This window comes from Pseudomonas sp. St29, from assembly GCF_001547915.1.
Lineage (GTDB): Bacteria > Pseudomonadota > Gammaproteobacteria > Pseudomonadales > Pseudomonadaceae > Aquipseudomonas.
This window is the reverse complement of the sequence record NZ_AP014628.1, coordinates 6,683,813-6,797,098: the sequence shown is the minus strand read 5'-3', so window position 1 is coordinate 6,797,098 and position 113,286 is coordinate 6,683,813. Positions and strand designations below refer to the sequence as shown.

General features: G+C 65.2%; 104 protein-coding genes and 1 pseudogene (1 of these 105 running past the window's edge). 40 read left to right on the top strand and 65 right to left on the bottom strand.

The window, feature by feature from the left end; genetic code table 11:
• The 6 genes in view from PST29_RS30455 to PST29_RS30430 are tightly spaced (at most 10 nt apart) and all read right to left on the bottom strand, a layout consistent with a single transcriptional unit that may run on beyond the window.
• Positions 1–761: the 5' portion of a phosphatidate cytidylyltransferase gene (locus tag PST29_RS30455; RefSeq protein WP_047290136.1), read on the bottom strand. 172 nt of this gene lie to the left of the window's left edge; the window shows 761 of its 933 coding nt (coding positions 1–761); it begins with the start codon at positions 759–761; its stop codon lies off the left edge, out of view.
• Position 762: 1 nt separating this feature from the next.
• A complete protein-coding gene (locus PST29_RS30450) occupies positions 763–1,386 on the bottom strand; it encodes a lysophospholipid acyltransferase family protein (RefSeq protein WP_060845043.1) in 624 nt (207 codons plus the stop codon).
• Positions 1,387–1,395: 9 nt separating this feature from the next.
• On the bottom strand, positions 1,396–1,863 hold the full coding sequence (locus PST29_RS30445; protein ID WP_060845042.1) for a hypothetical protein: 468 nt from the start codon (positions 1,861–1,863) through the stop codon (positions 1,396–1,398).
• Positions 1,853–3,199, bottom strand: coding sequence for a phosphatase PAP2/dual specificity phosphatase family protein (locus PST29_RS30440; protein WP_060845194.1), 1,347 nt, complete (start codon positions 3,197–3,199; stop codon positions 1,853–1,855). Before PST29_RS30440 ends, PST29_RS30445 begins: the two co-directional genes overlap by 11 nt.
• On the bottom strand, positions 3,199–4,956 hold the full coding sequence (locus PST29_RS30435; protein WP_060841830.1) for a bifunctional alpha/beta hydrolase/class I SAM-dependent methyltransferase: 1,758 nt from the start codon (positions 4,954–4,956) through the stop codon (positions 3,199–3,201). Before PST29_RS30435 ends, PST29_RS30440 begins: the two co-directional genes overlap by 1 nt.
• Positions 4,957–4,966: 10 nt before the next feature.
• Entirely contained in the window at positions 4,967–5,590 is a 624-nt protein-coding gene (locus tag PST29_RS30430) for a CDP-alcohol phosphatidyltransferase family protein (RefSeq protein ID WP_060845041.1), read from the bottom strand.
• 245 nt (positions 5,591–5,835) lie between these two features.
• Between PST29_RS30430 and hflK (PST29_RS30425) the strand changes: the two genes are divergently transcribed.
• From hflK (PST29_RS30425) to cfaB, 8 genes are all read left to right on the top strand, one after another.
• Entirely contained in the window at positions 5,836–7,779 is a 1,944-nt protein-coding gene (gene hflK / locus PST29_RS30425; RefSeq protein ID WP_060845040.1) for a protease modulator HflK, read from the top strand.
• A complete protein-coding gene (gene hflC / locus PST29_RS30420; RefSeq protein ID WP_060841828.1) occupies positions 7,776–8,816 on the top strand; it encodes a protease modulator HflC in 1,041 nt (346 codons plus the stop codon). Before hflK (PST29_RS30425) ends, hflC begins: the two co-directional genes overlap by 4 nt.
• The gene (gene hflK, locus PST29_RS30415; protein WP_060845039.1) at positions 8,813–9,871 is read left to right on the top strand and encodes a protease modulator HflK; all 1,059 of its coding nucleotides are present in this window, start codon (positions 8,813–8,815) and stop codon (positions 9,869–9,871) included. The genes hflC and hflK (PST29_RS30415) overlap by 4 nt, the downstream gene beginning before the upstream one ends.
• Positions 9,868–11,769, top strand: a complete 1,902-nt coding sequence (locus PST29_RS30410; RefSeq protein WP_060845038.1) for a cation-translocating P-type ATPase — start codon at positions 9,868–9,870, stop codon at positions 11,767–11,769. The genes hflK (PST29_RS30415) and PST29_RS30410 overlap by 4 nt, the downstream gene beginning before the upstream one ends.
• Positions 11,770–11,908: 139 nt before the next feature.
• On the top strand, positions 11,909–12,160 hold the full coding sequence (gene bufA2 / locus PST29_RS30405; protein ID WP_016966257.1) for a BufA2 family periplasmic bufferin-type metallophore: 252 nt from the start codon (positions 11,909–11,911) through the stop codon (positions 12,158–12,160).
• 65 nt (positions 12,161–12,225) lie between these two features.
• The gene (gene bufB, locus PST29_RS30400) at positions 12,226–13,071 is read left to right on the top strand and encodes an MNIO family bufferin maturase (RefSeq protein WP_060845037.1); all 846 of its coding nucleotides are present in this window, start codon (positions 12,226–12,228) and stop codon (positions 13,069–13,071) included.
• Positions 13,062–13,850, top strand: a complete 789-nt coding sequence (locus tag PST29_RS30395; RefSeq protein WP_060845036.1) for an HvfC/BufC N-terminal domain-containing protein — start codon at positions 13,062–13,064, stop codon at positions 13,848–13,850. Before bufB ends, PST29_RS30395 begins: the two co-directional genes overlap by 10 nt.
• Positions 13,851–13,935: 85 nt before the next feature.
• A complete protein-coding gene (cfaB, locus tag PST29_RS30390; protein WP_060841823.1) occupies positions 13,936–15,123 on the top strand; it encodes a C17 cyclopropane fatty acid synthase CfaB in 1,188 nt (395 codons plus the stop codon).
• A 19-nt stretch (positions 15,124–15,142) separates the two neighbouring features.
• Here the strand turns inward: cfaB and cls are convergent, their stop codons facing one another.
• Positions 15,143–16,582, bottom strand: coding sequence for a cardiolipin synthase (gene cls / locus PST29_RS30385; RefSeq protein WP_060841822.1), 1,440 nt, complete (start codon positions 16,580–16,582; stop codon positions 15,143–15,145).
• 132 nt (positions 16,583–16,714) lie between these two features.
• On the opposite strand from cls, the gene PST29_RS30380 reads away from it, so the two are divergent.
• Entirely contained in the window at positions 16,715–17,239 is a 525-nt protein-coding gene (locus PST29_RS30380) for a DUF3617 domain-containing protein (protein ID WP_060845035.1), read from the top strand.
• A gap of 82 nt (positions 17,240–17,321) precedes the next feature.
• On the opposite strand, the gene thrS is transcribed toward PST29_RS30380, so the two are convergent.
• The 8 genes from thrS to folE2 are packed head-to-tail and all read right to left on the bottom strand — an operon-like array spanning position 17,322 to position 24,885.
• Positions 17,322–19,211, bottom strand: coding sequence for a threonine--tRNA ligase (gene thrS, locus PST29_RS30375; RefSeq protein ID WP_060845034.1), 1,890 nt, complete (start codon positions 19,209–19,211; stop codon positions 17,322–17,324).
• 26 nt (positions 19,212–19,237) lie between these two features.
• A complete protein-coding gene (locus PST29_RS30370) occupies positions 19,238–20,572 on the bottom strand; it encodes a dihydroorotase (RefSeq protein ID WP_060845033.1) in 1,335 nt (444 codons plus the stop codon).
• A 2-nt stretch (positions 20,573–20,574) separates the two neighbouring features.
• Positions 20,575–21,135, bottom strand: a complete 561-nt coding sequence (locus PST29_RS30365) for a gamma carbonic anhydrase family protein (RefSeq protein WP_060841819.1) — start codon at positions 21,133–21,135, stop codon at positions 20,575–20,577.
• Positions 21,125–21,568, bottom strand: coding sequence for a phosphoribosyl-AMP cyclohydrolase (gene hisI, locus PST29_RS30360; RefSeq protein WP_060841818.1), 444 nt, complete (start codon positions 21,566–21,568; stop codon positions 21,125–21,127). The genes PST29_RS30365 and hisI overlap by 11 nt, the downstream gene beginning before the upstream one ends.
• Positions 21,565–22,449 (bottom strand): metal ABC transporter substrate-binding protein, encoded by an 885-nt coding sequence (locus tag PST29_RS30355; protein WP_060845032.1) that lies wholly within the window; start codon positions 22,447–22,449, stop codon positions 21,565–21,567. Before PST29_RS30355 ends, hisI begins: the two co-directional genes overlap by 4 nt.
• Before the next feature lie 11 nt (positions 22,450–22,460).
• Positions 22,461–23,327 (bottom strand): metal ABC transporter permease, encoded by an 867-nt coding sequence (locus PST29_RS30350; RefSeq protein WP_060845031.1) that lies wholly within the window; start codon positions 23,325–23,327, stop codon positions 22,461–22,463.
• Positions 23,327–23,992 (bottom strand): metal ABC transporter ATP-binding protein, encoded by a 666-nt coding sequence (locus tag PST29_RS30345; protein ID WP_060845030.1) that lies wholly within the window; start codon positions 23,990–23,992, stop codon positions 23,327–23,329. Before PST29_RS30345 ends, PST29_RS30350 begins: the two co-directional genes overlap by 1 nt.
• Positions 23,992–24,885 carry a GTP cyclohydrolase FolE2 gene (gene folE2, locus PST29_RS30340; RefSeq protein WP_060845029.1) on the bottom strand — a complete coding sequence of 298 codons (894 nt, stop codon included), beginning with the start codon at positions 24,883–24,885 and terminating at the stop codon, positions 23,992–23,994. Before folE2 ends, PST29_RS30345 begins: the two co-directional genes overlap by 1 nt.
• Before the next feature lie 130 nt (positions 24,886–25,015).
• Between folE2 and PST29_RS30335 the strand changes: the two genes are divergently transcribed.
• Positions 25,016–26,239, top strand: a complete 1,224-nt coding sequence (locus tag PST29_RS30335) for an N-acetylmuramoyl-L-alanine amidase (RefSeq protein WP_060845028.1) — start codon at positions 25,016–25,018, stop codon at positions 26,237–26,239.
• An 83-nt stretch (positions 26,240–26,322) separates the two neighbouring features.
• Here the strand turns inward: PST29_RS30335 and PST29_RS30330 are convergent, their stop codons facing one another.
• Positions 26,323–26,703, bottom strand: a complete 381-nt coding sequence (locus tag PST29_RS30330) for a hypothetical protein (RefSeq protein ID WP_060841812.1) — start codon at positions 26,701–26,703, stop codon at positions 26,323–26,325.
• A 120-nt stretch (positions 26,704–26,823) separates the two neighbouring features.
• Here PST29_RS30330 and dksA point away from each other — a divergent pair, with 120 nt between their 5' ends.
• The 4 genes from dksA to PST29_RS30310 all read left to right on the top strand — a co-directional run bounded on the left by dksA (position 26,824) and on the right by PST29_RS30310 (position 30,297).
• Positions 26,824–27,228, top strand: coding sequence for an RNA polymerase-binding protein DksA (gene dksA, locus PST29_RS30325; protein ID WP_060841811.1), 405 nt, complete (start codon positions 26,824–26,826; stop codon positions 27,226–27,228).
• A gap of 29 nt (positions 27,229–27,257) precedes the next feature.
• Positions 27,258–28,466 (top strand): zinc metallochaperone GTPase ZigA, encoded by a 1,209-nt coding sequence (gene zigA / locus PST29_RS30320; protein ID WP_060845027.1) that lies wholly within the window; start codon positions 27,258–27,260, stop codon positions 28,464–28,466.
• Positions 28,466–29,167, top strand: a complete 702-nt coding sequence (locus tag PST29_RS30315) for a DUF1826 domain-containing protein (RefSeq protein ID WP_060845026.1) — start codon at positions 28,466–28,468, stop codon at positions 29,165–29,167. Before zigA ends, PST29_RS30315 begins: the two co-directional genes overlap by 1 nt.
• A gap of 167 nt (positions 29,168–29,334) precedes the next feature.
• Positions 29,335–30,297, top strand: coding sequence for a CobW family GTP-binding protein (locus PST29_RS30310; protein WP_060845025.1), 963 nt, complete (start codon positions 29,335–29,337; stop codon positions 30,295–30,297).
• A gap of 7 nt (positions 30,298–30,304) precedes the next feature.
• Here the strand turns inward: PST29_RS30310 and PST29_RS30305 are convergent, their stop codons facing one another.
• On the bottom strand, positions 30,305–30,697 hold the full coding sequence (locus tag PST29_RS30305; RefSeq protein ID WP_060841807.1) for a DUF3301 domain-containing protein: 393 nt from the start codon (positions 30,695–30,697) through the stop codon (positions 30,305–30,307).
• A gap of 117 nt (positions 30,698–30,814) precedes the next feature.
• Between PST29_RS30305 and pdxY the strand changes: the two genes are divergently transcribed.
• Positions 30,815–31,687 carry a pyridoxal kinase PdxY gene (pdxY, locus tag PST29_RS30300; protein WP_060841806.1) on the top strand — a complete coding sequence of 291 codons (873 nt, stop codon included), beginning with the start codon at positions 30,815–30,817 and terminating at the stop codon, positions 31,685–31,687.
• A gap of 21 nt (positions 31,688–31,708) precedes the next feature.
• Here pdxY and PST29_RS30295 read toward each other — a convergent pair whose 3' ends face one another.
• Positions 31,709–33,103: an APC family permease gene (locus PST29_RS30295; RefSeq protein ID WP_060845024.1), complete on the bottom strand. Its 1,395-nt coding sequence runs from the start codon at positions 33,101–33,103 to the stop codon at positions 31,709–31,711.
• A gap of 262 nt (positions 33,104–33,365) precedes the next feature.
• Positions 33,366–33,851 (bottom strand): acyl-CoA thioesterase, encoded by a 486-nt coding sequence (locus PST29_RS30290; protein ID WP_060841804.1) that lies wholly within the window; start codon positions 33,849–33,851, stop codon positions 33,366–33,368.
• Positions 33,852–34,139: 288 nt separating this feature from the next.
• On the opposite strand from PST29_RS30290, the gene PST29_RS30285 reads away from it, so the two are divergent.
• Positions 34,140–35,903 carry a cation:proton antiporter gene (locus PST29_RS30285; protein ID WP_060841803.1) on the top strand — a complete coding sequence of 588 codons (1,764 nt, stop codon included), beginning with the start codon at positions 34,140–34,142 and terminating at the stop codon, positions 35,901–35,903.
• 53 nt (positions 35,904–35,956) lie between these two features.
• Here the strand turns inward: PST29_RS30285 and PST29_RS30280 are convergent, their stop codons facing one another.
• From PST29_RS30280 to uvrD, 4 genes are all read right to left on the bottom strand, one after another.
• Positions 35,957–36,364: an SMI1/KNR4 family protein gene (locus PST29_RS30280; protein ID WP_007927598.1), complete on the bottom strand. Its 408-nt coding sequence runs from the start codon at positions 36,362–36,364 to the stop codon at positions 35,957–35,959.
• A gap of 136 nt (positions 36,365–36,500) precedes the next feature.
• Entirely contained in the window at positions 36,501–37,376 is an 876-nt protein-coding gene (locus tag PST29_RS30275) for a Tim44 domain-containing protein (protein WP_047306692.1), read from the bottom strand.
• Positions 37,377–37,557: 181 nt separating this feature from the next.
• Complete coding sequence (locus PST29_RS30270) at positions 37,558–37,998, bottom strand: EamA family transporter (protein ID WP_060841802.1); 441 nt, start codon at positions 37,996–37,998, stop codon at positions 37,558–37,560.
• A gap of 106 nt (positions 37,999–38,104) precedes the next feature.
• The gene (gene uvrD / locus PST29_RS30265; RefSeq protein WP_060841801.1) at positions 38,105–40,288 is read right to left on the bottom strand and encodes a DNA helicase II; all 2,184 of its coding nucleotides are present in this window, start codon (positions 40,286–40,288) and stop codon (positions 38,105–38,107) included.
• Between the two features lie 247 nt (positions 40,289–40,535).
• On the opposite strand from uvrD, the gene PST29_RS30260 reads away from it, so the two are divergent.
• The 3 genes from PST29_RS30260 to PST29_RS31425 all read left to right on the top strand — a co-directional run bounded on the left by PST29_RS30260 (position 40,536) and on the right by PST29_RS31425 (position 44,866).
• Complete coding sequence (locus PST29_RS30260) at positions 40,536–43,400, top strand: GGDEF domain-containing phosphodiesterase (RefSeq protein WP_060841800.1); 2,865 nt, start codon at positions 40,536–40,538, stop codon at positions 43,398–43,400.
• 167 nt (positions 43,401–43,567) lie between these two features.
• Positions 43,568–44,434: a transcriptional regulator HexR gene (hexR, locus tag PST29_RS30255; RefSeq protein ID WP_011064325.1), complete on the top strand. Its 867-nt coding sequence runs from the start codon at positions 43,568–43,570 to the stop codon at positions 44,432–44,434.
• Positions 44,435–44,653: 219 nt separating this feature from the next.
• On the top strand, positions 44,654–44,866 hold the full coding sequence (locus tag PST29_RS31425; RefSeq protein WP_016966283.1) for a PA3496 family putative envelope integrity protein: 213 nt from the start codon (positions 44,654–44,656) through the stop codon (positions 44,864–44,866).
• On the opposite strand, the gene PST29_RS30250 is transcribed toward PST29_RS31425, so the two are convergent.
• Positions 44,808–45,770 carry a LysR family transcriptional regulator gene (locus tag PST29_RS30250; RefSeq protein WP_060845023.1) on the bottom strand — a complete coding sequence of 321 codons (963 nt, stop codon included), beginning with the start codon at positions 45,768–45,770 and terminating at the stop codon, positions 44,808–44,810. The two genes, PST29_RS31425 and PST29_RS30250, sit on opposite strands and share 59 nt — an antisense overlap.
• Before the next feature lie 190 nt (positions 45,771–45,960).
• On the opposite strand from PST29_RS30250, the gene PST29_RS30245 reads away from it, so the two are divergent.
• From PST29_RS30245 to PST29_RS30230, 4 genes and pseudogenes are all read left to right on the top strand, one after another.
• Positions 45,961–47,376 carry an acetyl-CoA carboxylase biotin carboxylase subunit gene (locus PST29_RS30245; protein ID WP_047306688.1) on the top strand — a complete coding sequence of 472 codons (1,416 nt, stop codon included), beginning with the start codon at positions 45,961–45,963 and terminating at the stop codon, positions 47,374–47,376.
• Between the two features lie 100 nt (positions 47,377–47,476).
• Entirely contained in the window at positions 47,477–49,285 is a 1,809-nt protein-coding gene (gene oadA / locus PST29_RS30240) for a sodium-extruding oxaloacetate decarboxylase subunit alpha (RefSeq protein ID WP_060841798.1), read from the top strand.
• 269 nt (positions 49,286–49,554) lie between these two features.
• Positions 49,555–50,829 (top strand): type II toxin-antitoxin system HipA family toxin, encoded by a 1,275-nt coding sequence (locus PST29_RS30235; protein ID WP_082729346.1) that lies wholly within the window; start codon positions 49,555–49,557, stop codon positions 50,827–50,829.
• Positions 50,826–51,089, top strand: a pseudogene (locus PST29_RS30230) (helix-turn-helix domain-containing protein); the annotation flags it as partial. The gene PST29_RS30235 and the pseudogene PST29_RS30230, both read left to right, overlap by 4 nt.
• Before the next feature lie 90 nt (positions 51,090–51,179).
• On the opposite strand, the gene PST29_RS30225 reads toward PST29_RS30230, so the two are convergent.
• Both PST29_RS30225 and PST29_RS30220 read right to left on the bottom strand, forming a co-directional pair.
• Positions 51,180–52,016, bottom strand: a complete 837-nt coding sequence (locus PST29_RS30225) for an amino acid ABC transporter permease (protein ID WP_060845021.1) — start codon at positions 52,014–52,016, stop codon at positions 51,180–51,182.
• The gene (locus tag PST29_RS30220) at positions 52,013–52,834 is read right to left on the bottom strand and encodes an ABC transporter substrate-binding protein (RefSeq protein ID WP_047306683.1); all 822 of its coding nucleotides are present in this window, start codon (positions 52,832–52,834) and stop codon (positions 52,013–52,015) included. Before PST29_RS30220 ends, PST29_RS30225 begins: the two co-directional genes overlap by 4 nt.
• Positions 52,835–52,944: 110 nt before the next feature.
• On the opposite strand from PST29_RS30220, the gene PST29_RS30215 reads away from it, so the two are divergent.
• A complete protein-coding gene (locus PST29_RS30215; protein WP_060845020.1) occupies positions 52,945–53,844 on the top strand; it encodes a homocysteine S-methyltransferase family protein in 900 nt (299 codons plus the stop codon).
• Between the two features lie 184 nt (positions 53,845–54,028).
• On the opposite strand, the gene PST29_RS30210 is transcribed toward PST29_RS30215, so the two are convergent.
• From PST29_RS30210 to PST29_RS30200, 3 genes are read right to left on the bottom strand one after another with little or no spacing between them, the layout of a single operon-like run.
• Positions 54,029–54,700 (bottom strand): GNAT family N-acetyltransferase, encoded by a 672-nt coding sequence (locus PST29_RS30210; protein ID WP_060841793.1) that lies wholly within the window; start codon positions 54,698–54,700, stop codon positions 54,029–54,031.
• A gap of 19 nt (positions 54,701–54,719) precedes the next feature.
• On the bottom strand, positions 54,720–55,166 hold the full coding sequence (locus tag PST29_RS30205; RefSeq protein WP_060845019.1) for a GNAT family N-acetyltransferase: 447 nt from the start codon (positions 55,164–55,166) through the stop codon (positions 54,720–54,722).
• A gap of 30 nt (positions 55,167–55,196) precedes the next feature.
• Positions 55,197–55,820: an FMN-binding negative transcriptional regulator gene (locus tag PST29_RS30200; protein WP_060845018.1), complete on the bottom strand. Its 624-nt coding sequence runs from the start codon at positions 55,818–55,820 to the stop codon at positions 55,197–55,199.
• Positions 55,821–55,923: 103 nt separating this feature from the next.
• On the opposite strand from PST29_RS30200, the gene pdxR reads away from it, so the two are divergent.
• Together pdxR and PST29_RS30190 are read left to right on the top strand one after the other, a co-directional pair.
• Positions 55,924–57,474 (top strand): MocR-like pyridoxine biosynthesis transcription factor PdxR, encoded by a 1,551-nt coding sequence (gene pdxR, locus PST29_RS30195; protein WP_060845017.1) that lies wholly within the window; start codon positions 55,924–55,926, stop codon positions 57,472–57,474.
• A gap of 40 nt (positions 57,475–57,514) precedes the next feature.
• Positions 57,515–58,726 carry a YeeE/YedE family protein gene (locus PST29_RS30190; protein WP_060845016.1) on the top strand — a complete coding sequence of 404 codons (1,212 nt, stop codon included), beginning with the start codon at positions 57,515–57,517 and terminating at the stop codon, positions 58,724–58,726.
• Positions 58,727–58,896: 170 nt separating this feature from the next.
• Here the strand turns inward: PST29_RS30190 and PST29_RS30185 are convergent, their stop codons facing one another.
• The 5 genes from PST29_RS30185 to PST29_RS30165 form a co-directional block, all read right to left on the bottom strand.
• A complete protein-coding gene (locus tag PST29_RS30185; protein ID WP_060841788.1) occupies positions 58,897–59,997 on the bottom strand; it encodes a polyamine ABC transporter substrate-binding protein in 1,101 nt (366 codons plus the stop codon).
• Between the two features lie 12 nt (positions 59,998–60,009).
• On the bottom strand, positions 60,010–61,041 hold the full coding sequence (locus PST29_RS30180) for a histone deacetylase family protein (protein WP_060841787.1): 1,032 nt from the start codon (positions 61,039–61,041) through the stop codon (positions 60,010–60,012).
• Positions 61,042–61,204: 163 nt separating this feature from the next.
• Positions 61,205–63,130 carry an ankyrin repeat domain-containing protein gene (locus PST29_RS30175; RefSeq protein ID WP_060845015.1) on the bottom strand — a complete coding sequence of 642 codons (1,926 nt, stop codon included), beginning with the start codon at positions 63,128–63,130 and terminating at the stop codon, positions 61,205–61,207.
• 95 nt (positions 63,131–63,225) lie between these two features.
• Positions 63,226–65,148 carry an ankyrin repeat domain-containing protein gene (locus tag PST29_RS30170; RefSeq protein ID WP_060845014.1) on the bottom strand — a complete coding sequence of 641 codons (1,923 nt, stop codon included), beginning with the start codon at positions 65,146–65,148 and terminating at the stop codon, positions 63,226–63,228.
• Positions 65,149–65,219: 71 nt separating this feature from the next.
• A complete protein-coding gene (locus PST29_RS30165; protein ID WP_060841784.1) occupies positions 65,220–66,212 on the bottom strand; it encodes an AraC family transcriptional regulator in 993 nt (330 codons plus the stop codon).
• A gap of 198 nt (positions 66,213–66,410) precedes the next feature.
• Here PST29_RS30165 and PST29_RS30160 point away from each other — a divergent pair, with 198 nt between their 5' ends.
• Positions 66,411–66,956 (top strand): hypothetical protein, encoded by a 546-nt coding sequence (locus PST29_RS30160; RefSeq protein ID WP_231978992.1) that lies wholly within the window; start codon positions 66,411–66,413, stop codon positions 66,954–66,956.
• A gap of 72 nt (positions 66,957–67,028) precedes the next feature.
• Here the strand turns inward: PST29_RS30160 and PST29_RS30155 are convergent, their stop codons facing one another.
• The 28 genes from PST29_RS30155 to PST29_RS30020 form a co-directional block, all read right to left on the bottom strand.
• A complete protein-coding gene (locus PST29_RS30155) occupies positions 67,029–68,030 on the bottom strand; it encodes an asparaginase (RefSeq protein WP_060845013.1) in 1,002 nt (333 codons plus the stop codon).
• Between the two features lie 104 nt (positions 68,031–68,134).
• Complete coding sequence (locus tag PST29_RS30150) at positions 68,135–69,574, bottom strand: alanine/glycine:cation symporter family protein (RefSeq protein WP_060845012.1); 1,440 nt, start codon at positions 69,572–69,574, stop codon at positions 68,135–68,137.
• 444 nt (positions 69,575–70,018) lie between these two features.
• On the bottom strand, positions 70,019–71,248 hold the full coding sequence (locus PST29_RS30145; RefSeq protein ID WP_060845011.1) for a hypothetical protein: 1,230 nt from the start codon (positions 71,246–71,248) through the stop codon (positions 70,019–70,021).
• Positions 71,249–71,692: 444 nt separating this feature from the next.
• Positions 71,693–72,652, bottom strand: a complete 960-nt coding sequence (locus PST29_RS30140) for a PDR/VanB family oxidoreductase (RefSeq protein ID WP_060845010.1) — start codon at positions 72,650–72,652, stop codon at positions 71,693–71,695.
• 58 nt (positions 72,653–72,710) lie between these two features.
• Complete coding sequence (locus PST29_RS30135; RefSeq protein WP_060845009.1) at positions 72,711–73,745, bottom strand: aromatic ring-hydroxylating oxygenase subunit alpha; 1,035 nt, start codon at positions 73,743–73,745, stop codon at positions 72,711–72,713.
• A 21-nt stretch (positions 73,746–73,766) separates the two neighbouring features.
• A complete protein-coding gene (locus PST29_RS30130; protein ID WP_060845008.1) occupies positions 73,767–73,994 on the bottom strand; it encodes a recombinase-like helix-turn-helix domain-containing protein in 228 nt (75 codons plus the stop codon).
• Between the two features lie 27 nt (positions 73,995–74,021).
• Positions 74,022–74,987 carry a VOC family protein gene (locus PST29_RS30125; RefSeq protein ID WP_060845007.1) on the bottom strand — a complete coding sequence of 322 codons (966 nt, stop codon included), beginning with the start codon at positions 74,985–74,987 and terminating at the stop codon, positions 74,022–74,024.
• Positions 74,984–76,480 (bottom strand): aldehyde dehydrogenase, encoded by a 1,497-nt coding sequence (locus tag PST29_RS30120; RefSeq protein ID WP_060845006.1) that lies wholly within the window; start codon positions 76,478–76,480, stop codon positions 74,984–74,986. The genes PST29_RS30125 and PST29_RS30120 overlap by 4 nt, the downstream gene beginning before the upstream one ends.
• 102 nt (positions 76,481–76,582) lie before the next feature.
• Positions 76,583–77,386, bottom strand: a complete 804-nt coding sequence (locus PST29_RS30115) for an aspartate dehydrogenase (RefSeq protein WP_060845005.1) — start codon at positions 77,384–77,386, stop codon at positions 76,583–76,585.
• 10 nt (positions 77,387–77,396) lie between these two features.
• On the bottom strand, positions 77,397–79,079 hold the full coding sequence (locus PST29_RS30110; protein WP_060845193.1) for a thiamine pyrophosphate-binding protein: 1,683 nt from the start codon (positions 79,077–79,079) through the stop codon (positions 77,397–77,399).
• Complete coding sequence (locus tag PST29_RS30105; protein ID WP_060845004.1) at positions 79,072–79,869, bottom strand: SDR family oxidoreductase; 798 nt, start codon at positions 79,867–79,869, stop codon at positions 79,072–79,074. Before PST29_RS30105 ends, PST29_RS30110 begins: the two co-directional genes overlap by 8 nt.
• A gap of 1 nt (position 79,870) precedes the next feature.
• Positions 79,871–80,704: an IclR family transcriptional regulator gene (locus PST29_RS30100; RefSeq protein ID WP_060845003.1), complete on the bottom strand. Its 834-nt coding sequence runs from the start codon at positions 80,702–80,704 to the stop codon at positions 79,871–79,873.
• Positions 80,701–81,579: an alpha/beta fold hydrolase gene (locus PST29_RS30095; protein ID WP_060845002.1), complete on the bottom strand. Its 879-nt coding sequence runs from the start codon at positions 81,577–81,579 to the stop codon at positions 80,701–80,703. Before PST29_RS30095 ends, PST29_RS30100 begins: the two co-directional genes overlap by 4 nt.
• Positions 81,580–81,583: 4 nt before the next feature.
• Entirely contained in the window at positions 81,584–82,120 is a 537-nt protein-coding gene (locus PST29_RS30090) for a cupin domain-containing protein (RefSeq protein WP_060845001.1), read from the bottom strand.
• 12 nt (positions 82,121–82,132) lie between these two features.
• Positions 82,133–82,897: an SDR family oxidoreductase gene (locus PST29_RS30085; protein WP_060845192.1), complete on the bottom strand. Its 765-nt coding sequence runs from the start codon at positions 82,895–82,897 to the stop codon at positions 82,133–82,135.
• Positions 82,897–83,673, bottom strand: a complete 777-nt coding sequence (locus PST29_RS30080) for an ABC transporter permease (RefSeq protein ID WP_060845000.1) — start codon at positions 83,671–83,673, stop codon at positions 82,897–82,899. Before PST29_RS30080 ends, PST29_RS30085 begins: the two co-directional genes overlap by 1 nt.
• A 29-nt stretch (positions 83,674–83,702) precedes the next feature.
• Positions 83,703–84,704: an ABC transporter substrate-binding protein gene (locus PST29_RS30075; protein ID WP_060844999.1), complete on the bottom strand. Its 1,002-nt coding sequence runs from the start codon at positions 84,702–84,704 to the stop codon at positions 83,703–83,705.
• Between the two features lie 39 nt (positions 84,705–84,743).
• Positions 84,744–85,580 (bottom strand): ABC transporter ATP-binding protein, encoded by an 837-nt coding sequence (locus PST29_RS30070; RefSeq protein ID WP_060845191.1) that lies wholly within the window; start codon positions 85,578–85,580, stop codon positions 84,744–84,746.
• A gap of 386 nt (positions 85,581–85,966) precedes the next feature.
• Positions 85,967–86,983 (bottom strand): aromatic ring-hydroxylating oxygenase subunit alpha, encoded by a 1,017-nt coding sequence (locus PST29_RS30065; protein WP_060844998.1) that lies wholly within the window; start codon positions 86,981–86,983, stop codon positions 85,967–85,969.
• Positions 86,980–88,152 (bottom strand): hypothetical protein, encoded by a 1,173-nt coding sequence (locus PST29_RS30060; RefSeq protein WP_232513188.1) that lies wholly within the window; start codon positions 88,150–88,152, stop codon positions 86,980–86,982. Before PST29_RS30060 ends, PST29_RS30065 begins: the two co-directional genes overlap by 4 nt.
• Positions 88,116–89,270: a hypothetical protein gene (locus PST29_RS30055; RefSeq protein WP_060844996.1), complete on the bottom strand. Its 1,155-nt coding sequence runs from the start codon at positions 89,268–89,270 to the stop codon at positions 88,116–88,118. The genes PST29_RS30060 and PST29_RS30055 overlap by 37 nt, the downstream gene beginning before the upstream one ends.
• The gene (locus PST29_RS30050; RefSeq protein WP_060844995.1) at positions 89,258–90,616 is read right to left on the bottom strand and encodes a F390 synthetase-related protein; all 1,359 of its coding nucleotides are present in this window, start codon (positions 90,614–90,616) and stop codon (positions 89,258–89,260) included. Before PST29_RS30050 ends, PST29_RS30055 begins: the two co-directional genes overlap by 13 nt.
• Positions 90,606–91,460: an MBL fold metallo-hydrolase gene (locus PST29_RS30045; RefSeq protein WP_060841776.1), complete on the bottom strand. Its 855-nt coding sequence runs from the start codon at positions 91,458–91,460 to the stop codon at positions 90,606–90,608. The genes PST29_RS30050 and PST29_RS30045 overlap by 11 nt, the downstream gene beginning before the upstream one ends.
• Positions 91,457–92,464, bottom strand: a complete 1,008-nt coding sequence (locus tag PST29_RS30040) for an NAD-dependent epimerase/dehydratase family protein (protein ID WP_060844994.1) — start codon at positions 92,462–92,464, stop codon at positions 91,457–91,459. Before PST29_RS30040 ends, PST29_RS30045 begins: the two co-directional genes overlap by 4 nt.
• Positions 92,464–93,483 (bottom strand): beta-ketoacyl-ACP synthase 3, encoded by a 1,020-nt coding sequence (locus PST29_RS30035; RefSeq protein WP_060844993.1) that lies wholly within the window; start codon positions 93,481–93,483, stop codon positions 92,464–92,466. Before PST29_RS30035 ends, PST29_RS30040 begins: the two co-directional genes overlap by 1 nt.
• A 36-nt stretch (positions 93,484–93,519) precedes the next feature.
• Positions 93,520–94,164 carry a hypothetical protein gene (locus PST29_RS30030; RefSeq protein ID WP_060844992.1) on the bottom strand — a complete coding sequence of 215 codons (645 nt, stop codon included), beginning with the start codon at positions 94,162–94,164 and terminating at the stop codon, positions 93,520–93,522.
• A 98-nt stretch (positions 94,165–94,262) separates the two neighbouring features.
• Positions 94,263–95,042 (bottom strand): hypothetical protein, encoded by a 780-nt coding sequence (locus PST29_RS30025; RefSeq protein ID WP_232513187.1) that lies wholly within the window; start codon positions 95,040–95,042, stop codon positions 94,263–94,265.
• 412 nt (positions 95,043–95,454) lie between these two features.
• Positions 95,455–95,808: a DUF6124 family protein gene (locus PST29_RS30020; protein WP_060844991.1), complete on the bottom strand. Its 354-nt coding sequence runs from the start codon at positions 95,806–95,808 to the stop codon at positions 95,455–95,457.
• A 603-nt stretch (positions 95,809–96,411) separates the two neighbouring features.
• Between PST29_RS30020 and PST29_RS30015 the strand changes: the two genes are divergently transcribed.
• Complete coding sequence (locus tag PST29_RS30015; RefSeq protein WP_025131512.1) at positions 96,412–96,660, top strand: prevent-host-death protein; 249 nt, start codon at positions 96,412–96,414, stop codon at positions 96,658–96,660.
• A gap of 12 nt (positions 96,661–96,672) precedes the next feature.
• A complete protein-coding gene (locus tag PST29_RS30010; RefSeq protein WP_060844990.1) occupies positions 96,673–97,017 on the top strand; it encodes a type II toxin-antitoxin system RelE/ParE family toxin in 345 nt (114 codons plus the stop codon).
• A 153-nt stretch (positions 97,018–97,170) separates the two neighbouring features.
• On the opposite strand, the gene aspA is transcribed toward PST29_RS30010, so the two are convergent.
• Entirely contained in the window at positions 97,171–98,595 is a 1,425-nt protein-coding gene (aspA, locus tag PST29_RS30005; RefSeq protein ID WP_060842033.1) for an aspartate ammonia-lyase, read from the bottom strand.
• Positions 98,596–98,776: 181 nt separating this feature from the next.
• Between aspA and PST29_RS30000 the strand changes: the two genes are divergently transcribed.
• The 5 genes from PST29_RS30000 (at position 98,777) to PST29_RS29980 (ending at position 102,719) form a co-directional block, all read left to right on the top strand.
• Complete coding sequence (locus PST29_RS30000; RefSeq protein WP_060841771.1) at positions 98,777–99,691, top strand: LysR substrate-binding domain-containing protein; 915 nt, start codon at positions 98,777–98,779, stop codon at positions 99,689–99,691.
• Between the two features lie 415 nt (positions 99,692–100,106).
• Entirely contained in the window at positions 100,107–100,598 is a 492-nt protein-coding gene (gene purE, locus PST29_RS29995) for a 5-(carboxyamino)imidazole ribonucleotide mutase (RefSeq protein ID WP_016967060.1), read from the top strand.
• A gap of 11 nt (positions 100,599–100,609) precedes the next feature.
• The gene (locus tag PST29_RS29990) at positions 100,610–101,692 is read left to right on the top strand and encodes a 5-(carboxyamino)imidazole ribonucleotide synthase (RefSeq protein ID WP_060841770.1); all 1,083 of its coding nucleotides are present in this window, start codon (positions 100,610–100,612) and stop codon (positions 101,690–101,692) included.
• 107 nt (positions 101,693–101,799) lie between these two features.
• Entirely contained in the window at positions 101,800–102,045 is a 246-nt protein-coding gene (locus PST29_RS29985; RefSeq protein WP_060841769.1) for a GlsB/YeaQ/YmgE family stress response membrane protein, read from the top strand.
• Positions 102,046–102,182: 137 nt separating this feature from the next.
• Positions 102,183–102,719 carry a DUF3299 domain-containing protein gene (locus PST29_RS29980; RefSeq protein WP_060841768.1) on the top strand — a complete coding sequence of 179 codons (537 nt, stop codon included), beginning with the start codon at positions 102,183–102,185 and terminating at the stop codon, positions 102,717–102,719.
• Between the two features lie 216 nt (positions 102,720–102,935).
• On the opposite strand, the gene PST29_RS29975 is transcribed toward PST29_RS29980, so the two are convergent.
• Together PST29_RS29975 and PST29_RS29970 are read right to left on the bottom strand one after the other, a co-directional pair.
• On the bottom strand, positions 102,936–103,835 hold the full coding sequence (locus PST29_RS29975; RefSeq protein ID WP_060844989.1) for a D-hexose-6-phosphate mutarotase: 900 nt from the start codon (positions 103,833–103,835) through the stop codon (positions 102,936–102,938).
• Positions 103,836–103,893: 58 nt separating this feature from the next.
• Positions 103,894–104,298 carry an acyl-CoA thioesterase gene (locus tag PST29_RS29970; protein ID WP_003229628.1) on the bottom strand — a complete coding sequence of 135 codons (405 nt, stop codon included), beginning with the start codon at positions 104,296–104,298 and terminating at the stop codon, positions 103,894–103,896.
• 393 nt (positions 104,299–104,691) lie between these two features.
• Here PST29_RS29970 and PST29_RS29965 point away from each other — a divergent pair, with 393 nt between their 5' ends.
• From PST29_RS29965 to phoU, 6 genes are all read left to right on the top strand, one after another.
• Positions 104,692–105,990, top strand: a complete 1,299-nt coding sequence (locus PST29_RS29965) for an MFS transporter (RefSeq protein WP_060841766.1) — start codon at positions 104,692–104,694, stop codon at positions 105,988–105,990.
• Positions 105,991–106,252: 262 nt separating this feature from the next.
• Positions 106,253–107,236 (top strand): phosphate ABC transporter substrate-binding protein PstS, encoded by a 984-nt coding sequence (locus PST29_RS29960; RefSeq protein WP_016964962.1) that lies wholly within the window; start codon positions 106,253–106,255, stop codon positions 107,234–107,236.
• A gap of 488 nt (positions 107,237–107,724) precedes the next feature.
• On the top strand, positions 107,725–109,758 hold the full coding sequence (locus PST29_RS29955) for an ABC transporter permease subunit (protein ID WP_173664449.1): 2,034 nt from the start codon (positions 107,725–107,727) through the stop codon (positions 109,756–109,758).
• A 15-nt stretch (positions 109,759–109,773) separates the two neighbouring features.
• The gene (gene pstA, locus PST29_RS29950; RefSeq protein ID WP_060841764.1) at positions 109,774–111,444 is read left to right on the top strand and encodes a phosphate ABC transporter permease PstA; all 1,671 of its coding nucleotides are present in this window, start codon (positions 109,774–109,776) and stop codon (positions 111,442–111,444) included.
• Between the two features lie 104 nt (positions 111,445–111,548).
• Positions 111,549–112,382 (top strand): phosphate ABC transporter ATP-binding protein PstB, encoded by an 834-nt coding sequence (pstB, locus tag PST29_RS29945; RefSeq protein WP_060841763.1) that lies wholly within the window; start codon positions 111,549–111,551, stop codon positions 112,380–112,382.
• 104 nt (positions 112,383–112,486) lie between these two features.
• A complete protein-coding gene (gene phoU, locus PST29_RS29940; protein ID WP_016964958.1) occupies positions 112,487–113,248 on the top strand; it encodes a phosphate signaling complex protein PhoU in 762 nt (253 codons plus the stop codon).
• Positions 113,249–113,286 lie beyond the last annotated feature (38 nt).

Genomic DNA, 113,286 nt, shown 5'->3' with positions numbered 1-113,286 from the left:
ATCAGCAGGGCGATGAGGAACGACTGCCAGACATTGAACGGGGTGATCCAGAACAGCGCGCCGCCGATCAAGGACGCCAGCAGGATGCCACCGACAAAGCCCTCGACGGTCTTGGACGGCGACAGGTTGGGGGCGATCTTGCGCTTGCCGAAGAGTTTTCCACAGACGTACTGCAGCACATCCGAGAGCTGCACCACGATCACCAGATAGGCGATCAGCAGCAGGTTGCGGCCCTCGTAGCCGGCGATGTCCAGGGTCAGCAGGGCCGGCACGAAGGACACGCAGAACACCGCGATCATCAGGCCCCACTGGACCTTGGAGGCGCGTTCCAGGAAGTGCGTGCTGTCACCGCCCAGGGACGCCAGGATCGGCAGCAGCAGGAACACGTAGACCGGGATGAAGATCGAGAACAATCCGTACCAGTCGGAGTAGATCAGCAGGTATTGCAGGGGCAGGGCCAGATAGAAGGCCGCCACCAGGGCCGGGTAATCGCTGCGCCGGGTCGGGGTCAGGGTGAGGAACTCGCGCAGGGCGTAGAACGACACCGCGTAGAACAGCAGGATCACCGCTGCGGTGCCGAGCCAGAAGGCGATGCCGATCACCAGCACCATCACCCACCAGGCGTTGATCCGCGCGTTGAGGTTGTCGATCACCGGGTTGGGCGTGCCGCGGGTGCGCCACTGGAGGATGAAACCGATCAGCGAGGCCAGCACCAGAATGGCGCCAATGCCGCCGAACAACATCAGGGTCTGCTTATCCATGTCAGCTGTGCTCCGGAGCCAGGGCCAGCAGCGCGGCGCGGCTGCGTTCGAGGAAGTGTTCCTTGGTTTCGTCTTCTTCCAGGCTCAGCGGCGCACCGAAGCTGGTGGTGCACAGCAGGGGCAGGGGCAGGAAGCGGCCCTTGGGCATGACCCGGTTGAGGTTGGCGATCCACACCGGAATCACCTCCACCTGTGGATAACGTTTGGCCAGGTGGTAGATCCCGCTCTTGAACGGCAGCAGGCCGTCTTCCAGGTTGCGCGTGCCCTCCGGAAAGATGATCAGCGAGTCGCCGTTGTCCAGGGCATCGAGCATCGGCTGCATGGGATTGTTATCCACAGCCTCCTTGCGCTCGCGGTCGATCAGCACGCCGTTGAACACCCGGTTGATGATGTAACGGCGCAGGGGGCTTTTCTGCCAGTAGTCGGCACCGGCCACGGGCCGGGTCAGCTTGCGCAGGGCCGGCGGCAGCGAGGCCCAGAGCAGCACGAAGTCACCGTGGCTGCTGTGGTTGGCGAAGTAGATCCGCTGCACCGGCTGCGGCGCGGAGCCGAGCCACAGGCTGCGGGCCCCGGTGATGCTGCGGGCGGCGGAGGTGATGAGGTTGGCAACCAGGGGTTCGAACATGGGCATTCCTTATCCGGCGAAGGTCAGCCAGGGGCTGGCCAGGATCAAGCTCAACAGCACCAGCACTTGTGCCGCCAGCAGCAACGCCTGGCGGCGCAGCAGGCCCAGGGCTCCGCGGCTGCGTTGGTCCCAGGGCCGGCCGCCTTTTTCCACAGGCTGCAGGCCGAGGGCGCCCAGGGCCTGATCCAGGGCCTGATCCAGGGCCTGGGTGCTGTGTTCGAGGGACGCGGGGCTATCGGCCACGCGTTGAAACAGGTCGGCGTCGAAGGCCACGCGCAGCGCCAGGTACTTTTCCACCAGCCCCAGCAGCACCAGGGCCAGGCTGAGGATCAGCCCACCCAGCGTGACGCTGGCCAGCAGGTACTGGCCCAGGCCATACAGCGCACCGAGTAGGGTCAGGCCTGTGGATAACTGATCCAGGGCCCGGCCCCGGCGCAGCAGGCTGGCGACGCTGTAGAGCTGCATCTCACTGGACATGAGCCGGTCTCTTGGTACTGATCAGGGTTTCCAGCGCCTGCCGCTGGGCTGCTTGCAGGACGATCTGCGGGCGTGCCCGCTGGATCTGCACCACGGCCGCGTCCACCGTGGCGGCGCGGCCACTGTGCAGCAGCCAGGCGGCAATCGCCGTGGCGCTGCGCGAATAACCCAGGGCGCAGCACACCAGCAGCGGGCCTTGCTGACGCAGGCGTTCAACAGCTTGCGCCGCAGCCAGGCATTGCTCGGGGCTGAGGGCGCACAGGTCCAGTACCGGCAGGCTCTGGTAGGCCTGCAAGCCGCGACTGTCCAGGGACAGCTCGGCGCACAGGTCGAGCACCGCGACAAAGGGGCTGTCCTTGAGCTCCGCCGGAGTCGGCAGGCGGCCGAGCCAGAGGTTATCCACAACCTGATCCGGTTGTGGATGGTTTTTTGTCCACAGCCGCGAGTTGATCCAGGCCGCTGCCAGGTAGGGCGCCAGCAGCCAGCGGGCGGCCGGACTCAGCCTGCCGTCCTGGCGCTTCTGGAACCCTGCGGCGCCGAGCAGGGCGTAGTTCAGGGCCACCAGCAACAGCGCCACGGCGGGCCAGATCAACCACAGCCCGGTGCCGCCCCAGGTGAAGGCGGCCACCGCCAATAGCGCCGCACCCAGGCCGTAGCGCCAGGCCAGCTGGCGCCGCCGCGGGTCGCGGGCCGGTTGTGCGCTGAACAGCGGGCTGGGGCGATCCAGCGGCCACAGCCAGACGCACAGCCAGCCGGCCAGGGCGCCGGTGGGCACATCGACAAAGTGGTGTTGATAAGTGGTGAGCACCGACACCCCGATCAAGCCGAACCAGCCATGCACCAGCCAGCGCCAGAAGCCCTGGCTATGCCGGGCGTAGCAGACCCACAGCACCACCAGCAGGGCGATGTGCAGCGACGGCGCCTGGTTGAAGGGCTTGTCGAAGCCGGCCAGCACCTCGAACAGCCAGCCGAACACTCCGTCCAGCTCCGGCCGGGGGAAGGTGAAGCGCAGCGGCCAGAGCAGGAAGCAACTGACCGCGATCAGTTGCGCGGTGAGCAGGCGCAGGGCGTGGCGCTTGAGCTCCACCCGGCTGCGCGGCAGCAGCAGGGAGAAGCCGTAGAGCAGGTCGATGGACCAGTAGGGCACGATGGTCCAGGCCCAGAACGGCATGTGCCGCTCCCAGTCGAAGACCAGGCTGCCGACGTCGTCGCGCTGGGCCGTGACCCAGGTGGCGAAGCCGTAGGTGCTGAAGAACAGCGGTGCCAAGAGCAGCAGCCAGAGCACCGCCGGTTTCAGCAGGCCCGGCTCCCGCGCCGGCAAGGCGCCCGTGCTCATCATTGCACCCGTTGCGCCAGGGACACGCTGAAGATCCCCCATTCATCCACGCGCATGGTGATCTTGCGAAAGCCCGCGGCCTCCACCAACTGGTCCATTTCCGCCTGGGTACGGCGGCGCATGACCCAGGCCTGGCCCTCGCGGTGGCTGGTCAGGGCGCGGGCGATCAGTTCCAGCTGCGGGTGCCACGGCTGGCCGGTGTACACCAGGTAGCCGCCGGGTTCCACGGCGCTGGCCAGACCGGCCAGGGAGCCGCCGACCATCTGGTTGTCGGCGAACAGTTCATAGAGCCCGGAGACCACCGCCAGGGTCGGCTTGGGATCGAGGGCCGCCAGGTCCTCGCGATCGAAGGCGTTGCCTTTGACGAAGCGCGCGATCTCGCCCAGGCCCTTTTCCTGGATCAATGCGCTGCCGTCGCGCACGTTGATGTCGCTGTAGTCGCGCAGCAGGATCGATTCCGGCAGCGGGCTGACCCCTTGCAGGGCCTCGAGGATGTAGCGGCCGTGGCCGGCGGCAATGTCGACGATGCGCACTTCGCTGTCCTGCTCACGGAGCTTTTCCATGGCCAGGCGCAGCAGCTCCTCCACGTGCAGCTTGCGCTGGCGAATGCCGCGCCAGCCGATGGAGTTCAGGTAGTTCTGGTCGATCAGCCGGCCCAGGGCGGAATGCCCGGTGGGTTGGTTGCGGTAGACGTAGTCCAGGGTGCTGCCGGAGTCGAAGCCGGTGTCGAAGCCCAGCTTGACCCCCGCCGACAGCTGGCTGCCCAGGCGCATGCTGGCGCGGGTGGCGCGCCAGTACAGGTCGCGCAGGGAGTTGTGCGGCAGCGGCGCGGCTAGGGCCTCGGACTCGGCGCAGGTGACGCCCAGGCGGTCGGCGTCCAGCAGGGCAGGGCGGTTCAGCGGGCGCGCGAAGTTCTGCAGGATGAAGCGGCGGATGCTGGCCATGGCCGGGGCGCGGTTCTTTTCCCCCAGGGTGTCGTGGAAGAAGCCGGGGAGGATGTGCTTTTCCTTGTGCAGGCTGCCCAGGCGTTCGAAGAACTGCTCCTGGGGCTTGCGGTGCACCACGAAGTCCGAGCCGGAGATCAGCACTTGGGTCGGCACCTGGATCGCCTGGGCGTCGGCTACCACCCGGTCGGCCGCTTCATACAGGCCCAGCAGCACGTTGACCGAGATCGCCTTGGTGATCAGCGGGTCGGCATCGTAGCTGCGCACCCGTTCCGGGTCGTGGCTCAGGAAGCGCGCCTTGACGTAGCTGTTGACGAAGAAGTTGCCGCGAAAACGCCGCATCAGCGCCAGGCCGGGACGGGCGAAGGGCACGTAGAGCTTGACCTTGAACGCCGGCGAGGCCAGCACCAGGGAGCGGATGCGCGGCGCGTAGTCGTGTACCCAGGTGGAAGCGATTACCGCGCCGACGCTCTGGGCCACCACGGCGATGTGTTCTTCATCGATGCCGTGGGCGCTGCCCAGGTGGTCACAGAAGGTCTGCACGTCGCGCACGCTGGTGGCGAAGCTCGGGCTGTCGCCGCGGGCACCCGGGGATTGGCCGTGGCCGCGGGCGTCCCAGGCGAAGAAGTCGAACTGCGGCAGGTTCAACTCGTCCACCAAGTGGGCAATGCGCCCGGAGTGTTCGTGCCCGCGATGGAACAGCATCACCGCCTGCCGCGGTTCGCCGGGGGCCACTTCAGTGGCCGGCCAGTGGCGGTAAAACAGTTCGACGCCGTCATGGGTCCGGAACGTCTGGTGTTGAGCGTCGCGCATTGCCATTTCCTTATGCAGAGGGAGCGTTGTGCTGAACTTCTTTGAGGCCCTGGCGGACCCGATTGATCAGGGTGTAGACCAGCAAAGCGGCAACCAGTGCCAGCACTCCGTTGATCCACAGGGCGCCGAGCCAGCCCAGGGCGATGCCGGTGGCCAGCACGCCAAGAATGAAGGCGCGGTCGCTCTTGCCCATGGGGCCGTCGTAGCGCCGTGACGCGCCGACCATCGGCCCGAGCACCCCGGCGTATTCGCTGAACAGCGCCAGCAGGGTCACGGCCAGCACCAGTAGCAGGCTGACACCCGGGAGCAGGGCGAAGGGCAGGATCAGCGCGCTGTCGGCGACCACGTCGCACAGTTCGTTGAGGTAGGCGCCCAGGCGCGACTGCTGGCCGAACTCCCGGGCCAGCATGCCGTCGATGGCGTTGAGCGCCATGCGCAGGATCATCCACAGCGGAATCAGGGCGAAGAGCCAGGCGTGGCTGGTGAACAGGGCGATGACGGTGCCGACCAGGAGTGAGATCACGGCGGCCAGGACAGTGATCTGGTTGGCGGTGGTGCCGTTGTCGTACAGGCGCTGCACCAACGGCCGCAGCAGGTTCTGAAAGCGCGGTTTGAGCTGGTAAATCGAGAGCATGATGGGACGGTTCCTTGTCGCACGCGGTGAGCAGGGCTGGATTATTGCCACAAATGCCAGGGGGCTGACATCAGAAGTTTCTGCACAGGCAAATGGCTGCCAGTTGTGTCTTCGACGCACGCCATAGATGAAAAGGCATGGCGTGCGACAAAAATTTCACCCGATGGGTTATACAGTAACGAATTGTTTCAACTTTTTTCGGCCCGGGACTTATCCACAGGGCCGGGCCAGAGCGGCGGGGTGGTATGCAAGTCGATCTTCAGACACAGGGCGCCGAAGTGGCCGCCTTGCCACGGTTTCAGCGGGCGGCGGTTCACGCCGGGCGCTTGCAGCGTTGGGGCACGGGCCTGCTCGGGCTGGCGGTGCTGGGGTTGGTGTCGGCGGTGTTCGTCGACCTGTTCGCCGCGCAGACGATCTGGCCGGCGCTGCTGGTGAACCTGTCCTGCGCCTTGCTGGTGGCGGTGGCGGGTTTGCAGTCGGCCTGTTGGCTCAGTCGCTGGCGGGAGCAGGCGATCAACCCTGCGCCGGCGGCGCCGCAGATGCCCGAGGAGCCGCCGCGTACCGGCTTCTCGGCGACCCTGGCGCTGCGCTGGCGGCGCCTGTTGCGGCAGATCGGCGCCCCGACCTTGTGGCTCGCCGGCTGGTCGCTGCTGATCCTGTATAGCCTGTCGCAGGTGTTCAACCTGAGCTTGCCCGCCACCGCCCTGGGCCTGAGTGCCAGTGTCGCCGCGGTGCTGGCACTGCTGCTGGCCTTTGCCCTGCTGGTGCTGGAGCGCCAACTGGCCCAGGAACCGGCCCTGGAGTGGCCGGAGGCCGGCGCCCTGGCGCAACTGTTGCGGGTGTCGATCCTGTGCCTGCTGGTCAGTGCCCTGTGCCTGTTGTTCAGCAGCGACACGGCGCTGTGGCCGGTGCGCCTGGCGGTGCTGACCGGGCTGCTGCCGGCGCTGGTGGCGGGGGAGTTGCTGCTGCGGGCGCTGTTGTCGCTGTTCAGTCCGCAACGTGAACAGCTTGAACCGCGCTTGCTGGCCCACAGCGTGATCGCCGACATGCTGCGCTGGCCGCCGCAACCGCTGCTCAGTCTGCAGCATGAGTTGCACAACCGGTTCGGCATCGATCTGCGGCAGATCTGGGCGTTTACCTACATGCGCCGGGCACTGTTGCCGGTGCTGGCGGTGGTGCTGGCAATCGCTTGGCTGTTGACCGGCGTTCATGAGCTTTCGCTGCAAGATCGCGGCATTTATGAGCGTTTTGGCAAGCCGGTGCAAGTCTTCGGCCCAGGCCTGCATGTGGGGCTGCCCTGGCCGCTGGGCCGGGTCATCAGGGTGGAAAACGGCGTGGTCCATGAGTTGGCCACCAGCGTCGGCGACAGCCCGCAGCCGGTCCAGCTGGCCCCGGCTGAAGGCCCGGCGCCAGCAATTGCCAACCGCCTGTGGGACGCCAGCCACGTGAATGACAAATCCCAGGTCATCGCCAGTGGCAGCGGCCAGCAGCAGAGCTTTCAGATCGTCAACATGGACGTGCGCTTTGTCTACCGCATCGGCCTGGACGACAGGGCGGCGCTGGCCGCGACCTATAACAGCAGCGATGTGCCGACCTTGATCCGCAGCACCGCCAGCCGGGTGCTGGTGCACGACTTCGCTTCGCGCACCCTCGACGGCCTGTTGGGCGAGGACCGCACCGGGCTGGCGGACGACATCGGCAAGGCCGTGCAGGCCGACCTGAGCCAGCTGGACAGCGGCGTGGAAATCCTCGCCACCGTGGTGGAGGCCATCCATCCACCCGCCGGTGCCGCCAATGCCTATCACGGCGTGCAAGCGGCGCAGATTGCTGCCCAGGCGCTGATCTCCCGGGAGCGGGGTGCGGCCGCCGAGCAAACCAATCAGGCGCAATTGCAGGCCAGTGTGGCGAATGACCAGGCCCGGGCCGATGCCCGTGAAGTGCAGGCCACGGCCCAGGCCGCCGACCTGCGCTTTGCCGCCGAGCAGCAGGCCTACGCCAGCGCCGGGCAGGCCTTCGTGCTGGAGCAATACCTGAGCCAGCTGAGCCTGGGCCTGAGCCAGGCCAAATTGCTGATTCTCGATCATCGTCTGGGGGGCGCCAGCGCGCCGACCCTCGATCTGCGTACATTCACCCCGCCCGCCGACCCTGTGGCGCGGGGCAAAGCCGCTCAGCCAGGAGCCGTCCATTGAGCCAGTCTGCCCACTCCCACGATCACGCCGCTCATGACCATGGGCACGGCCATCATCACCATCATGGTCATCACCACCATCATCACGGCGCGCCGGCCGAGGCCGGGCCCTTCCCTTGGCGGCGCATGAGCTGGGCGCTGCTGCTGGTGCTGTTCGCCGTCGCCGCCGCGAGCCTGGTGCAGGTGCGCTCCGGCGAGGCCACGGTGATCACCCGTTTCGGCAACCCGGCGCGGGTGCTGCTGGAACCGGGCCTGAGCTGGCGCTGGCCGGCGCCGTTCGAAGCGGCGATTCCGGTGGATCTGCGTCTGCGCACCACCTCCAGCGGTTTGCAGGATGTGGGGACCCGCGACGGTTTGCGCATCATCGTCCAGGCCTATGTGGCGTGGCGGGTAAAGGGCGACCCGGACAACGTGCAGCGCTTCATGCGTGCCGTGCAGAACCAGCCCGATGAAGCGGCGCGGCAGATCCGCACCTTCGTCGGCTCCGCGCTGGAAACCACCGCCAGCAGTTTCGATCTGGCCAATCTGGTGAACACTGATGCCGGCCAGGTGCGGATCGCTGACTTTGAAGCGCAATTACGCAAGCAGATCGATCAGCAACTGCTGGCGACATATGGCGTGCAGGTGGTGCAGGTGGGCATCGAGCGCCTGACCCTGCCGTCGGTGACCCTCACTGCCACGGTGGATCGCATGCGCGCCGAGCGGGAAACCATCGCCACCGAGCGCACCGCCATTGGCAAGCGCGAGGCGGCGCAGATCCGTTCCGCCGCCGAGCGCGATGCACGGATTGTCCAGGCCGATGCGAGGGTGAAAGCCGCGGATATCGAAGCCCAGTCGCGGGTGGAAGCGGCGCAGATCTATGGTCGCGCCTACGCCAGCTCGCCCCAGCTGTACAACCTGCTGCGCTCCCTGGACACCCTGGGCACCGTGGTGACGCCGGGCACCAAGCTGATCCTGCGCACCGATGCCGCGCCGTTCCGGGTACTGGTGGACGGCCCGCCGAGCCTGCCGAACAAAGCCTCCGGATCGCAGCCATGAACAAGGTTCCACGTGGAACAAATGAACTGAGCAGCCCTTGGATCCAGGCCGGTCGTCTGGCGTTTATCGCGTTGTACGTGGTCACGGTGCTGGCGGCGGTGGCCTGGGCGATATCCAATGTGCGGCAGATCGATCCGCAGAACCGGGCCCTGGTGTTGCACTTTGGCGCGCTGCAGCGGGTGCAGAACGCTGGTTTGCTCCTGGCCTGGCCGCAGCCCTTCGAACAGGTGGTGCTGTTGCCCGCCGCCGACCGGGTGCTGGAACGCCGGGTCGAAGGCTTGCTGCGTTCCGACGCTGCCCTGGAAGGGGACCGGGTGGCGAGTCTGGCCACACCCTTGAACGACGCCCTGGCCGGTTCGGGCTATCTGCTTACCGGCGATGCCGGGGTGGTGCAACTGGATGTGCGGGTCTTCTACAAGGTCAGTGACCCTTTCGCCTATGTGCTGCAGGGCGAGCATGTGCTGCCGGCCCTGGATCGCCTGGTGACCCGCAGTGCCCTGGCCCTGGCCGCCGCCCGTGATCTGGACACCATCCTGGTGGCGCGTCCGGAGTTGATGGGCACGGACAATCAGGCCGCCGAACGCCGTGAGCGGCTGCGGGGCGATCTGTTGCAAAGCATCAACCAGCGGCTGGCGCAACTGACCGCCAGCGGCCAGGGCATTGGCCTGGAAGTGACGCGGGTGGACGTGCAGTCGAGCCTGCCACAACCGGCGGTGAGTGCCTTCAATGCGGTGCTGACCGCCAGCCAGCAAGCCGACAAGGCAGTGGCCAATGCCCGTACCGAGGCCGAGAAGCTGACCCAGAGCGCCAACCAGCAAGCCGATCACAGCCTGCAGGTGGCCCATGCCCAGGCCAGCGAACGCCTGGCCCTGGCCCGGGCCCAGACCGCCACGGTGCAGAGCCTGGCCCAGGCACAACGCGATGGCACCGATCCGGAAATGCTCCTGCGCATCTACCGCGAGCGCCTGCCGAAGATTCTCGGGCAGGCCGGCTCGCTGACCACGGTCAACCCCAAAGACGATTCCCGCCTGATCATTCAGGGAGCCGAACAATGACTGCTTCAACCCAGGCGGCCCCCGCCAGCATGCTGACCACCGCCGAGCAACGCAGCGCCGCGCGCCAACTGACCCTGGCCATGCTGGCCCTGGGGCTGTTGGGGCTGGGACTGCTGTGGCGCTGGCAGGCCCCGCAGCAGGAGGGCGTGAGCCAGTTGCTGCTGGGGGGGGCGTCCTTGCTGGTGGCGGTGCCGGTGATGCGCTCGGCCTGGTTCAGCCTGCGTTATCCCAGCCTGCACGGCATCACCGATCAACTGATCGCCCTGGCCATGCTCGGCGCCTGGGCCACCGGCGATCTGCTGACCGCCGCCTTGCTGCCGATCATCATGATCTTCGGCCACGTGCTGGAGGAGCGCAGCGTGATCGGCTCCCAGGAAGCCATCGACGCCCTGGGACGCCTGACCCGCAGCCTGGCGCGCAAGGTCCAGGCCGACGGCAGTGTGCTGGAAGTGGACAACGCCAGCCTCAAGGCCGGTGATCGGGTGGAAGTGCGCGCCGGCGACCGAGTGCCCGCCGACGGCGTGGTGCTGTCCGGCCAGGCCAGCCTGGACACCGCGCCGATCACCGGCGAGTCGGTGCCCCTGGAAGCCACGGTGGGCATGCAGGTATTCGGCGGGGCGATCAACCTGGATGGCTTGTTGCGCCTGCAAGTGACCCGCACGGGTGAAGAGTCGACCCTGGGCAAGGTCATCGGCCTGATGCAGAGCGCTGAACGGGCCAAGCCGCCCATCACCCGTTTGCTGGAACGCTATGCCGGCAGTTACCTGGTGCTGGTGCTGCTGTTGGCGGCGGTGACCTGGTTCATCACCCGCGATGCCCAGGCCATGCTCGCGGTGCTGGTGGCGGCTTGTCCCTGTGCCCTGGTGCTGTCGGCACCGGCCACGGCCATTGCCGGGATCGCCGTGGCCGCGCGCCACGGCATCCTGATCCGCAGCTCGGCGTTTCTTGAAGAACTGGCGGACCTGACCTCCCTGGTGGTGGACAAGACCGGCACCCTGACGTTCGGCACCTTGCGCCTGCAGGCCATCGACAGCCCTCGGGAAGACCAGCGGGACCTGCTCAATCTGGCCGCCAGCCTCGGCTCGGCCAGCAGTCACCCGGTCAGCCGGGCCTTGGCCGGGTTGGTGCCCCAGGAAGACCAATGGCCGCTCGGCGACATCCATGAACGCCAGGGCCTGGGCGTGGTGGCCCGTACCGGGGAGGGCGAAGCGGCCCTTGGACGCCCGGAGCTGTTCAGCCAGTTGGGCATCACTACCAGCCCGGTGCCGAGGCATGACGGACCGATTGCCGGGCTTGCGCTGAATGGCGAGTTCCTCGGTTGGCTGCTGCTGGCCGACAGCGTCAAGCCCGAGGCTCAGCATGCGCTGGAGGAGTTGCGCGAACTGGGGCTGGGGCGGCAGTTGCTGCTTACCGGCGACCGGCAGAGCGTGGCGGACAGTCTGGCCCTGGAGGTGGGGATCAGCGATGTCCAGGCCCAGGCCCTGCCGGAAGACAAACTCAAGCGCGTGCTGGGGGAGATCGACAAGGGCTTCCGGCCGATGGTGGTGGGGGACGGCATCAACGATTCCCTGGCGCTGAAAGCCGGGGTGGTGGGCGTGGCCATGGGGGCCGGTGGCGCCGACATCGCCCTGGCCTCGGCGGACGTGGTGCTGATCGGCAGCGACCTGCGACGCCTGGGCACCTGCGTGCGCCTGAGCCGCGAATGCCGGCGCACCTTGCAGGTCAATGTGATCATCGGCCTGGGCTGGACCCTGGCCATCGTCGCCTTTGCCGCCTTTGGCTGGTTGGGAGCGGCGGGGGCCATGATTGCTGCGCTGCTGCATAACCTCAGCACCTTGCTGGTGTTGGGCAATGCCGGTCGTCTGCTGCGGTTCCAGGAGCCGCTGCTCAAGCTGTAGCCGCCGGCTTGCCGGCGAAACGCGGCTGTGCAGTTTTTTTTCATCCCGGCTGTAACGCCGGGATGCCTCCTCTCTCTAGTGCTATGACGGGATTGCACAAGCTGCCCGTCGACCCCTTGCGACTATTGAGGAATAAAAAATGAACATGAAGAAAACCGCTGCCGGTGCTGCCCTGGCCTTTGCTGCCGCCACCATGTTTGCCGGTGTCGTGACTCAAGTGTCTGCTGCCGATGCCCAGGTGCACTGCTACGGCGTCAACGCCTGCAAAGGCCAGAACGACTGCAAGACCAAGGACCACGCCTGCAAAGGCATGGGCGCCTGCAAGGGCCAGGGGTTCAAGGCCATGACCCAGGCGGCGTGCGAAAAAGCCGGCGGCAAAGTCGGCGAATAAGCGGCGAATCCGTGCTGCCGCAGTGGGGCTGACCACCACTGCGGCCACGTTGCGAGGAGTTCGCTATGTCTGATCTTTCTTCCTGCCTGGGCTACGGCCTGGGTTTGCGCAGCGCCTACTACCAGCAGATTCTCGAAGAAGCACCGGATATCGACTGGTTTGAAGTGGTGTCCGAGAACTTCATGGTCGAGGGCGGCAAGGCTCTGTATTACCTGGACGCCATTGCCGAGCGTTACCCCATCGTGATGCATGGGGTGTCGCTGTCCATTGGCGGCCCCCACGCCCTGGACCTGGACTACCTCAAGCAACTCAAGCAACTGGCCCGACAGGTGGACCCGGCCTGGGTCTCCGATCACCTGTGCTGGAGCCGGGGCAACGCTCATCAACTGCACGATCTGCTGCCCTTGCCCTACACCGAGGAAAGCCTGGAGTACGTGGCGGGTCGGGTGCGTCAGGTACAGGACGTGCTGGAGCGGCCCCTGGTGCTGGAGAACGTCTCCAGTTACGTGCGCGCCGCGGCCGATCAATTCAGCGAATGGGAGTTTCTCGCGGCCTTGAGCCAGCTCAGCGGCTGCGAGCTGCTGCTGGACGTGAACAACGTCTATGTCAGTTCGCGCAATCACGGTTTCGATCCTTGGCAGTTCATCCAGGGGTTGCCGGCGCAGCGGGTGCGGCAACTGCATCTGGCCGGGCACCAGGACCATGGCGATTACGTGATCGACACCCACGACCATCCGGTGTGCGATCCGGTCTGGGCACTGTATCAACGCACCCTTGAACACCTGGGTCCGGTGGCGACCCTGCTGGAGCGCGACGATCATTTTCCACCCTTGCAAGAGCTGCTCACCGAACTGCACAAGGCCCGCGCGCTCGGGCAACAGGCTTTGGCCGGGAGGCAGCGATGCGCCTGAATGACTGGCAACGGGCTTTCGAAAGCTATCTGCTGGGTGAACAGGCCCAGGCTCGCGCGGCTCTGCAAGAGAGCCTGATCGGTGGCCCGACCCTGGATGTCGAGACGGGCCTGGCGATCTATCACAACGCCTACCTGGCCCGGCTGCAGGAGGTCATGGGCAGCGACTTCCCGGCCATCTGGCACTGGCTGGGGGACGCTGAATTCCAGGCACTGACCGGCGCCTATATTCGCCAATGCCCGTCCCGGCATTTCAGCCTGCGCTGGCTGGGGCAGGGTTTTGCCGAGTTTATCCAGGGCCATCTGGTGCCGGAGCAGGGCGCGCCCCTGGCGGAACTGGCACGCCTGGAATGGGCCTTCACCCTGGCCTTCGATGCCGCCGAAGCCCAGGTGCTGACAGTGGCCGCCATGGCCGGGCTGGAGGCCGAACAATGGCCGCTGCTGCAACTGCGCCTGGCGCCCTGTGTGCAGTGGCTCGACTGTCGCTACAACAGCCTGGCCCAGTGGCGCGCGGTCAAGGAGCAGGGGGATTTCCCCGACAGTGCCTTACTCGATCAGCAACAGGTGTGCCTGGTCTGGCGAGCGGAGCGGGTCTGCCGGTATCGCAGCCTGACAGCCGAAGAAGCCGCAGCACTGCGGGGCATGATCGAGCAACAGTGGGATTTCGCGGAACTCTGCGCCGAGCTGGCCGTCACTTGCTCTGAGGGGGCCCCGTTGCAGGCGGTTACCTGGCTGAAACAGTGGGTCGAAGAGGGCCTGGTGGTTCGCCGCGAATCCTGAAAAAAACGCTGGAAATTCGATAGCCAGCTATTTTTTCAAGATGGTCTACCCTCATTTCAGACGTCTGAAACAGGGGGGATTTTTCATGCTCGCGCAACTTCCACCGGCCTTACAGAATCTGCAATTGCCCTTGCGCCTGCGGCTTTGGGATGGCCATGAATTCAATCTTGGGCCGGAGCCCAGCGTCACCATCGTGGTCAAGGACCCGCAGCTGGTCGCGCAATTCACCCATCCCAGCCTCGATGCGCTGGGGGGCGCCTTTGTCGAGGGCAAGCTGGAACTCGAAGGTTCCATCAGCGAAGTCATCCGGGTCTGCGACGAGCTGAGCCAGGCCCTGCTGGATGAGGACGGCGACAATCAGCCGGTGCGCACCCTGCACGACAAGGCCACGGACGCGGCCGCCATTTCCTATCACTACGACCTTTCCAACGCCTTCTATCAGCTCTGGCTCGACAGTGACATGGCCTATTCGTGTGCCTATTTCGAGACTGGCAGCGAGTCCCTGGAGCAGGCCCAGCAAGCCAAGTTCCGCCATCTGTGCCGCAAGCTGCGCCTGCAACCGGGGGACTACCTGCTGGATGTGGGTTGCGGCTGGGGCGGACTGGCCCGCTACGCGGCCCGCGAGTTCGGCGCCAGGGTCTTCGGCATCACCCTGAGCAAGGAGCAACTGGCCCTGGCGCGGGAGCGGGTGAGTGCCGAGGGCCTGGACGATCTGGTGGAACTGCAGCTGCTGGACTATCGCGATCTGCCCCAGGATGGCCGCTTCGACAAGGTGGTCAGCGTCGGCATGTTCGAACACGTGGGCCACGCCAACCTGGCGCAGTATTGCCGGACCCTGTTCAACGCGGTGCGCGAGGGCGGCCTGGTGATGAACCACGGGATCACCGCCAAGCACATCGATGGACGTCCCGTGGGCCGGGGCGCCGGTGACTTCATCGAGCGTTACGTGTTCCCCAATGGCGAGCTGCCGCACCTGGCGATGATCTCTGCGCAGATCAGCGACGCCGGGCTGGAAATCGTCGATGTCGAAAGCCTGCGCCTGCATTACGCCCGCACCCTGGACCACTGGAGCGAACGCCTGGAGGACAACCTGGAGGCCGCCGCCCGGCTGGTTCCCGAGCAGGCGCTACGGATCTGGCGACTGTACCTGGCGGGGTGCGCCTATGCGTTCGCCAAGGGCTGGATCAACCTGCACCAGATCCTCGCGGTCAAGGCTCATGCCGATGGCAGCCATGAGTTGCCCTGGACCCGCGACGACCTCTACCACCCTTAGGCCGACCCTGAGCGGCGACTTACAGAATCGGTGAAATCAGCCGCGCGACCCGCATGCCCAGTTGTTGCAGGCGGTGGGTCTGGCGGCTTTCTTCCTTGGCGACTTCCCGGGCCTTGGCGAAGTCGGCCTTGAGCATGTCTTCCACCTCGGTGGCGAAGTCGTCGTCCACGGTGAGCAACATCACTTCGAAATTCAGGCGGAAGGAGCGGTTGTCCAGGTTGGCGCTGCCAATGGCGCTGATCTCGTTGTCGATCAACACCACTTTTTGATGCAGGAACCCGGGCTGATAACGGAAGACCCGAACCCCGGCGCGCACCGCCTCGAAGGCATAGAGGCTGGAGGCGGCGTAGACGATGCGATGGTCCGGGCGCGCCGGCAGCAGGATGCGCACGTCCACACCGCGCAGCACCGCCAGGCGCAGGGCGGCGAACACCGCCTCGTCGGGAATGAAGTACGGGCTGGTGATCCACACCCGTTCGCTGGCGGCGTGGATCGCCTCGACGAAGAACAGCGAGCAGGTTTCGTAGGCATCCGCCGGGCCGCTGGCCAGCAGTTGGCAGAGTACGCCGCCGTCGGGGTAGGCGTCCGGCAGGATCAACGGTGGCAGTTGCCGCGCGGCCCAGAACCAGTCTTCGGCAAAGGACTCCTGCAGGCAGGCCACCACCGGGCCGCTGACCTGCACGTGGGTATCGCGCCAGGGGGCCAGGGGCGGCTTCTTGCCCAGGTATTCGTCGCCGACGTTGTGCCCGCCGACAAACCCCAGCATGCCGTCCACCACCACGATCTTGCGGTGATTTCGGAAGTTCACCTGAAAGCGATTGAGCCAGCCACTGCGGGTGGCGAAGGCATGCACCTGAACCCCGGCGTCGCGCAGGGTCTGCACGTAGCTGGCGGGCAGGGAATGGCTGCCGATACCGTCGTAGAGCAGGTGGATCGACACGCCTTCGGCGGCCTTTTCCAGCAGCAGGCGTTGCAGGCGCCGGCCCAACTCGTCGTCGTGGATGATGAAGAACTGGATCAGCACCGCCGTGTGGGAACGGCGGATGGCGTTGAAGATCGCTTCGAAGGTGGCATCGCCATTGACCAGCAGGCGCAGCCGATTGTTGGCCAGGCACGGCATGCGGCCCAGCTTGGGCATGGCCCGCAGCGAGGCATAGGCCTGGGAGGCCCGGGCGGTCAGGGCTTCTTCGACCCAGGGGCGCCAGTTCAGCTCATTGATGGCCTTGTGCATTTCCACGTTGGCCTGGCGCCGGGCCTTGATGTAGGCGTCGAAGGTGCTGCGGCCGAACACCAGGTAGGGGATCAGGGTCAGGTAGGGCATGAACATCAGCGACAGGGCCCAGGCAATGGCGCCTTGGGCGGTCCTGACGGTGAACACCGCGTGGATCGCGGCGATCAGCCCGAGAAAATGCAGCAGCGCAATGAGATAGCCGAAGATGTGCGGGCCAAAATAATCCATGGGGGCAGCCTTGCTCCTGAAGATTCAATGCCTAACAGACCATGTTCCACGGCGAATGTCGCTATTTTATTCTGCATGCAACGCCGTGCCTTGCTTGAAGTCTAACGGCCACTACTGTCTAGGAGTCATTCGATGAAACTTCGTTTACTGGGTTGGGCGTTGGCGGCGGGAATGGCGCTGCCACTGGCGGCGCAGGCGCAGATGCTGCAACCGGGATTGTGGGAACTGACCAGCAGCAACATGAAGGTCGATGACCAGAACCTGCCGGATCTGTCGCTGATCCTTGGCCAGTTGCAGCAGCAGATGACCCCTGAGCAACGGGCCATACTGGAGAAACAGGGAGTGACCATGGGCGGCAAGGGCATTCGCGTGTGCCTGACGCCGGATCAGGTCAAGTCCGATACCATTCCGCTGCAGGACCCGCAGTCGGGCTGCCAGCAGCAGGTCACCGAGCGCAACGGCAACCAGTGGAAGTTTCGCTTCAGTTGTCCCAAGGCCCAGGGCAACGGGGTGGCCAGGTTCATCAGTGATCGCGAGTTCACCACCAACGTGATCGGCACCTTCAATGCCACCGGCATACAGCAAAAAGGCAGCATGGACACCCGCGCCGTGTGGCTCGGCCAGGATTGCGGCACGGTCAAGCCCCGGGCTTCCTGATCCCGCCCCGTAGCCGGTTTGCCGGTGCAGGCGCCCGCCAGAAACCGGGCGCCGGGCCCTGCCCGACAAGCCGGCGCCACGCCTAGACCATGCGTTGCACCGCCTGCTCCAGGGTCAGTTGCCCCAGGTCTTCGCCCTTGCGGCTGCGCAGGCTGACATAGCCTCCGGCTTGCTCCTTGTCCCCGATCACCAGCAGATAGGGCACTTTCTGCAGGCTGTGCTCGCGGATCTTGTAGCCGATCTTTTCGTTGCGCAGGTCGGCACTGGCCCGCAGTCCATGCCGGCGCAGGCGTTCGGTGATGGCCTGGGCATAGTCCGCCTGGGCCGCGCTGATGTTCAGCACCGCCACTTGCTGCGGCGCCAGCCACAGGGGCAGGGCACCGCCATGGTGCTCGAGGAGAATGCCGATAAAACGTTCCAGGGAACCGAACAGCGCTCGGTGCAGCATCACCGGCTGGCGCCGTTCGCCGTGGTCGTCGACGTAGCTGATGGCAAAGCGCTCGGGCAGGTTGAGGTCCACCTGCAGGGTGCCGCACTGCCAGTCGCGGCCGATGGCGTCGCGCAGTACGAACTCCAGTTTGGGACCGTAGAAGGCGCCTTCTCCCGGGTTGAGCCGATAGTCGATCCGCATGCTTTGCAGGGCACCGATCAGTGCGCCTTCAAGCTGGTCCCAGACGTCATCGCTGCCGATGCGATGGGCCGGGCGGGTGGAGAGTTTCACCGCCACCTCGTCGAAACCGAACTCCTTATAGATGTCGAACACCAGGGCGATGGTGCGGGCGCATTCGCCCTGCATCTGTTGCGCGGTGCAGAAGATGTGGGCGTCGTCCTGGGTGAAGTGGCGCACCCGCAGCAGGCCGTGCAGCGCCCCCGAAGGTTCGTAGCGATGGACCTTGCCGAATTCGGCGAGGCGCAGCGGCAGGTCGCGGTAGCTCTTGCTGCCGTGGCCGAAGATCGCCACCGCGCCGGGGCAGTTCATCGGCTTGAGGGCGAAGGTGCGCCGGTCCTCGGTGCTGGTGGTGAACATGTGGTCGCGGTAGTTCTGCCAGTGCCCGGAGGTTTCCCAGAGGCTGCGGTCCATCACGTCCGGGGTGTTCACTTCCTGGTAGCCGGCCTGCTCCTGGCGTTGGCGCATGTAGCCGATCAACTGCGTGAACAGGGTCCAGCCCTTGGCGTGCCAGAACACCGAGCCGGGGGCGCAGTCGTCGAAATGGAACAGGTCCAGCTGTTGCCCGAGCTTGCGATGGTCGCGTCTGGCCGCCTGTTCCTGGCGCGCCAGATAGGCGTCCAGGTCCTGACGGGTGGCCCAGCAGGTGCCGTAGATTCGTTGCAGCGGTACGCCGTCGACGTCGCCACGCCAATGGGCGCCGGCCACCTTGGTCAGTTTGAAGGCGCGCAACTGGCCGGTGCTGCGCACGTGGGGGCCGCGACACAAGTCTTCGAAGTCGCCCTGACGGTACAGCGACAGCACGGCGTCCTCGGGCAGGTCGCGGATCAGCTCGACCTTGTATGGCTCGCCCTGGTCCTGGAAGTGTTGCAGCGCCTGCTCCCGGGACAGCTCGCGGCGGTGCACGCGGTGGTTGGTGGCGGCCAGGCTGTGCATGCGCGCCTCGATCAGCGCCAGGTCTTCGGGGGTGAAGGGGCGTTCATGGGCGAAGTCGTAGAAGAAACCGTCCTCGATCACTGGCCCGATGGCCACCCGGGCCGTGGGATACAGCTGCTTGACCGCCATGGCCAGCAGGTGGGCGCAGGAGTGGCGCAGCACCTCCAGACCCTCGGGATCGCTCGCGGTGACGAGGCTCAGCCGCGCGTCGCCGGTCAGCAGGTGGTCGCAGTCCACCAGGCGGCCATCGACCCACCCGGCCACGGCGGCTTTGGCCAGGCCACTGCCGATACTGGCGGCCACCTCGAACACGGACAACGGCTGGTCGTACTCACGGCACGCGCCATCAGGCAGGGTGATGCGGATCATCTTCGGTGGTCCTTGGTATCAGGCGGTTAACGGGTGAAGCGCAGGGGCAGGCCCTGACAGTGGTCGTACAGGCGGCCCTGGTGCCAGGCGAGCTGCCCGGACACCAGGGTGGTGGCGACGCTATGGCGAAAGCGCCGGCCGGCGAACGGCGTCCAGGCGCATTGGGCCAGGATCGGCTGGCTGTCCACGGCCAGCCCTTCGGGTTCGGGACGGATCAGCACCAGATCGGCCCAATAGCCTTCGCGCAGGTAGCCGCGGTCGGGAATGGCGAACAGATCGGCCACCCGATGGCTGGTCTTGGCCACCAGGGTGGTCAGCGGCAGGATCCGGTCGGCCACCAGCTCCAGCAGGGCCGGCAGGGCGTGCTGCACCAGGGGCAGGCCCGCTGGCGCGCGGGTGTAGGGCTGCTGCTTCTGCTCCCAGGTGTGGGGCGCGTGGTCACTGCCGATGACGTCCAGGCGCTCGCTGTTAAGGGCCTGGCGCAGGGCATCGCGATCGGCCTGGGTCTTGATCGCCGGGTTGCATTTGATCAGGTGACCCAGGCGCGGATAGTCGCGGTCATCGAACAGCAGGTGGTGCAGGCAGACTTCGGCGGTGATGCGCTTTTGCGCCAGTGGCCGATCCTCGAACAGCGCCAGTTCCCGGGCGCTGGTCAAGTGCAGCACGTGCAGGCGGGTGCCGTGTTTCCTTGCCAGTTCCACCGCCATGGACGAGGAGCGGTAGCAGGCCTCGGCGTCGCGAATGCGCGGGTGGGCGGCGGCGGGAATCTGTTCGCCGTAGAGTTGTTGCCAGCGTTGTTGCACGACCTGGATGCTCGGGGTGTGTTCGCAGTGGGCCAGGAGCAGGGTTGGCACCTGGCGAAACAGCCGGTCCAGTACCTCGGGGTCGTCCACCAGCATGTTGCCGGTGGAGGCCCCCATGAACACCTTGACCCCGGCGACCTGGGTCGGGTCCAGAGCGGCGACGGTGTCCAGGTTGTCGTTGCTGACGCCGAAGTGAAAGCCGTAGTTGGCCACCGAAGTGGCCGCCGCGCGACGCTTCTTGTCCGCCAGGGCGGCCAGGGTCAGGGTCGCCGGTGAGGTGTTGGGCATGTCCATGAAGCTGGTGATGCCCCCGGCCACCGCTGCCCGCGACTCGCTGTGGATGCTGCCTTTTTCCGGCGCGCCGGGATCACGAAAGTGCACCTGATCGTCGATCATTCCCGGCAGCAGCCAGTGGCCCCGGGCGTCGATTTCCAGGTCGGCGCTGAGGTGGTTGAGGCTGCCGATGGTGTCGATACGCCCATGGCTGACCAGCAGGTCGGCGTCGAATTCGCGCCCTTCGTTCACCAGCCGGGCATTGCGGATAAGGATTCGGCTCATGCTCAGAACTCGTTCTGCAGGGCCTTGTAGCCACGCACCAGATCGACATTGGTGCGGGCCACGTCTTCGGAAAACTCCGAAGCGCTGATGCTCACCGGAGGGAATTGCGCCAGATCGGTCTTGGGTCCGATGCGGGTGGTGGAGGGCACATAGAAGCCCGGAGGCAGGTCGCGACCGTCCACCACCGAGTTGTGCCGGACCACGCTGCCGTCGCCCACCTCGCAGTTGAACAGCACGCTGTTGAAGCCGATGAACACCCGGTCGCCGACCACGCAGGGGCCATGGACGATGGAGCGGTGGGCGATGGAGGTGTGCTGGCCGATGGTCACCGCCGCACCGGATTTGGAGTGGATCACCACGCCGTCCTGGATGTTCGAGTTGGCGCCGATGGTGATGGCGTGCATCTGGCCGCTGGCGTCCACTTCATCGGCGCGGATCACCGCGTAGGGGCCGACGAACACGTTGTCGCCGATCACCACCTTGCCGCAGATGATGGCGGTCTTGTCGACGTAGGCGGATTCAGCGATCACCGGCAGGTCGCCGGAAGGGTTTTTACGAATCATGGCGCGAGTCCTTCAAGGGGGAACTGATGACTTCCACCGCGCCATCGCGAATGGCGTTGTAGAAACAGTTGGGGCGGCCGGTGTGGCAGGCCGGGCCGTGCTGATCCACCTGCAGCAGTACGGCGTCGCCGTCGCAGTCCAGGCGCGCTTCGATCAGGCGCTGGCGGTGGCCCGAGCTTTCGCCTTTGCGCCACAGGCACTGGCGCGAGCGCGACCAGTAGCAGACCTGGCCGCTGGCCAGGGTTTCGGCCAGGGCCCGGCGGTTCATCCAGGCCAGCATCAGCACCTCGCCGCTGTCGTGTTGCTGGGCGATGGCGGCGATCAGGCCGTCGCTGTTCCAGGGCAGGGCATCGAGCACCGCGGTCAGTGGCCAGCGACTGCCCGTGGCAGCGCTTTCCAGGTCCAGCAGCGATAGCGGCGGGCGCTGGATCATGGCCGGCTCAAGGCGTCGTACAGGGTGTTGAGGTTGTATTCGAACAAGCCGATGAAGGTGCTGGCCGGGCCGCTGGCCGCCAGGGCGTCGGAGTACAGGGTGCCGCCGATGCGGGCGCCGCTTTCCTCGGCGATCTGCTGGAGCAGGCGGGCGTCCTTGATGTTTTCCATGAACACCGCCTTGACCTTGGCGTTGCGGATCTGGGTGATCAGCGCCGCGACTTCGGCGGCCGAGGGTTCACGCTCGGTGGACAGGCCCTGGGGCGCCATGAAGTCGATGCCGTAGGCCCGGCCCAGGTAGCCGAAGGCATCGTGGGAGGTGACGATCTTGCGGTTGCCCGCAGGCAGGGCGCCGAGCTTGGCCTTGGCTTCGGCCAGCAGGCGATAGATCTGTTGCAGGTAGGCCTGGCTGTTGCGCTGGTAGTCGGCCTGGTGGGCCGGGTCGGCGGCGATCAGCGCCTGGGTGATGTTGTGCACATAGAGTTCGCTATTGGCCAGGTTGTGCCAGGCGTGCGGATCGGGAATCTGTTCACCGTCCTCGTCCAGGGTGCGTGGAATCACCCCGCGACTGGCGGTGATCACCGGCGTCTTGCTGGCGGAGCTGGCCACCAGGCGATCCAGCCAGGGCTCGAAGCCCAGGCCGTTCTTGATGATCAGCCGGGCCTTGAGCAGGGCCTTGGCATCGTCCGGCGTGGGTTCGTAGGTATGGGCGTCCTCGTCGGCGCCCACCAGGTTGGTGATCTGTACATGCTCGCCGCCGACCTGGCGGGTCAGGTCGGCGAGGATGCTGAAGCTGGTCACCACGGCCAGCTTGTCCGCGGCCTGAGCGCTGGACCAGGACAATGGCAGCAGCAGGCTGAACAGCACGAGTAGAGCGCGCATCGGGAAACACCTCATGGGGATGTGAGCAGGGGTGGGCGGTGCAGCAGGCCGTGCACCGGACCGAACACCACGGACAACAGGTACAGGCCGCCGGCCACCAGGACGATGGCCGGGCCGCTAGGCAGCGAGTAATGGAACGACAGCAGCAGGCCGAGCCAGACCGACAGGCAGCCGAGCAGGGCGGCGATGCCCAGCAGCCTTGGCAGGCGTCGGCTCCAGAAGCGTGCGGCGGCGGCCGGCAGCATCATCAAGCCGACCACCATCAGCGCACCGATGGCCTGGAAACCCATCACCAGATTGAGCACCACCAGGGTCAGGAACAGGCCATGGGCCAGGGGGCCCAGGCGGCTGACGCTGTGCAGGAACAGCGGGTCGAGGGTGTCCAGCAACAGGGCCTTGTAGATCAGGACCAGGGCCAGCAGGCTGAAGGTCGAGACCAGGAGCATGCCGTTGAGGGTCGGCCCGTCCACCGCCAGGGCCGAGCCAAACAGCAGGTGCAACAGGTCCAGGCGTTTGCCCGCCAGCCCGAGAATCAGCACGCCGCTGGCCAGGGAGATGGGGTAGATAGCGGCGATGCTGGCGTCTTCCCGCAGGCCGGTGCGGCGGGTGATCCAGGCGGCCAGCCCGGCCATGCCCAGGCCGGCGCCGAGCCCGCCGAGGGTCAGAGCCGGCAGGCTGAGGCCGGCGAACCAGAAGCCCAGGGCCGCGCCGGGGAGAATGCCGTGGGCCACCGCGTCGCCGATCAGGCTCATGCGCCGCAGGATCAGAAACACCCCCAGAGGCCCGATGCTGCAGGCCAGGACCAGGCCGCCGAGCAGGGCCCGGCGCATGAACAGGAACTCGCTGAAGGGCTGCCAGAAATGCGCGGCGAACTGCATCAAGCCACCTGCGCGCAGGGTGGTTGGGCGATTAGCTCTTGGCTGGGGCCGAAGACGCAGCCGCTGCTTTTTACCAGCAGGGTCCGGGGGATGTGCTGGCGCACGGCGGCCAGGTCATGGCAGACCACCACCAGGGTCCGGCCCTGAGCGTGCCAGTTGTGCAGGTGGCGCCAGAGCAGGGCCTGGCCTGTTTCGTCGAGGGCGGCGTGGGGTTCGTCCAACAGCAGTATCGGTGCTTCGGTCAGGCTCAAGCGGGCGAGCAGGGCGCGTTGCAATTCGCCGCCGGAAAGGGCCATCAACGGGCGTTTTTCCAGGCCGCTCAGGCACCAGTCTTCGAGTACCGTGCGCAGCTTTTCTCCCCGGGCCCTGGCCGGTTCACGTTTGCCCCAGAAGCCACCGGCCACCAGTTCTTCCAGGCTGATGGGGAACTGCCGGTCCAGGTGTTGCTGCTGTGGCAGGAACGACAGACCGCCGCGCGGCGTACCCAGGTGGACCTTGCCCGAGAGTGGCTTCTGCAACCCGGCGAAGACTTTCAGCAAGCTGCTCTTGCCCGACCCGTTGGCGCCGATGATCGCGCTCAGGCTGGCCTTGGGCAGGTGCAGATCCAGCGCCGGGGTCAGCGGTTGCCCCGGGGCGCCCCAGCGCAGGTTTTCGCAGCGGATCATCAGGCCTCCCAGTTCCAGCGGCTTTCCGCCACGGCGTCATGGGCGTGCAGGCTTTCGGCATGCACCACCCGCAGGTGGAAGGCGTTGATTCCGGGTGAGCGACGCAGGGCCAGGTTCAAGCGGCGGGCGGCGTCTTCGCAGAACATCAGGTTCTGTCCGTTGGCCAGGGCAAAGGCTTGCTCATCGGCGCGCTTGACTGCGGTTTGCACAGCGGTGCCCAGGGCGCTTTCTGCATCGTTGATCAAGGCCATCAGCGGCAGTTCGTCAATGAAATCATCCAGGCGCAAATGCAATGCCGCGTTGCTGCGCTGGCTGTGGGGCGTGGCGACGATGCCTTGGGACGAACCCAGCCAAGCCAGGACGTCGGTGTGTTGCAGTGGCCGATCGGCAAAATCATCAATGAATTGCTGCTGGATCAGTTTCCGCGCCAATGCCGCCGAGCAGGGGCAGGTTGAGGAATAAGGCACGTCGATTTTTAGTTCCACGTGGAACATCGCGTTTTTCAGCCGCGCTTCAATGCTTAGCGGGTAGCTTTTCCAGCCGGCCAAAGGGCTGACCAATGCCGGGCGTTTCAGCAGCAGATCCAGCTGAATGCTCAGGTAGGCGTTATGCGCCAGACCTTCATGGCTATCAAGGAAACGCTGCAAAACCCGGCGCAGCAGCGCCGGGGTGAGGCTTTCCTGTTCGAGCATTTCCAGGGCCAGGTACAGGCGCGACATATGAATGCCTCGCGCTTCGCCATCGTCGAGGCTGACACCGGCATCGGCCTTGGCAGCGGTTCGCTGGCCGTCGATCACTACAGGTAAGGCAATGCCGCACATGCCCACCCATTCCAGGGGCAAGGCTTGGCGTGAGGCCTGCGCGGCGATATCCGGCAGAGTCAGCGCGTTCATGGACAGGTCCGTCGTGGGAAATAATTCGACATGTTATATTATAACAATACGTCCGATGGGAAGTTTTTCCTCGACGGTTGTTCATCCTGCCTTGTGAGTACGGACGCTCCTTTTTTTTGCGGTATTTGCCATGCACAGACGTCAATTGCTCAACCTGCTGTTGGCCGGTACGGCCCTGATGTTTCCCTGGAGTGTTCACGCCGCGCAGATTCGCCATGCGCGTTTGTGGAAAGACGCCGAAAAGCTGCGGCTGGTGCTCGATCTGAGTGGCCCGGTGCAGTACAAAACCTTCAGCCTCAGCGCCCCGGAGCGTCTGATCATCGATGTCGGCAGCGCTCGCCTGGAGGGTGATTTCAGCCAGTTGAACCTGGCCAACACCCCGATCCGCGCGATCCGCTCCGGGCCTTTTGGCCGGGGCGACACGCGGATCGTCCTTGACCTGACTCAGCCGCTGCAGCTCAACAGCTTTCTCCTCCCGCCCCAGGATGGGCAGGGGCACCGCCTGGTGCTGGACCTGTCCGCCCCCGGCAAGGCAGCGCTGCCGACCGTCGTGGCCAGCGCGCCTGTGGTCAGACCCGAGGCGGCGCCGGGCAAGCCTCATCCCAAGCGCGACATCATCGTGGTGGTGGACCCCGGCCATGGCGGCAAGGACCCCGGCGCGGTCGGGGCCAAGGGCGAGCGAGAGAAGGATGTGGTGCTGGCCATCGCCCGCTTGCTGGCCAAGCGGCTCAAGCGCGAGAAGGGATTCGACGTGAAGCTGGTGCGCAACGACGACTTCTTCGTGCCGTTGCGCAAGCGCGTGGAGATTGCCCGCCAGCATCAGGCCGACATGTTCATCTCGGTGCATGCCGACGCGGCGCCGCGCCTGACCGCGTCCGGTGCCTCGGTGTACGCCCTGTCCGAAGGCGGTGCGACTTCGGCCACCGCGCGTTTGATGGCCCAGCGGGAAAACGGCGCCGATCTGCTGGGGGCGAGCACGTTGCTCAACCTCAAGGACAAGGACCCGATGCTGGCGGGGGTGATCGTGGACATGTCGATGAACGCCACCATCGCCGCCAGCCTGCAATTGGGCAGCACCGTGCTGGAGAGCCTGTCGGGGATCACCACCTTGCACCAGAAGCGTGTGGAGCAGGCGGGCTTTGCGGTGCTCAAGTCACCGGACGTACCGTCGATCCTGGTGGAAACCGGCTTCATCTCCAACAGCCGCGACCGCCAGCGCCTGGTCACCGCGCGGCACCAGCAGGCGCTTGCCGATGGCCTGTTCAACGGCCTGCAACGTTATTTCGAGAAGAACCCGCCGGCCAACAGCTACCTGGCCTGGCGCCAGGAAACCGGGAGCACCGGCCCCGCGTAGCGAACAGGCCGGTGCGTGTTGGGTCGTTGCCGAGTTTGCCTGCGCTGGCCCGCCGGCTCCGCCAAAGGGGCGGGTCAGGGCCGTTAGCACCCGCTGATACGGCTGCAGGTGAACTGGCCGCGGCTGCCGCCGGAGCTGGAGAAACGGTTGCGAGTGGTCCAGCCCACGCGCTGGCTGTAGCCCACCCAGGCTTCGCCATCGGAAGCCAGGCCGGTGAAGAAGGTCAGTTGGCCGTAGCGGCTGTTGGTCTGCACCCAATAGCGTTTGCCGATCACCTCGAACCCGCGCAAGTAGGTGGTGCTGCCTGCCGTGGCGACGCTGTAGGCATTGCCCAACGGATCGACGCAGGCCAGCAGGGTAGCGCTGCGGGTGCAAGTGGCCAGAGGGTTGGGCACGGCTGCACCGGCCTGGCCGGCAAACGTCAGGATCAGGCTGGAAAGCAGGAGCGGCAGGGCAAGGCGCATGGCGATTCTCGTGGCGGCAGGGGCGCAGCATCGCGCCCTTCGTCGTGGACGGCAAGGGAGGGTTGGCTAATTTGTATTGTTATAATATAACATTAAATAAAGCCTGATCCGTGACCCGCCATGACTGAACAAGAGCTCCTCGCCGAACCCCAAGCGCACTACATGAATGAGGCCCAACAGGGCTTCTTCCGCGAACGGCTGCTGGCCCAGCGCACTGAGCTGCAGGAGCGCATCGCCGCAGAGTTCGACCAACTGCGCGAACAGGAACCCCACAGCGACCCCGCCGACATCGGCAGCGCCGAAGAGCAGCGCCAGTGGCAATTGCGCCTGCTGGAGCGGGAAAAGAAGCTCCTGGACAAGATCGACGAGGCCCTGGAGCGCCTGGCCCGTGGTGAATACGGCTGGTGCGCCGACACCGGCGAGCCCATTGGCCTGCAGCGCTTGCTGCTGCGACCCACCGCCACCCTGTGCATTGAAGCCAAAGAGCGCCAAGAGCTGCGCGAACGCCACCAACGGGCGCCTTGACCCGCCGCGAACCTGATGAGGAATCCCCCATGACCGAGCGTCTTCCCGTTACCGTGCTGTCCGGCTTTCTCGGCGCCGGCAAGAGCACCCTGCTCAATCACGTCCTGCGTAACCGCGACAACCTGCGGGTGGCGGTGATCGTCAACGACATGAGCGAAATCAACATCGACGGCAGCGAAGTGCAACGCGATGTCAGCCTCAACCGCGCCGAAGAAAAACTGGTGGAAATGAGCAACGGCTGCATCTGCTGCACCCTGCGCGAAGACCTCCTGGAGGAGGTGGGCAAGCTGGCCCGCGACGGGCGTTTCGATTACCTGCTGATCGAATCCACCGGGATCTCCGAGCCGTTGCCGGTGGCGGAAACCTTCACCTTTCGCGATGAGTCGGGCCAGAGCCTGGCCGATATTGCCCGTCTCGACACCATGGTCACCGTGGTCGACGGCATGAACTTCCTGCTGGACTACCAGGCCGCGGAAAGCCTCGCCAGCCGCGGTGAAACCCTGGGCGAGGAGGACGAGCGTTCGATCACCGACCTGCTGATCGAGCAGGTGGAGTTCGCCGACGTGATCCTGGTCAGCAAGATCGACCTGATCGGTAGCGCCGAGCGCGAGGAGCTGCTGGCGATCCTGGCGCGGCTCAACGCCCAGGCAGAAATCATCCCCATGGTCATGGGCCAGGTGCCCCTGGCCAAGATCCTCAACACCGGGCGTTTCGACTTCGAGCGGGCGGCCCAGGCGCCGGGCTGGCTGCAGGAACTGCGCGGCGAACATGTGCCGGAAACCCAGGAGTACGGCATCGCCTCCACGGCTTACCGCGCCCGGCGTCCCTTTCATCCGCAGCGCTTCTTCGACTTCATCAACCGGCCCTGGGTCAACGGCAAGCTGCTGCGCTCCAAGGGCTTCTTCTGGCTGGCCAGCAAGTACCAGGAGGCGGGCAGCTGGTCCCAGGCCGGGGGCTTGATGCGCCACGGCTTTGCCGGGCGCTGGTGGCGCTTCGTGCCCAAGCAGCAATGGCCCCAGGACGAGGAAAGCACCGCCGCGATCCTGCACAACTGGACTCCGGCCACGGGCGACTGCCGCCAGGAGTTGGTGTTCATTGGCCAGAACATCGACTTTGCCCGGCTTTGCGCCGAGCTCGATCTGTGCCTGCTGGATGACGACGAAATGGCCCTCGGCACCGAGGCCTGGAGCCTGATGAGCGATCCTTTCGGTCCCTGGCATGCAGAGGAGGCGGCCTGATGCTGACTCTGAATTCACCGGTGACCCCGCTGGCCAAGCCGCTGCCGGCGCTGCTGCTGCCCGGCGTGGTGCCCCTGGTTTCTCGTCGCCAGGCCATCGGCGCAACCCCGGCGGTACTGGCCGAGGTGTTGCAGGACGAGGTCAACCTCGGCCTGTGGCAGCGGCGGTTGCCGGCGCATATCGCCGATTTCGGCGAGTTGCTGCTGTCCCTGAACCAGCCATTGGCGGAGTCGCTGGCGCTGGATCTGCCGGACGAGGAGGCCCTGCCGAACCTGCAGGGCCTGGCATCGGGATTCAGTGATTTGCACGGTTATGACGGCTTTATCGCCGACGTTTCCTGGCTGGTCAGCGCCTTTGCCTGCCTGTTGGGCGCCAAGCGCGTGGGCTTGCGCCTGCGGGTTCTGGACAAGGCCATGTGCCCGCGCTTTCACGTCGACCATGTGCCGGTGCGCCTGATCACCACCTACGCCGGGATTGGCAGCCAGTGGTTGCGCGAAGGGGCGATGGACCGTCGGCAACTGGGACAGGCCAGCGCTGAACCCCGTGACCCGGCGCTGATCCAGCAGATCGGCAGCGGTGAGGTGGCGCTGTTCAAGGGCGAGAAGTGGCACGGCAACCAAGGGTTCGGCCTGATCCACCGCTCGCCGCAACCGGCGCCGGGGGAGCGCCGGCTGATCCTTACCCTTGATTGGCTGGGTTGAGCCAGGCATGTAGCCGCTGCCGAGCCTGCGAGGCTGCGCCAAGGTCCGCAGGACCCTCAGTGCGCTCAAGAACGACGTCTGCTGCGGCGTCGTTCTTGAGCGCGCGGATTTTCGCCCTGCTCGGGAAGGGCGTAGCATCACTTCACAGGCTTTCCGGACCCCTTCCCATGCTGCAGAACATTCCCACCCATGTGATCGCCGGCCCTCTGGGCGCCGGCAAGACCAGCCTGATCCGTCACCTGCTGAGCCAGCGGCCGGCCGAGGAGCGCTGGGCGGTGCTGATCAACGAGTTCGGCCAGATCGGCCTGGATGCGGCCTTGCTGACTCGTGATGAAGACGGCATCGCTCTGGGCGAAGTGGCCGGTGGATGCCTGTGCTGCGTCAACGGCGCGCCGTTTCAGGTGGGTTTGGGGCGTCTGCTACGCAAGGCCAAGCCGGACCGTTTGTTCATCGAGCCTTCCGGCCTTGGTCACCCGGCGCAGTTGCTCAAGCAACTGAGTGTTGCACCCTGGAAAGGCGTGCTGGCGCTGCAGCCCTGTGTGCTGGTGCTGGATGCCCAGGCCCTGGCCGCCGGCAAGCCGCTGCCCCAGGCGCAACAGGACGCCCTGGCCAGCGCCGGTTTACTGGTGTTGAACAAGGACGAACTGCTCAGCGACAGCGATCGGCTGCGGGTACTGGAGCAACTGCCGGACCTGCCGCTGTTCTGGACTCGCCACGCCGCCTTGCCCCTGGCCGAGTTGCCGGGCCTGGAGGTCAGCGCCGGGGCGGCGCTGGAGCAACTGGATGTTCCCCAGGGCCTGGCACAGTTACCGGCGGTGTGGAGCGATCCGACGCAGCCGATCTGCCTCAGTCAGTCTCAGCAGGAGGGTTGGAGCATTGGCTGGCGCTGGCACCCGAGCCAGCGCTTCGATCTGGTTCGGGTCGAGCACTGGTTGCAGAACCTCGACTGGCGTCGGGCCAAGCTGGTGATCCACAGCGACCAGGGCTGGCGCTCGGGCAACGGGCTGGATAATTCGCCGCTGAACTGGCTGCCCAGCGAATGGCGCCGGGATTCGCGCCTGGAGCTGATCTTCAGCACCCCTCAGGACATGGCCGCCCTACAAGCCAGCCTCGCTGCCTGCCGCCTGTAGGCGCATCTCACGGTTTGAACTTGCGATGCTCTTCGCGCCACTGGCTCAGCTCGATCACCTCGGCGCTGGGCAGCGGCTCCTTGGCCTCGAACGGATAAGGCGCCAGCTCGATATGGGCGCTGTGGGCGCCGAACTGGGTGATGGTCCCGGCGTGGCGGGTTTCGCCGGTCACGGTGAACTCGAAGTTGTAGATTCGCGCCAGGCGCCGGCGACCATTGGCGTCCTTGACCAGGCCGATGCGCTTGAGCGCGACGTTGCCGTCCAGCAGCTCGATATCGAGCCGCGCGCAGTGCTGCTTGACCCGCTCCAGCGCGCGCTCGCGCAGGCCGTGGTTGTGCCACAGCCAGGCGGCGCCGGTCGCCAGGAGCATCAGCACGAAGATGTTTCCAAGGGTCAGCATGAAGGTTTGCTCCAACGAAGTGGCATCAGCTTAACTGCGTCTCCGGTCTGTCGTACAGGCTGCGTTTAGTCGCATACTGCGCGGCTTGAATTCCACCGGTTTTATGGAAAATCCTGCATGAAACGTACGCCCCACCTGCTTGCGATCCAGTCCCATGTGGTTTTCGGCCACGCCGGTAACAGTGCTGCGGTGTTCCCCATGCAGCGGGTCGGGGTGAATGTCTGGCCCCTGAATACCGTACAGTTTTCCAACCACACTCAGTATGGCCACTGGGCCGGAGAAGTGCTGGCGCCCCAGCAGATTCCCGAGCTGGTGGAAGGCATCGCCGCCATCGGCGAGCTGGGCAACTGTGACGCGATCCTCTCCGGCTACCTGGGCAGCGCGGCCCAGGGCCGGGCGATTCTCAGCGGCGTGGCGCGGATCAAGGCGATCAATCCCAAGGCCCTGTACCTGTGCGACCCGGTGATGGGCCATCCGGAAAAGGGTTGCAGCGTACCGGCAGAAGTCAGCGACTTCCTGCTGGACGAGGCGGTCGCCATGGCCGACTTGCTGTGCCCCAACCAGCTGGAGCTGGACAGCTTTTGCGGGCGCAAGCCGCAGTCGCTGTTCGATTGCCTGGGCATGGCCCGTTCGCTGCTGGAGAAAGGCCCCAAGGCCGTGCTGGTCAAGCACCTGGACTACCCGGGCAAGCTGGCGGAAGGCTTCGAGATGCTGCTGGTGACCGCCGAGGGCAGCTGGCACCTGCGGCGTCCGCTGCTGGCGTTTCCGCGGCAGCCGGTGGGGGTGGGCGACCTGACGTCGGGTCTGTTCCTGGCTCGGGTGCTGTTGGGTGACAGCCTGGTGGCGGCGTTCGAATTCACCGCCGCGGCGGTGCATGAAGTGCTGCTGGAAACCCAGGCCTGCGCCAGCTACGAGCTGGAGCTGGTGCGGGCCCAGGATCGCATTGCCCATCCGCGGGTGCGGTTCGAGGCCACGCCGATCGGTTTTTGACTTAAACGGCGGGCCGCTGTGTCAGGCCTGCTCGGAGAACTGCACCGTCGGCGCCGGCTGCCGGAAGCCGCGGGTGTGCGCCGCCAGGTACAGCGCGCCCAGGGCGAACCAGGCCAGGCCAATCCCCAGGGTCAGGGCCGAAAGGCTGGTCCACAGCCAGACGATCAGGCCAAAGCCGATCAGCGGCAGCAGGCCGTATTGCAGCAGCCGTGCCCCGGTGCGCGGCTGATCCCGTCCCAGATGGCTCTTGATCACCGCCAGGTTGACCACCGAAAACGCCACCAGTGCGCCGAAGCTGATCATCGACGCCAGGGTGGTGAGGTCGATGACCACGGCCAGCAAGGACACCAGCGACACCAGGACAATGGCGATCACCGGGGTCTTGTAGCGCTCGGACAAGGTGCCGAACACTCGCCGTGGCAGGATGCCGTCGCGGCCCATGCTGAACAGGATGCGCGACACCGACGCCTGGGATGCCAGGGCCGAACCGGCAGCGCCGGCGACATAGGTGGCGGTGAAGAACATCTCCAGGAAGCGTCCGCCGGCGTGCAGCATCACCTCGCTGGCCGCCGAGTCGGCGTCCTTGAAGCTGCTACCGGGGAAGGCCAGCTGGCTGGTCATGGCCAACAGGATGAACAGCAGGCCCGCCCCCAGGGTGGTGATGACGATGGCTCGGGGGATGTCGCGGCGCGGGTCGCGGGTTTCCTCGGCCAGGGTCGATACCGCGTCAAAGCCGAGGAACGACAGGCACAGCACCGCCGCCCCGGCCATCAATGGCAGCAGGCCGCCCTGACTGCCGTCGCCGACCCAGGGCGCGCTCAGGTCCAGGCTATCGGCCCCGGCCAGCTGACGAATCACCAGGGCCACGAACACCACCACGAACACCATCTGCGCACAGACGATCAGGTTGCTCATGCTCGACACCGAGCCGATGCCGCGAATGTTCAGCAGCGTCACCAGGCTGATGGTCGCCACCACGAAGACCCAGGCCGGCACCGCGGGAAAGGCCAGGTTGAGAAACAGGCCGATCACCAGGTAGTTGATCATCGGCAGGAACAGGTAATCCAGCAGCAGCGACCAGCCGGCAAGAAAGCCGATGCCCGGTCCGAAACTGAGGCTGGCGTAGGAATAGGCCGAGCCGGCAATCGGGTATTTTTTCACCATGACGCTGTAGGACAGGGCGGTGAAGAGCATGGCCAGCAGAGTCACTACATAGGCAGCGGCGGTCCTGCCGCCAGTGATCTGGGTGACCACGCCGTAGGTGGTGAAGACGGTCAGCGGGACCATGTACACCAGGCCGAAGAACACCAGGGCCGGTAGCCCGAGGATGCGGCGCAGGGAGGTGCCCTGGGCACTGTGGGTGAAATCGCCGGGGACGAGGGCGGGATTGTCGGAGAGTGTATTGGCGCTGGGCATTGTTATTGTTCTCACGCGTTCGTGGGTTCGAAGGCTCCCCAAACGGGGAGTGCGCTTGTGCCTTGCCCAGCGATTCTGGCAGCGGCGCCTCCGGGGCATAACTCTCTATGTGGTCAAAAAGGGATGGATGTGGCCATTCGGGATGACCGCAGAAGACTGCCTGGAGCGACAGCGGCAGAGCAGGGCGAGCGCAGGAGGCTCAGCAGGGGCGTGGTGATGGGACCGTCCGTGGTCCGGCTGAATCAGCGCGTGTGCCTGAGGGTCACGGGCCGTCGGCCTTGATTTCCTGGTAGCGCTTTTCCAGTTCCTGGCGGATCTGCCGGCGCTGCTGGGCCTGGATATAGCGACGCTTGCCATCGGCCGTTTCCGGCTGCAGCGGCGGCACCGGAGCCGGTTTGCGCTGGTCGTCCACCGCCACCATGGTGAAGAAGCAGCTGTTGGTGTGGCGCACCGAGCGCTCGCGAATGTTCTCGGTCACCACCTTGATGCCCACCTCCATGGAGGTGTTGCCGGTGTAGTTGACCGAGGCCAGGAAGGTCACCAGTTCGCCGACATGCACCGGCTCGCGGAAGATTACCTGGTCCACCGACAAGGTCACCACGTAGCGACCGGCATAACGGCTGGCGCAGGCATAGGCGACCTCATCGAGGTACTTGAGCAGGGTGCCGCCGTGCACATTGCCAGAGAAATTGGCCATGTCAGGGGTCATCAATACCGTCATCGACAGCTGGGCGTTTCCGGGTTCCATAGCACGCTCACGGTTCTGGGCAGGGGTTGCTGGAGCACCTCTGCGGGTGCTGGGTTCAAGGGTTTTCAAACCATCGATAACGGGACGCCGGGCCGGGCCACGCCGTCACGCCCCGGTGGATCTGTTTCCTAATATTGCACCGCCTTTCTGCCGGAAGTCGCGGTGTTAACCTGCAAAACACCCGTTCCAGGGCATTTTCCGACACTCCTTAAGGATTTTTCCTACTGCCGATCAGAGCTTTCTAATGTGGCGATCTGCGCCGCCCAGCTTTCAAGGAGAACCCTGGCCATGCATGCCATCAGCTTCATTCAGGACCTGGCCGTGATCATGTTGGTCGCAGGCGTGGTGACCATTCTCTTTCATCGACTCAAGCAACCGGTGGTGCTGGGCTATATCGTCGCCGGCTTCCTCATCGGCCCGCACACGCCGCCCTTCGGCCTGATCCACGATGAGCAGACCATCAAGACCCTGGCCGAGCTGGGGGTGATCTTCCTGATGTTCTGTCTGGGGCTGGAATTCAGCCTGCGCAAGCTGTTCAAGGTGGGGGCCACGGCCTTTATCGCAGCCTTCCTGGAAATCGTCCTGATGATCTGGATCGGCTATGAAATTGGCCGCTGGTTCGACTGGAGCACCATGGACTCGCTGTTCCTCGGGGCGATCCTGGCCATTTCCTCCACCACCATCATCGTCAAGGCGCTCAATGACCTGAAGATGAAGAACGAGCGCTTCGCCCAGCTGATCTTCGGTGTGCTGATCGTCGAGGACATTCTCGGCATTGGCATCATCGCCTTGCTGTCGAGCATCGCGGTCAGCGGCACGGTGAGTTCCGGCGAGGTGTTCTCCACGGTCGGCAAGCTCTCGCTGTTCATGATCGTGGCCCTGGTGATCGGCATTCTGCTGGTGCCGCGCCTGCTGGCCTACGTGGCCAGATTCGACAGCAACGAGATGCTGCTGATCACCGTGCTGGGGTTGTGTTTCGGCTTCTGCCTGCTGGTGGTCAAGCTGGAGTACAGCATGGTCCTGGGGGCCTTCCTGATTGGCGCGATCATGGCCGAGTCCCGCCAGTTGCTGAAGATCGAGCGCTTGATCGAACCGGTTCGCGATCTGTTCAGCGCGATCTTCTTCGTGGCCATCGGTCTGATGATCGATCCGCAGATTCTCCTGCAATACGCCTGGCCCATCGCGGTGATCACCGTGGCGGTGGTCCTGGGCAAGCTGTTTTCCTGCGGTATGGGGGCCTTTATCGCCGGCAACGACGGCCGAACCTCGTTGCGCGTGGGGATGGGCCTGTCCCAGATTGGCGAGTTTTCCTTCATCATCGCCGCCTTGGGCATGACCTTGCAGGTCACCAGCGACTTTCTCTACCCGGTGGCGGTGGCGGTGTCGGCCATGACCACTTTGCTCACGCCCTATCTGATCCGCGCTGCCGATCCTTTGTCGCTGAAGTTGGCGAGGATTGTGCCCCAGCGCCTGAGCCGGGTGCTGGGGATGTACGGCGAGTGGCTGCGCAGCATCCAGCCCCAGGGCGAGGGCGCGCTGCTGGCGTCGATGATTCGCAAGATCCTCCTGCAAGTGGGAGTGAATCTGGCGCTGGTGGTGGCGATCTTCTTTTCCGGCGGCTATTTCGCCAGGCGCATTGGCGCTTACTTGGAGGGTTGGGTCAGTGATCCGAGCTGGCAGAAGGCGTTGATCTGGGGCGCAGCCCTGCTGCTGTCGCTGCCGTTCCTGATCGCCGCCTATCGCAAGCTCAAGGCGCTGTCGATGCTGCTGGCGGAGATGGGGGTCAAGGCGGAGATGGCCGGGCGCCATACCCAGCGGGTGCGGCGGGTCATCGCCGAGGTGATTCCGATCCTGTCGCTGCTGGTGATCTTTCTGCTGTTGGCGGCGCTGTCGTCGAGCATCCTGCCGACGCTGGAGTTGCTGGTGCTGATTGCGGTGGTGGCGGCGGCGGTGGCCGCGGTGCTGTGGCGCTGGTTCATCCGCGTGCACACGCGAATGCAGGTGGCGCTGATCGAAACCTTCGATCACAGCAAGGACAACGGCGGGCATTGACCTTGCCGCTCGCCAGCAGGGCGCTGGCGAGCCTGTTCATGCCTTTAGCCGGCTCAGCTTTCCAGCCAGACGTCCCGCGCCCAGTGCCACACCGATTCCCAGGATTCCTCGGTGATCAGCTCTTCTTCGCCGGACCACAGCACCACGGTGCCGTCCTCTTCGACGCAGTAGTAGTCGTCGCCGTCCTGGCAGATCGGGATCAGCTCGCGCGGCACGCCCATGTCCCAGGCGGTCGCGGCCACTTCCGGCAGGTAAGTGTGGGATTGCGGGTCGGTGACGGTGACCGGCTCCAGGCTGCCGTAAACCACATCGCTGACGGTCAACAGGAACTCTTTGAAGACGAACGGGATATTGATGAACAGCTGTTCCTCAATTTCCACCAGCAGGTCTTCGTCCGGCAGTTCCAGGGGGACGGGTACCGGTTCGTTGGCTTCTCGGAGTTGTTCGATGACTTCTTCCACGGCCTGGGTCCTCTTAGCTCTATGGCGCGGTTGTTTGACGGCGGTTTATACAGTAGCTCGCTATAAGTGCAATCGTGAAATGCAAAACCCCGACTTGAGTCGGGGTTTTGCCTTACTGCTGTGACAACGGCATGAATCAACCGTTCTGGCGGATACCTGCCACCAGCCATGGCTGGTTGTCGCCCTGGGCGCGTTCCATGTTCCAGCTTTCGCTGAACACTTCGCCCTGGTCGAAGCGCGAGGTCTTCGACACACCGCTGAAGGTCAGGGTGGCGATGGTCTTGTCGGCGCGGTCATCCACGCCTTCCAGCTGCACTTGCAGGTTGTCGATGTAGGTGGACTGGAAGCCGTCGCCCAGATCGGCACGTTCCTGCTTGAGGAACTGCAGCATTTGCGGGGTCACGAACTCGGCGATCTTGTCCATTTCATTGGCGTCCCAGTGTTGCTGCAGGGACTGGAAGTGGTTGCGCGCCGCTTCAATGAAGCGTTCTTCGTTGAACCAGGCCGGAGCGTTGATCACCGGGCGCGCGGCAGGGGCTGCCGAGCCACCGAAGATCGAGCCGCCGGCAGGCTGCTGAGGTTCGAACGCTTCGCGCTGCATGGGCGCGTGACCGGCGGGAGCGAACTGCTCCTGCTGCTTGCGGCGACGCGCGGCGATGAAGCGGAAGATCACGAAGGCGATGACCGCCATGATCAGGATGTCGAAGATCTGCATGCCCTGGAAGCCGCCGCCCATGAACATGGAGGCCAGCAGGCCACCGGCCGCGATGCCGGCCAGAGGGCCGAGCCAGCGCGAAGCGCCACCGGCCTTGGCCGCGGCACCTGCAGCACCGGCTGCGCCAGCGGTGGCGGCAGCGGCAGGCGCGCCCGGAGTGGCGGGCGCCGCCTGGCGAGTCTGGTGGGTCGGGGCAGCGCCGGCGCTTTTGCCGCCGCCGAAGCGCTTGGCGTTGGCGTCGAGGCTCATCGTCAGGCCGATGCACAGCGCCATGGCGATGCTAAGAAAACGTTTCATAAAGGGGGTTCCCATTTGTGGATGGCACGCGCGCCATATTGCACAGGTGAAGTGTCAGTAGCGAGCGGCATAATGTTTCGGGCTTTTGCCTGACAGGCTCGGTTCAGCTCCGTTCGCCGGCATGCTCGCCGATAGGTTTTTTGTCCTCAAGGACGCGGCTTTGGTTCAATTGCGTCGCCGTTCAGCGACGCAGTGCCAGGAGCACGACGCCGGCGGTGATCAGGCCGATTCCGCCCCACTGGCGCAGATCGAGTTTCTCGCCTAGCAGGGCCACGCCGATGACTGCGACCAACACCACGCTGAGCTTGTCCACCGGCGCCACCAGAGAGGCCGGGCCGAGTTTCAGGGCGCGGAAATAGCACAGCCAGGAGGCCCCGGTGGCCAGTCCCGACAGCAGCAGGAACAGATAGCTCCTGGTGGAAATCGATCCCAGGGACTGATATTGGCCCGTTGCGTACAAAATCAAGGCCAGGCTGACCAGGACCACCACGGTGCGCAGCAGGGTGGCGAAGTCTGAATTGACGTTTTCTATCCCGACTTTGGCGAAGATCGCCGTCAAAGCGGCGAAAGTTGCCGAGAGCAGCGCCCAGAATGTCCACGAGGAAAAAAAGCCTGAACCCATGTTCGCGCTGCCTTTTCTGCACTGACCTGGCGGAGCCGGCTTGCTGGCGAAGAGGTGGTTCGCCAGTGAGCTTCACCGGCAAGCCGGCGCCTAGGGTCGGGTCGGGTTAGATGGCTTCCAGCTTGGCGTAGCCGAGCATCAGCCATTTGCTGCCTTCGCTGAAGTTGACCTGGACCCGGGCCTGGGCACCGGCGCCTTCGAAATTGAGGATCACCCCGTCGCCGAACACCGAGTGCCGCACCGCCTGGCCCAGGCTCAAGCCGGTGTCCGGAATCTCGCTGCCGCCGAACAGGCTGCTGGTGCTCTGCGACTGGCCACCGCCGAAAGGCCGGCTGACGCTGTTGGACAGGCGCACTTCCTGAATCAGCCCCTTGGGCACCTCGCGGACGAAGCGCGACACCTTGTTGTAGGTTTCGCTGCCGTACAGGCGACGGGTTTCCGCATAGGTCATCACCAGGTTCTGCATCGCCCGGGTGATGCCGACATAGGCCAGACGGCGTTCTTCCTCAAGGCGACCGGGTTCTTCCAGGCTCATCTTGTGCGGGAACAGGCCTTCTTCCATGCCCACCAGGAACACGTAGGGGAACTCCAGGCCCTTGGCGCTGTGCAGGGTCATCAGTTGCACGCTGTCTTCATGCTCGTCGGCCTGGGTATCGCCGGCTTCCAGGGAGGCGTGGCCGAGGAAGGCCGCCAGCGGCGTCAGGTCCTCGTCTTCCTCGCTGTTCTCGAAGTTGCGCGCGGCGCTCACCAGTTCCTCAAGGTTTTCCACCCGGGCCTGGCCCTTCTCGCCTTTTTCCGCTTCGTGGTAGGCGATCAGCCCGGACTGCTCGATCACCGTCTGGGTCATCAGGTGCAGGGGCATTTCCAGGGTTTTGGCGGCGAGGTTCTCGATCAGTTCGATAAAGGCCCCGAGGGCGCCTGCGGCGCGACCGGTCAGGCCTTTATTGGCCACCAGCTGGCGCATGGCTTCCCACATTGATACGTCGCTGTGGCGCGCGTGTTCGCGGATGGCTTCGACGGTCTTCTCGCCGATGCCCCGGGCTGGAACGTTGATCACCCGCTCCAGGGCCGCGTCGTTGCCACGGCCTTCCAGCAAGCGCAGGTAAGCCATGGCGTTCTTGATTTCGGCCCGTTCGAAGAAGCGCTGGCCGCCATAGATGCGGTACGGAATGCGCTCGCGCAGCAGGGCCTCTTCCAGCACCCGGGACTGGGCGTTGGAGCGGTAGAGAATGGCGATGTCGCTGCGGGCCAGGCCGGTTTTCAGCGCGCTCTCGATGGTTTCCACGACATAGCGGGCTTCATCGTGCTCGTTGAAGGCGGCGTACAGGTTGATGGCTTCGCCGTCGCCGCCGTCGGTCCACAGCTCCTTGCCCAGGCGCCCGGTGTTGTTGGCGATCAGGGCGTTGGCGGCCTTGAGGATGCCGGCGGTGGAGCGGTAGTTCTGCTCCAGGCGGATCACTTCGGTGTCCGGGAAGTCGGCGGAATACTGGTGAATGTTCTCGATTTTCGCCCCGCGCCAGCCGTAGATCGACTGGTCGTCGTCGCCCACCACCATCAGGCTGTCGCCACCTTGGGCCAGCAGTCGCAGCCAGGCGTACTGCACGGCGTTGGTGTCCTGGAACTCGTCCACCAGCACGTGGCGGAAGCGCTTCTGGTAGTGCGCCAGCAGGCCGGGGTGGTCGCGCCACAGGTCCAGGGCGCGCAGCAGCAGCTCGGAGAAATCGATGACCCCGGCGCGCTGGCAGGCGGCCTCGTAGGCCTCATAGATGCTGCGCATGGTGGCCAGGAACAGGTCGCCACTGGCCTGGATATGTTGCGGGCGCAGGCCTTCGTCCTTCTGTCCGTTGATGAACCACTGGGCCTGACGGGCCGGCCAGCGCTGCTCATCCAGGCCCAGCTCGCGGATCACCCGCTTGACCAGGCGTTGCTGGTCGTCGCTGTCGAGGATCTGGAAGGTCTGGCTCAGGCCGGCTTCCTGCCAGTGGGCCCGCAGCAGGCGGTGCGCCAGGCCGTGGAAGGTGCCGACCCACATGCCTGCCGGGTTGATGCCCAGCAATTGCTCGATGCGGTGGCGCATCTCGGCGGCGGCCTTGTTGGTAAAGGTCACCGACAGGATCGAGTGGGGCGAGGCGTTCTCGACCTGGATCAACCAGGCGATACGGTGCACCAGCACACGGGTTTTGCCGGAGCCAGCACCGGCCAGGACCAACTGACGACCCACGGAGGCGGCTACGGCCTGGCGTTGGGCATCGTTGAGGGAGTTCAACAGGAGGGAGAGATCATCGCGCATCGGGGCATTCTAGGGGCCCGCGTCACCCCGGGCAAACCCGGCTTTGCATTAGCCGATAAAACAACCGCGGGTGACGACCGGTCGGTCACAGGTCCCAGCCTTCGGCGCTTCAAGTCCGGGCTGTTGCGCTGTGGATTGATGGGGGATCGGTTTTATCGATTTTATGACTTGGAGCAGTTTGGCTCGCGCCTTTGCTTGTGTATGCTCCGCCGACGTTTCGGGCTCAACCATTATAAGAACACTGCCTATGACCCATAATCCCGACCTGTCCGGCCCCTTGGTGGAACCGCGGGTTATCCTTTTGCGCTACGCCGTCGAGATGGCGGTGGAACGCACGCGTCTGCTGTATCAGGGCTCGCTGCTGCCGACGCTGTTCATGCTGCTCAATGGTCTGGTGTGCACCTGGCTGCTCTGGAGCCCGGCGCGCTATCTGTTGCTCAGCGTGTGGATGGTCTGGCTGCTGGCCCTGGTGGCCTTGCGGGTGATCCAGGTGGCGGCCTTCGACTCGGCCATCCCCAGCCGCCAGGCGCAGCCGGTCTGGCAGCGCATGTTTCTTCTGGGCTCGACGGTCAGCGGCCTGACCCTGGCCTGTGCCGGCATCGCTCTGGTGCCCACCGACAGTTTTCTCCAGCAGGCGTGGGTCTTCGGCCTGATCGGCGCGGCCATTCTTTCGGCCAGCGTGGCCTATGCGGTCAGCCTGCAGGCCTTTCTTTCCTTCACCTTGCCGTGCCTGCTGCCGGCGATTGCCTACCTGTTCTGGGGCGGCGACGAGCAGCAGCGGGGCTGGGGCTGGCTGGGGCTGATTCTCCTGGTGTCCTTGAGCGTGGTGGCGTGGCAGGTCAATCGCCTGATCCAGCGCGGCTTGCTGCGACGCTTTCAGAATCAGGCCCTGATCGAGCACCTGCAGGACGCCCAGAGCCGCAGCAACCAGCTCAACCGCGAGCTGGCCCGGGAAGTGGAGCAACGCCGCCGCGCCGAGGAGCAGTTGCGCGAGGCCCAGGCCGGGCTGGAGCAGCGGGTGGCTCAGCGCAGCCTGGAGCTGGACGCGGCCAACCAGGCCCTGAGCAAGAGCGAGGCGCGCTTGGCCCTGGCCCTGGACGCCAGCGAGCTGGGACTGTGGGACTGGAACCTGCAGACCGATGAGGTCCATCACACCCAGCTCAAGGAGCTGTTCGGCCTGGAGCCGGAAGACGTCACGGCGATGCTCAGCCACCTCAAGCCGCGGCTGCATCCCGAGGATCTGCCCGTGCTCAAGCGTGCCCTGGTGGAGCACCTCAAGGGCCGCAGCGAGGACTATCAGGTGGAATACCGGGTGCGCCATGGCGATGGCCGCTGGGTGTGGATCGAGGACCGTGGTCGAGCGGTGGAACGCAGCCCCGACGGACGGGTGCTGCGCATGGTGGGCACGCGGCGCGATATCAGTGCCGACAAGGAGCTGGAAGTGCAGCGCGACCTGGCCGCCACAGTGTTCGAGGCGGCCAGCGAAGGGATAGTCATCCTTGACCCCGATTACGCCCTGATTGCCGCCAACCAGGCCTTCAGTCTGGTCACCGGCTATCAGGTCGAAGACATGCTCGGGCGCAATGTGGTGGAGCTGTCCTGCAGCCGCGATGCCCGTCGTCACTATCCGATGATTCACCAGGCCCTGGAGCAGCACGGCAGCTGGCAGGGCGAACTGGTGGAAACCCGCAAGAATGGCGAGCTTTATCCGCAGTGGCTGCAACTGAACGTGGTGCGCGACAGGCGGGGAAAAGTCCGGCATATCGTGGGCTTCTTCGCCGATCTGTCGGCTAGGCGTGAATCCGAGGAGCGCATGCGCTACCTCACCCACTATGACGAGCTCACCGGGCTGGCCAACCGCTCGCTGTTCCGCGAGCGCCTGCGCGAGGCCCACCAGCGGGTGCGCCAGGGCAGCCGCAGCCTGGCCTTGCTGCACATCAATCTGGATCGCTTCAAGCTGCTCAATGACAGCCTCGGCCATGAAGTGGCCGACCAGCTGTTGCAGAAAATGGCGCGACGGCTGGTCAATGCGCTGCCGGAAGCCGACACCATCGCGCGCTTGTCCGGTGACGAGTTCGCCGTGCTGTTCGATGCCTACGGCAGCCTGTCGAGCCTGACCCGGGTGGCGACCCGCTTGCTCAGCAAGTTGCGCCTGCCGATCACCGTTGAGGGCCACGAACTGGTGGTCAGCGCCTCCATGGGCATCAGCATGCTGCCGGACAGCGCCCGGGAGATTGCCGCCCTGGTCAGCCAGGCGAACATGGCCATGGCCCACGCCAAGCACCTGGGCGGCAACAACTTCCAGTTCTATACCGAAAGCCTGCAAGCCAGCACCCTGGAGCGGCTGCAACTGGAGAACCAGTTGCGCAAGGCCATCGAAGAAGACCAGCTGATGGTCTTCTACCAGCCCAAACTGTGCCTGGCCACGGGCCGCCTGAATGCCGCCGAGGCCCTGGTGCGCTGGGACCACCCGACCATGGGCCGGGTGCCGCCGGGAGACTTTATCGGGCTGGCGGAAGAAACCGGGCTGATCGGTCCCATCGGCGAATTCGTCCTGCGCCAGGCCTGCCGACAGGCCTGTGAATGGCAGCGCCAGGGCCTAGAGCCGATTCGGGTGTCGGTCAACCTGTCGGTGTATCAGTTGCGCCAGGGCAAGCTGGTGAGTCTGGTGCGCCAGGTGCTGGAGGAGACCGGCCTGGAGCCGCACCTGCTGGAGCTGGAGCTAACCGAAAGCCAGTTGCTGGACAGCGTCGAGCACATCATCGCCACCTTCCGGCAACTGCGCGCCCTGGGGGTGAAGCTGGCCATTGACGACTTCGGCACCGGTTACTCGTCCCTGAGCTACCTCAAGCGGATTCCGGTGGACTACGTGAAGATCGACCAGGCCTTTATCCGTGGGCTGGCCGACGGAGGCGAGGACGCCGCCATCACCCGGGCGATCATTGCCATGGCCCACGGGTTGTCGCTGAAGGTGGTGGCCGAGGGCGTCGAAGAGCCCGGTCAACTGACGTTCCTGCGGGCCGAGCACTGCGATGAAGTGCAGGGCTATCTGATCAGTCGTCCGGTGAACGCCGAGGGCCTGGCGCTGCTGTTGCAGGCCCAGACTCGCTAGCCTTTATCGGCGTGCGCCACAACGGCTACATAAGTCGTACCCGGCTGAAAATGGGGGGTAGGCCGGCAACTTCGTGATGCATTGAGCAGGCAAAAAGACGATTCCTGTAGTATAACTACAAGCTTGCTACATCTCCGGCGTCAGCCAATAACAATGAGTCCAGCCCTTTGAACCTGTTGCAGCACATTGCCCAGTCACGTCATTTGTTACGCAAATCGGAACTCAAGGTCGCCGATCACGTGCTCCTTGATCCTGCGGCGGTGATGCACAGTTCCATGGCGGACCTGGCCCACAGCGTGGGCATCAGCGAACCGACCATCGTGCGCTTCTGCCGGGCCATCGGCTGTTCCGGTTTCCAGGACCTGAAGCTCAAGCTGGCGCAGAGCCTCGCGGCCGGGGCCAGTTTCGGCCAGTTCGCGATCCATGAAGACGATTCCGTCGCCGACTACAGCCTGAAGATCTTCGACACCACCCTGCACACCCTGATGGAGGTTCGCGAGAAGCTCGATCCGGTGGCCCTGCAGCAGGCGGTGACCGCCATGTCCCAGGCCCAGCGCGTGGAGTTCTACGGCTTTGGCGCCTCGGGCGCAGTGGCGGCGGACGCCCAGCACAAGTTCTTCCGCCTGCTGCTGACCGCGGCGGCCTATTCCGACCCGCACATGCAGGCGATGTCGGCGGTGACCCTCAAGCCCACCGACGTGGCCATCTGCATTTCCCAGTCCGGGCGTTCCAAGGACCTGCTGATCACCGCCAACCTGGTGCGTGAAAGCGGCGCCTCGCTGATCACCCTGTGCCCGAGCCAGACGCCGTTGGCCGAGCTGTCCACGGTCAACCTGGCCATCGACGTCCACGAAGACACCGAGATCTACACCCCGCTGACTTCGCGCATCGCCCACCTGGTGGTGATCGACGTGCTGGCCATGGGCGTGGCGATGGCCCGCGGGCCGAGCCTGGTCAACCACCTCAAGAGCGTCAAGCGCAGTCTGCGCAGCCTGCGTCTGTCGCCCAAGTCGGTCAAAGCCCTGGACGATTGAGCCTGCCTGTCAGGAGCGGCTGGGCGGGTTTGCGCTGGCTGGCGACAGGGGCTTGGGTGACCCACGCTTTTGCCGCCAAGCCGGCTCTTGCGCAAGCCAGCCAGCGCCCAGAGCGGTGTTGGGCAGGCGAATGTTCATCGTCCTGTAACCGAGTCGCCGCCAAACCGTAACTGCCGACGTCCATCGTGAAGCTTCCGTACTCGCATTGGGAGACTCGAAATGGCCCGGCCTTACGAAGAGAGCAACAGCGCCGTCAAGACCCGTCGTCAGCAGGAAGACCAGCGCCGCATGGAATTTCGGCGTGCGATCGAACACCGCTTCGAGCTGCGTCAGTTGCAGCAGGAAATCAACGATTACCCCGAGCTTGAGGCCGTCAATTACTGGCAGGCGGCACCCGCGGCTTCCCGTCGAAGCGTTCAACCAGCCCGCTGATCTGCACCCGTTCGCTGCGGATGAATCCCAGGAACGCATGCGCTACCGGTGACAGGCGTTTGGCTTTGGCCTGCACCAGGCACCAGCTGCGAAGCAATGGCAGCTCTTCGACCGGCAACTCGATCAACCCGCCGGTCGCCAACTCAAGGTTCAGGGCGTGGCGCGTCAGCAAGGCCACGCCCAGGCCCGCCCGCACGCACTCGCGCTGAGCCTCGGCCGACGACACTTCGAGGATCTGGGTGAAGTGCACGCGCTTCTCCTTGAAGTACTCCTCGCAGGCCAGGCGCGTGCCCGAGCCCGGTTCGCGCAGCACCAGGGTGTAGGGTTCCAGGTCCTGCAGGCGCAGCGGGCCCATGTGGCTCAGGGGATGATCCGGTGGCGCTACAGCGACGATGGGGTTGTTGAGAAACGGCAGGAATTCCAGCTCCATGTCCTGGGGCACCATGGACATGATCACCAGGTCGTCACGGTTGTCCGAGAGGCGGCGGATCACCTGGGCGCGGTTGACCACGGTCAGCTGCAGGTGGACTTCCGGATGCTGGCGCTTGAAGGCGGCGAACAGGTGCGGGACGAAGTACTTGGCGCTGGATTCCACCGCCAGCTTGAGCTGGCCCTGCAGCGAGCCCTGCATGTCCGAGAGCTGCATGTCGAGGTTTTCCAGGCGTCCGAAGATGTCCCGGCTGGCCCGTTGCAGGGCTTCGGCGGCTTCGGTCATGTAGAGCTTCTTGCCGACGTAATCGAACAGCGGCTGGCCGATCAGTTCCTCCAGCTGACGGATCTGCAGGCTGACCGCCGGCTGGGTGAGATTCATTTCGTCGGCGGCGCGGCTGTAGGAGCGCAGATCGCAGACTTCATTGAAAATCTGCAACTGACGCAATGTCAGTCTCATCAAGGACTTACGCATTTCTGGAGTGCTCGCGCCTGGGGCTTGTGGCACGACTATAAGTCTTTACTTATGCCCAACCCAATAATTATTGATTTTTGTTAATCCCTCTTCAGAGCTAGTGTGACGCGGCGACTGACCTGAAACATTTGGTCACGCGCCGACTCGGTCTAGCGGGTCGTTTGTTCCAACGGCTCAAGGGAACCTCCAAGTGATAAAAAAGATCCTGATCGCCAACCGTGGTGAGATCGCCGTACGAATCGTGCGTGCCTGCGCCGAGATGGGCATCCGTTCGGTAGCGATCTTCTCCGACGCCGATCGCCATGCCCTGCATGTGAAGCGCGCGGATGAGGCCCACAGCATTGGCGCCGAGCCGCTGGCCGGCTACCTGAACCCGCGCAAACTGGTGAACCTGGCGGTGGAAACTGGCTGCGATGCCCTGCATCCCGGCTATGGCTTCCTTTCGGAAAATGCCGAACTGGCAGACATCTGTGCCGAACGTGGAGTCAAGTTCATAGGTCCTTCGGCGGAAGTCATCCGTCGCATGGGCGACAAGACCGAAGCCCGCCGCAGCATGATCAAGGCCGGCGTGCCGGTGACCCCGGGCACCGAAGGCAACGTTGCGGATATCCACGAAGCCCTGGCCGAAGGCGACCGCATCGGCTACCCGGTGATGCTCAAGGCCACCTCCGGTGGTGGCGGCCGCGGCATTCGTCGCTGCAACAGCCGTGAAGAGCTGGAGCAAGCGTTCCCCCGAGTGATTTCCGAAGCCACCAAGGCCTTTGGTTCGGCGGAAGTGTTCCTGGAAAAATGCATCGTCAATCCCAAGCACATCGAAGCGCAGATCCTCGGTGACAGCTTTGGCAACGTGGTGCACCTGTTCGAGCGCGACTGCTCGATCCAGCGCCGCAACCAGAAGCTCATCGAGATCGCCCCGAGCCCGCAGCTGACTCCGGAACAGCGCGCCTACATCGGCGACCTGTCGGTGCGCGCGGCCAAGGCCGTGGGCTACGAGAACGCCGGCACCGTGGAGTTCCTGCTCGCCGAGGGCGAGGTGTACTTCATGGAAATGAACACCCGGGTGCAGGTGGAACACACCATCACCGAGGAAATCACCGGCATCGACATCGTTCGCGAGCAGATCCGCATCGCCTCGGGCCTGCCTCTGTCGGTGAAGCAGGAAGACATCCACCACCGCGGCTTTGCCCTGCAGTTCCGGATCAACGCCGAGGACCCGAAGAACAACTTCCTCCCCAGCTTCGGCAAGATCACCCGTTACTACGCTCCCGGCGGCCCCGGCGTGCGTACCGATACGGCGATCTACACCGGCTACACCATTCCGCCGTTCTACGACTCCATGTGCCTGAAGCTGGTGGTCTGGGCCCTGACCTGGGAAGAAGCGATGGACCGTGGCCTGCGCGCCCTCGACGACATGCGCCTGCAAGGGGTCAAGACCACCGCCGCCTACTACCAGGAAATCCTGCGCAATCCGGAATTCCGTAGCGGTCAGTTCAATACCAGCTTCGTTGAAAGCCATCCGGAACTGACCAACTACTCGATCAAGCGCAAACCCGAAGAGCTGGCCCTGGCCATCGCCGCCGCCATCGCCGCCCACGCAGGCCTATGAATAAGCAGCCGCAAGCTGTCAGCGGCAAGCGCCAAGTAGAAGCGGATCGGCTTTTACTGGCGGCTTGTAGCTTGGAGCTTGCCGCCATGAGGAGATACCAATGACTAAAAAGATCTTCGTTACCGACACCATCCTGCGTGACGCCCACCAGTCGCTGCTGGCCACCCGCATGCGCACCGAAGACATGCTGCCGATCTGCGACAAGCTCGACAAAGTCGGCTACTGGTCCCTGGAAGTCTGGGGCGGCGCCACCTTCGACGCCTGCGTGCGCTTCCTCAAGGAAGACCCGTGGGAGCGCCTGCGCAAACTGCGCGCGGCGCTGCCCAACACTCGCCTGCAGATGCTCCTGCGCGGGCAGAACCTGCTGGGCTACCGCCACTACAGCGACGACGTGGTCAAGGCCTTCGTGGCCAAGGCCGCGGTCAATGGCATCGACGTGTTCCGCATCTTCGACGCCATGAACGACGTGCGTAACCTACGGGTCGCCATCGAAGCGGTGAAGGCCGCCGGCAAGCACGCCCAGGGCACCATCGCCTACACCACCAGCCCGGTGCACACCATCGAGGCCTTCGTGGCCCAGGCCAAGCAGATGGAAGCCATGGGTTGCGACTCCATCGCGATCAAGGACATGGCCGGCCTGCTGACCCCTTACGCCACCGGCGAGCTGGTCAAGGCGCTGAAGGCCGAGCTGTCGCTGCCGGTGTTCATCCACTCCCACGACACCGCCGGCCTGGCTGCCATGTGCCAGCTCAAGGCCATCGAGAACGGCGCCGACCATATCGACACCGCCATCTCCAGCTTCGCCTGGGGCACCAGCCACCCGGGCACCGAGTCCATGGTCGCGGCCCTCAAAGGCAGTGAATTCGACACCGGCCTGGACCTGGAGCTGCTGCAAGAGATCGGCCTGTACTTCTACGCCGTGCGCAAGAAGTACCACCAGTTCGAAAGCGAGTTCACCGCGGTCGATACCCGGGTGCAGGTCAACCAGGTGCCGGGCGGGATGATTTCCAACCTGGCCAACCAGTTGAAAGAGCAGGGCGCGCTGAACCGCATGGGCGAAGTGCTGGCCGAGATCCCGCGGGTGCGTCACGACCTGGGCTACCCGCCGCTGGTGACCCCGACCTCGCAGATCGTCGGCACCCAGGCGTTCTTCAACGTCCTGGCCGGCGAGCGCTACAAGACCATCACCAACGAAGTGAAGCTCTACCTGCAGGGCGGCTACGGCAAGGCCCCGGGTCAGGTGGACGAAAACCTGCGGCGCCAGGCCATCGGCAGCGAGGACGTGATCGACGTGCGTCCGGCCGACCTGCTGAAACCGGAAATGACCAAGCTGCGCGGCGAAATCGGTGCCCTGGCCCATTCCGAGGAAGACGTGCTGACCTACGCCATGTTCCCGGACATCGGGCGCAAATTCCTCGAAGAGCGTGAGGCCGGCACCCTGGTTCCGGAAGTATTGCTGCCGATCCCCGAAGCCGGTGGCGTCAGCAAGCCGGGCGGTGAAGGCGTGCCTACCGAGTTCGTTATCGACGTACACGGCGAAACCTACCGCGTCGACATCACCGGTGTCGGGGTCAAGGCCGAAGGCAAGCGTCACTTCTACCTGTCCATCGACGGCATGCCGGAAGAAGTGGTGTTCGAGCCGCTCAACGAATTCGTCGGCGGCGGTGGCAGCAAGCGCAAGCAGGCCAGTGCGCCGGGCCATGTCAGCACCACCATGCCGGGCAACATCGTCGATGTGCTGGTCAAGGAAGGCGACGTGGTCAAGGAAGGCCAGGCGGTACTGATCACTGAAGCCATGAAGATGGAAACCGAAGTCCAGGCCGCGGTGGCCGGCAAGGTGGTGGCGATTCATGTGGCCAAGGGCGACCGGGTCAACCCGGGCGAAATCCTGATCGAGATCGAGGGCTGAGTTCAGGCCCTCATCTGCAACGGTTTACCTCGGGGGAGCTACGGCTCCCCTTTTTTTGGCTTTTTTGAAGTGTCATTTAATGCATTTTATGTAGCAAATAGTTTATTGAAATGCATTTAGATGCACTTATTGGCTCTGAGGCTTGGAATAACTGCAATATAATGCACGGATGATTGAGGCGGAGTTTCTATACACGTGCAGCAAATACAGGTAACCCAATGCTCCGGCTGACGTTGCAGCTCTACGGCGCAGGGGCGTGGACCGATGCCATGACCCTGAGTTTCGACAACCCCGAAGCGGGCTTTGCCAGCCCTTGCAGCTTTGGTTATGTCCCGCAGTACCTGGTGGACAACCTGGACGCGGTTGCCAGCCCGCTGAGCCGCTCGGTCAGTGCGCAGATACCCTTGGGCTGGGAGCCCTGGCGAGAAGAGCGGGCGCCGGCCTTTCTTTATGACCTGGTCGCCACGCCGGCGGCGCGCCGCTTTTTGCTGCGGCAGATCGGCCATGAGCGGCCCGATGGCATGGGCAGCGAGCTGTTCCTCCTGGCCCGAAGCACCGCGGCGCCCATTGGCCATCTGCGGATCAAGGAGTCCCTGGCAGGGCTGCACAGGCGTCCGGCCCTGGGTTTTACCCGGGAACAGGTGGTGACCCTGGATAACCGTTTTCTGGAATACGCCCATGAGCAGGCGGCGGCCTTTGGTGGCACGGCGAGCATCGGCGACGAAGCGCCCAGGCTGTTGCTGACGGAAAACCGCGAGGGCTTGTTGTACCCCGATGCGCTGCTCGATGACGCCCATGCCGCGCGTCACTGGTGGGTGAAGTTTCCCCGTAACCCGGCTTCGCCGAATGCCTGCGACATCCTCAGAAGCGAGTTCCATTACTACCGGGCACTGCAGCAGCTGGGTATCGAGACGTTCCCGGCGCCTGGGCTGGCGCTGGAAGAGGGGCGTCGGCCAAGCCTGTGGATGCAGCGTTTTGACCGCCAGCTGACGTCCGCCGGGGTCGAGCGTCTGGCGGTGGAGTCGATCTATTCCCTGGCCGCTCTGGTGGGCCATGGCCAAGGCATGCGCCATACCGAGGTCCTGGGGATCCTCGCCGAACTGTGGCGCGCCGCCGGCCAGGAGGCGTTGATCCCCGAGCTGGTGGCGGATTACCTGCGGCGCGACCTGCTCAACAGGATCCTCGGCAACACCGACAATCATGGGCGCACGCTGTCGGTGCTGCGCACTGAGGCTGGGGTGCGCCTGGCGCCAATCCATGACCTGGCGCCCAAGGTCATGGGTGACCAGGGGATTGCCCGCACCACCAAATGGCCCGGGCGCATGGAAGTGGCCGGTGAGGTCGACTGGCGCCTGGTGTGCGCCAGTCTCAAGCCGCTGCTCGACCCCGAGGCCGCCCTCACGCGCCTGCGCGCAGACGCCGAACAACTGCGGGCCCTGCCGGACCTGCTGAGTGCCGGCGGCCTGCCCGAAGCCACCTTGAATCATCCGCGCATTCACCTGCGCCACCTGGACCGACGCCTGCAGGAGTGGGGATTGCGATGAACATGACGCTGGAAGAACGCGGGGCCCTGATCGACGACATCCAGCAGGAAATGGCGGCCGGTCGCCTGCCGATTGGCGAGGCGGTCAAGCGCCTGCGGACTGAAGTCACGGGGCTGCATCAGAGCCAGTTCGCCCGCATGTGCCGGATCTCCCTGCGCACCCTGATCCACATCGAGCACGGTGACGGCAACCCGACCCTCAAGTCATTGACGGCGGTGTTCAAGCCATTCGGCCTGCAGATGGGGGTGGTGAAGGTGCAGAAGACCAGCCGCGCCCGTTCGCTGCTCGATGAGCCGGAGCGGGGGCAAAGGGGCCCGGGTGCTCCCGGGCCTTCGGCGCTCGCCTGAGCCTCAGCCGCGCTTGGCGTAACCCTTGCCGTAATGCCTTTCCATCCGCGCCTGGATCAGTTCCAGGCCGATGGACAGCAGCCAGTAGATCAGCGCCGCGGTGCTCAGCATCTCGATGTAGCGGTAGCTGGAACGGCCATAGGACTGGGCCAGGAACATCACTTCCCAGACCCCCATCACCGAGATCAGCGACGAGTCCTTGAGCATCGAGATGAACTGGTTGGTGGTCGGCGGAATGATGGTGCGCATGGCCTGGGGCAGGGTCACCTGCCAGAAGATCACGCTGTCGCTCATGCCCAGGGCCAGGGCCGCCTGACGCTGGCCGTGGGGCACGCCGAGGAGGCCGGCGCGGAAGATCTCGCTGAGGTAGGCGCCGTAGTTCAGCGACAGGGCGATGATCCCGGCGGTGATGGCGCCCGGCACCACGCCCAGTTGCGGCAGGCCGAGGTAGATCAGCAGGATCTGGATCAGCAGCGGCGTGCCGCGAAAGAACGAGGCGTAGAAGCTGGCGATGCCGAACGCCACGGCGCTGGACGACAGGCGCGCCAGGGCGGTGACAAAGCCCAGCAGCGACGAGGCGACGATGGAGCAGGCGCAGAGGAACAGGGTCAGCGCCGCGCCCTGGAGAAAGCCGCTGGGCGACAGGTGCAGGCCCAGCAGGTTTGGCAGCTTGTCGAGGATGATCGAGAACTTCAGGTCGAAGCTCAGGAAGAAGCTGGCGAACAGCCCCAGCAGCGCCGCCCAGGTCAGGTACAGGCGGCTGCGAAAGCCCAGCAGGCGCTTGAGCAGCGGTTCAGCCACCGCTTGTGGTGGCTGCGGCGGTGGTGTGTAGGCAGTCATTGGCTGATGTCGGCGCCGATCCATTTCTGCGACAGCTTGCTCAGGGTGCCGTCCTGCTTCAACTGGGCGAAGACTTCACGCACCTTGGCGTTCCACTGCGCATCGCCTTTCTCGATGGCCACCGAGTTGGGCTCGGCGTACAGCGGCTCGCCGGCCAGCTTGAAGCGCGCATCCTGGGTCAGCCGCGGTTGCGCGGTGACCAGGTTGGTGAGGATCGCATCCAGGCGCACGCCCGGGCCCAGGCCGAGGTCCTGGAAGGCCACGTTGTCGGTGTCGTAGGGGGCGATCTGCACGTTCTCGAAGGGGTATTGCAGCTGGGTGTCTTCCGCGCCTTCGATCACCAGGTTCTTGTTCAGGTAGCTCTCGTAGCTGGAGGCGGCGGTCAGGCCGACCTTCTTGTCGCTCAGGTCCTTGGCGCCGTGGATTCGCTCGTCCTTGGCGTTGACCACGATCACCGCCGGCGAGGCGTAGTACTGCACCGGGAAGTCGAAGACCTCGGCGCGAGCCTTGCTCGGGGTCATGGAGCAGATGCAGATGTCATAGCGCCCGCTCCAGCGTCCGGCGGCGATCACGTCCCAGGACGGGGTTTCCAGGCGCAGCTTGACCCCGAGCTTGTCGGCCACGGCCTTGGCCACGTCGACGTCGAAACCGTCCAGCTGGTTCTGCTCATTGAGGAAGGAGAAGGGCGGGTAGCTTTCCATCAGCACCCCGACCAGTTCCTTTTTCTGCTCGATACGCTCCAAGGTGGCGCCGGCGAAGGCTTGGGAGGAGGCGGCAAGTACGGTCAGGCCGAGGGCCAGCAGCGGTTTGAAATTCATCGGAATCCTGACTGAAAAAGAGTTGTTATTAACCGAATGGTGCGTATTTAATAGTTATAAGAACGACTCCGGTAGTGAGTTATTTTCATAAGCATATGAGTAAAAAGCATATGGGCGCAGGTAGCACGGTAATTCTGGATGGCGGTATGGGTCGTGAGTTGCAGCGCCGTGGTGCGCCGTTCCGGCAGCCCGAGTGGTCAGCCCTGGCGTTGAGCGAAGACCCCCAGGCGGTGGAGGCGGTGCATGCGGCCTATATCGCCAGCGGTTCCAACGTCATCACCAGCAACAGCTACGCCGTGGTGCCGTTCCACATCGGTGAAGAGCGCTTTGCCGCCGAAGGCCAGGCCCTGGCGGCCCTGGCCGGTGAGCTGGCGCGCCGCGCGGTGGAGGCCTCCGGCAAGCCGGTGCGGGTGGCGGGTTCGTTGCCGCCGCTGTTCGGCTCCTATCGCCCGGACCTATTCGATGCGTCCCGGGTCGAGGAAGTGCTGAGTCCGCTGGTTAAAGGACTGGCGCCGTTCGTGGACCTGTGGCTCGCAGAAACCCAAAGCTCGATCGCCGAAGCGCGGGCCATCCACGCAGGATTGCCCAAGGACGGCAAGCCGTTCTGGCTGTCCTTCACCCTGAAGGATGAAGACGTCGATGAAGTGCCACGCCTGCGTTCCGGCGAGCCGGTGGCTGACGCGGCGGCGGTGGCGGCGCAACTGGGGGTGCAGACCCTGCTGTTCAACTGCAGCCAGCCGGAAGTGATAGGCGCGGCGGTGGATGCGGCCCGTGACACCTTCGAGCGCCTGGGGGTGCAGATCCATATTGGCGTGTACGCCAACGCCTTCCCGCCGCAACCCGAGGATGCCACCGCCAACGACGGCCTGTGCCCGCTGCGCGAAGACCTGGATCCGCCGGGTTACCTGCGATGGGTAGCGGACTGGCACCAGCGCGGTGCCAGCCATGTCGGCGGTTGCTGCGGCATCGGCCCGGAGCACATTGCGGTGCTGGCGCAGAAGCTGGGCTGACCCCTGTAGCCGCTGCCGCAGGCTGCGCCAAGGTCCGCAAGACCTTCCGCGGCCTTCAACGGCGGCGCCCGCTGCGTCGGAGTGCCGCCCAGCCCGGTCGCAGCCTGCGGCAGCGGCTACAGGTCTTCTACCAGGCCGGGTCCACCGCTCTCTTTTCGGCGCCGGCTTGCCGGCGACCCCCCGGTTACCCGCGACACTCCGCCAGAGACTTGAGCTGCCCCGAGCCGCTCTGGTTCTCATCGCTGAGCCATTGCTCGAAGCCCTTGGCGATCGCCGGCCATTCCCCATCCAGGATCGAGAACCACGCGGTATCGCGGTTCTGCCCCTTGGCCACCATGTGCTGGCGAAACACCCCCTCGAAGCTGAAACCCAAACGCTCGGCGGCATAGCGCGAGCGGGCGTTGTCGTTGTTGCACTTCCACTCCAGGCGCCGGTAGCCCAGGGCGAAGGCTTCCCTGGCCAGCAGGTACACCGCCTCGGTGCTCTTGGGCGAGCGCTGCATCGGCGCGCCGAAGGTGACGTGGCCGATCTCGATGCGGCCCTGGGCCGGAACGATGGACATCAGGCTGATCAGGCCCTGGGCCTGGCCACTGGCGCGGTCGATGACGGTGAAGAAATACGGATCGCTGGCCAGGGCGTGATTGCCGAGCCAGGCGTCGAACACCGCGCGCTCGGGGAAGGGGCCGTAAGGCAGGTAGTTCCACAGCACCGGGTCGGCGCCGGGGCCTTGCAGCACCTGGAACAGCTGATCGCCGTGGCGCGCCGGGTCGAGCCTTTCCAAACGGATGAAGCGACCTTCAAGCAGGGTGGCCGAAGGGGCGGGGACGCCTTTCCAATCGGCGAGAGAAATCGACATGCAGTGGCTCCTTGCGGGTTCAGAGGGGTTTGCGGAACTGGATAAAGCCCGGACGCTCGGCAATGCGCTCGTAGAGCTGGATGGCCGTGGCATTGGTTTCGTGGGTCAGCCAATGCACCTTGGCGCAGCCGTCCTGCTTGGCCCGGGTGTAGACGAACTCGATCAACTGGCGGCCGACACCGGTGCCGCGCTGGTCCGGAGTCACCAGCAGGTCCTGCAGGTAGCAGGCATTCTCGATGCTCCAGTTGGAGCGGTGGTAGATGAAATGCACCAGGCCCACGGCGCGCTCGCCGTCCCAGGCCAGGGCGGAGTGGGTCGGTTCGCGGGTATCGAGAAAACGCTGCCAGGTGCTCTGGGTCACGGTGTCCGGCAGTTCGGTTTCGTAGAAGCGCAGGTAGGCCTGCCACAACGGCAGCCAGGCGGCGTGGTCGGCAGCGGTGACGGGGCGGATCTGAATCTGGCTCATGAAAGCTCCTTTATTGTTCTGGACGGGCACTCAGCCCATCAGTTGCGACAGTTGCTGGTCACGCGGGTCGGCGCTGGCCGCCAGGCCTTCACGGACCCCGGCGATGTCTTCGGCCTTGCGGTTCTGGCTGAGCTTGCGCTTGCCCTCCAGGCGCTGGATCGGCAGGGCGAAACCGACAATCGCCTTGAGCATGCCATCGACATAGTCGGCCGGAGCATCGGCCACCTTCCACGGTTGCGGGCGGCCGGCCTCATGGCGTTCGGTCAGGCCCTCGACCACCTGCAGCAACCGCTGCGGGTCGCTGAATATTTCGGGCTGGCCATAGGCGTGCACTGCCACGTAGTTCCAGGTGGGCACCACTTTGCCGTGTTCGGCCTTGCCCGGATAGAACGACGGGCTGATGTAGGCGTCTTCGCCGCTGAAAATCACCAGCGCCTCGGCACCGCTGGCCAGCTCGGCGCATTGCGGGTTGGCCTTGGCCAGGTGCCCATAGAGCGTGCCGCTGGCACCTTGCCCGGGGTCCAGCAGCAACGGCAGGTGGCTGGCTTGCAGGCCCAGGGCGCCCCAGGTCACCAGGGTGGCCAGACGGCTGTGTTGCATCACGCCGTGGAGGCGGGAAAGGTCTTCATCGACGAAAGCGCGAGGCAGGTACATGGAAAAACTCCTTGGCGAGTGGCTGCATCCTAGGCAGGCTAATGGTTCGTTGTAAGAGCCATCTCTGGTCTATTTCATAGGTCCAATTCCCGGGTGCCCCGCGATGAACAGTGCCTTGCCTCCGCTGTCTTTCAACCCTGCCGGGATCCAGCTGGATCGGCGCCAGGGCCTTAGCCGCCAGCTGTACCAGGCCCTGCGCCTGCGGGTGCTGGACGGGCGCCTGGCCAGCGGCACGCGCTTGCCGGCCAGCCGCGACCTGGCGGCGGCGCTGGGGATTTCCCGCAACAGCGTGGTGCGCGCCTATGACCAGCTGTATGCCGAGGGTTTTATCGAAGGGCGGGTCGGCGATGGCACCTACGTGGCCCAATTGCCGGAAACCCGGTTACCCATCAAAAAACTATCCACAAAAGTATCCACAGGGTTGTCAACAGGCTTACCCACAGGGTTATCCACAAAATCGACGGAAATAACTGGTGATGCATCCAGTAAAGTTATCCACAGCAGTGGTGTGCAGCGCCTGCAAGAGCACCATCTGAGTACGCCGCCCAGTGGTCCGCCGCGGGCTTTTCGGGTCGGCGTGCCGGCTTTCGATCTGTTCCCGTTCGAGGTCTGGGCCAAGCTGAATGCGGCTTTCTGGCGCAGGCCGAACCTGCACCAGCTGTGCTACGGCGACTCCGCCGGCGATTCGCGGCTGCGCGGCCTGATCGCCGCTTACCTGCGCAGTGCCCGGGGGCTGCAGTGCACCGCTGAACAAATTGTGATCACCAGTGGTGCGCAACAGGGCATCAGCCTTTGTGCACAGCTGCTGGTGGAGCCCGGTGACGTGGTGGCTGTGGAAAACCCAGGCTATCGGGCGGCGGGTCACGCCTTTGCCGTGGCCGGGGCGCGACTGCAGGGCGTGGCGGTGGACCAGGAAGGCATCGACTGCCGCCAGCTGGAGCAACTGGAGCACTGCCGCCTGGCCTATGTCACCCCGTCCCATCAGTACCCCACCGGGGTGATCATGAGCCTGGCCCGGCGCCTGGAGTTGCTGGCCTGGGCCGAGCGCAGCGGAGGCTGGATCGTCGAGGACGACTACGACGGCGAATACCGCTACAGCGGCGCGCCCCTGGCCCCGCTGGCGGCGCTGGACCGGCAGGGACGGGTGATCTATGTCGGCACCTTCGGCAAGGTCGCGTTCCCGGCACTGCGCCTGGGCTACCTGGTGTTGCCGCCGCATCTGGTGCAGGCCTTTGCCCGGCGCCGGGCGGTGGATGTGCGCCATTCCGAAGTCAGCACCCAGGCGGTGATGGCCGAGTTCATGGCCGCCGGGCACTTCCAGCGGCATATCCGGCGCATGCGCCGGGCCGCCCTGAGCCGGCGCAACACCTTGCTCGCCGGCTGGCCCGAGGCGATCCCAGGCGTCGGACCACTGCCCACGGTGGCCGCCGGGCTGCACCTGACAGTGCGCGTGGACAGCCTGGCCCGGGAGCAGCAACTGCTGGAGCAGGCGGCCAGTGTCGATGTCGAGGTCAACGGTCTGAGCACCTACTGGTTGCCGCAAACGGCCTTGCCCGCGGATCGGCGGGCCGGACTGGTGCTGGGGTTTGCTGCGGTGCCCGAAGCCGATATCCAGGCTGCGCTGGGGCGTTTGCGCCAGGCCTGGAGGGTTTGAGCGGGTATACTCGCGGGTCCTTTCCTGCCCGAGCATTCCCATGAGCCAGACCCTCTCCCTGGCGCCTGAACGCAAGTTCGGCGCCCCGCTGTGCGCCTTGCTGCTGTTGGTGCTTGGCGCCTTGTTCCTGCAGGTCCAGGTCGGGGCTCGGCAGGTGCTGCTGTTGCTGCTGGGGGCGGCCCTGGGGTTGACCCTGTATCACGCGGCCTTTGGTTTCACCTCGGCCTGGCGGGTGTTTATCCGTGATCGGCGTGGCGCCGGCCTGCGGGCGCAGATGGTCATGCTGGCCCTGGCGGTATTGCTGTTTTTCCCGGCGTTGGGGGCGGGCAGCCTGTTCGGCCAGCCGGTGGTGGGGCTGGTGGCGCCGGCCGGGGTGTCGGTGATCGTCGGCGCCTTTATCTTCGGTATCGGCATGCAACTGGGTGGCGGCTGCGCGTCGGGCACCCTGTTCACCGTCGGCGGCGGCAATGCGCGGATGCTGGTGACCCTGGCGTTCTTCATCTGCGGTTCGCTGCTCGCCACCCAGCATGTGGACTGGTGGTTCGCCCTGCCGTCGCTGCCGCCGATTTCCATCGTCCAGAGCTTCGGCGTCGGCCCGGCCCTGGGCTTGAGCCTGTGCCTGTTTGCGCTGATCGCCTTGCTCACCCAGACCCTGGAAAAACGCCGCCATGGCCGCCTCGAAGCCCCGGTCGCCAGCCCGCACCAGGGCTGGCGCCGCCTGCTACGCGGCCCCTGGCCGCAGGTCTGGGGCGCGGTGGCCCTGGCGTTGCTCAACTTCGCCACCCTGGCCCTGGCCGGGCGCCCGTGGGGCATCACCTCGGCGTTCGCCCTGTGGGGGGCGAAAGTCGCCAGTGGCTTGGGCGTGGACGTGGGCAGTTGGGTGTTCTGGCAGAGCGCGGCGAATGCCAAGGCCCTGGCGGCCCCGGTGTGGCAGGACATCACCAGCGTCATGGACATCGGCATCGTCCTGGGGGCCTTGTTGGCAGCGGGACTGGCGGGACGTTTTGCCCCGAGCCTGAAGATCCCCGCCCGTTCCCTGGTGGCGGCGGTGATCGGCGGGCTGCTGCTGGGCTACGGCTCGCGCCTGGCCTATGGCTGCAACATCGGCGCCTACTTCAGCGGCATCGCCTCCGGCAGCCTGCATGGCTGGCTGTGGCTGGTGGCGGCCTTTATCGGCAACGGCGTCGGCGTGCGCCTGCGGCCCTGGTTCTTCGCCGCAGAGCGCAGCCCCCAAGGCCTCAGTGGCTGCTAACCACTTGTCGTGGCGAGGGAGCGTGCTCCCGCTCGGCCGCGCAGCGGTCGTAAAGCCGACGGTTGCGGTGTATCAGGCAGAACCGGGAAACCGCTTTTGGGCTTGCTGCGCCATCCAGCGCGAGCAAGCTCGCTCGCCACAGGGCGTGCGGTTCCCGTCCTGGATGAGGGTCAGGTGCCGGACTTGATCTTGGTCCAGGCCCGGGTCCGCGCCCGCTCCGCATCACGGGGCAGCGGCTGCAGGGTATACAGGGTGTTCATCGCCGCTGCTGTCGGATACAGGTTGGGGTTGTTGCGGATCGAAGGGTCCACCAGCTCCGTGGCGTCCTTGTTCGGGTTCGGGTAACCGACAAAGTCGCTGACCGGGGCGATCACCTGGGGTTGCAGCAGGTAGTTGATGAAGGTGTAGGCGTCTTGCGGATCCTTGGCGCCCTTGGGGATCGCCAGCATGTCGAACCAGATCGGCGCGCCTTCCTTGGGCAGGCGCATGTCCACGGTCACGCCGTTCTTGGCTTCCTTGGCGCGGTTGGCGGCCTGGGAGAAGCTCCCCGAATAACCCACCGCCACGCAGATGTCGCCGTTGGCGATGTCGGCCATGTACTTGGACGAATGGAAGTAGGTGATGTACGGGCGAATCTTCATCAGCAGCGCTTCAGCTTTCTCGTAGTCCGCCGGCTTCTTGCTGTTGGGGTCCAGGCCCAGGTGCTGCAGGGCCAGGGGCAGGATTTCCGACGGCGAATCCAGCAGGGCCACGCCGCACTGCTTGAGCTTGCTGATGTTCTCTTCCTTGAAGATCAGGTCCCAACTGTCCACCGGCGCCTGGTCGCCCAGGGCGGCCTTGACCTTGTCCGGGTTGAAGCCGATCAGGATGGTGCCGTACATGTAGGGCACGGCGAACTGGTTGCCCGGGTCGTTGGCCTCGATCAGCTTCATCAGCTTGGGGTCCAGGTGGTTCCAGTTGGGCAGCTTGCTGCGGTCCAGGGGCTGGAACACCCCGGCCTCGATCTGCTTGGCCAGGAACACGTTGGACGGCACCACCACGTCATACCCGGAGTTGCCGGTCAGCAGCTTGGCCTCCAGGGCTTCGTTGGTGTCGAAGATGTCGTAGACCAGCTTCACCTGGCTGTTCTGCGCCTTGAAATCCTCCAGGGCCTTGGGGGTGATGTAGTCGAACCAGTTGTACACCCGCAGCGTGCGCTCTTCGGCGTGGGCGGCGGTGCCCAGCAGGCTGGCGCACAGGGCGGGAATCACTAAGCGTTTGAGTCTTTGCATGATGCGAATCCCTCACTGGGCGCTTTGAAAACCTTCGAGAACGTTCACGGCGTTGATGCCGATTTCTGCTACCGCGTAACCGCCTTCCATGACGAACAGCGTCGGCTTGCCGAGGGCGGCGATGCGCTTGCCCATGGCCAGGTAATCCGGGCTGTCGAGTTTGAATTGCGAGATCGGGTCGTCCTTGAAGGTGTCCACGCCCAGGGACACCACGATGATGTCGGCGCCAAAGCGCTGGATCTCGTCGCAGGCCTGCTCCAGGGCCGCGCTCCACAGGTCCCAGCCGCTGCCGGCGGCCAGTGGGTAGTTGAAGTTGAAACCTTCCCCGGCGCCTTCGCCGCATTCGTCGGCATAGCCCAGGAAGAACGGGAACTCGGCTTCCGGGTGGCCGTGGATCGAGGTGAAGAGCACGTCGCTGCGCTCATAGAAAATCGACTGGGTGCCGTTGCCGTGGTGGTAGTCGACATCGAGGATCGCGACTTTCCGGTGGCCCTGGTCGAGGAACGCCTGGGCGGCGATGGCAGCGTTGTTCAGGTAGCAGTAACCGCCCATCAGGTCGCTGGCGGCGTGGTGTCCCGGTGGCCGGCACAGGGCGAAGGCGCTGTGGGCGCCGTTCTGGATATGGGCCTGGGCGGTCAGCGCCACCTGTGCTGCGCTGTAGGCCGCCTGCCAGGTGCCGGCGGTGATCGGCGCGCCGCCGTCGAAGCTGTAGTAGCCCAGCTGGCCGTGGAGGCTGGTGGGAATCACGCTGCGCAGGGTGCGCGCCGGCCAGGTGTAGGGCAGCAGGTCGCCGTCGATGCCCTGTGCCGCCCAGCGTTCCCAGGCGCCCTTGAAGAAGTCCAGGTAGGCCCGGCTGTGGATGCGCTCGATAGGCTCCAGGCCGAAGTCCCTGGGTGCCTCGACCGGACCGAGGTTGCGCTGTTGCACCCGGTCCAGCACGTGGTCGGCCCGGGAAGGCATTTCGAAACAGGGCATCAGTTGCCCATCGATGAGTTCACAACGGCCGTGGTGCAGGTGGTGATCGTCCGAGTAGATCGTCAGCATTTTCTTGTTCTCCGCAGGCTGATTCGGTGGCTCACAGTCTTGCGGGGCGCGGGGTTTCGGAGAACGGCAGGAGCGGCCAAAAGGGGATTGATCTGGCCAAAGTGTTTGACCGAAATTCGCCCCTTAAAGAGGCGTGGCGCCCCATTGCGGGGCGCCACGGGTTTCAGCCGGCAGGTGGGGCGGGAACGTAGCGCTGCAGCACCTTGAGCATGTCCTCGCGTTTGTTCCGGGCGATGGCTTCCAGCAACAGGGTGTAGCCCTTTTTCTCGCAGTGCTGGCCGACAGTCGGGTCGGCGCCTTTCTCCAGCAGCAGGGCGAACAGCTCCAGGGTGTCCTGCTGGCTGACGGAGGGCGACTGGGCGTCGGCGGAGGTCTTGTCGGCCACCAGGGTCAGCAGGCTTTCGCCGACGGGCTGGTTGTAGCAGGTGCCGCGGCCGTAGCTCAGGTTGAGGTTGGCACCGGCCTCTATCAGCTGCCTCATGGCCACCTGGTTGTTGCCCGAAAACGCCCGATACAGCGCGGTTTCACCATCGGCGGTGGTGCGCCGGTCGAGGTTTTGCGGGTGTTGCAGCAGCCAAGTGAAGCCTTGCAGGCTGCGCTTGTTCTCGGCCATCTGCATCAGGGGCGTCACGCCCTGGCTGTCGGGTTCGTCGAGGGCGACACCGGCCTCGATGAGGAACTTCAGGCGCCCGCCCTGGCTCAGGTCGGGGCTGTCGCCCAGATCGCGGCGCATGGCCAGGGTCGCCAGGGTGGTCCAGTTGTACAGGCCGCTGGTGTGGGCGCCGTGCTCCAGCAGCAGCCGGGCGATGTCCAGGTGCGGCGCGTCCAGGGCGTGCAACAGGGCACTGCGGCCATCGTCGGCCATGACCTCGCCGCTGATGCCGCTGGCCAGCAGGCGCTGCACTTGGGTCAGGTCGCCGGCATCCACCGCGTCCACCAGCGGCCAGAAGCCCTGGCACGCCTGTGGGTTGGCGGCGCTCAGGCCCAGGCGCTGCAGGACCCGGGGCGGGATGCTCATCTGGCGTCGCAGGCGCAGGCCGCAATACACCCGATAGCCCTCGATGGCCCGGCCCTGATGGGCGTTGTCCAATGGCCGCTGTTCGAACAGCGCCCAGTCCAGGTCCGCCAGGTTGAGGTAGGTCGGCATGCGTCCAGGGTCGCGGCGCAGTACTTCCCGGAGCCAGGGGCGGGCAGTTTGCAGCTGACCGGCCTGGCTGGCCCAGAAGGCGATGTCATTCAGCAGGCCGGGGTATTCGCGGCGCTCGCTGGCGATGCTGCGAAAGTCATGGACGACGAAGAAGTCTTCCACTGCGCGGATGCCCGGCAGTTTGTCCTTGGCCGTGCGCAGTTGTTCGTGCAGCGCGCGGAACTCTTTCCAGAGGCTGTCCGGGGTCGAGGCTGGCGCTGGCACATAGGCGTTGATGGTGATCGGCCCGCTGCCTTGGGTGAAGGGGCGGAACCACCGCGGGAATGTCTCCAGGGCCTGCAACCATTGCTGCCCGGTTTCCTCGCTGATGGGTTGCAGGGGGGTGAATTCCATCTGGCTCAGGTCCCGGCGGTGACTGATGGCCAGCAGCGGGTGCTGCGGATCGCGCTGGTCGACCAGCAGGTAGCGCCCGCTAAGTTGCCACTCGGCTGGCTCCTTACACTGGAAGCTCAGGGGCGTCAGGCTGATGCCGGGGACCAGGGTGTTGCTCGTGGGCCAGATGTCACTGACCGGGATGTCATCGCCCGGGGCTACACAGGCCCGCAGCTCTTTGGGGCTGAACAGGGCGATCGGCGGCGACTTGTAGATCCGTTCCCGGTACTTCAGGTCCTGGTAGGCATTGAAGTAGAACAGCCCGCGGTACTGGCTCAGGACAATCCGCAGCGGCACTCGCTCCAGGCCCGGCAGGGGGAACGGCTTGAGCTCCAGGGTGGCGGTTTCCGGGGAGTCGAGGACGAAGTTGCGGCGCATTCCCGACCATTTGAACCAGGCCAGGTCCAGGTCGAAGGCCTGGGCCACGGGGGCGGCCGTCAGCAGTGCCAGCGCCAGGCCTAGCCCGCGAATGCCGATGCGCCGGGCGATGGCGCCTGAGAGTAGCTTCAACGTTGCAGTCCCTTGCCGGTAGAAAGCCCGGCAATGTAATGCAATCGGCGCCGTTGTGCCGGGCTTTGTTTCAGGGGCGCAGCGGGCGCCACGCGTCAAAGACGAAACGCCGTCGCCGGCGGTGGTGGCGCAAAGCCTTGCAGCACCTTGAGCATGTCGTCGCGCTTGCGCCGGGCCATGATCTCCAGCAGCCAGGTGTAGCCGTTGTTCTTGCAGTAGCGGCCGAGGTTGGGGTCGGCGCCTTTTTCCAGCAGCAGGGTGAACATGTCCAGGCTCTGTTGCTGGCTGACCCAGGGATTGATGACCTCGGGCGAGCCCTGTTCGGCGACGATCATCAGCAGGCTTTCGCGAATCGGCTGCCCTGCGCAAGCATTGCGGCCGTAGCTCAGGTTGAGGTTGGCACCGGCCTTTATCAGTTCTCTGGCGGCGGCGTAGTTGCCGCCCTTGAGCGCCAGGAACAGCGCGGTTTCGCCGTCTGGCCCGCTGCGTTTGTCGAGGTCCTGCGGGTGTTGCAACAGCCAATTGAAGCGCTCGATGTCGTCGCGCTCCTTGGCCATTGCCTGCAGCACGGTGCCGCCCTGGGCATCCTGTTCATCGATGGCGGCACCGGCCTGCAGCAGGAAGTTGAGGCGCTTGGCCTGGCTCAGGTCGGGGTTGTCCTTGAGGTCGCGGCGCATGGCCAGGAACACCTGGGTGCGGCCGTTGTACTGGCCCTGTGGGCGGGCGCCATGGGCCAGCAACAGCCGGGCGATGTCCAGGTCGGGCTTGTCCAGGGCGTGCAACAGCGCCGGGCGTCCGTCGGCGGCGATCACGTCGCCGCGCAGGCCGCTTTGCAGCAGGCGCCGGACTTCGCCCGCGTCACCCTGGTCCACCGCCGTCACCAGCGGCCAGGCGCTCTGGCACGCCTGTTCGCTGGGTGCCTCAAGGCCCAGGCGCTGGGTGACCCTGGCGGGGACCCCAAGCTGGCGTTGCAGGCGCAGCCCGCAGTACAGCCGATAGTTCTCCATGGCCCGGCCCCGGTGCCGGGTGTCTGCGGGCTGCTGCTCGTACAGGCGCCAATCCAGGTCCGCCAGGTTGAGGTAGGTCGGCATGCGCCCCGGGTCGCGACGCAGCACGTAGGCCAGCCAGGGCCGGGCGCTCTGCAACTGGCCGGCCTCGGTGGCCCAATAGGCGATGTCGTTGAGCAGGCCCGGGTAGGTACTGCGCTCGGGGGCGATGGCGCGAAAGTCATGGCGGGTGAAGAAGGCTTCCGCCCGGGCGATGCCCGGGGCCTTGTCCTTGGCGTCGCGCAATTGCGCGTGCAACTGGCGGAACTCCGCCCAGACCTGATCCGCGCCGGGCGGCGGCGCATAGGGCTTGACGCTCAGCTGGCCGCTGCTGGCGTCAAAGGGTTCCAGCAGCTTCGGGTATTTGTGCAGGGCTTGCAGCCATCGCTGCTGCAGTTCGGGGGTGATTGGTTGCTGCGGGATGAAGTCGATCCGTGCCTCCCCCTGGCGCTGACCGATGGCCAGCAACGGCCGCTGGGGATCGCGGCTGTCCACCAGCAGATAGCGATTGCTCAACTCCCAGCCCGGGCTCTGGCAGTCGAAACTCAGCTTGATCAGGCTCAGGGCGGCTTCCAGCTGCTTGCTCGGCGGCCAGTTGTCGGTGGCCTCTACGGGGCGCTGCTCGGGCGTGCAGTCCTGGAGCGCCTGGGCATCGAACAGCGGCAAGGGCGGTGACTTGTAGACCCGCTGCCGGTACTGCCCATCCCCATAGCCGTTGAGGTAGAACAGCCCTTGGTATTGGCTGAGGATCAGCCGGGCCGGCGACTGGGCCAGCCCGGGCAGGGGAAAGGGTTCGAGTTGCAGCGTGGCGGTTTCCGGGTCGTCCAGCAGGATGTCGCTCTGCATCTCCCACCAGCGGATCTTCGACAGGTCGAAGGCCTGGGCAACGGGGCCGCCCGCCAGCAGCGCCAGTGCCAGACACAGCCCGCGAATACCGATGCGCCGGGCGATGGCGCCTGTGATTGGGTTCAAGCTTGCAGTCCCTTGCCGGTTTCAAAGCTCGGCAATGTAATGCAATCGGCGTCTTTATGCCGGGGTTTGTCTCAGGGCCGGAATTGGCTCGGCGCCACGCCGCTCCAGCGGATGAAGGCATGGCGAAAGCTCGCGGTCTCGCTGAAGCCCAGGGCCTCGGCAATCCGGTAGATGGGCATCTGGTCTTCGCAGAGCATTTGCTTGGCCCGCTCGAAGCGCAGCTCGTCCAGCAGCTCCTGATAGCTGCAGCCCAGGTCGCGCAGGTGGCGGCGCAGGGTCCGGGCCGAGCAGTTCATCTGTTCCGCCAGCCCCTCCAGCCCCGGCGCGGCGTCCAGTTGCGCCGCCAGCAACTGGCGGATGCGCCCGAGCCAGGCCTGGCGTCCGGTGAACTCGGTGTTCTGCTTGCGGCAGCGCTCGGCCATGGCCTGGTGAGTGATGGCATCCGCCAGGGGCAGGGGGTGTTCGAGCCATTGCTGGTCGAAGGCGAAGGCGTTGCTGCGGGCGTTGAACTGCAGCGGGCAGTCGAAGGGCTCGCGGTAGCGCTGTTGATAGTCCGGCGCCGGGTAGTCGAAGCGCGCCCCCAGCAGCGGCAGCGGGTGGCCCAGCAAGTCGTCGCAGATGACCTTCAGCGACACCAGGCAGAACTCGGTATTGAACGCCGCCAGGGCCGGGCTTTCGCGGTAGCCGGCTGCAGTGAACCAGATGCGCGGGCCGTCGGCTTCCAGGCTCAGTTCGAAAAGTGTTCCCAACAGCGCCGGATAGCGCATGGCCAGGCGCAAAGCGTCACCTAAGGTGGCACTGGTGAGCAGGGCATAGCCGAGCATGCCGTAGGAGGAAACGTGCATGCGCCGGCCCAGTTCCAGGCCGATGTCCCGTTGCAGGGCCACGGCATTGGCGCACACCAGCATCTCTTGATTGGTGGTGATGCGGGTGTCGGCGCGGCTCAGGTCGGCGGGGTTTATCCCGCTGCCGGCCAACAGGGCTTCACTGTCCTGGCCCTGTTCCTTGAAGGTGTTGAGCACCAGGGAAACGGCGTTGAGGGTGGTGAGGTGCGAGTGCAGCATGCGCAGATTCCAGCCAGGGGAAGACCCTTAACCGGAGCAAGTTGCATGCCGCCCGCGATCAGACCTGCGGTTTGCCGGCCCGCTGCATGGGGCATTGCGAGCGTTGTGTGGCTAGTGACTTGGCGCTTTGATTGGTGCAACCTGCCTGCCATTCATCGCCTGAAGTGGCGGTGCAGCAACCTCGATAAAGGACTATGTATGACCCTCATCCCTGCGCGTTCCCTGCTTCTGGTCTCCGGCTTGCTCCTGAGTTCGCTGTGCCTGGCCGAGGCTGAGCCAGGCAGCGAAAGCACCATCAAGGACTCTGCCAAGTCAGCCGTCTCATCAGCCATTTCGGCAGGCAAGAACCTCTTGGGCGGCGTCAGCGAAGGTGTGCTCGACGGTCGCCAATCGGCGCAAGGCGTCGACGGTGCCTCGATCATTTCCTCTCGCGAGCAAATGAAAGGCCGCGTCGATGTCCAGGTATTGAAAACTGAAGCCGTCGGCGACAGCTTCAACGTTACCCTGGGCTTCAAGAACAGCAGCGACAGCCAGTTGCGACTGATCAACCTCAAGCAGACCGGCGCCCTGCTGGCGATCGACCAGGACGGTTACGCCAACAATCTGACTGTCAGCCTCGACAACCCGGACGAAGTCACCATCCCGGCCAAGGCGGCAGTGCGGCAGAAGTTCGTGTTTGAAGGACCGATCGAGAGCTCGAGTTCGGTGCGGGTCTGGGGCCAGGATTACACGGTCAAAAAGTAACCTGACAGCCACCCTCTGCTCGTCGTCGAGCCGGCAGCTACCGCAGTAGCCACCGGCTCCCGAGCGCGAGCTTCAGCTCAACTCGCCACACAGATCGAGTTCGACCAGGCGCCGCACTTCGGCGCTTTCCAGCCCGGCACCGAGCAGCGCATTGAGCTTGCCGAACGCCGCTTCGCGAGTCATGCCGCCACCGGACAGCACGCCCACGCCGCGCAGGCGGCTGCCGGCTTCGTAGATGTCCAGCTCCACACCGCCTTCATGGCACTGGGTCACCGCCACCACCACGATGCCTTGCTCCTGTGCGCGCTTGAGACTGGCCAGGAACGCCGGGTTGTCGCTAGGACCGGTGCCGCTGCCGAAGCACTCCAGCACCAGGGCCTGGATGCCGCTGTCGAGCACGCCGTCCAGCAGCTCGGCGCCGATGCCGGGGAACAGCGGCAACACGCCGACCTTGGCCAGTTGCTTGGCCTGGCGGTAGTCCAGCGCCGACGGAATCGCTTCGGCCTTGGCGCCGCCGCCATTGCGTTGCAGGGCGGCGAACGGGTGACGGCCGAAACTGCGGATTTTCGCGCAGCGGGTCGGCGCCAGCAGCTCGCCGTGGAAGTACAGGTGCACCCCCGGTGCCAGGCCCTGGCCCAGGGCCAAGAGGGCGCCACTGAGGTTTTCCCAGGCGTCGCTGTCGGGCACGCCGGCCGGCAGCATCGAGCCGGTGAACACCACGGGCGCCGGCAGGCCCAGCAACTGGAAGCTCATGGCGGCGGCGCTGTAGGCCAGGGTGTCGGTGCCGTGCAGGATCAGCACGCTGTCGCAGCCTTGGTCCACGGCCTCGACCACCGCTTCACGCAGGCGCTGCCAGTAGTCGGGGGTCATGTTGGCGCTGTCGATCAGCGGCGCCATCTCGCGAAAGCGCCAGGCCGGCACCACCAGTTCGGGCTGGCTGTCGAGGTAGGCGCGCATGCGCACGTCGAAACCGGACGCCGGGGCCAGGCCGTCGGCGCTGGCCTGCATGCCGATGGTGCCACCGGTGTAGAGCACCATGACATGCTGGGCGACAGGGTAGGTCGAAGGGTTCATGGGATTCTCCGAAACGGTGAGTTCCTGTGGGAGCGGGCAAGCCCGCTCGCACATTTATCGAACTGTAACCGACGGGTGCAGAGGATGCTCCCGTCGTTCACCCGTCAGCGTTGCGCTGCGGGTACGCCTTGCGGCTCGGCCTGGGTGGCGGCCGAGGGTTCGGCAGGCCAGGCCTTCAGGTCCAGGTCCAGATCGGCGAACTTGCGCGAGTCGAACACCGGCTGGTCGACGCCGGAGCGGCGCTGCTCGTCGTAGTCGCGCATCACCCGCAGGCCGACCTTGAACAGCATGGCCAGGGCCACCAGGTTGACGAAGGCCAGGCAGGTCATGGTGATATCGGCGAAGGCGAACACGGTCGAAAGGTCCTGCATCGAACCCCAGACCACCAGCGCCAGCACCAGGCCGCGGAACAGCATCAGCACGGCGCGGTTGCGGCTGAGGAACTGCAGGCTGTTCTCGCCCAGGTAGTAGTTGTAGAGGATGCAGGTGAAGACGAACAGCGACAGCGCGACGCTGACGAACAGGCGGCCCCAGTCACCGACCACGGCGGCCAGCGAGTTCTGGGTCAGGACGATGCCATCGCCTTCGAAGCCAGGAGTGTAGAAGCCCGACAGCAGGATCAGCAGCGCGGTGCAGGTGCAGATCACGAAGGTGTCGAGGAACACGCTGAAGGCCTGGACCACGCCCTGGGCGCCCGGGTGCTTCACGGCGGCCACGGCGGCGACGTTCGGCGCACTGCCCAGGCCCGCTTCGTTGGCGAACACGCCACGCTTCACGCCCATGACGATGGCGCTGCCCAGCAGGCCGCCGAAGGCCGGATCGAGGCCGAAGGCGCTCTTGATGATGGTTTCCAGCATGGCCGGCACGTGTTCGATCTGGGTGCCGATCACGTACAGGGTCACGGCGATGTAGGCCAGGGTCTTGATCGGAACCAGCAGGTCGGACACCGCGGCGATGCGCTTGATGCCGCCGATGAAGGTGATGGCCAGCAGCACGGCCAGGACGATGCCGGTGTGGCGTGGGTCAAAGGCAAAGGCGTCCTGCAGCGAGTGCGTCACGGTGTAGGACTGCAGGCCGATGAAGGCGAAGCCGTAGGTGACCAGCAGCAGGATGGAGAACACCACCGCCATGCCCTTGAGCTTCAGGCCGTGCTGGATGTAGTAGGCCGGGCCGCCGCGGTACAGGCCGTCGCCGTCGGCGCGCTTGTAGACCTGGGCCAGGGTGCACTCGAAGAAGCTGCTGGACATGCCGACCAGTGCGGTCACCCACATCCAGAACACCGCGCCAGGGCCGCCCAGGGTCACGGCGATGCCGACGCCGGCGATGTTGCCCGCGCCCACCCGGCCAGCAAGGCTGAGCATCAGCGCCTGGAACGAGCTGAGCTGGCCGCCGCTGCTTTTCAGGCTGTCGCGGAACACCGCGAACATATGGAGGAAGTGGCGCAATTGAACGAAACGCGAGCGGATCGTGAAGTAGCTGCCGAGCCCGACAATGAGCACGATCAGCACTTTCCCTGAGAGGAAGTCGTTGATGACTTCGAGCATGGATTATTCCTCGCTGTTTTTTGTGTAGGCAAAAGCAGAACGGACGGAAACATTCAGTTACACCGCTGATTGCACGCACGGCAATGCGGTGGGGCGAGCGTTCGTCCCGGTTCTATATTTCGCGGGTTGTTATTAGTTCGGGTTTCCCGTGGGGTTGAGCCTCGTTACCGACGGCTGTCCACGTGAAGAGGGGGCGCACTATACCGGTGCGCGGGCTCGCCGTCTGCATGTTGCGTGTCGAGCCGAGGAACGGCAGTGCCGGCGGTGGGCTGAAACGGTTCTTGTCTTGCCCGGAAAATCCCGCGAACAGAGGCTTCAAGGGGCCCGCATCATCCCCGCGATACCGTTGCCAACCGTAGGAGCTGGCTGGCCAGCGAAGGGGCCCGTTTGAGCGGTGTCCGTCTTGAAGCCCTGTTCGCCGGCAAGCCGGCTCCTGCGACGGGATCAGAAGTAGTAGCCGATGTTGATGTTGGTCCGGTAATACCACTGGTTGCTGCCGCTGGAGGTGGTGCTGGTGAAGCCGCTGCCATTCTCCGCGCCGCCATAGGGGTTGGCGTTCCTGGCCCAGGTCAGGTCCAGCCAGGCCATCACCGGTAGTGCCAGGAACTGCGCGCCAATGGTGTACATCTGCGAGTCGTCCCAACTCCTTTTGTCTTTGCGCATGCGGCTGTAGTCGTTGTACAGCTTGATGCGCTTGAGTTGCCCAAGCCCGGGAGTGTCGATGTCGTACCCCAGGTTCAGCGAGGCCACGCTGGCCCGGGAGGCGATCAGGTAGGCCGGGGTCAGGCCGTTGCCGCCCATCAGCACCGAATCTTTGCTGACGCCACCGGGGTTCTTTGGATCGAATTGGTAGCGAATGGCCTGGCTGGTCAGGGTCCAGGGGCCATGATTGATCACCGCGTGCAGCCCCGCCGCCCAGTAGTCGCCGTTGTCCCGGGTGCTGGCGTTGTACAGCTGGGCCGTGGCCAGGGAGGCGCCCAGCTCGGTTTTCCAGTCGTCGAGGTTGAAGGTCCGAGCGACCCGGGCATTGAGCTGGTTGCGTTTTTCATCGTCCTGGCGCGACTGCACAGCGGCGATTGCGTTGTCGTTCAAGTCGGCGTAGCGGCCGACTTCCGGCGAGTAGCGGATGCCGCTGGGCAGCATCCGCGGGAAGTAGGCCAGTTGCACATCCCAGTCCGTGTCCTTGTGGCTGTACTTCAAGCCACTGCCGGCGCTGGAGCCGTAGCCGAGAAAAAACGGGATGTGATAGCTCCAGCCAAATTGCGGGTAGGGCTCCAGGCCAAAGGGTTTGAAGGGCGCTCCCAGTTGCAGGGTCGATTGACTGTTCAGCCGATAGCCGACGAAGCCCCGGTCGATGGCGCGCTTGCCGTCATCCTGGAACCAGTAGCCCAGGTCGCCGTAGAGGTTCTGGTAGCGGGCCTGGACGTCCAGGCGAAAGGTGTCGAACAGCAGGCGACCGTTGTTTTCCGTGGTTTGCCAATGCTCGTCGCGATAATTCAGGCGCAAGGCGCCGCCGATGTCCAGGCTGCTGTCGCCGTCCGTGCTGCGCCAGGAAACATGCGGGAAAGGCTTGTTGGCGGCGTTGGCGCGCACCGGTTCGGAAGGCACCGGTTCAACGGCGAAACCGGCGCAACTGATCACTAGCAGGCTGGCACCCAGGGCGTGACGCTTCATCTTGATCTCCTCCTTATGAAGTGAGGAGGGCAAGAGCAGAAACCATGCCAGTCGCCACGCTACTTGCTTATGGAAAAATACTTTCAAATCAATGATTTATATGGGAAACAAGGCTCCCTTGTACAACCCTTGGAACAGCAGGTTACAGAGGTTACAGGGGGCCTTGTCCGGTGCGTCTTTATTGCACCTTGGGGGTATTGGGCGGGCGGGGTGTTTTATGGGTGAACCGCGGGACGCAGCCCCATGGCGCGGGCTTGTTGGCGAAAAAACGGGTTGAAAAAGGCTGAGGCCGATCAGTTAGGCACAAGCACTGTACGGGTGGCGAGGGAGCTTGCTCCCGCTGGGGCGCGCAGCGACCCCAAAAATGGGACTGCTACACCCCGGAGCGCCGGCCGGTCCCACGGGAGCAAGCTCCCTCGCCACAGGTTTTTTTAGCCGGGCAGATTACAGATCCAGCACCAGGCGCTGGCTCTTGCAGCCCGAGACACAGACCATCATCGAACGGTTGGCCGCCCGTTCGGCCTTGCTCAGGACGCTGTCGCAGTGGTCGACCTCGCCTTCCAGGACCCGGGTTTCGCAGGAGCCGCACACCCCTTCGCGGCAGCTGTGGTCGATGTCGCAACCGGCCTCCAGCAGCACGTCCAGCAAGCTCTGGGTCGGCTCCACCGCCAGGCTCCGCCCGGACTTTTTCAGTTCCACGCGGTAGTGGCTGCGGGCGTCTGCGCTCGGGGCGATTTCGCCGGCGCTGAAGCGCTCGACATGGCTGTGAACGTAGCCCAGGCGTTCACAGGTGCTTTCAAAGGCATCGAGCATTGGCGTTGGGCCACAGCAATAGAAGTGGGTGTCGCCGGGGTAGCCGGTCAGGTAGTCCCCCAGATCTGGTGGCAGGCCCTGCTCGTCGTTGAAGTGGTAACGCACCGGGGCCCCTAGGCTGTCGAGGCTGGCCACCAGCGCCGCTTCCTGGCGCGAGCGGGCGCAGTAGATCAGCTCGGCGGATTTTCCCAGGGCCAGCAGCTGGCGGAACATGCAGTAGATCGGCGTGATGCCGATGCCGCCGGCCACCAGCACGCTGTGCTCGGCACCCAGATCGAGAGCGAAGTTATTGCGTGGCGCCGAGATCGACAATGCCATGCCGACCCGCAACTGGCTGTGAATGTACTCCGAACCGCCGCGGCTGTTGCGGTCGCGCAGGATGCCCAGGCGGTAATGCCCGGGATCGCCCGGGGCGTTGAGCAGCGAGTAGCTGCGCACCAGGCCGTTGGCCAGGTGCAGGTCGATATGGGCGCCGGCCTCGAAGGCCGGGAACCGGGTGTCGCCCAAGGGCCGCAGCTCGACGCTGATGATGCCCTCGGCTTCATAGTGCAGGCTTTGCACCCGGGCGGTGAGGAGCGGGGATGTGCACATCATTCACCTCTTTCAAGACAGCGCGGCAGGGATCGGGCTCGATCCCCGCCGGTCGGGTTCACGCCAGTTGCCTGGCGTCGATCAGTTCCAGCTGGGCCTTGGCGGCGTTCTTCAGGTAACGCCGCAGGCGCACCACTCCCAGGTCGTGCTGGTAGAGGTTTTCCCGCTGGTTGGCGTCGGCCTCCATGAATTCGAGCAGCACCCGGTCCTGCTCCAGCACCGCCCAGTGGCGCGCCTCCAGGCGGTTCTTGTAGAGGAAGCGCCAGGTGTCGCGCTGCCAGCCGGTGAGCGGGCGGCAGCGCCAGTGGAACACCGCCGCCAGGGCGCGACTGCTGGGGGTGTAGCTGCCGATGATGGTGAAGTTGCCCCCCGGGCCGCCGGTTTTCGGGTAGGGAATTTCCAGGCGCAGCCAGTGGCAGCCGTTGTCGAGGAACTCGGTCCAGTCGAAGTTGACCCCGCGCTGGCCTTCCTTCTCGAAGACGAAGCCCTGCTCGGTGTCGCGGGTGACGAAGCGCGCGGTGGCTTCGCCTTCGCTCATGGAGTGGGACATCTTGTGCAGGTAGGTGCCGTGCATCGGGTCCATGACGTTGTCCAGCACATAGCGGTAGTCGCCCTGCCACTCGGTGTAGCAGAGGAAGTGGCTCCATTCGGGGTTGGTCAGTTGCTCCGGCAGCACCAGCTCCGGCGCCTGGTCCAGGTGCGGGTCGCTGGCGTTGAACAGGAAGATCGCCCCGGCCGCCTCGCGGGCATGGAACATCCGCGTCGGCCGGCTGCCTTCAAGCTTGCACCCGGGGCTGCCGGGCACCTTGAGCACGGTGCCGTCGCAGCGCACTTCGATGCCGTGATAAGGGCATTGCAGGCGATCGCCCAGCACCGGGCCCTGGGACAGCGGCGCGCCACGGTGCGGGCAGTGGTCTTCCAGGGCATGGACGCGGCCATCGTTGTCGCGCCACAGGGCGATCTTGTAGCCCAGGCGGCGGATGGACACGGGCTTGTCCCCCAGATGCTCCGACGGCAGTACCGGGAACCACAGGTCTTTCAGGCCATTGGCCAGGTGTTGCTCAACAGGATCGACGGTCAGTTGCAGGTTCATTTCTTATTGTCCTCCGACGGGTCATTCGCCCAATCGAGCCATGAGGGTTTTGTAGGCATCCGCCGTCCACTGGCCCTCGGTCAGCGGGCAGGGCGGGCCGGCCCGGTCAAGGTGTTCAAGCAGCGCCGGCAGTTCGCTGATGCCATTGCCAAAGGCGCGTTCGATGGCGTCTCCCAGCAGGTCCTCGAAGGGCGTGCTGGGACGTTTGCGAGCCTGATGCGGCTCCAGGTAAGGGGCGCGGGCGGTCATGTCATGGATCTCCTTTTCGGCTTCTGCTCAGGCTTTGGGTTTGTCGGTGAGGAATTTGCCCTGGGGCGCCTCGACGTGTTGCTGGCGGCGGGTGTGGCCGTCGATGCCACCGGCAATCGCCCATTCGGCGAACACCGTGGGGCCGGGCTCGAAGCTGCGGGGCTGCCATTGCCCGGTCAGTTGGTCTTCATCGGCGTAATACTCCACCAGGGCCCCGGCGGGGTTCTTGAAGTACCAGAAGAACGCCGACGACACCGGGTGCCGGCCCGGGCCGATTTCCGTGCTCCAGCCGCAACGGGAAATGTGCATGCCGCCGCCAAACACCTCGTGCACATCGCGCACGGTGAAGGCCACATGGTTGAGCCCGGCCCGAGGCGCCGGCAGTTGCAGCATGAACAGGTCGTGATGGCCGCCTTCCTCGGCGCTGCGCAAAAAGGCCCCACGATCCGGGTAACGGTCCGAGGCCTGGAAGTCGAAACGCTCGCTGTAGAAGGCTTCGCAGGCGTTCACGTCCTTGACGAAAAACACCACGTGGCCGACCTCGATCGGTGTGGCGCGTTCGTAGATCGGTGCTGGCTTGTTGATCCGGCCCTTGGTCTGCCAGGTGTTGTGGCCGCTGCACTCGATGTCCAGGGTGCGCTTGCGGGTCACCTGCAAGCGGATGGCCAGGCCGTTGGGGTCGGTGCAGCCGATGCGCCCGTCGCCTTCGACGAAACCCGGGTCGGCGGCGATGCGCTGGCGGTACAGCGCCAGGTCGGCGGCGTTTTCCACGCCCCAGACCACTTCGCGCACCGTGGAGCCGGCTTCGATCGCCGGCGGCAGGCCGGGCCGGTTCAGGTCCGCCAGCACCACGCGACAGCCGTTGAGGGTTTCGAAGACCACCTCATCCTCCCGGGCGCTGACCTGCTGCAGGCCCCAGTCGCGGAAAAACCGCACGCAGGTGTCGAGGTCCTCGACGCCGTAAGTGACTTCATCAATGCCCAGAACACTCATTGCGCTACCTCGTTGCCCAGACCGGCCCAGGCCAGTGGTTGTGGGTTCATGCCCCAGTAGAGGCTCTTCTGTTCCATGTACTGCAGGATTCCCAGGCGGCCCTTTTCCCGGCCCAGGCCGCTGTCGCGCCAGCCGCCGAAGGGGGTGGAAATCGAAAACTGCTTGTAGGTGTTGATCCACACCGTGCCGGCCTGGAGCTTGCGGCCCAGGGCCCAGGCGCGCTTGTAGTCGCGGCTCCAGATCCCGGCGGCGAGGGCATACAGGCTGTCGTTGGCCTGCTCCAGCAACTGCGCTTCGTCCTCGAAGGGCAGGGCCACCAGCACCGGGCCGAAGATCTCCTCCTGGCACACCTGCTGCCGGTTGTGCAGGCCTTCGAGGATGGTCGGCGGGTAGTAGAAGCCACGCTCGTAGGCCGCTCCCGCCAAGGGTTCGCCGCCCAGGCGCAGGCGGCCGCCGGCGGCCAGGCCCAGGGCCACATAGCGCTCTACCGACTCACGGTGCTCGGCGCTGATCAGCGGTCCCATCTGGGTGCGCTCGTGCGCCGGGTCGCCGACCCGCAGCCGGCTCGCCGCGTCCACCAGTCGGTCCATGAACGGCTGGTACAGGCGCTGGGCGACAAACAGCCGCGACCCGGCGATACAGGCCTCGCCCGAGGAACTGAAGATGCCGTACAACACCCCGGCCACGGCGTGGTCGAGGTCGGCGTCGTCGAGCACGATGGTCGGCGACTTGCCCCCCAGCTCCAGGGACACCGGCATCATCTTGTCGGCGGCGATGTGGGCGATGTGCTTGCCAGTGCGTGTGCCACCGGTGAACGAGACCTTTTTTACCAGGGGATGGCGGGTCAGGGCGTCCCCCAGCAGCGAGCCCTTGCCCGGCAGGACGCTGACCAGCCCCTTGGGCAACCCGGCGTCGTCACAGATGCGCGCCAGTTGCAGGGCCAGCAGCGGGGTGATTTCCGCCGGCTTGATCACCACCGCGTTGCCAGCGGCCAGGGCCGGCGCCAGCTTCTGCGCCTCACTGGCGATGGGCGAGTTCCAAGGGGTGATCGCGGCGATCACGCCCATGGGTTCGTAGACGCTCATGCTGACGAAATCCCCTCGGGACGGGGTGATGGTCTCTTCCAGGGTTTCGCAGGCGGCGGCGAAGAACTGAAAGGTCGCGGCCGCGCTGGCCACCAGGGCCCGGGTTTCATTGATCGGCTTGCCGTTGTCCTGGCGTTGCAACTGCGCCAGATCCTCGCCGCGCTCGCGGATCAGCCCGGCGATGCGATACAGCACCGCCGCCCGTTCATGGGGCTTGCGCTGGGCCCAGCCGCTGTGCAGAAACGCCTGATGGGCGCCTTGCACCGCCTCCTCGACATCCTGCAGATCGGCGGCATTGAGCCACGCCACCGCCTCGTTGGTGGCGGGATAGCGGCTGGCATACCGGGCCCCCCGGCCCAGGCGCCAATCACCGGCAACACAAATCGGTAACGACAGTTCAACACTCATAAAAACCTCAGCTTCAGTGGCAAGCCGCAAGCTGCAAGTGACGGCAAGCGCGCTGTTCACGCCTTGACTTGCCGCTTGCCGCTCACTCCTTGCCGCTGCTCATCAGATGGATAGGCCGTGAGCGTGGTTGCCCAGGGCCCGGATCACGCTGTACACGGTCAGCGCCGACGTTTTCGGATTGGCCGCCAGCGGCTTGCCTCGCAGGCTCAGTTCGAAACCGCCAAAGGCGCCCCGGGCCTGGAACTGATGGACGTTCTCGTCACTGTGCGGGTCGGCGATCAGCGTCACCCGGGTGCGGTCCAGGCCGATCCCGGCCAGGGACAAGGTGGCGGCGACGTTGGCGTTCTTCGGGTACAGCCGCGCCGCTTCCCGGGCGCTGCCCTGGAAAATCACCGTCGCTTCGCTGATGCGCTCCAGGTCGCAGGCCTGTTCGCCAGGGGTGTTTTTCCAGGCCCGGGCCGGTTTGCGGCCGGTGTAGTCCACCGAGTCCAGGCCGCCGACCTTGGCCGCCGACAGCGCGTCGATGCCGCCGATGGCCCCCGGCAGCAGCTCGATGCGGGTACGACCGTGCTCGGCCGCGGCTTCCAGGCGCTCCACCAGGCCCGGCTGCGAGAGCGCGCCCACCGAGACGATCAGGCAGGCGATGCCTCGCTCCAGCGCGGGCAGCACATGTTCCTCAAGGGCCTGGTGGCCGGCGCACTCCAGCAGCAGGTCGGGCCGGGCCTCGGCCGGCAGGGCGGTGAGCACCTGGGGCGGATGCTGCAAGCGGGCCAGGCGCTGGCGGGCGGCGGCTTCGGAGCCGGGCGAAACGATCACTCGGTCCACCCGCAGTTGCCGGTCCTGTTCCAGCAGTTCCAGTACGCCGAGGCCAATGGCCCCGCAGCCGATCATGGTGATGTGCAACATGGCGCATTCCTCAGGCATTGGCTTTCTGGGCTTGGGTTTCGCTGTTGGGCGGCCCGGCGAACGCGGTGGCGAAGTTGCCGACGCTGAGCATGTCCACCTCCAGCAGGAAGGGGCCGGGCTCGCGCTGGGCACGGTCCAGCAGGCCGCCGAAATCCTTGAGGTCGCGGACCCGGCCGTGGCGCAGGCCAATGGATTCGGCGAGCTTGCTGTAGTCCGGTGTGTGCAGGTCGACGTAGCAGTGACGGCTGCCGTAGACCGCGTCCTGGATGTTGCGGATGACCCCGTAGCGCTGGTCGTTCATCAGCAGGATCACCAGGTTGACGCGCTCCTGGACCAGGGTCGCCAGCTCACCCAGGTTGAGGATGAAACCGCCGTCGCCGGCCAGGGCAAAGACCTTGCGCTGTGGCGCATTGACCGCTGCGGCAATGGCGGCGCCGATGCCCATGGCCAGGCCCTGGCCGATACCGCCGCCCAGGGCGTGGATGCCGCAGCGCGGGTGATAGAGGGTCAGCAGGCGGTTGCCCCAGAGGCTGTTGGACAGGGTCACGTCGCGCACCCAGGTGAAGTCGCGGCCAGTGTGGGTCTGCAACTGCTCGACCATGGCCGAGTAGGGCCCCAGGTCCGCCAGCAACTGCTGGCGCGAGGCGGCGCGCACCGCCTTGAGTTCGGCGAGGAACTCCGGGTTGCCGTGCAAACGGCCTTCGAGGCGGTCGGCCAGGCCTTCGAGGGCCAGGGCGGCATCGCCACAGACAAACCGCTCGCTGGGGTAGCTGCGCCCTTCGATGGCCGGGTTGGCGTCGATGCGTAGGGTGTTGTGGGGCAGCTTCAGGCTGTACTTGAAGGTTTCGTTGCTGCGCAGGCGCGAGCCGGCGATCAACAGCGCGTCGCAGCTTTGCAGGAACTGCTCGACCTGCTTGTTCTGCGAGAAAGCGCCGAGGCAGCGTTCATCGTCCTCGTTGACCACGCCCCGGCCCTGGGTCGAGGTGATGATCCCCAGCCCCAGGTCCATCAAGCGCTTGACCTGAGGCCCGGCGTGCCGCGCCCCGCCGCCCAGCCAGAGCAGCGGCCGATGGGCTTGCGCCAGGCGTTCGGCCAGTTGGTCCAGGGCCTCGGCGGCGGGCACCGCCACGGCCACTGGCAAGGGCGAGAGGTCCGTGGGCATGGGGATCAGGGTCGACTGGATGTCGATGGGAATCTCCACGCTCACCGGCCCGGTGGGCGCGGTCAGGGCGGTCTGCACCGCCAGCTTCAGGGTGCTCAGGGCGGTTTCCACGCTGCGCACCCGGAAGGCCGCCTTGGATACCGCCTTGAGCATGCTCAGCTGGTCCCGGGCTTCGTGGATATAGGCCAGTTCCTGGTCCAGGTAGGGGGTTTCGATCTGCCCGGTCAGGTGCAGCAAGGGCGTGCCGGCGGTCAAGGCTTCCACCAGGGCGCCGGCGGCATTGCCGGCCGCGGTGCCGGTGGAGGTCAGGCACACCCCCAGGCCGCCGCTGGCCCGGGCATAGGCGTCGGCCATGTTGGCCGCCCCGGCTTCGCCCCGGGCCATGACGAAGCGGATGTTGCCGCGCACCGCGAAGGCATCGAGGATCGGCATGTTGTGGATCGAGATCACGCCAAAGGCGGCCTTGACGTCGCATTGTTCGAGAAAAGCGGTGATGACCGCTCCGACGGTGACCATTGGTTCGTTACGCATGGCGGCAGAGGCCTCCGGAAACATCGATATGGCTGCCTGTGGTGTAAGCGCTTAGAGGCGAGGCCAGGAACAGGATGGCTTGGGCTGCCTCGATCGGCAGGCCCAGGCGTCCCAGGGGAATCTGTTTGCGCTGGGCCAGTTGGGCGGTCCATTGCGTCCAGTCGAGGTGGCGTTCTTCCCGGGCTTCGAAGCGCCGGCGCCATTGCCCGGACTCCACCAGGCCCACGAGGATGCCGTTGACCCGGATGCCATCGGCGGCGAACTCGCTGGCCAATGAGCGCACCAGGTTCAGCACCCCGGCGCGGGCCGCGGACGTGGCCACCATGTGCGGTTCCGGCTGGCGCGCCAGCAGCGAGTTGACGCAAACGATTGCCGCCTCGGGCTGGCCGTCGAGCTGGGGCTTGAAGGCTTGCACCGGGTTGATCACCGAGAAGAACTTGAGGTTCAGCTCTTCGCTCCAGGCCGCGGCGCTGGTGTCGGCAAAGGTCGACACCCGGCCTTGCCCGGCGTTGTTGACCAGCACGCTGGCCGGGCCCAGGGCCTTCAGGCTGGCGCTGGCGAAGGCGCCCACGGCGTCGGCGTCGAGCACATCGCAAACCCGCGCCAGCAGCTGCGCCTCGGGGAAGCGTTCGCGCAGGCGCTGTTGCGTCGCCTCCAGGCGCTCTGGGTCGCGGCCACAGAAGGCCACCTTGGCGCCCGCCTGCAGCAGCAGTTCGACGCAGGCCAGGCCGATGCCCGACGAGCCGCCGGTGACGATGGCCGTGCGGCCTTGCAGTTGATAAGGGCTCATTTCAATCCCTCATCAAGGCGGTGACCCGCGGCTGCCCGTCATGGGCCGCGCTGTTGTAGTTGAGCAGGCGCGACAGCTCGTCGGCGCTGCGGCGTACCTGTAGCAGCAGTTCGTTGTAGTTGATGTGGCCGACCTGGGCGGTGGCGATGGTCACTCCCAAGGCGGCGACGATGCTGCCGCTCTGATCACGCACCGGGGCCGCCACCGTGGAAATGCTCGGCTCGAAGAAGCCTTCGCCGCTGACAAAGCCCCGCTGGCGGTCGGCCTGGACCATGTCGAACAGCGCCATCACGGTGTTTGGCGTGCTGGGGGAGTGCTGTTCCAGGTGTTCCTCCGGGTACAGCTCGCGCAGCTCGGCCAGGGACAAATCCCCCAGCAGCACCCGGCCGAGCACCGTGGCGTGGGCCGGCAGGCGGGTGCCGACGCTGACCGCGCTGGAGAACACCGAAGGTGGCGAAACCTTGGCCACGTAGACGATCGAGCGACCGTCGCGCACCACCAGGTTGCTCGGGTAGTTGAGGCGGTCGCACAGCCGCGCCAGCAGCGGCTGGCCCAGCTCGGTGAGCTCCAGCGACGCCAGGTATTCGAAGCCCAGGCGCAGCACCGACATGCCCAGGCGGTATTCATTGCCGCTGCGGGTCACGAAACCCATGGTTTCCAGGGTGGTCAGCAGACGGAAGATGGTCGAGCGCGGCAGGGCCAGGCGCCGGGCCAGCTCCGGGGCGGTGAGGGTGCGGTTGCTGCGGCTGAATTCGCACAGCAGCAACAGGCCCCGTTCCAGGCCTGGGACGATGTACTTGTCCTGAGGGTCCTTCAGCAGATCGGCGTCGTTCATAGGGGTCTACCTGTCAGGGATTCTTCGATGGCGCGGGCCAGCAGGCCCGCCACCACCAGCGGTTGTTCGACGGGGCTGGCGTGGCCCGCGTTGGCGATCAGGTTGAAGCGTGCGCCTAGTGCCTTGGCCAGGGTCAGGCAACCCTCGGCCGGGGTGATGCGGTCGGCTGCGCCGCAATGCACTTCGCAGGGCATGCCGGGTGGGCCATGGCGCAGCAGGTCGTCACCACACAACAGCTCGATGGCCTGGCGATACCCGGTGGGGTTCAGGCGGGCCATGTTCCAGCGCACCCAGGCCAGGGCCTGGGGCGTGGCGGTGGGCGAAAGCATCTGGGCGCTGCGCTGATCGGCTAGGCCGGCGATGCCCAGGCGCTCTAGCGTGTCCAGGCGTTGTTGGCGCACCTGCCGGCCCTGTTCGGCCAGCGCTGGCGCGCCGTAGCCCTGGGCCGGGCTGATCAGCAGCAAGCGGCTGACCCGCCGGGCCTGGGCGCTGCGGGCCAAGGCCAGGGCCGGCAACGCGCCCAGGGAGTGCCCCACCAGCACGCATTGCTCGATCTCCAGCGCGTCGAGCATCTGCAGCAGCCGGGCGGCGTAGTGCTCGGCCTTCGGCGCGGGGGATTCCAGCGGGCTGGAATCACCGTAGCCGGGCGCGTCCCAGGCAATGACCCGGGCCTTGGGCGCCAGGTGCTGTGCGACTTCCAGCCAGGAGGCCGCCCCGGAGCCGATGCCGTGCAGCAGCACCAGCGCCGGCCCCGCGCCGCCTTCACGCAGGGCCTGGAGGCCGCCGCTGGCCGTCACCAGGCGCTGGGGAAAGTCCCGGGCCAGCTGGGCTTGCAGGTCCGCCGTCGCTACCGGTTGAGAGAGGCCTGGGAACATGGCCTTACCCGCGCTTGATCGAGGCCAGAGGGTGCTCTGGCGGGTAAGTCGGGGTGATCGGCTTCTTCGCGCCGAGCATCACGCACATCAGCGCGTCTTCATCGCCGATGTTGATCTCCTCGCGGTACACCCCTGGCGGCACCGACACCAGGTCACGTTCGTTGAGGATGGTTTCAAAGCGCTCGCCGTCCTTTTCCAGCACCAGCTTGAGCCTGCCGCGCAGGACGAAGAACACTTCCTCTACATCGATGTGCAGGTGCGACGGGCCCTCATGGCCGGCGGGGATGACCATGGTGGAAAAGGTGAAGTGCTCGGCCGGGACGGTGTTGCTGTCGTTGCTGACCCCGGTGCCGCCGGTGCCGATGTAGCGCATCTGCGCGCGACGGTACTTGGGGTCGTAGTCGGCCTGGAACTTCAGCGCATCCCAGTCGTACTGGCGGGTTGCGTAGCGGGCGATGCGGGTGTTCATCCAGCTTTCCAGGCTGGCCCCGGCCGGGCGCTCCCAGCTTTTGGCTTGCGAGTTGGCGGATAGATCGGTCATGGCAGTCTCCATTCAGGGCATGACGAACCCGCCGTTGACCGGCAGGGTTTGTCCAGTGATGAAACGGGCAAGGTCGGACAGGGCGAACAGCACCGCGCCGCTGACGTCCTCGGGCAGTTGCGGGCGTTGCAGGGCGCGCTGTTCCAGGTACAGGCGATGGCGCGCCTCGGGCACATAGGCGGTGGCTTCCACCTGCACCAGGCCCGGGGCGATGGCGTTGACGGTGATCCCGTCGCCGCCCAGCTCCCGGGCCAGGCTGCGGGTCATGGCGATGATGGCGCCCTTGCTGGCGACGTAGGCCAACAGGTTCGGCGCGCCCCACAGCGGGGTGTCCGAGGCCAGGTTGACGATGGCCCCGCGGCCGCTGGCGCGCAGGGCCGGCAGGCAGCCCTTGGTCATCAGCCAGGTGCCGCGCACGTTGACCTGCATCACCTGATCCCAGGTGTCCAGGGTCAGTTGCTCGCAGCTCTTGCCCCCGGAATGGGTGATCGAGGCGTTGTTCACCAGGCCGTCGAGGCCGCCGAGCAGCTCCACGGCGGCGTTGATGCAGGTGTCGATGGCGTCGGGGTTCGCCAGGTCCAGGCTCAGGGCGCGGACATCCAGGCCCTGGTGGCGCAGGTCGATGGCCGCCTGTTGCACCCGCTGTTCCAGCACATCGGCAATCACTACCCGGGCTCCGGCGCGGGCAATGGCTTCGGCGAAGGCGTAGCCCAGACCACGGGCGCCACCGGTAATCAGGACCCGACGGTCCTGCAGCAGATCACTTGGGGCGTTCATCATTGGCTACTCAACATGGCTTTGGGCAGGTAGTGCAGGACGCGCTTTTCCGCCCAGACCACGGCGCCGTAGGCGATCACCCCGATCAGGGTCAGCATGACGATGGCGACGAACACCCCGGCGGTGTTGCCCTGGCCCTCGGCGTCCACCAGGAGGAAGCCCAGGCCCTGGTTGCCGCCCACCAGCTCGCCCACCGTGACCCCGATCACCGCCAGGGTCGAGGCGATGCGCAGGCCGGAGAACAGCGCGGCCATGGCCGAGGGAAACTCCACCAGGCGGAAGATCTGCCAGCGGCTGGCGCTCATGGTGCGCACCAGGTTGATCATGTCCGGGTCCACGGTGCGGATCGCCGACAGCACGTTGATCATCACCGGGAAGAACACGATCAGGATGGCGATCAGGATCTTCGGGTAGACGGTGTAGCCCAGCCACATCACGAACAGCGGGGCGAAGGCCACCTTCGGCGCGATCTGCAAGGCCAGGATGTAGGGCGAGAGCACGGCTTCGGCGGTGGGCGACAGGCCCAGGGACACACCGATGGTCAGCCCGAGGAAGGCGCCGAGGGCGAAGCCGACGATGATTTCCAGGGCGGTGACCAGGGTGTGCTGCCAGAGGTTGCCGCTTTGCCACATGACCAGGCTTTCCTGGGCCACGCGGCTGAGCCTGGGCATGACGAATTCGGGCATGCCCAGCAGGCTCGGGCCCCACTGCCAGAGCAGCAGGAACACCAGCAGCAGCGCGATGCTGCCGAGCACGGAGTGATTGAGGGTTTTCATCCGGGGTTGTACCTCGCAAGGGGCGGTGCTCATTGCGCAGCCACCGGGCTGTCGATGAACTGGTTGGTGTAGAGGTCGTCGAGCCTGGGCTCTTGGTTGACGATGCCTTCGCTGACATAGAACTGGCGCACCTGCTCCAGGCGCTGGGGATCGATGCGCCCCAGCACCTGTTGACCGGCATAGACGTGCTCGACATAGAGCTTGAAGATTCGCTCCAGGGCATCCTCCTTGCCGGCGTAGGCCGGTACTGCCTGGGCGAAGGTCCGGGCCGCGGCGCGCGGGTCCTGGATGATGTCGCGCATGCCTTGCAGGGTGGCCTGGACCACCCCGCGCACCAGTTCCGGCTGGTCGCGGATCGCCGTGTCGGAGGCGAGGATCGCCTGGGCCATGCTTTCGAAGATCTGCTCCCGGGGAATCAGTTGCACCTTGATCCCGGCGTCCTCGGCATTGATCACCCAGTCCGGCACGGCGGCCATGGCCTGGGCCTTGCCGGCGGAAAACAGCTGCCAGACCCCGGACGGGCCAGCGGCCTGGATGTCCACATCGCTCTTGCTCAGGCCGGCTTTGCGCAGGGAGGCGAGCAGCGCGTAGTAGGTGGTGTCCGAGTAGGACATCACGGTCAGGGTCTTGCCCTTGAGGTCGTCGATGGCCTTGATCCCGGCACTGTGCGGGGTGGCGATCAGGGTCACCCCTCCAGCCCCCAGCAGTGCCACCGCGCGCACCGGAATGCCATTGGCCCGGACCACGATCGGAGTGTCGCCAATGGCGCCGCCCATCAGCGCGTTGCCGGCGCCGATCTGCTTGGCCACGTCGACCCCGCCCTTGGCGGCGATAAAGGTCAGGTTGAGGTTGTGGGCGGCGTAGTAGCCCTTTTCCTTGGCGATGATCCACGGCGCGAACGCCGGCAGGTTGGGTGGCGCCGGCAGCAGGTAGGTGACCTCCTGCGGGGCGGCCAGCGCGCCGTGCGCCAGGGTCAGGCCGAGGGCGACAGTAGCGGTGCGGCCGAGTCTTTGAAACAGCGACTTGAGCATGGGTACTCCTGAATCGGTTGCGGCCCGCTAGGGCCTTGATCAATGCAGTTCGAGGTCCTGGCCGACTTGCAGCAGCTCCATCAGGCGTCCAACCAGCGGGCCGATCTCCGGCAGCTTGCGGCGCTCCAGGGGGTTGTCCCGCAGGGGCAGGTCGACGCTGATTTCCTCGACGATGGTTCCCGGGCGGGCGCTCATGACCAGCAGCCGGTCGGACATGGCGATGGCTTCCACCAGGTCGTGGGTGATGAACAGCGCGGTCTTCCCGGTGTCGGCCAGCATCCGCGCCATGTCCTGTTGCAGGATCATCTTGGTCTGGGCGTCGAGGGCCGAGAACGGCTCGTCGAGGAACAGCACCTGGGGGTCGATGGCCAGGGTCCGGGCCAGAGCGGCCCGCTGGCGCATGCCGCCGGACAGCTGGAACGGGTAGTGCTCGGTGAAGCCCTTGAGGTGGCAGCGTTCGAGCAAATCATTGGCCACTGCTTCCCGGGCGCTGGCCGCCACGCCCTGGATCTCCAGGCCCAGCTCGACGTTACGGCGAATGCTGCGCCAGGGCATCAGCAGGTCTTTTTGCAGCATGAAGGCCACCCGGCGCACCGGCCCGGTCACCGCCTCGCCGCCCACCAGCACCTCGCCTTCGCTGGGCAGGTAAAGGCCCGAGCCCATATTGAGCAGGGTGCTCTTGCCACAACCGGAAGGGCCGATGATCGACACCACCTCGCCGCGACGGATCTTGAAACTCACGTCACGAATGGCAAAGGGCGCGCTGGACTGACCCTTGCTCGGAAAACACTTACCGACTTGGCGAAATTCGATTTCAGTCGGCGCCAACTCTTCCTGAGGAAGAGGGGCATTCCATTGCGGCACGACGGCGTACATCTCTTTCACAGCCATTGGGATAATTCTCAAGTCTGTTTTATAGGTGATACGTCGTTTAGTGCATGAACAATGCCAGTGAATTTAAGATTCGGTTTCAAGTTATAAAAATCGTTATTAATCAGTTACTTGTAATAAGTAATTTGATTTTTTCTGTGTTTTATATATGAAACGATGTTTATTGTCTGGCACGAAACTGCCCAACACTTGGAAGTGGCCTGGGAAGTTGCGAGAAAAGAAGGCTTTGCGGGTAACGGGAAAAACGCGATAAATGCCTTGTTTGTTTTATATATGAAATATGGCGCGCGCTAGTCAGCGGCTCTTCATATAAGAGCCGCGGCCCCGCAATGATCTATTGCCGAAAGTATCGGGTTGCAACACGTATCGGGTTACAGCCAGAAGGTTTCATGCCGCTCTTGGAAGTTGTGTATTTCACCCTGCTCCAGCAACTGGCGAATCCACGGCCCCAGCAGATCCAGCGAGGTGTCCAGCGGCGTGGGCCGCTGCCAGCGCAGCGGCACCCGGGCAAAGCGTTGCTGGTTGGCGCTGACGTTCTCCAGGATCTGCCGGTCCTGCTTGAGGATCACCTTGAACAGCGGCTGCAGCACGCCGCGTTTGATCCAGCCCGGCAGGCGGCCGCGGGCCGTGGCGATGCGCGCGAACAGCCGCAACTGGCCCTCGGCGGCGGGGCTCAGCCAGGCGCTGACCAGCAGGTTGAGCCGGCCCTGGCGGTCGCGGTATTCGATTTCCGCCAGCCCCGGCAGGCGAAAGCGCCCCATGCTCAGGCCGCGTTCGCCTTCGAACAGCCGGGAAATCAGCCCGGATTGGGTGCCTTCTTCGCTGTACTGCGCTTCAACCCCGTCTTCGAGCCGATGCACCCAGGCGCTAATGCGCTGGCGCTGGCGATCGTGGCGAATCCAGCCGGCGTGCACGAAGTGGGTGTGGAAACCGTCGAGGAAGTTCTCCGCGGCGTCCTGCAAGCTGCACTGCACCCGGTCGCTGATCCAGAACACATCCAGGGCCTGGGCCTGTTCGGCGGCGGCCACCGGTGGCGCATGCGGCCGCTCGCTGGCAAGGCTGGCCCACACCAGTCCCTGGGCTTCGCAGCTGTGCAGCGGCTGCAGCAAGGGCTGGCTGCAACGCTGCTGCTCCAGCCCGGGCAACTGAGTGCAGCGACCCTGGGGATCGAAGCGCCAGCCGTGGTAGGGGCACTGGATCTGCCCGTCGCGCACCCGGCCGGCGCTCAGGGGCGCAAAGCGGTGAGGGCAACGGTCCGGCAGCACCGCGGCGGCGCCGTCGGCGTCGCGAAACAGCACCAGCGGCACGCCGTGCAGGGTGCAGGCCAGGGGCTGCTTGTGCAGTTGCCGGCTGAGGGCGACGGGCCACCAGCCCGAGTGACTGTTCACAGTTTGAGCTTCCTCATCAGCGGTACGCCGATCCGTTGCAGCAGCATCCCCATCAGTTGCCACACCAGCCTGCGCGGCCAGGGCAGGTGGGCGATGTGGATCAGGCTGTATTCGATTTCGGGCTGGCCGCCGCGCAGGCGTTTGAAGGCGGCGGCGCCGGAGCTGAAGTTGAGCACCTGACGGCGGTTCACCGCCTCTTGCAGGCACAGCCTGGTCAGTTGCCGGTACAGCCCGGCGCGCTGGGGCAGGGCGGTGTCGTAGCCAACAATGGGCGTGCTGATCAACGCGCTGTTGGCGAACCAGCCCAGGGCGCCGTCGATGCGGCCTTCGGCGTTGCGCAGGGCGCGCACGTCCAGCCAGCCTTCGGCCTGCCCGCGTTGCAGCCATTGGGCGCTGTAGTGGGGGTTGAGGCGGCTGTATTTATCCAGGTACAGCAGGTTGTACAGCTGCTCGATGCGCTGGAAGTCGGCTTCGTTCAGCTGGCTGCCGGGCACCACCGTATACGGGCTGCGACGCAGCAGGGTGGCATCCAGGCGGGTGTTGTGGTGGCGCAGGAAGGCTGAATTTTCGCCCTGGCGGCCGTCGAACAGGTACACCTGGCGGCTGGGAATCGCCAGGTAGCCCAGGGCTTGCAGGCGCTTGCGCAGGGCGCGGTTGCTGAAGTCGTTGAGCGAGCGAAAGCCAAAGCCGTGGTCGGGAAACGCCCGGCGCAGCAGCTCGGTGATCGCCGGCAAGTCCGCGCCGTCCCAGTCGGCCGGGTACAGGTTGGTGGACAGCAGCCAGTTGTTGACCTGCACCAGCCGGTCGACCTTGGCCGCGCTCAGCAGCCGGTCCACGCCCTGGGTCAGCAGCCTCAGCGGCCGGGCCAGCCAGGGCCGTTTCAGGCGCTGCAGTTCTTCCCGGGCGTAGCCGCTGTAGGCGGTTTGCGGCGACACCACGTAGCAGTTATCCACAGGGTCGTGGCCGTGGTTGATGCTCACCGGGAACTGATGATGGCCGGTGTCCAGCAGGGCCAGGGCGGTGCTGACGTTGCCGATCAGGGCGCCGCCGGCGCAGGTGCGCACGTACTGCCGGGCGTGGCTGTCGCCGGCGCTCGGGGGCTCAAGGGCCAGTTGCTCGGGCATCCACAGCTTCATCGGCGCGTTGCCCCCAGGGGTTGGCCGTTCCATTCGATATCGGCAGTGGAGGCGGCCAGCAGCCCGCAGCGGCGGGTCAGGGCGCGGCCGATGATCTCGCTCAGGCTCAGCAGTTGGGCGGTCAGCGGGCCACGGTCACCGTCCTGGACGATCACGTCCCGGGCTTGTTGGTAGTCGTGCCAGAACTCGCGGCTCAAGAGCCGTGACGGTGCCGCCAGAAGCAGCATGGCCAGGGCGATCATCCTGGGTTCCAGGGTCGCCTCCAGCGCAGCGCCGGCTTCGCTGCCGAGCGCCGCTACCAACGGCACGCGCTGGTCGTCGAACAGGTGCACGCCGCTGGTGGCCCTGGGGTTGCACTCCAGCACGTGGAAGCGGCCGTGCGGGTCCTCGATGAAGTCAAAACCCACCTGCCCGGTGTAGCCGGTGGCCCGGCCGAACTGCTCCAGGAAGGCGCGGATCGGCGCCGGGGCGCAGCTGTGAAAGTAGATTCCCGAGCCACGCCCGACCCGGTAGCGCGGCTGGTAGCTGCTGTGGGCGCGCAATTGGCCGTCCACCAGCACGCTGAAACTGCAGTATTCCTGGCCGGGGACAAACCGCTGGGCCACCCAGGGCGCCTCGCTGCTGGGCCGGACCTTGGCCAACTGCATCGGGCTCGGGCGGATCAGGGTCTGGGAGGCGAAGCGCGAATAGGCCGGCTTGAACACCAGGGCATCGTGCTCGGCGGCCAGGGCCTGCAACGCGGCCGGTTCATGCAGCACTCGGGTCGGCGGCGCGGCCACATCCCAACCTTGGGTCATGGCGGCGAAATCGCCCTTGTGGTGCAGGCGGTGCAGCAGCTCGAAATCGCTGGTGAACACCCGGCACAGCGGGCGCAGACGCTCCAGGCCGTGGGCCAGGTAGAACACCTCTTCGCAGGTGGGTAGCAGCAGGTCGATGGCCTGTTGGCGGATGACCCCGGCCAGGGCTTCGATCCAGGCATCCGGGTCGTGGCGCGGCTCCGGCAGGCGCACGAAGTGCTCGGCGGCGCGGCTGAAGCGGCTCAGGGGCTGGGCCAGGGAATCGGCCACGGTCACCGTCCAGCCGGCTTGGCTGAAGGCCCGGGCCCACTCCAGGCAGGCCGGGGCCCGGGCGCCGAGAATCAATACACGCATGGCAGTCCCTCGGGCAGTTGCAGCATCAGCAGGCGGCGTCTTTTCGTCTGTGGCGGCGGCGCCTGCCAGTGGCCGAAGCTCAGCTGCGGCGCCTGCAGCCCCTGTTGCGCGCAGAGCTCGGCGAGGGCCTCGCTCAAGCGTTGGCACAGCCCGTGGTAGTCGCCCGAGGTGCGCAGGTTGACCTGCCAGAGCAGCCCGCGCTGGTGGATTTCATATTCCTCAAGCGTCGCCCCGAGCATCAGCAAGGCGCGGCGCAACAGGTCGGGGTAGAGCGGTGCCAGCTGCTGGCCGTCGAGCCGCGGCAGCCAGAGGATCTCGTCGGCGCGGCCTTCCACGGCGGCGATGGCCCGTTCCGCGCGGCCACAGGGGCAGGGCGCGTCGGCCACTCGCAGGATGTCGTTGAGGCGATAACGCACGATCAGCTGCGTACGCCGGGAAAAGTCGGTGATGATCGGCTGAAAGCGCGTGCGCTCAGGGTCCAGCCACTGCGGTTCGATGTGCAGGTGGCTTTCATTCAGGTGCAGGGTGCCGGCCTCGCAGGTGTAGCCGAGGAAGCCTTCGCTGGCCTGATAGATCTGCCGGGGCTTGAGCCCGAAGGCCTGCTGCACCACCTCGGCGTCGGTAGTTTCCAGTACTTCGGCCACCGACAGAATGTGCCGGGGGCGGATCGTCAGCTGCCCGGCCAGGGCCGCCTGGGCCAACCCGCGCAGCACCGTGGCCGGGGCCACCAGCACGTCCGGGTTCTGCTGGTTCAGGCGTTGCAGGGAGGCGGTCAGGCCCAGGGTCAGGTCATGAAAGGCGAAGTCGATGCGGCGGCTGGCCAGGGTGGTGTACAGGCGGCTGTTGGCTCGCAGGAAGAAGGCGATGCGCAGCGGCGCCAGCCAGGGGCACAGCAGCCGGGGCAGCAGGGCCCGGGGCAGGGTCCGCGCCAGCAGGATGCCGGCCCAGCGTTGGCGTTCCACGCTGCTGACCAGGAACACCCCCTGGGCCCCCGAGGTGCCGCTGGACAGGCCCACGGTGATGTCCCCCAGGGTCGGGCTGAAGTCCCGGGAACGCTCGGCCTGCAGGGCCACCGGCAACACTTGTTCCAGGCTCAGGGCGCGGGTGTTGAAGGCGGCGAAATCGCTCATCAGGCTGGCCTTGTCCATGATCGGCAAGCTGTGCAGGCCATCGTGGGTCAGCCCGTTGAAGCGCTGGCCACGGGGCATGACCCGCGCCATGAAGTGCTTGAGGCGTCGGGCCTGCCAGGCTTCCAGGCGCTCGCGGCGACGAAAGCGCAGGGCGTAGCGGCTGAACACGAAGGCGCCGATGCTGCGCAGGGTGCCCAGCAGGCGTTCACTGTTCATGGGCGAACGCCTCCCAGGCCTGGGTGCAATGGGACGGCAGCACCGCCACCGCCGGTTCGCGGCGGATCAGTTGGCCCAGGCCGCTGTAGGTGCGCACATATTGCTGACGGTCGGCGCTGGCAAACCACAGTGCCGGGGCGGCGGGCAGGCGTTCGGCGCGGCAGGCCGGCACCGACCAGCAGGCGTCGGCCACCAGGAACACCGGTCGGCCCTGGGCATCGGGGATGAACAGGCCCAGCTGGCCTTCGCTGTGCCCGGGCAACGGCACGCCGATCAGGCTGCCATCGCCGAACAGGTCCAGGCCCTGCTCGAAGGGCGCCATCCAGCTTGGCAGCGCACAGCTGGGGCTGGCTTCGGCCAGGCGCAGGCGGGCGCCGAAGTCGTCCGGCAGCAAGCCCGGCAGATGGCCGCCGAGGGTGGCGCGCCAACGCTGGCCGCGCAGGCTGTCGATATGCCGGTAATCGGCTTCCAGGGCGATGAAACGCGCGTTGGCAAAGTCCCGCAGCCCGGCGACATGGTCGGCGTGAAAGTGGGAAATGATCACGTGGCGGATATCCCCCGGGCCGATGCCCAGCTCATGCAACTGCGCGCCCAATTGTTCGACCACCGGCAACTGCACCGGCACCGCACTGCGGTACAGGCGCTCGGGCAGGGCGCGGGTGGCCTGGAAGAAGTGCTCGGCGTAGCCGGTGTCGTACAAAATCCAGCCGTGCTCCGGGTGCTGGATCAGCCCGCACAGGGCCGGAAACTGCACCGGCGCCAGGCGCCCGCCACGGTCGGCCATGCATTCCAGGTGCTGGCACCAGCCGGCCCGGAGGATCTTCAAACTCACGCTGCGGCTCATGCTCGTTGCCTCTGTTGGGCCAGCCACCATTGGGCGTGCTGGGCGATGCCCTGGTCCTGGCTGATCACCGGGCGATAGCCCAGCTCGCGCTGGATGGCGCTGATGTCCAGGGTCTGACTGAAGGCCAGGACGCCGGCGCCGTAGCGGGTGATCAAGGGTTCGGCGCCGTTGCCCAGGCGCGCCTTGAGCTCCAGCAGGCGCGCCACGCCGTGCACCAGGGGCCAGGGCAGGCGGCGGGTGCGCAGCGGCAGCTGGAAGTGCTCGGCCATCTGTTGCAGCAGGTCCTTGAAGGCCAGCGGCGTGCCATTGCTCAGGTTGTACACGCACAGCGGGCGCGGCAGGGGCCGGGTCAGGGCCAGCCACACCGCGTGCACCAGATTGTCGACGCAGGTCAGGTCCAGCTGGGCCCGACCGCCGCGCATCAGCGGAATCGCCCCGCGCTGCATCACCCGTAGCAGGCGCGGCATCAGGGTTGCGTCCCAGGGGCCGAACACCGCCCGGGGGCGCAGGATCACGCACTCGGGCAGCTTGGCGTCTGCCAGCAGGGTTTCGGCCTGGGCCTTGCTGCGGGCGTAGTCGTTCACCGGGTTTGGCAGCGGCTGGTCTTCGTGAATGCCCAGGCGGTCGCTGAAGTCGAAGTACAGGCTCGGGGTGGAGATGTGCACCAGCCGCGGGATGCGGTTCTTGCCGCAGGCGTGGATCACCTCGGCGGTGGAGTCGAGGTTGGCCCGGGCAAACGCCTGGGGCGACCCCCAGGGTGAAGACAGGGCGGCGCAATGCACGATGGCGTCATGCTCGCGGCTGGCGTCGGCCAGCAGGCGCTTGGCCAACGGGCTGCCGTGCTCCAGGGGCAGCCAGCGCACCGGCGCCGGGCTGTGGGCAATCACCTCGGCCGCCGCCTCGGGGTTGCGCCCGCTGAACTGCACCTCACAGCCTTCGGCGGCCAGCTTCCAGACCAGATGCCGACCGATAAAACCGGTGCCGCCGGTGACCAGGATCTTCATCAGAACTCCAGGATCATGCCGCCGAGGGACAGGCCCGCGCCGGTGCCGATCAGCAGCAGGGTGTGTCCGCGTTGAATGCGCCCGTCGCGCACCGCGATGTCCAGGGCGGTGGGCAGGGAGGCCGCCACCTGATTGCCGTGCTGGGCAAAGATATCGATGACCTTGTCCGGCCCCAGGCTCAGGCGCTTGGCCGCGTGTTGCATGGCCTGCTGGCTGGCCTGATGGGGGATCACCCAGTCGATCCGTGCCAGGGGCAGCGCGGCTTGCTGCAGCAAGTCGTCCAGCAGCTCGGGCAGGTGCTTGGCCGCCAGGCGGAACACACCCTTGCCCTGCATGGCGAAGCTGGTCAGGGGCTCGAACGGCACCTGGATGCGTCGCGGATGAAAGCGCGAACCGCCGGCGGGGATCTGGCACAGCGCCGCGCCTTCGGCGTAGGTCTTCAGGCGCGAGGCGAGGAGCTTCTGCCCGCCATGGCCCGGGCCCAGCACCACCGCCGCCGCGCCGTCGCCGAAGATGCCGCAGACTTCCACCTGCTGCCAGTCCAGGCCGCAGGAAGCGATATCGGCGCACACCAGCAGCACGCGCCGGTAATGCCCGGCCTGGATCGGCCAGGACAAGGTATCCAGGGCGGCGATAAAGCCCAGGCAACTGGCGTTGATGTCCATGGCGGGAATGCCCGACTGCCCCAGGCCCAGCTCCCGTTGCAGCAGCGCGGCGTTGCAGGGCATGCCCTGGTCCTGGGTGCCGCTGGCGCAGACGATCAGGTCCAGCTGATCAAGCGTCAGGCCGGCCGCCTGCAGGGCCTGGCGCGCGGCACGGGCGCCGAGGCTGGCGGCGGTGTCCGCAGGATCGGCGACGTGGCGCTGCTGCACCCCGCTGATGCGCGCCACGCTACCGGCTTCCAGGCCGAGCTGGCGGTCCAGCTCGGCACTGCTGACCACCCGCTGCGGCAGGGCGTGGCCGGTGCCGAGGATGGCCAGGGCGCGGGCCGGGCGGGGGGAGGACGCTGATGTGTGCATGCAAATTCCGTGTGTGGGGCGTCGGGGGAGGCTTGATCAGGTGGCGGACGGCGGGACCGGGCATTGGCTCAGAAAGGCTTGCAGCCCTTGCTGATACTCCTCGGCGTCCATCAGTTCGCTGTGTTTGGCGATGCGGCAGGCCTGGTCTTTGCGCTGCATTTCGGCGCTGGCCACGTCATAGAAGTTGGCCGCTTCACGCAGGTACACGACCTGCTCCCAGGTCATGCTGCTCTTGGCTCTGGGAGGTTTGCTCAGGGTGAAACCCTGGTCGTCGAATCTCAGGTGGTAAGTGCCCTCGACAGCCTTCAAGGGCATCCGCAGGCGGGCCTCGATCAGGCGGTGGTTCAGGCCGCGCAGCGGTGTCCGGTGCCGGGTGCGGGCCTGTAGGCGCTGGATCAGGCGCCCGGAAAAGCGCCACCAGAGCGGGATGAAGATCAGCGCGCAGAGCACCAGGGCGATGATCTTTTCCGGGGTAAAGCGCCGCTCGGGGAAATACAGCGCCAGGGGCGCGGCGATCAGGCACAGCAGCAGGATCAGCGGGCCGAGCAGGCGCCCCTGCCAGCGCGAGGTGGCGCTGGAGATCCGCGTCTCTAACTGGTCATGCTCAAGCAGCGCCTGGGGCAGTTTTTCGGCAAGCCGGGCTTCGGTGTGGGCCGGGGTGAGGCGGTACTGCAATTCCATGGCGGCTGAATCCGAGGTCCGTGTTCGGTGAGGGCGGCAGTTTACCGATTTCTCGGGGGCGGGTATCTGCGACGTGTGCGCCAGCACCCGTTCGCTGCTCAGGTTGGGAACTGTTCGATGTATCGCTCCACCCATTGATACAGGTGTTGCTCCAGCTGCGGCCGCTGCTGGTTGAATTGGTCCTGGTAGCGGTTGAACAGCGGGTCCTGGTTGATGCGCATGCTCAACTCGGTGGGGCTTTCGCTTTCGGCGTGGGCCGCTCTTAGTTGCTGCTGGCGCTGATCGGCGTGCTCCAGGGTGTCCGCCAGGGTATCCAGTTGCAGGTGGCGCAATTGAGCGATGGCCTGGGACAGGTGAAAGTGCAGGGCGCTGTCGAAACCTTCCCAGCCCTCGAAGGCCAGCCACTCGTGCAGGATCATGAAGCAGCGCGGTGCCGGGGCCAGCGCCTCCAGTCGCGCGAAATCCAGCCAGTACTGGCGGGGCAGGTGCTCGGCGGTTTCGATGGCCTGGGCGATCAGGTCCAGGGCCTGGCCCGGGTCCCGGTGATGCTTGCGCAGAATGCGCTGGGTCAGGGTGAAGCGCGCTTCTTCTATAGCGTGCAGGGCGCGGTTCAGGTCGTAAGCGGCGTTGAGCAAGTGCTCCCGGGCTTGCTCTTGGGGCAAGCCGGACTTTTCTACCAGCACTTGCAGCAGCTCGGATCTGTAGAGCTCGGCGGCCAGTTGCGGATTGCCGGCGCAACGTTCGAGCAGGGCCTGGGCGTGGCGCAGGCCGATGGGGATCAGGTGGCGTAGCTGTTGCAGAGCTTGGGTGTGCGTCGGGTCCATCGACAGGGTGCCTTGGTCGTCATTGCCGGTGGCGGCGGGAGGCTGATTATCCACCGCGCCGGGCAAAACCTGTAGCCGCTGCCGCAGGCTGCGAACGGCCCGAAGGGACGCGGGGTTCTCAAGGTCGCTGAAGGTCCTGCGGACCTTTTCGCAGCCTCGCGAGCTCGGCAGCGGCTACAAAGAGGTGGCGGTCGCAGTTCAGGTTGGGGGTGTAGCCGCTGCCGCAGGCTGCGAACGGCCCGAAGGGACGCAGGGGTCTCAAGGTCGCTGAAGGTCCTGCGGACCTTGTCGCAGCCTCGCGGGCTCGACAGCGGCTACAAAGAGGTTGCGGCCGCAGTTCAGGTTGGGGGTGTAGCCGCTGCCGCAGGCTGCGAACGGCCCGAAGGGACGCGGGGGTCTCAAGATCGCTGAAGGTCCTGCGGACCTTGTCGCAGCCTCGCGGGCTCGGCAGCGGCTACAGGTTGCGTCAGGGAGTGGGGCGGGCGCCGTCGAGCAGGGCGTCCACCACGGCGCGGGCCATTTCCACGGAATGCACCATGGACCAGATCAGCCCACGCTCGATGCCGCTGGCCCGTTCGGTGATTTCATCGGACACCTCTTCGGCGCATTTGAGCAGCAAGGAAACGTGCATCAGCGCGTCTTCGGCATTCACCTGGGGCTGTACGGCGAACAGCGGATGGCCCTGGGCGTCGCGCAGGCCGAAGGGGCGATGGCGGGTGCCATTCAAGGCGGCCAGCAGGTTGGCGTTGGCGCGGTCCAGCTCCGGGTCGCGGCGTGGATGATCGGTTTGGAGAGGTGGGTCGGGGACGAGCTTTTTCATGACGGTCACTCACTCAGTAGTTAACGGACTGCCGAGCTCACTTCCACATGAGGGGTGGCAGTTGTGCGAGGGTGTGGAAGACCGGGACTGAGTAACCCAGCACACCCGAAGGTGTCCCGCGCACAACCGCCATAAAGCGATGCCAACGAAAATACGTCGAGCCATGCTCATGAGCGCTCATGCTTACTCAGGTCCGAACTTCCACATCCGGGCCGCTGATTTGGCAGCGGCACCGGGAGACTGCCTGATCGTTCGAAGGGGTACAAGGCGCTCAAAGGCGTGGGGGATTCTCTCGGATTTGCCCTACAAAACAAAGCGAATCCGCTTCGATGCTGGGTGGCGTCCCCTTACAAATCGCGGCTTTTCTCCAGGCAAAAAAACGGCACACCGACCGATCCAAGGAGCAGAGAAATGATTTGATATTCAGTGAAATCAGGATTCGATAATCGGTCTATATTTGGGCTGAATATAGTGTAGGGTTCAAACCGTCAGGATGATTGCGATCTTGCATAGTGAGCGTCAGGCATCCTGAGCGGCGAAGTCGCACAGGATCAGTTCGTAGCAGGGCGGCGAGCAAGTCGCCAAATGTAGGAGGTTTCACTCATGCGAGTTGAAACGGTCAGCTTTTTAAAACGATACGCATCCGACCTTCCTTTAGAGGAGCCAATGGTCGTTACGCAAAACGGTGTGCCTGTTTACGTTGTCGAGTCTTACGTTGAGCGTAAGCGCCGCGACGAGGCAGTGGCGTTGGTGAAATTGCTCGCCGTCAGTTCGCGCGAGTACGCCCAAGGCAAGCATTGCTCGACCGATGAGCTGAAGGCCCGCTTAAGCAAGAGGTTTGCCCACAAGTAAATGGTGGGATAGATGCCAACACTGACCATCCGCTACACCGAAACCGCACAGCAAAGCATTGAAGACCAGATCGTGCATCTGGCCGACTATAGCGACCTGAAGTCCGCTTTTGAGCGGCTGGATGCTGTGATTGACGCTCTTCAGGACAAGCTCTTGTCCGCCCCGTTAGGCTACCCAGTCAGCCCTCAAGCAAGCGACCTGGGCATCTTGCATTACCGTGAGCTCAACACCGATGGATACCGGGTGTTCTACGAAATCGTAGACGCGGATCAGGCGATCGTGGTCGGGCTGGTGCTGCGGGATAAGCAAAGCGTCGAGCAGGCACTTATTCGTTACTGCCTGCTGCATACCGACTGACGATTGAGGGCGGTCTTATTTTTGGATTCCCGGGGCTCGGTGAAGAACCAAAAAAAAAGGGCCTGGAGACGTATCTCCAAGCCCTCAAAAGGTGAGAGGTGTCTAGTCCCTCAACCTGGTGAGCGGTGTTGCATGTTTCGGGGGGCGCGGCGGTTACGCTTTCAGCGGAACCAGGCGCGGGGCAATCATGTTTTCCGGACGCAGGATGTCGTCGAGCATGGCGTCGTCCAGCAGGCCTTCTTCGCGCACCAGTTCCAGTACGCCACGGCCACTTTCCAGGGCGATGCGGGCGATACGGGTGGCGTTTTCATAGCCGATGTACGGGTTCAGCGCGGTGACCAGGCCGATGGAGTGCTCCACCAGTTCGCGGCAACGGGTTTCGTTGGCGGTGATGCCGGTGATGCAGTGCTCGCGCAGCATGTCCATGGCGCGTTGCAGCAGGCGGATCGAGTCGAAGATCTTGAAGGCGATCAACGGCTCCATCACGTTCAGTTGCAGCTGGCCGCCTTCGGCCGCGATGGTCAGGGCCAGGTCGTTGCCGATGATCTGGAACGCCACTTGGTTGACCGCTTCCGGGATCACCGGGTTGACCTTGCCAGGCATGATCGAGCTGCCGGGCTGACGCGCTGGCAGGTTGATTTCGTTGATGCCGGTGCGTGGGCCGCTGGACAGCAGGCGCAGGTCGTTGCAGATCTTCGACAGCTTGACCGCGGTGCGCTTGAGCATGCCGGAGAACAGCACGAAGGCGCCCATGTCGGAGGTGGCTTCGATCAGGTCGGCGGCCGGAACCAGCGGCTGGCCGCTGATGGTGGCCAGGCGTTGTACGGCCAGGGCCTGGTAGCGCGGGTCGGCGTTGATGCCGGTGCCGATGGCGGTGCCGCCCAGGTTGACTTCGGTCAGCACTTCCGGCGCCAGGGTCTTCAGGCGAGCCAGGTCTTCACCCAGGGTGGTGGCGAAGGCCTTGAATTCCTGGCCGAGGGTCATCGGCACGGCGTCTTGCAGCTGGGTACGGCCCATTTTCAGGACGTGGCTGAATTCGTCACCCTTGGCGGCGAACGACTGGATCAGGCTGTCGAGGCTGGCCAGCAGGGCGTCGTGACCCAGCAGCAGACCCAGGCGGATCGCGGTCGGGTAGGCGTCGTTGGTGGACTGCGCCATGTTCACGTCGTTGTTCGGGTGCAGGTACTGGTATTCGCCCTTGCTGTGGCCCATGGCCTCCAGCGCGATGTTGGCGATGACTTCGTTGGCATTCATGTTGGTCGAAGTGCCAGCGCCGCCTTGAATCATGTCCACCACGAACTCTTCGTGGAAGTCGCCGCGGATCAGGCGGGCACAGGCCTCGCTGATGGCGGCATGCTTGGCTTCGCTCAGATGACCCAGTTCGCGGTTGGCGTCAGCAGCTGCCTGCTTGACCATTGCCAGGGCCACGACCAGTTTTGGGTAGTGCGAAATCGGAACGCCGGAGAGACGGAAGTTGTTCACCGCTCGCAGGGTCTGGATGCCGTAATACGCTTGAGCCGGTACTTCGAGTACGCCAAGCAGGTCTTTTTCTGTGCGGAAAGATGCAGCGGAGGACATGACGGAGATCATCTCGTTAGGGACCCGGTCTGTGCCGGGAACGCTGCGAATCCTAGGCCGAAGGGAATTTTTGGGCCAATGCTGTTAAACACTGGGCTATGCATATTCGGCATAATGCCGGTGTGACGCCGCTTTGCCGGCGAGCGTGTGACCTAAAATGGTGCGTGTCCGGGAGGACGTGATGAATCTGGAAAGCAAATGGCTCGAGGACTTCAGTGCCCTGGCCGCCACCCGCAGCTTTTCCCAGGCTGCCGAGCGACGTTTCGTGACCCAGCCGGCCTTCAGCCGGCGCATTCGCAGTCTGGAAGCGGCCCTGGGCCTGACCCTGGTCAACCGCTCGCGCACGCCGGTGGAACTGACGGCGGCGGGGCAGCTGTTCCTGGTCACCGCGCGCACCGTGGTCGAACAGCTCGGCGAGGTGGTGCGTCACCTGCATCATCTGGAAGGTGGCCAGGGCGAGGTGATGCAGGTGGCGGCGGCTCACTCCCTGGCGCTGGGCTTCTTCCCGCGCTGGATCGCGCAACTGCGCAACGAAGGGCTGAACATCGCCACGCGGCTGGTGGCCACCAACGTCGGTGACGCGGTGCACGCCCTGCGTGAAGGCGGCTGCGACCTGATGCTGGCCTTCTATGACCCGGACGCGGCCTTGCAGATGGACTCGGAAATCTTCCCCTCGCTGCACCTGGGGCACACCGAGATGCTGCCGGTGTGCGCCGCCAACCCCCAGGGCAAGCCGCTGTTCGACCTGGAAGGGGAATCCAGCGTGCCGCTGCTGGCCTACAGCGCCGGGGCCTTTCTCGGGCGTTCGGTGAACCTGCTGCTGCGCCAGCGCAACCTGCGATTCACCACGGTTTATGAGACCGCCATGGCCGATAGCCTCAAGAGCATGGCGTTGGAAGGGCTGGGCATTGCCTGGGTGCCGCAGTTGAGCGTGCGCGCGGAACTTGCCCGGGGTGAACTGGTGGTGTGCGGCGGCGCGCAATGGCATGTGCCGCTGGAGATCCGCCTGTACCGCTGCGCCCTGGTGCGCAAGGCCAACGTGCGCTTGCTCTGGCGCAAGCTGGAAGGCGCCGCCGCACAAGCCGCGGCCACGTAGGAGCCGGCTTGCCGGCGAAAGCGTCGGCCGGGAGGGTGGTGATCGCGGGGTGGGCCTGTTCGCTGGCAAGCCAGCTCCTACGGGAGATAGGCGCAGGCTTTTTTGTAGGAGCCGGCTTGCCGGCGAAAGCGTCGGCCGGGAGGGTGGTGATCGCAGGGTGGGCCTGTTCGCTGGCAAGCCAGCTCCTACGAGGGGTACGGGATTGACCTGGGAGTCAATAAAACCGGGGTTTTGCGCCGGAAATACTTTGTTCGACAGATGGTCGGCGAAAGTGCGTTTAGCGCGGCTTTTTCGGTATACTGCGCGGCCTTCGGCCGGTTCGTCCGGCCATAATTCGTACAGTCAAGCCACGCATTTTCGCGTGGCTTGTTGTTTTTGACGCGCCTGCGGGCGCCCAGAGAGAAGAGGCACGACGATGAGTGCACTGGTTGGCGTGATCATGGGCTCCAAGTCCGATTGGTCCACCCTTAGCCACACCGCCGATATGCTGGAAAAGCTCGGCATCCCTTACGAGGTGAAGGTGGTTTCCGCACACCGCACCCCGGACCTGCTGTTCCAGTACGCCGAAGAGGCTGAGGCGCGTGGCATCGAGGTGATCATCGCCGGTGCCGGCGGCGCGGCGCACTTGCCGGGCATGTGTGCGGCCAAGACCCACCTGCCGGTGCTGGGCGTGCCGGTGCAGTCGTCGATGCTCTCGGGCGTGGATTCGCTGCTGTCCATCGTGCAGATGCCCGCCGGCATCCCCGTGGCCACCCTGGCCATCGGCAAGGCTGGCGCGATCAACGCGGCTCTGCTCTCGGCGAGCATCCTGGGCGCCAAGCACCCGCAGTTTCATGCGGTGCTGAAAAAATTCCGTGCTGAACAGACAGACAGCGTCCTGGACAATCCAGACCCGCGCGTCGCCTGAGGTTGTTGACGATGAAGATCGGTGTAATCGGTGGCGGCCAGTTGGGCCGCATGTTGGCCCTGGCGGGGACTCCGCTGGGAATGAACTTCGCTTTCCTCGACCCGGCGCCGGACGCCTGTGCCGCTGCCCTGGGCGAACACCTGCGGGCCGACTACGGCGACCAGGACCACCTGCGCCAGCTGGCCGATGAAGTGGACCTGGTGACCTTCGAATTCGAGAGCGTGCCGGCGGAAACCGTGGCCTTCCTTTCGCAGTTCGTGCCGGTCTACCCGAGCGCCGAAGCCTTGCGCATCGCCCGTGATCGCTGGTTCGAGAAGAGCATGTTCAAGGACCTGGGGATTCCCACCCCCGAGTTCGCCGACATCCAGTCCCAGGCGGATCTCGACGCCGCCGTGGCGCGCATCGGCCTGCCGGCCGTGCTCAAGACCCGCACCCTGGGTTACGACGGCAAGGGCCAGAAGGTCCTGCGCAGCGCCGCCGACGTTGCCGGCACCTTCGCCGAACTGGGCAGCGTGCCTTGCCTGCTGGAAGGCTTCGTGCCGTTCACCGGCGAAGTCTCGCTGATCGCCGTGCGTGCCCGTGACGGTGAAACCCGTTTCTACCCGCTGGTGCACAACACCCACGACAGCGGCATCCTGCGCCTGTCGGTGGCCAGCAGCGACCACCCGTTGCAGGCCCTGGCCGAGGACTACTCCAGCCGGGTGCTCAAGCAGTTGGATTACGTGGGCGTAATGGCTTTCGAGTTCTTCGAAGTGGACGGCGGCCTCAAGGCCAACGAGATCGCGCCGCGGGTGCACAACTCCGGGCACTGGACCACCGAAGGCGCCGAGTGCAGCCAGTTCGAAAACCACCTGCGGGCGGTGGCCGGCCTGCCCCTGGGCTCCACGGCCAAGGTCGGCGAGAGCGCGATGATCAACTTCATCGGCCAGGTGCCGCCGGTGGACCAGGTCATCGCCATCGACGACTGCCACCTGCATCACTACGGCAAGGCCTTCAAGGCCGGGCGCAAGGTCGGCCACGCCAACCTGCGTTGCGCCGATCAGGCGACCCTGCAAGCGCAGATCCTCAAGGTGCAAGCGCTGATCGCCGAGTAACAAATCCACCGGCTGGCGGGAACCTTCGTTTCCCGCCGTTCTCTGATAGCGGGAGGCCAGAGCGCTGACTAGGCTTTGGCTTGATCCCCCCTTACAGAGGAACAGCCATGGGCATTATCGGAACCATTTTCATCGGCTTGATCGTTGGTCTGCTGGCGCGTTTCCTCAAGCCGGGAGACGACAGCATGGGCTGGATCATGACCATCCTGCTGGGTATCGGCGGTTCGCTGGCGGCCACTTATGGCGGTCAGGCGCTGGGTATCTACCATGCGGGCCAGGGTGCCGGTTTCATCGGTGCGCTGGTGGGCGCGATCGTCCTGCTGGTGATCTACGGCTTTATCAAGAAAAGCTGATTCCCCCTGCAAGCCCCCTCTGCCGCTCGGGCAGAGGGGAGCCCTTTTCTTCATCTGAAACTTCAACGCAGCCGACGGTTTGGGCACTAGAATGCCCGGGTTTTTCCGTCCTTCCTTTTTGACCGAGCCAGCCTCTCATGCGCCGTCTTCTATTGACCTTTGTTCTGCTGGGCTGCGGCCTGGCCCACGCTGGCGAACTGCCGGAAACCGACTGGCTGGAGCTGATGCCCAAGTCGGACCAGAAGGCCCTGGAGCAGATGCCGGAAATCGACCACAACTCCCCCGAGGCCAACGGCACCTTCACCGACAAGGGCGGCCTGAAGCAGAGCAAGGGCTTGCCGGCGGTGATGTACTCCACCAAGACCGTGCCGGCGATGAACGACAAGCAGATCCGCCTGGGCGGCTACCCAGTGCCGCTGGAAGCCGATGCCAAGGGCCGCAGCACGCTGTTCTTCCTGGTGCCGTACCCGGGTGCCTGCATCCACGTGCCGCCACCGCCGCCCAACCAGCTGGTGCTGGTGCGCTTTCCCAAGGGTGTGAAGCTGGATGACATCTACACGCCGCTGTGGGTGACCGGAACCCTGAAGATCGAGAAGGTCAGCAATGACCTGGCTGACGCGGCCTACGCCCTGGATGCGGCGAAGGTACGGGTGGTGCAGGAATCCGACCTGTAGCGGGACTGAGGGGATTAGCCAGGAATTTGGGACTAGGAGGGCTGTTGTGGCGAGGGCGCTTGCTCCCGCTCGGGCGCGTAGCGGCCGCAAGACCTGAGTACGCGTTCTGCCTGACAGACCGCGGATTCAGGACTTGGGAAGGCTGCGCCTTCCAGCGGGAGCAAGCTCCCTCGCCACGCCCAGCCTGAACACAGGGCCCATCAGCGCAATCGTGGGTCAGAGCGGGGCGGCGCCGATGCTCACGCTCAGGGTGTGGCGGGCGCCGGGGGCCAGGATGACGATGTCGTCCATCACGTTGGCGGTCTCGATGCACAGCATGCGCTGCCAGCCGTCGTCGGCCATGTCGCTGAACTGCGCGGCGCGGTCGATCCAGGGGTTCCAGATCACCGCGGTGCGCGAGCCTGCGCTGGTCAGGCGAATCCGTCGTTGCCACTCGGGGTCGACGATCTCCAGCTGCGCCGGGACGTTCAGGTAGATGCGATCAGTCTCGCCGCTAAAGTGCAGGGCGCCTTGCTGGACCTTGGTGGTCCAGTCTTCCAGGGTTTCGATGTAGCTCAGCCCGTCCAGGCCTTCGACCTGCACATTGCGCACATCACTGACGGCGAAATAGCTGTGCAGCGCCTGGCTGATGCTCACGCTTTCAGTACCCAGGTTGTGGCTGCTGAGGCTGATGTGCAGTTGCTGGTCGAGGCGGATGCTCAGGCGCGGTTCCACTGTATGGGGCCAGCCGGGAAAACCGCCAGCGGGGCAGGGCAGGCGCAGTTCCACCAGCAGGCTGTCGCCCTGGCTTTCGATGCCCAGCAGCTCCCAGTCGGTGGCTCGCACCAGGCCGTGGGCCGGTGCCGGTTCAGCGCTTTGGCGCATGGCCTGCACGCTTTGCGGGTTGCGCGCCAGGTTGCCGAACCAGGGCCAGCACACCGGAACCCCGGCGCGGATGCTCTTGCCGCTTTTGAACACGGCCTCGTCGTTGAGCCAGATCAGCGGCTGTTGCCCAGCCACCTGATAACTGAGGATGTGCGCGCCTTGCTGGGCCACCAGCAGTTCGGCGTCACCGTGGCGGATGCGCCAGCAGTTCAGTTCATCCAGTTTGACGGTTTCGACCTGGGGCGTAGGCATGCTGCTGTTCTCGTTCGCAAGGTTTGGGCGGGCATGGCGCGCATGACCGCCTCCAGGTTTAACGGGCGCGGGGTGGAACCGAGCGGGTGCGGCCGCTGCCGTCGATGGCGACGAACACGAATACCGCCTCGGTGACCTTGCGCCATTCGCTGGACAACGGGTCGTCGCTCCACACTTCGACCATCATCTGGATCGAGCTGCGGCCGATTTCCAGGGTCTGGGTATAGAAGGACAGCTGCGCGCCCACGGCCACCGGCACCAGGAACGCCATGCGGTCGATGGCCACCGTGGCCACCCGGCCACCGGCGACGCGGCTGGCCATGGCGGTGCCCGCCAGGTCCATCTGCGCCACCAGCCAGCCGCCGAAAATATCGCCAAAACCGTTGGTTTCACGGGGCAAGGCGGTGATTTGCAGGGCCAGGTCGCCTTGCGGGATTGGATCTTCTTGTTCGAGCTCTATCATGCGAGGGGCCTCTGACCCGTGACGCTTCATGGGTACTTCAGGTGAATAGCCGTCTTCAGGAAAAACGATTCAGCCCGAACACACTGCGTTCGTCACGTTCTTTCCAAGGCGTGCTAAAGGGAAACTCTGCGAAATCGACTGGCACTGTCCAGGGACTGGGGCGCGCAGCAGCGTTTTCGCACAACAACCCTTGCCAGGAGCGGCTTTGCGCTCCGCGGTTTGCGAGTATATCGGTCGATAGACTCCGCGACGACCCACTCAGTTCGCAAATTTGTGAGTCATTTGTGCGCCGCTGTGTACGCATTCGAACAATTTGCTATCGTGCCGAACCTGCCAGGCCCCAACCAGCGCTGTTGCGGCTTCCAGAACCGACTAATAAGAGAAGCCCTTGCCATGACCACTGTGCCCGCGAGCGCCGCGCAATCTGCGCAACCCGCCCGTCCGCTGACCCGTAGTGACTACAAGACCTTGTCCCTGTCCGCCCTGGGCGGGGCGCTGGAGTTCTACGACTTCATCATCTTCGTGTTCTTCGCCACCGTGGTCGGCAAGCTGTTCTTCCCGGCGGACATGCCCGAGTGGCTGCGCCTGATGCAGACCTTCGGCATCTTCGCCGCCGGCTACCTGGCTCGTCCCCTGGGCGGGATCGTCATGGCCCACTTCGGCGACCTGCTGGGGCGCAAGAAGATGTTCACCCTGAGCATCTTCATGATGGCGGTGCCGACCCTGATCATGGGCCTCTTGCCGACCTACGCGCAGATCGGCATGTGGGCGCCGATCCTGCTGTTGCTGATGCGGGTGATCCAGGGCGCGGCCATTGGCGGCGAAGTGCCCGGGGCCTGGGTCTTCGTTTCCGAACACGTGCCGCAGCGGCACATCGGCTATGCCTGCGGCACCCTGACGTCGGGCCTGACCGCCGGGATTCTCCTGGGCTCGCTGGTGGCCACGGCGATCAACAGCATCTATACCCCGGTGGAAGTGGCGGACTACGCCTGGCGGATCCCGTTCCTGCTGGGCGGGGTGTTCGGCCTGTTCTCGGTGTACCTGCGCCGCCTGCTGCACGAAACCCCGGTGTTCGCCGAGCTGCAACAGCGCAAGGCCCTGGCCGAAGAGCTGCCGCTGCGCGCGGTGCTGCGCGATCACCGCGGCGCCATCGTGATTTCCATGCTGCTGACCTGGCTGCTGTCCGCCGGGATCATCGTGGTGATCCTGATGACCCCCACCGTGCTGCAGACGGTCTATAAATTCCCGGCCATCACTGCCCTGGAAGCCAACAGCGTGGCCATTGTGTTCCTGAGCCTGGGCTGCGTGATCTCCGGGGTTCTGGCGGATCGTTTCGGCGCTGGCAAGGTGTTCGTGTTCGGCAGTGCCTTGCTGCTGGCCACCTCCTGGACCTTCTATCACGGCTTGCTGGATAACCCGCAGTGGCTGTTCCCGATGTATGCCCTGACCGGTCTGTTTGTCGGCACCATCGGCGCGGTGCCTTATGTGATGGTCAAGGCGTTCCCGGCGGTGGTGCGTTTCAGTGGCCTGTCGTTTTCCTACAACCTGGCCTACGCGATCTTCGGCGGCCTGACGCCAATGGTGGTGACCTGGTTGCTCAAGGAAAGCCCGATGGGCCCGGCCTATTACGTTGCAATCATCTGCGGCATCGGCCTGCTGGTCGGCCTGTACCTGTGGGCCAAGGGCCGCTGATCGCCGCCAGCTTGTAGCCGCTGCCGTAGGCTGCGACAGGGCCGCAGGCCCTGCTGGGCGCTGAAGAGTGTCGCGACCCTGCGGGTCGGTCGCAGCCTGCGGCAGCGGCTACAGAGTTTTTTATCGCTGTATAAAGAAAGGCCAGCTTGCGTTCAGGAGTGCTGGCCTTTCATCTAATTGTCATATTCCGGACATAGAGTGTTCACACGGCCTACAGATACTTGGCCCCGACTTAACACACCCTATCTGCTAGGAGTAAGGCATGAAACTGAAGCGTTTGATGGCGGCAATGACCTTTGTCGCCGCTGGCGTTGCGACTGCCCACGCGGTTGCCGCTGTTGACCCTGCTATCCCGAGCTACACCAAGACCACTGGTGTGTCGGGCAACCTGTCCAGCGTCGGTTCCGATACCTTGGCGAACCTGATGACCCTGTGGGCCGAGAACTACAAAAAAGAATACCCGAACGTCAACATTCAGATTCAGGCCGCCGGCTCCGCCACCGCGCCACCCGCGCTGACCGAAGGCACCTCCAACCTGGGCCCAATGAGCCGCAAGATGAAGGACACCGAGCTGGCGGCCTTCGAGCAGAAGTACGGCTACAAGCCAACCGCTATCCCGGTGGCCGTGGACGCCCTGGCAGTGTTCGTGCACAAGGACAACCCGATCCAGCACCTGACCATGGAACAGGTCGACGCGATCTTCTCCTCGACTCGTCTGTGCGGCGCCAAGGAAGAAGTGAAGACCTGGGGCGACCTGGGCGTGAAGGGCGACCTGGCCAACAAGCCGGTCCAGCTATTCGGTCGCAACTCGGTATCCGGCACCTACGGCTACTTCAAGGAAGAAGCCCTGTGCAAAGGCGACTACAAGCCTAACGTCAACGAACAACCCGGTTCGGCGTCCGTTGTGCAGTCCATCAGCTCCTCGCTGAACGGCATCGGCTACTCGGGCATCGGCTACAAGACCGCCAGCGTGAAGACCGTGGCCCTGGCCAAGAAAGGCAGCAGCGACTTCATCGAAGACACCGAAGAAAACGCCCTGAACGGCAAGTACCCGCTGTCGCGCTTCCTCTACGTCTACGTTAACAAGGCCCCGAACAAGCCTCTGGCCCCGCTGGAAGCCGAGTTCGTGAAACTGGTCCTGTCCAAACAGGGTCAGGAAGTGGTGGTCAAAGACGGCTACATCCCACTGCCTGCCAAGGTGGCCGCCAAGGCCCTGGCTGACCTGGGCCTGAAAGAAGGCGCATAAGCCGCCGCACAAGGGTCCGGCCCCCGGACCCTGTCGTATCAGTAGGAGCTGGCCGGGCGGCGTTGCGCTTGCCAGCCAAAGCGCCCGCAAGGGCGACCAGGGCTCAAGGCGCTGGTCGTCGACCGGCCAGCTCTTACAACCTCATTTTCTGTCCGCTGCCGGCGCTGCCACGCGGCGGATTTGTTGCGTCACTGCATTGTCATCTTTCTGTCATACAGGACCGCTAGGGTGTGCGCATGAATGATCTGGCCAACTCCACCATGACTACGACTTCTCCCCCCAAGCGCATTGACTTCAATACGCCTGAGCTGCAACGCAAGCGCCGTATCCGCGCGCTCAAAGACCGTCTGACCCGCTGGTACGTCCTGGTGGGCGGCCTGGCCGTGCTGGGTGCGATCACCCTGATCTTCTTCTTCCTCGCCTATGTCGTCGCGCCGCTGTTCCAGGGTGCCGAGCTGACCGCCAAGGACCCGCTGACCCCCGCCTGGATACAGGACGCCGGCAAGCCGCTGATGTTCTCCCTGGAAGAGCAGAACCAGGTGGCCATGCGCGTCTCCGACAAGGGCCAGGCGCTGTTCTTCGACATCGACAGCGGCGCCGAGCTGCGCAAGGTCGACCTGCCGATCCCGGCGGGCGCCAGCGTCACCTCCATCGGCAAGGACCAGCCCGGCAATCCACTGGTGGTGGTCGGTCTGTCCAACGGCCAGGCCCTGGTGTTCCGCCACACCTACAAGGTCAGCTACCCGGACGGCAAGAAGACCATCTCGCCGGCCATCGAGTACCCCTACGGCGAAACCCCGATCACCCTGAACGAGCAGGGCGGTGCCCTGGAGCACGTCAATCTCAATGCCAGCGATTCGTCGCTGATCGTCGCCGGTTCCACCGGGGCGCAGTTGCATGTGCTGAAGCTGACCCGCGAAGAAAACATGATGACCGGCGAAGTCACCAGCGAGCAGAGCCGCATCGAGCTGCCGCAGATGACCGAGCCGGTCAAGGCGATGTACATCGATCCGCGCCAGCAATGGCTGTATGTGATCAATGGCCGGGCCCTGGCCGACGTGTTCAGCCTGCGGGACAAGAGCCTCAACGGTCGCTACAAACTGCTGGACGACGCCAATGCCGAAGTCACCGCAAGCACCCAGCTGGTGGGCGGCATCTCGCTGATCATCGGCACCTCCAAGGGCGGCCTGGCCCAGTGGTTCATGGCCCGCGATGCGGATGGCGAGCTGCGCCTGAAGCAGATCCGCACCTTCCAGATGGGCACCGCGCCCATCGTTGAGATCACCGCCGAAGAGCGTCGCAAGGGCTTCGTCGCCCTGGACGCCGCCGGCAAGCTCGGGGTGTTCCACAGCACCGCCCATCGCACTCTGCTGGTGGACCAGGTGGTGGACGGACAGGGCCTGTTCGGTCTGTCGCCACGGGCCAACCGGGTGATCGTCGAGGCCGGCGGCAAGCTGCAACCGCTGCTGCTGGACAACCCGCACCCGGAAGTGTCCTGGAGCGCGCTGTGGAGCAAGGTCTGGTACGAGAACTACGACGAGCCTAAATACGTCTGGCAATCCACCGCGGCCAACACCGATTTCGAACCCAAGCTGAGCCTGTCGCCGCTGACCTTCGGCACCCTGAAGGCGGCGTTCTACGCCATGCTGCTGGCGGCGCCATTGGCGGTGGCGGCGGCGATCTACACCGCCTACTTCATGGCCCCGGGCATGCGCCGCAAGGTCAAGCCGGTGATCGAGCTGATGGAAGCGATGCCGACGGTGATCCTCGGCTTCTTCGCCGGTCTGTTCCTCGCGCCTTATGTCGAGGGCCATTTGCCGGGCATCTTCAGCCTGCTGCTCCTGCTGCCGATCGGCATCCTGGTGGCCGGTTTCGCCTGGAGCCGCCTGCCCGAGTCGCTGCGCCTGAAAGTGGCGGACGGCTGGGAGAGCGCGATCCTGATCCCGGTGATCATCCTGGTGGGCTTCCTCTCGCTGTACATGAGCCCGTTCATGGAGAACTGGTTCTTCGGCGGCGACATGCGCATGTGGATCTCCCATGACTTAGGCATCACCTACGACCAGCGCAACGCCCTGGTGGTCGGCCTGGCCATGGGCTTTGCGGTGATCCCGAACATCTACTCGATCGCCGAAGACGCCGTGTTCAGCGTGCCCCGCGGCCTGACCCTGGGCTCCCTGGCCCTGGGCGCCACGCCGTGGCAGACCATGACGCGGGTGGTGATCCTCACCGCCAGCCCGGGGATCTTCTCGGCGCTGATGATCGGCATGGGCCGCGCCGTGGGCGAGACCATGATCGTGCTGATGGCCACCGGCAACACCCCGGTCATGGAAATGAACCTGTTCGAAGGCCTGCGCACCCTGGCCGCCAACGTCGCGGTGGAAATGCCCGAATCGGAAGTCGGCGGCAGCCACTACCGCGTGCTGTTCCTCTCGGCGCTGGTGCTGCTGCTGTTCACCTTCGTCATGAACACCCTCGCCGAGCTGATTCGTCAGCGTCTGCGCAAGAAATACTCGTCGCTTTAAGAAAGGTAGAAGTCTGTGAAACAGAACTCCCTAAAAGACTGGTTCAAGAGCGGCGCCCCGGGCGTCTGGATCAGCGGTGGCGCGGTGTCCATCGCGGTCATCATGACCATCGGTTTGCTGGCGGTGATCGCCGTGCGCGGCCTCGGCCACTTCTGGCCGGCCGACCTGGTGCACGCCAGCTACGACGTGCCGGGCCAGGCCAACCACCTGGTCATCGGTGAAGTGGTGCAGAAGGAAGAAGTGCCCCGGGCACGCCTGAAGAGCGCCGGCCTGCCGGTGCCCGACCAGGGCCCGGAGTTCATGACTCGGGAGCTGATCAAGGTCGGCAACCGTGACCTGAACGGCAACGACTTCACCTGGATCGTCGGCGAGTGGCTGACCAACCAGAGCTACCCGAAAGAGCTGATGGCCATCGAGCGCCGTGAGTGGGGCAACTTCTACGGCTACCTGGTCAACGTCAAGGAAAGCGGCAAGGTGATCGCCGAAGGCGAGGCCGCCTGGCCCGAGCTGCAAGCGCGGATCAACCGGGTGAACCAGCTGGCGGCCCAGCTCAAGACCCTGGAAAAATCCGACATCGGCGCGATCAACGCCGGTCTGGAACGCATCCGCCTGCACGGTCGCAAGCTGGAACTGGACGGCAAGATGAACGCCGCCGCCCAGGCCGACATGGACGCTGAGCGCGCCGAACTCAATGCCCGTTACCAGGAGATTGAGGCGCGCCTGAGCGACCTGCACGCCCAGTTCAACCGTGACAGCCTGACCGCTCGCGATGCCAACGGTAAGGAAATCGAGATCGGCCTGGGCAAGGTGGTGCACGCCTACCAGCCCAACGCCATGGGCACCTTCACCAAGATCGGCTTCTACTTCAGCAAGGTCTGGGAATTCCTCAGCGACGACCCCCGTGAAGCCAACACCGAAGGCGGGATCTTCCCGGCGATCTTCGGCACCGTGATGATGACCCTGATCATGGCCATGATCGTCACCCCGTTCGGCGTGCTGGCGGCGGTCTACCTGCGCGAATACGCCAAGCAGAACACCCTGACCCGGGTGATCCGCATTGCGGTGAACAACCTGGCGGGGGTTCCGGCCATCGTCTACGGGGTGTTCGGCCTGGGCTTCTTCGTCTACGTGCTGGGCGGTTCCGTGGACCGGCTGTTCTTCCCCGAGGCCCTGCCGGCGCCGACCTTCGGCACCCCGGGCCTGCTCTGGGCGTCCCTGACCCTGGCGCTGCTGGCGGTGCCGGTGGTGATCGTGGCCACCGAGGAAGGCCTGGCGCGAATTCCCCGCACCGTGCGCGAAGGGTCCCTGGCCCTGGGTGCGACCAAGGCCGAGACGCTGTGGAAGATCGTCCTGCCGATGGCCAGCCCGGCGATGATGACCGGGATGATCCTCGCGGTGGCCCGCGCCGCGGGTGAAGTGGCGCCGCTGATGCTGGTGGGCGTGGTGAAGCTGGCACCGTCGCTGCCGCTGGACGGCAACTACCCGTACCTGCACCTGGACCAGAAGATCATGCACCTGGGCTTCCACATCTACGACGTCGGCTTCCAGAGCCCCAACGTCGAGGCCGCGCGGCCTTTGGTGTACGCCACCGCGCTGCTGCTGGTGCTGGTGATCGCCACCCTGAACCTGTCGGCCGTGTGGATCCGTAACCACCTGCGCGAGAAATACAAGGCGCTGGACAGCTAACACTCAAGCTTTAAGCCATAAGCGGCAAGCTCCAGGCGGAGCGCCGCTTTGCCCTAACTTGCGGCTTGCAGCTAAAAGCTTGCAGCTACGAACGGAGTGAGACCATGCAACACGAAACCCATTCCCATGGCATCAACATGTCCGCCCTGGGCCGCGACAAGCAGAGCCTGAGCCTGGAACAGGAAACCGTGGCCATCGAAGTGCCCGGTCTGAGCCTGTTCTACGGCGAGAAACAAGCGCTGTTCGACGTCAGCATGAACATCCCCAAGCAGCGCGTGACCGCCTTCATCGGCCCGTCCGGCTGCGGCAAGTCGACCCTGCTGCGGACTTTCAACCGCATGAACGACCTGGTGGACGGCTGCCGCGTGGAGGGGGCGATCAACCTCTACGGCAACAACATCTACCGCAAGGGCGAAGACGTGGCCGAGCTGCGTCGCCGGGTCGGCATGGTGTTCCAGAAGCCCAACCCGTTCCCCAAGACCATCTATGAAAACGTGGTCTACGGCTTGCGCATCCAGGGCATCAACAAGAAGCGCGTGCTCGACGAGGCCGTGGAATGGGCGCTCAAGGGCGCGGCGTTGTGGGACGAGGTCAAGGACCGCCTGCATGATTCGGCCCTGGGCCTGTCCGGCGGTCAGCAGCAGCGTCTGGTGATTGCCCGCACCATCGCCGTGGAGCCGGAAGTGCTGCTGCTGGACGAACCCTGCTCGGCCCTGGACCCGATCTCGACCCTGAAGGTCGAGGAGCTGATCTACGAGCTCAAGTCCAAGTTCACCATCGTCATCGTGACCCACAACATGCAGCAGGCGGCGCGGGTTTCCGACTACACCGCGTTCATGTACATGGGCAAACTGGTGGAGTTCGGCGACACCGACACGCTGTTCACCAACCCGGCGAAGAAGCAGACCGAAGACTACATCACCGGGCGTTACGGCTAGAAAGCAGCCGCAAGCTTCAAGCGGCAAGTGAGAGCGGTTCAGGGTAACGACATAGATAGCTTGCAGCTTGTAGCTTGCAGCTCACAGCTTTTGCGGAGCAAACCATGATTTCGAAGGAAGGGTTAACCCATCACATCTCCCAACAGTTCAATGCCGAGCTGGAAGAGGTGCGCAGCCACCTGCTGGCCATGGGCGGGCTGGTGGAGAAGCAAGTCAACGACGCGGTCACCGCGCTGATCGAGGCTGACTCCGGCCTGGCCCAGCAGGTGCGCGAGATCGACGACCAGATCAACCAGATGGAGCGCAACATCGACGAGGAATGCCTGCGTATCCTCGCCCGTCGCCAGCCGGCGGCCTCCGACCTGCGCTTGATCATCAGCATCTCCAAGTCGGTGATCGACCTGGAGCGCATCGGCGACGAAGCCACCAAGATCGCCCGTCGGGCCATCCAGCTGTGCGAAGAGGGCGAGGCCCCGCGCGGCTACGTGGAAGTGCGGCACATCGGCGACCAGGTGCGCAACATGGTGCGCGACGCCCTCGACGCGTTTGCCCGCTTCGACGCCGACCTGGCACTTTCCGTGGCCCAGTACGACAAGATCATCGACCGCGAATACAAGACCGCGTTGCGCGAGCTGGCCACCTACATGATGGAAGACCCGCGCTCTATCTCGCGGGTCCTGAGCATTATCTGGGTGCTGCGCTCGCTGGAGCGGATCGGCGATCACGCGCGCAACATTTCCGAGCTGGTGATTTACCTGGTGCGCGGCACCGATGTACGCCATCTGGGACTCAAGCGCATGAAGGAAGAAGTTGAAGGCACAAGTGGCGAATCCGCTAATGTTCCGGATCAAGCTGACGATAAGTAAGAGTGCCCGAGAAGAGCGCCCGGCCCTTTGGCCGGGCG

Coding starts and splice junctions, on each gene's coding strand:
- PST29_RS30450 (WP_060845043.1), bottom strand. CDS start 1,386: ATGTTCGAACCCCTGGTTGCCAACCTCATCACCTCCGCCGCCCGCAGC.
- PST29_RS30445 (WP_060845042.1), bottom strand. CDS start 1,863: ATGTCCAGTGAGATGCAGCTCTACAGCGTCGCCAGCCTGCTGCGCCGG.
- PST29_RS30440 (WP_060845194.1), bottom strand. CDS start 3,199: ATGAGCACGGGCGCCTTGCCGGCGCGGGAGCCGGGCCTGCTGAAACCG.
- PST29_RS30435 (WP_060841830.1), bottom strand. CDS start 4,956: ATGCGCGACGCTCAACACCAGACGTTCCGGACCCATGACGGCGTCGAA.
- PST29_RS30430 (WP_060845041.1), bottom strand. CDS start 5,590: ATGCTCTCGATTTACCAGCTCAAACCGCGCTTTCAGAACCTGCTGCGG.
- hflK (WP_060845040.1), top strand. CDS start 5,836: ATGCAAGTCGATCTTCAGACACAGGGCGCCGAAGTGGCCGCCTTGCCA.
- hflK (WP_060845039.1), top strand. CDS start 8,813: ATGAACAAGGTTCCACGTGGAACAAATGAACTGAGCAGCCCTTGGATC.
- PST29_RS30410 (WP_060845038.1), top strand. CDS start 9,868: ATGACTGCTTCAACCCAGGCGGCCCCCGCCAGCATGCTGACCACCGCC.
- bufA2 (WP_016966257.1), top strand. CDS start 11,909: ATGAACATGAAGAAAACCGCTGCCGGTGCTGCCCTGGCCTTTGCTGCC.
- bufB (WP_060845037.1), top strand. CDS start 12,226: ATGTCTGATCTTTCTTCCTGCCTGGGCTACGGCCTGGGTTTGCGCAGC.
- PST29_RS30395 (WP_060845036.1), top strand. CDS start 13,062: ATGCGCCTGAATGACTGGCAACGGGCTTTCGAAAGCTATCTGCTGGGT.
- cfaB (WP_060841823.1), top strand. CDS start 13,936: ATGCTCGCGCAACTTCCACCGGCCTTACAGAATCTGCAATTGCCCTTG.
- cls (WP_060841822.1), bottom strand. CDS start 16,582: ATGGATTATTTTGGCCCGCACATCTTCGGCTATCTCATTGCGCTGCTG.
- PST29_RS30380 (WP_060845035.1), top strand. CDS start 16,715: ATGAAACTTCGTTTACTGGGTTGGGCGTTGGCGGCGGGAATGGCGCTG.
- thrS (WP_060845034.1), bottom strand. CDS start 19,211: ATGATCCGCATCACCCTGCCTGATGGCGCGTGCCGTGAGTACGACCAG.
- PST29_RS30370 (WP_060845033.1), bottom strand. CDS start 20,572: ATGAGCCGAATCCTTATCCGCAATGCCCGGCTGGTGAACGAAGGGCGC.
- PST29_RS30365 (WP_060841819.1), bottom strand. CDS start 21,135: ATGATTCGTAAAAACCCTTCCGGCGACCTGCCGGTGATCGCTGAATCC.
- hisI (WP_060841818.1), bottom strand. CDS start 21,568: ATGATCCAGCGCCCGCCGCTATCGCTGCTGGACCTGGAAAGCGCTGCC.
- PST29_RS30355 (WP_060845032.1), bottom strand. CDS start 22,449: ATGCGCGCTCTACTCGTGCTGTTCAGCCTGCTGCTGCCATTGTCCTGG.
- PST29_RS30350 (WP_060845031.1), bottom strand. CDS start 23,327: ATGCAGTTCGCCGCGCATTTCTGGCAGCCCTTCAGCGAGTTCCTGTTC.
- PST29_RS30345 (WP_060845030.1), bottom strand. CDS start 23,992: ATGATCCGCTGCGAAAACCTGCGCTGGGGCGCCCCGGGGCAACCGCTG.
- folE2 (WP_060845029.1), bottom strand. CDS start 24,885: ATGAACGCGCTGACTCTGCCGGATATCGCCGCGCAGGCCTCACGCCAA.
- PST29_RS30335 (WP_060845028.1), top strand. CDS start 25,016: ATGCACAGACGTCAATTGCTCAACCTGCTGTTGGCCGGTACGGCCCTG.
- PST29_RS30330 (WP_060841812.1), bottom strand. CDS start 26,703: ATGCGCCTTGCCCTGCCGCTCCTGCTTTCCAGCCTGATCCTGACGTTT.
- dksA (WP_060841811.1), top strand. CDS start 26,824: ATGACTGAACAAGAGCTCCTCGCCGAACCCCAAGCGCACTACATGAAT.
- zigA (WP_060845027.1), top strand. CDS start 27,258: ATGACCGAGCGTCTTCCCGTTACCGTGCTGTCCGGCTTTCTCGGCGCC.
- PST29_RS30315 (WP_060845026.1), top strand. CDS start 28,466: ATGCTGACTCTGAATTCACCGGTGACCCCGCTGGCCAAGCCGCTGCCG.
- PST29_RS30310 (WP_060845025.1), top strand. CDS start 29,335: ATGCTGCAGAACATTCCCACCCATGTGATCGCCGGCCCTCTGGGCGCC.
- PST29_RS30305 (WP_060841807.1), bottom strand. CDS start 30,697: ATGCTGACCCTTGGAAACATCTTCGTGCTGATGCTCCTGGCGACCGGC.
- pdxY (WP_060841806.1), top strand. CDS start 30,815: ATGAAACGTACGCCCCACCTGCTTGCGATCCAGTCCCATGTGGTTTTC.
- PST29_RS30295 (WP_060845024.1), bottom strand. CDS start 33,103: ATGCCCAGCGCCAATACACTCTCCGACAATCCCGCCCTCGTCCCCGGC.
- PST29_RS30290 (WP_060841804.1), bottom strand. CDS start 33,851: ATGGAACCCGGAAACGCCCAGCTGTCGATGACGGTATTGATGACCCCT.
- PST29_RS30285 (WP_060841803.1), top strand. CDS start 34,140: ATGCATGCCATCAGCTTCATTCAGGACCTGGCCGTGATCATGTTGGTC.
- PST29_RS30275 (WP_047306692.1), bottom strand. CDS start 37,376: ATGAAACGTTTTCTTAGCATCGCCATGGCGCTGTGCATCGGCCTGACG.
- PST29_RS30270 (WP_060841802.1), bottom strand. CDS start 37,998: ATGGGTTCAGGCTTTTTTTCCTCGTGGACATTCTGGGCGCTGCTCTCG.
- uvrD (WP_060841801.1), bottom strand. CDS start 40,288: ATGCGCGATGATCTCTCCCTCCTGTTGAACTCCCTCAACGATGCCCAA.
- PST29_RS30260 (WP_060841800.1), top strand. CDS start 40,536: ATGACCCATAATCCCGACCTGTCCGGCCCCTTGGTGGAACCGCGGGTT.
- PST29_RS31425 (WP_016966283.1), top strand. CDS start 44,654: ATGGCCCGGCCTTACGAAGAGAGCAACAGCGCCGTCAAGACCCGTCGT.
- PST29_RS30250 (WP_060845023.1), bottom strand. CDS start 45,770: ATGCGTAAGTCCTTGATGAGACTGACATTGCGTCAGTTGCAGATTTTC.
- oadA (WP_060841798.1), top strand. CDS start 47,477: ATGACTAAAAAGATCTTCGTTACCGACACCATCCTGCGTGACGCCCAC.
- PST29_RS30235 (WP_082729346.1), top strand. CDS start 49,555: ATGACCCTGAGTTTCGACAACCCCGAAGCGGGCTTTGCCAGCCCTTGC.
- PST29_RS30225 (WP_060845021.1), bottom strand. CDS start 52,016: ATGACTGCCTACACACCACCGCCGCAGCCACCACAAGCGGTGGCTGAA.
- PST29_RS30220 (WP_047306683.1), bottom strand. CDS start 52,834: ATGAATTTCAAACCGCTGCTGGCCCTCGGCCTGACCGTACTTGCCGCC.
- PST29_RS30215 (WP_060845020.1), top strand. CDS start 52,945: ATGGGCGCAGGTAGCACGGTAATTCTGGATGGCGGTATGGGTCGTGAG.
- PST29_RS30210 (WP_060841793.1), bottom strand. CDS start 54,700: ATGTCGATTTCTCTCGCCGATTGGAAAGGCGTCCCCGCCCCTTCGGCC.
- PST29_RS30205 (WP_060845019.1), bottom strand. CDS start 55,166: ATGAGCCAGATTCAGATCCGCCCCGTCACCGCTGCCGACCACGCCGCC.
- PST29_RS30200 (WP_060845018.1), bottom strand. CDS start 55,820: ATGTACCTGCCTCGCGCTTTCGTCGATGAAGACCTTTCCCGCCTCCAC.
- pdxR (WP_060845017.1), top strand. CDS start 55,924: ATGAACAGTGCCTTGCCTCCGCTGTCTTTCAACCCTGCCGGGATCCAG.
- PST29_RS30190 (WP_060845016.1), top strand. CDS start 57,515: ATGAGCCAGACCCTCTCCCTGGCGCCTGAACGCAAGTTCGGCGCCCCG.
- PST29_RS30185 (WP_060841788.1), bottom strand. CDS start 59,997: ATGCAAAGACTCAAACGCTTAGTGATTCCCGCCCTGTGCGCCAGCCTG.
- PST29_RS30180 (WP_060841787.1), bottom strand. CDS start 61,041: ATGCTGACGATCTACTCGGACGATCACCACCTGCACCACGGCCGTTGT.
- PST29_RS30165 (WP_060841784.1), bottom strand. CDS start 66,212: ATGCTGCACTCGCACCTCACCACCCTCAACGCCGTTTCCCTGGTGCTC.
- PST29_RS30160 (WP_231978992.1), top strand. CDS start 66,411: ATGACCCTCATCCCTGCGCGTTCCCTGCTTCTGGTCTCCGGCTTGCTC.
- PST29_RS30155 (WP_060845013.1), bottom strand. CDS start 68,030: ATGAACCCTTCGACCTACCCTGTCGCCCAGCATGTCATGGTGCTCTAC.
- PST29_RS30150 (WP_060845012.1), bottom strand. CDS start 69,574: ATGCTCGAAGTCATCAACGACTTCCTCTCAGGGAAAGTGCTGATCGTG.
- PST29_RS30145 (WP_060845011.1), bottom strand. CDS start 71,248: ATGAAGCGTCACGCCCTGGGTGCCAGCCTGCTAGTGATCAGTTGCGCC.
- PST29_RS30140 (WP_060845010.1), bottom strand. CDS start 72,652: ATGTGCACATCCCCGCTCCTCACCGCCCGGGTGCAAAGCCTGCACTAT.
- PST29_RS30135 (WP_060845009.1), bottom strand. CDS start 73,745: ATGAACCTGCAACTGACCGTCGATCCTGTTGAGCAACACCTGGCCAAT.
- PST29_RS30130 (WP_060845008.1), bottom strand. CDS start 73,994: ATGACCGCCCGCGCCCCTTACCTGGAGCCGCATCAGGCTCGCAAACGT.
- PST29_RS30125 (WP_060845007.1), bottom strand. CDS start 74,987: ATGAGTGTTCTGGGCATTGATGAAGTCACTTACGGCGTCGAGGACCTC.
- PST29_RS30120 (WP_060845006.1), bottom strand. CDS start 76,480: ATGAGTGTTGAACTGTCGTTACCGATTTGTGTTGCCGGTGATTGGCGC.
- PST29_RS30115 (WP_060845005.1), bottom strand. CDS start 77,386: ATGTTGCACATCACCATGATCGGCTGCGGGGCCATTGGCCTCGGCGTA.
- PST29_RS30110 (WP_060845193.1), bottom strand. CDS start 79,079: ATGCGTAACGAACCAATGGTCACCGTCGGAGCGGTCATCACCGCTTTT.
- PST29_RS30105 (WP_060845004.1), bottom strand. CDS start 79,869: ATGAGCCCTTATCAACTGCAAGGCCGCACGGCCATCGTCACCGGCGGC.
- PST29_RS30100 (WP_060845003.1), bottom strand. CDS start 80,704: ATGAACGACGCCGATCTGCTGAAGGACCCTCAGGACAAGTACATCGTC.
- PST29_RS30095 (WP_060845002.1), bottom strand. CDS start 81,579: ATGTTCCCAGGCCTCTCTCAACCGGTAGCGACGGCGGACCTGCAAGCC.
- PST29_RS30090 (WP_060845001.1), bottom strand. CDS start 82,120: ATGACCGATCTATCCGCCAACTCGCAAGCCAAAAGCTGGGAGCGCCCG.
- PST29_RS30085 (WP_060845192.1), bottom strand. CDS start 82,897: ATGAACGCCCCAAGTGATCTGCTGCAGGACCGTCGGGTCCTGATTACC.
- PST29_RS30080 (WP_060845000.1), bottom strand. CDS start 83,673: ATGAAAACCCTCAATCACTCCGTGCTCGGCAGCATCGCGCTGCTGCTG.
- PST29_RS30075 (WP_060844999.1), bottom strand. CDS start 84,704: ATGCTCAAGTCGCTGTTTCAAAGACTCGGCCGCACCGCTACTGTCGCC.
- PST29_RS30070 (WP_060845191.1), bottom strand. CDS start 85,580: ATGTACGCCGTCGTGCCGCAATGGAATGCCCCTCTTCCTCAGGAAGAG.
- PST29_RS30060 (WP_232513188.1), bottom strand. CDS start 88,152: ATGGAACGGCCAACCCCTGGGGGCAACGCGCCGATGAAGCTGTGGATG.
- PST29_RS30055 (WP_060844996.1), bottom strand. CDS start 89,270: ATGCGTGTATTGATTCTCGGCGCCCGGGCCCCGGCCTGCCTGGAGTGG.
- PST29_RS30050 (WP_060844995.1), bottom strand. CDS start 90,616: ATGAACAGTGAACGCCTGCTGGGCACCCTGCGCAGCATCGGCGCCTTC.
- PST29_RS30045 (WP_060841776.1), bottom strand. CDS start 91,460: ATGAGCCGCAGCGTGAGTTTGAAGATCCTCCGGGCCGGCTGGTGCCAG.
- PST29_RS30040 (WP_060844994.1), bottom strand. CDS start 92,464: ATGAAGATCCTGGTCACCGGCGGCACCGGTTTTATCGGTCGGCATCTG.
- PST29_RS30035 (WP_060844993.1), bottom strand. CDS start 93,483: ATGCACACATCAGCGTCCTCCCCCCGCCCGGCCCGCGCCCTGGCCATC.
- PST29_RS30030 (WP_060844992.1), bottom strand. CDS start 94,164: ATGGAATTGCAGTACCGCCTCACCCCGGCCCACACCGAAGCCCGGCTT.
- PST29_RS30020 (WP_060844991.1), bottom strand. CDS start 95,808: ATGAAAAAGCTCGTCCCCGACCCACCTCTCCAAACCGATCATCCACGC.
- PST29_RS30015 (WP_025131512.1), top strand. CDS start 96,412: ATGCGAGTTGAAACGGTCAGCTTTTTAAAACGATACGCATCCGACCTT.
- PST29_RS30010 (WP_060844990.1), top strand. CDS start 96,673: ATGCCAACACTGACCATCCGCTACACCGAAACCGCACAGCAAAGCATT.
- aspA (WP_060842033.1), bottom strand. CDS start 98,595: ATGTCCTCCGCTGCATCTTTCCGCACAGAAAAAGACCTGCTTGGCGTA.
- PST29_RS30000 (WP_060841771.1), top strand. CDS start 98,777: ATGAATCTGGAAAGCAAATGGCTCGAGGACTTCAGTGCCCTGGCCGCC.
- purE (WP_016967060.1), top strand. CDS start 100,107: ATGAGTGCACTGGTTGGCGTGATCATGGGCTCCAAGTCCGATTGGTCC.
- PST29_RS29990 (WP_060841770.1), top strand. CDS start 100,610: ATGAAGATCGGTGTAATCGGTGGCGGCCAGTTGGGCCGCATGTTGGCC.
- PST29_RS29985 (WP_060841769.1), top strand. CDS start 101,800: ATGGGCATTATCGGAACCATTTTCATCGGCTTGATCGTTGGTCTGCTG.
- PST29_RS29980 (WP_060841768.1), top strand. CDS start 102,183: ATGCGCCGTCTTCTATTGACCTTTGTTCTGCTGGGCTGCGGCCTGGCC.
- PST29_RS29975 (WP_060844989.1), bottom strand. CDS start 103,835: ATGCCTACGCCCCAGGTCGAAACCGTCAAACTGGATGAACTGAACTGC.
- PST29_RS29970 (WP_003229628.1), bottom strand. CDS start 104,298: ATGATAGAGCTCGAACAAGAAGATCCAATCCCGCAAGGCGACCTGGCC.
- PST29_RS29965 (WP_060841766.1), top strand. CDS start 104,692: ATGACCACTGTGCCCGCGAGCGCCGCGCAATCTGCGCAACCCGCCCGT.
- PST29_RS29960 (WP_016964962.1), top strand. CDS start 106,253: ATGAAACTGAAGCGTTTGATGGCGGCAATGACCTTTGTCGCCGCTGGC.
- pstB (WP_060841763.1), top strand. CDS start 111,549: ATGCAACACGAAACCCATTCCCATGGCATCAACATGTCCGCCCTGGGC.
- phoU (WP_016964958.1), top strand. CDS start 112,487: ATGATTTCGAAGGAAGGGTTAACCCATCACATCTCCCAACAGTTCAAT.